The sequence below is a fragment of the Nonomuraea sp. NPDC050556 genome, from assembly GCF_044457355.1.
GTDB lineage: Bacteria > Actinomycetota > Actinomycetes > Streptosporangiales > Streptosporangiaceae > Nonomuraea.
Window position 1 is genome coordinate 504,376 of the sequence record NZ_JBITGU010000005.1, and the last position, 115,343, is coordinate 619,718.

The following is a 115,343-nucleotide window of genomic DNA, read 5'->3' on the forward strand; positions in this document are numbered from 1 at the left end:
AGCCTGTCGTTGGTGAGCAGCTGCCCGGCGAACATCGCGAGGATGAGCCCGAGGATCGTGTAGGTGACGTACGGCGTGCGCACGACCTTGCCGCCGAAGACGGACTGCGCCTGCCTGATCGCCTGGTTGCCCGCTGCCACGCACTCGGGGCACTGGAAGCCCACCGAGGCGTCGTTCATGCAGTCGGGACAGATCGGGCGCTCGCAGCGCTGGCAGCGGACCCACGTCTCCCTGCCCGGGTGCCGGTAGCAGGTCGGCACCGCTTCTGCGGGCTGTTCCGGCGGGCTCGGCGGCTGGCTGGTCATGGTTGCCAGCCTATGGCCTGAGCCCGCCGTACGCGCTCAGCCTTGCACGCGGTCGATGGTGACCGACTCGATCACGACCGGGTCGGTGGGCCGGTCGCGGCGGTCGGTGTCGGTCTTGGCGATCGCGTCGACGATGTCCTGCCCCTCGATGACCTCGCCGAAGATCGAGTGCTTGCCGTTCAGGTGCGGCGTGGGCGTGACGGTGATGAAGAACTGCGAGCCGTTGGTGCCCTTGCCGAACCTGATGCCCGCGTTGGCCATGGCCAGCAGGTAGGGACGGTTGAAGTAGAGCTCCGGGTGGATCTCGTCGTCGAACTCGTAGCCGGGCCCGCCGATGCCCTCACCGAGCGGGTCGCCGCCCTGGATCATGAACCCGCTGATGACCCGGTGGAAGATCGTGCCGTCGTAGAGCTTGGCGTTGGTCTTCTCGCCGGTCTCGGGGTGCGTCCACTCGCGCGTGCCCTCGGCGAGCTCGACGAAGTTCTTCACCGTCTTCGGGGCTTTGAAGGGGAAAAGCTCCACCTTGATATCGCCACGATTGGTCTTCAGATTTGCGATCAGCTTCTCAGCCACAGGCCGCTGCTCCCTCTATGCACAGGGTTGGTTTTGTGGTGTTTTGATGACTACGGCCGTTGGGCCTCAGCAGCATCCTCCCACGGCTCCCCATGATTGAGCCGTCGTGTATCGGGAAGGTCACGCTGCGGGGCCCCAACGACAGGGGAGGTTGTCGTGTCCCTGACACTCAGAAAGCGCCGCGTGGTCATTGAAGTCCCGACCACGTGGATGGGTCGCATGAAGGCCCAGGCAATGCGAGCCGGTGAACGGATCGCGCCGATGGCGGACCAGGCCAAGGTGGCTACCGCCAACCGGATCGAAGAAGCCCGTTACTGGGCTGCTCCAAGGCTAGAGGACGCTGCGCACAGGGTCGAGGATCAACTCGCCCCGAAGGTCAGCGCGTTGCTGGCGCAGGCGGCTGGGAAGATCGATCCCACACCGCCGAAGTCACGACGCTGGCCGGTGATCGTGCTCGTGTCCGGCTTGGCTCTGGGCGCGGTCGGCTACGTCTTCTACCGGCGCAATGCTCAGCAGTGGACCGACCACATGAAGGATTCGGCCGCTGACGCCTCGCAGTGGGTGAGCCAGAAGACCGACGAAGCCGCCGACAAGGCGGACGACGTCGCGTCCAAGGTCTCCGACAAGGCGAACGAGGCATCTCGCAAGATGTCCTGAGCCACAACGGGTGCGCCCTCCGGAGAAATCCGGGGGGCGCACTTGCGTGTCTACCAAGCGCTTGCTACAAACGGCGGCATGACCCTGTCACCCCTCGACGACTACCCCATCCACCAGGCAGCCCAGGTCATGCGGCACGTGGCCACGTCCGACCGCAACTTCTACGACCGCTACTACTTCAACTGCCACAACACGGCTGACCTGATGCTGATCGTCGGGGTGGGCCAGTACCCCAACCTCGGGGTCACCGACGCGTTCGCCTGCGTCAGGCACGGGAACCTGCACCAGGTCGTCCGCGCCTCCAGGGAGCTCGGCGCGGATCGCATGAACACCGAGATCGGCCCGTTCCGCGTAGAAGTCATCGAAGGGCTCAAACGGCTCCGCGTCGTGCTGGAGCCTAACGAGCATGGCCTTTCCTTCGATCTGACGTGGACGGGCACGATCCCGGCAACGCTCGAGCCACGGCACTTCATCCGCTGGCAGGAGCGGGTCATGTTCGATTCCGTACGGCTGGCGCAGACAGGACGCTGGTCCGGCCAGATCCAGATAAATGGTGAGACCATAGAGGTCACGCCGGATGTCTGGCAAGGGACCCGTGACAGGTCCTGGGGCATCCGCCCGGTCGGCGAGCCTGAACCCCCCGGCATCCAGGCCAACAACGCGGGCACCTTCTACTGGCTTTACACCCCGATGCAGTTCGAGGACCACGCGATCCTCTGCATCGTCCAGGAGGACGAGAAGGGCAGGAGGGTCCTGGAGGAGGCCACCAGGGTCTGGTCGGACGGCAGGGAGGAGGAGTACCTCGGCCGCCCCGACTACCGCCCGGTCTACGCCCCGGGCACCCGCGACGTCGTCGAGGCGACGATCACGTTCTCCCCGCCCGGGGGCAAGCCGTTCGACGTGCACTGCACCCCCGTCCTCCCGGTACACCTCATGGTCGGCACCGGCTACGGGCTGGAGCCGGACTGGAAACACGGGATGTACCAGGGGAGGGAGCCCGTGGTGCAGGGGGTGACGCACACGCTGCCCGAGGACGCGGCCAGGATGTGGGGCCTGGTCGACGCCATCGGCAGGTTCGAGTACGACGGCAACGTGGGTTACGGCCTATACGAATACTGGGCGCTGGGCCCGCATCCGTCCTTCTAGTTCAGCTTGCAGGTGACGGTGATCGCCGCGCCGTCCTTCGGCTGGATGTGCAGCTTGGCGGTCTCGTCGTCGGCGGGCTTCGCGGACTCGGCGGGCACGGACTCGGTGGTGGCGGTGGCTTCCGTGCTGTCGTCCAGCTTCTCGACCTTGATCATCTTTCCGGCCTCGGGGTCCGCCTTCTCGGCGGGCTCCAGGGTGAGCGCCGGCATGGCCTCCTTGAACTCGAACGTCTTGCCGTCACTCGTCGTACAGGTGCCCTTGGGGGCCTGGTCGGGTGCGTTGTCGGCCATCGCCGAACCGGTGAGGCCGGACATGAGCAGGATTCCGGCGACCGCGGTCAGAGCGGCCATACGTCGTTTGTTCATGGCCACAGGCTGGCCCGGCGAACCTGAAGCGACCCTGAAGGCAGCAAAAATGATCTTCAGGTTCGCTTTAGGTGCTCTAAGGCACTCTGGACGTTGTGCGAGTGCTACTGGTTGAAGACGAGCAACGGCTGGCCGACCTGGTCAAGGGCGGGCTGGCGAGCGAGGGCTTCGCCGTCGACGTCGCCTACGACGGCCGCGACGGCCTGTGGATGGCGACCGAGAACGACTACGACGTGATCGTCCTGGACGTGATGCTGCCCAGGATGAACGGCTACGCGGTCTGTGCCAAGCTCCGCGAGGCGGGCAACTGGACGCCGATCATGATGCTCACCGCGAAGGACGGCGTCTACGACGAGGCGGAGGCGCTCGACACCGGGGCCGACGACTACCTCGCCAAGCCGTTCTCCTACGTCGTGCTCCTGGCCAGGCTCCGCGCGCTGGTACGGCGGGGCGGCAAGGAACGCCCCGTCTCCATCGCCGTCGGCGACCTCGTCATCGACCCGGCCGGGCTGCGTTGCGCCAGGGGGTCCGTCGACATCGCGCTGACGCCCAAGGAGTTCGCCGTGCTGCACGGGCTGGCCAGGCGGGCGGGCGAGGTGGTGTCCAAGAGCGAGCTGCTCGCCCAGGCCTGGGACTTCTCCTACGACGGCGACCCGAACATCGTCGAGGTCTACATCAGCGCGCTGCGCCGCAAGATCGACCTGCCGTTCGGCAGGTCGTCGCTGGTGACCGTACGCGGCGCCGGTTACCGCTTGGAGGCGGCATGAAGTCCGTACCGCTGCACGCGGGTTATCGCCTGGAGGCGGCATGAAGTCCGTACGGCTGCGCGCCACCCTCGCGGCCACGCTCGTGGTCGCCGCCGCGCTGGGCGTCGTCGCGCTGGTCCTGGTCGCCACGTTGAGGGGCAGCCTGCAGAGCAGCGCTGAGGCTGAGGCGGCGCGCAAGCTCGTCCAGGCGGGCACGACGCTGACGATCTCCGGGAAGGCGACTCCGCTGGCCACCACCACGGTTCAGGACCCGGACATCCAGGTGGCCACCCTCGCGCAGACGGTGCCCGCCGAATGGGCGCAACCCGGCGACTTCGCCGTCGCCCGCATGGACGTGCCCGCGGCGAGCGGCGCCATGGTGTCCCTCTACGCCCGCGAGTCGCTGGCGGGTGCCGAGAGTGCCCTCTCGACGCTCAACAGCGTGCTCCTGCCCGGGGTGCCGCTGCTGCTGGTCGTCGTGGCCGCCATGACGTGGTTCTCCGTCGGCCGCGCGCTCAACCCCGTCGCGGCCATCAGGACGAAGGTCGCCGACATCACCGCGCGCGACCTGCACCAGCGGGTGCCCGTCCCCGAGTCGGGCGACGAGATCGCCGCGCTGGCCAACACGGTCAACGGGACACTGGACCGGCTGGAGACGGCCGTGGAGACGCACAAGCGGTTCGTCGCCGACGCGGCGCACGAGCTGCGCAGCCCGATCGCGACCCTGCGCGCCCGGCTGGAGCTGGCCGCGCCGAGCGAGCTCACCCAGGAGGCGCTGGCCGACGTCTCGCGGCTGCAGTCGCTCGCCGGCGACCTGCTGCTGCTGGCGCGGCTCGACGCGGGAGAGCCGCTCAAGTCCAAGGACCTCGACCTGGGACAGGCCGCCGCCGAGGAGTCGCTGCGCATCACTCCGCGCCCGGACGTGCACCTGAGGCTGGACATCGAGCCGGACGTGGTCATCCAGGGCGCGCGTGGGCACATCGACCGGCTGGTCACCAACCTGGTCGACAACGCCGTACGGCACGCGGCCTCGGCCGTCGAGGTGCGGGTCGGGGTGGAAGAGGATCACGCGGTGCTCGAGGTGCTCGACGACGGGCCGGGGATTCCCGCGCACCAGCGGGAGGCGGTTTTCGACCGTTTCACCAGGTTGGACGAGGCGCGGGCGCGGGACGCCGGAGGGGCTGGGCTGGGGTTGCCTATCGCGCGGGACATCGCGGTGCTGCACGGGGGGACGCTGGCTGTGGTCGACGGTGGATTCATGGCGCGGTTTCCGGTGAACCGGCGGGCGCTGGCGTACGTGGAAGGTGGTTGAAGGAGGCAACCATGCTGACACGCCGTGCATTGATCACCCGAGGTGGCGCCGCTGGAGCGGGCGCCGTGTTCCTGTGGGCCGCCACTCCGGCGGATGCGGACTCCTCTGCCGCCGGGCCGGTCCTCGCCAAGACCAAGAGCATCAAGGTCGGCGGGGGGAAGATCGTCAAGGGCAAGTACGTGATTACCAGGCCGTCCGCGAAGACGTTCAGGTGTTTCAGCGCCAAGTGCACGCATCAGGGGTGCACGGTGGCGAGCGTCAGCGGGGGGACCATCAACTGCCCTTGCCATGGGAGCAAGTACAACATCAGAACCGGCGCCGTCGTCCACGGACCCGCCACGCGGGGGCTGCCGCGTAAGAAGATCAAGGTCTCCAAGGGCGTCATCAGGCTCGCATAACACCCCGCCTCACCCCCTCAACCCACCTACACGCCCCCGCCCCTAAGAAGCCCGCCCCTCCAGCTCGGCCACCCTCAGGATCCCGGGCCACCCTCAGAGAAGCCGGGTTGGTCCGACCCCTGAGGGGTCTGACCCTCCCTTGATGACCGGGGTCCTTTCGAGAGGGGCGGGGCCTTTTCGAGAGGCTGAGGCCCTTTCGGGGGGCGGGCCCTTTCGGGGGGGCGGGGTCCTTTCGGGGGGGCGGGGTCCTTTCGGGGGGGGGCGGGGTCCTTTCGGGGGGGGCGGGGTCCTTTCGGGGGTGGGCCCTTTCGGGGGGCGGTGCCCCTTTCCCAGGGGGTCCCTTCGCGGGGGTCCCTTCGGGGTCCCGCCTCTCGTGATTTGGGTTATGGGGTTTGGGGGGTCAGGTCCATGGAGTAGGTCGTGACGGTTTTGAAGACCTCGAAACCCGCACGGGTGTACACCGCGACCGCGCCCGTCTCGTTGTCGGCGTCCACGGTCAGGGCGGTCGTGCCGTACCCCTGGGCCTGGAAAGACGCCAACGCGTGCGAGATCAGGGAGCTAGCCACCCCCCTCCCCCGCCACTCACGCACCGTCGCGATGATCTGGATCCAAGCCGTGTCCACCCCCCGGTGATGCGTCATCAAACACCCCACCGCCCGCCCCTCATCCACAGCCAGGAACGAGCCCTCCGGGCGGAACGCGGCCGTCCCGGTGATGAGCCGCCCCCAGCTCTCCTCCGTGTGCGGCGAAGAACCCCAGTGGTCGCGAAAGGCGGCATTACGCACTTCACGGGCCAAGGGGTCGAGAGACGGTGTCCAGGGGGCGATCGTGACGCCGTCCGGGAGCTTGGGCGGCGAGACAGGCCCGTCCAGCGATCGACGCATGCTGTGGAACCTGCGGACCGGCGCGAATCCCACCGACCCAGCCAGCCTCGCCAGGTCATGGTTGGTCTCGTCCACCGGCAGATGCAGGTGCAACGGTTTCCCGGGATGCCGACGCGCGTGCAACACGGGCGCGGTGGTGATCGCCCAGTCGAGGATGCGCCTGCCGTACCCCCGCCCACGAAACGAGGGATGCACGGCCCCGCCCCAGAGCTCCATCAGATGCTTGGGATCCGCCGTCGGCCTGACCGGCGCCACCCCGACCGCCACGAGCCGACCGCCCTGCCTCGCCGCGAGGGTGCCCTCCGCCAGGTCGAGCAGGGGGTTGGCCAGCCGTTCAGCCATCTGCTCAGCCGTGTGATGGCCGCCCGTCCCGTCCGCCGCCTCGACCGCTTCGGCGAGCTCCGCCCACGCCGCCGCGTCGTGCGTGGTGAGCGGCCCCCAGTGCACGTCCATGATCAGAGCCTAGACAAAGCCTCCCTGATCTGGGCAAGTCCCTCGGCGAATGCCTTCTCGACCGACGCCTGGTAGCCGATGAAGAACCGGTTGGCCAGCGGCACGCCCCACCGCCCCCACGTGGCGACGTTGAACACCCGGTGAACCACCCGCGTGCCCTGCGGGTGCGGCTCCACCGACCACTCGCCCCGATACCACCAGCCGCCCTGGTAGGCGACGAGGTGGTCGAGGACCTCCACCTTCGGCGTGTGCCCGGGGATCGTCTCCACCTGCTGCACCTGGGGCAGCAGGATCTTCCACACCTTCTCCACCGGCCCGTCGACCACGCCGGACGCCTCGGCGAGCAGTTTCCGCTTCACGGCTGCGCCTTCCTGGTGTTCTGGAAGGAGGAGAACAGCCAGCCGTCCCCCTGCCGGACGGCGGTGAAGGTCACGACGGACGGGTTCAGGCCGCCCTCGGAGATCACCAGCGCGGTGTCGTCGCTCAGGTGGCGGATCTTGGGCTCGCCGTCGCCCCGCATCGTCGTGCCCTTCATCGGGCCGTCGAACAGCTGGCGGTGCGACTCCTCGATCGCCGCCCGGCCCTCCATGTGCAGGCCGAAGAAGGTGATGTAGTCGGCGTCGTGAGTGAACAGCTCCGCGTAGGCGGTGGCGTCGCCGTCGTTCCACGCCTGGCTCAGCCGTACGAGAAGGTCGTTGATCTGGTGGGGCACGGCAGCTCCCTGGTTCGCTACTCGAAGACTTGCTCCATGAGTGACTGTTTGACCGTCGCTGACCAGTCGAGCTCGCCCTTGTCGATGCGGGCGACGACGCCGCGGACCCAGCCCAGCTCGGCCACCAGCAGCTCGCGCTCGTACTCCATCTCGAGCATGAGGATCACCGGCAGCCCGCTCTCGGCCATGCCGCGCATGTGCGCCTCGATGCCCGCGATGGCGCCCTCCACGGTCGCCGCGCGGGTGCGCAGCGCGTGTTTGGCCTCGCCCATCGGCAGGCAGCCGACCAGCGAGATCGCGGCGACGAACGTGCGCCGGTCGCTGTCCGGCTGTTCGAGCAGCGCGCGCAGCCTGGCGGCCAGCTCGTCGCGGCCCTCCTCGGTGATCTCGTAGACCGTCCGCTCCGGCCTGCGGCCCTCGCGGCTGGTCTCGACCGGAATGATCAGCTCTTCCTTCGCCAGCCGTTCGACCGCGTGGTAGAGGCTCCTCGGCAGCCCGGTGATGTAGTCCTTGTGGGTGTCGACGATGAACCTGTGCAGTTCGTACGGATGGCTGGCGCGCACAGAGAGCATGGCCAGCACGGTCAGTCCGACCAGATCAGTACGGCGCGCCATGATGCCTCCTTCTATATTGCATTATGCACTATAGCGAAAGTTGAAGGAAGGCCCGCTCCAGGGCGTCCTTGGCCGCACCCTCCGGGAAGGGGATCTCCGACAGGAGGTCCGTGCGCCCCTCCGCGTGCGCCCGCCTGGCCACCTCGGCCGTGACGGCCAGGTCTTCACGCTGGCCGCGAACGTAGGCCCGGTCCACCACCGCGCCGTGCCCCGGCACGACCACCTCGCCGGAGAACCCGGCCAGCATCGCGTCGAGCGTGCCCGGCCAGTCGAGCGGGTAGCCGTCGTTGAACGCCGGAGGCGCCCCCTCCTCGACGAGGTCGCCCGCGAAGATCACTCCGGCGTCCTCCACGTGCAGGACCAGGTCGTTGTCGGTGTGGCCCCGCCCGAAATAACGCATGTGTACGGCACGGCCGCCGATGTCGAGCGTCGAGGTCTCGACGAAGGTGTGGTCGGGCGGGTCGATCACGACCTCGGCCAGTTCCTCCGCGTCCTGGGGACGCCACCCGATCACCCGCTCGCGCTGCTCCGCGCCGTGCTCGACGATGAGCTCTGCGGTCCTGGCCAGGCCCCAGATCTCGGCCGGGCGGAAGACGGCGTTGCCGAAGAAGTGGTCGAAGTGGGCGTGGCTGTTGACCACGGTCCAGGGGGCGTCGGTGATCTTCCTGATCGCCTCGATCAGGTCGCGGCCCTGGGCGTGGGACATGCGGGTGTCGAGCACCAGGCAGTGCCCGTCGCCGACGACGAGGCCGACGTTGAGGTCGAAGGACTTGTGCCTGCGCACGAAGACCCGGTCGGCTACTTCCTGCCACTGTTCGTTCATCTGGCGATCCTAAAAGCGAGTGCGGGGCTGGTTGGGCGGGTCTGCTCGCCGTACGAGGGTCATGTCAGCTCCTCAGGTAGGCGAGAACGGCCAGGACGCGGCGGTGGCTGTCGGCGGCGGGTGGGAGGTCGAGCTTGGTGAAGATGCTGGCGATGTGCTTGGAGACGGCCGCCTCGGTGACGACGAGCTCGGCGGCGACCGACGCGTTGGACCTGCCCTGGGCGATCTGCGACAGCACCTCGAGCTCCCTCGGCGTCAGTCGCCGCAGCGGGTCGCGCCGCCTGCTGAGGAGCTGGCGGACCACCTCGTGGTCGACGACCGTGCCACCCGCGGCGACCCTGGTGAGCGCGTCGACGAACTCCGTCACCTCGCCGACGCGGTCCTTCAGCAGGTAGCCGACGCCCGCGCCGCCGGCCGAGTCGAGCAGCTCGGCGGCGTAGGTCTGCTCGACGTATTGGCTCAGCACGAGCACCGCCAGGCGCGGATCGGCCCTCCTGAGCTCCAGGGCGGCCTTGAGTCCCTCGTCGGAGAAGCCAGGCGGCATGCGGACGTCGGTGACCACGATGTCCGGCCCGTGCGCCTCGACGGCCTGGACGAGCGCGGGCGCGTCGCCGACGGCGGCCACGACCGTGTGGCCGAACCGCTCGATCAGCCCCACCAGCCCCTCGCGCAGGAGGACGGTGTCCTCGGCGATGACTACGCGCACGGAATCTCCACTCGCACCAGGGTCGGCCCGCCTGCCGGGCTGGACACGGACAGTCTGCCGTTCACGACCGACAACCGATCGGCCAGGCCCACCAGTCCCGTGCCGCCCGCGGGGTCGGCGCCTCCGACGCCGTCGTCCCGCACCTCGATCACGAGTTCTTTCCTGGTGATCTGCCCCTCTATGGAGGCCGTGGTGGCCTGGCTGTGCTTGGCGATGTTGGCGAGCGCTTCGCTGACCGCGTAGAACGCGCTGACCTCGACGGCCTCCTGCAGCCTGGTGTCGATCGGCAGATCCACCGTCACCGGCACCGGCGAGCGGCCGGCCACGTCTCTGACGGCCGCCTCCAGCCCGCGGTCGGTGAGCACGTGCGAGTGCACGCCCCTGATCAGCTCGCGCAGCTCCACGAGCGCCTGCTTGGCCTCGCCGTGCGCTTTCTCCAGCTGTACGGCGAGCTCGGGGGGTGCGTCGAGCCTGGCGAGCCCCAGGGCCATCGACAGCGCCACGAGGCGTTGCTGGGCGCCGTCGTGCAGGTCACGCTCGATCCTGCGCCGCTCGGTCTCGAACGCGTCGACCAGCCTGGCACGGGAGCGCAGCACCTCGTTGAGCTCGGTGTCCCGGGGGACGAGCAGCGCCCTGGTGACCGTTCCGCGCGCCCCTGCCCACGCTGTGACCGTGTAGGCGGCCACGGGCAGCAGCAGGACGCCCACCGCTGTCATGGGGGCCGTCTCGTAGAGCTCACCCGGTTGTACGGCGGGCGAGATCATGAGTACGGCGGGGCCGCCGAGGGTCACGCCGAGCATGAGCAGGTCGATCCACCAGAGCGCCACGAGCGACACGAGGCCGAGGAGGCGCCTGCGCTCCCTGGTCGCCTCTTGTGGGGGTGTCAGGTCGATGAGGCGGAGCCGCCAGAGCTCGAACCTGGCTGCCAGGGGGGCGCAGAGGGCCGCTGTTGCCAGGGCGGTGGCTATGGCGAGGACGACGGAGTCGGCGGCGATCGCTGCGACGAGGACGGCCGGGAGGCAGAGGACGACGCTCGACGCGAGGTAGGCCAGGGACCGCCAGGGCCAGGAGGAGCGCAGGAAGTCGAGCGGGCGGCGGGTGAGGGCCTCTAGCGCGTTTCTGACGGTCACACCCCGATCGTGCCCGGCTGGGTCAGGAGACGGCCACTTGGGGGCTCACCCCTCTTTGTCCCGCGCTCTGCCCCCGATGGCTCTTGTCCTGCCCGCTTAGGCCAATCGCCCCACACTCATCGCCCCTCAGAGGCTCTCGCCCTTCTTCGAGGCCATCGCCCTGTTGGGGGCCCGCCCTGTTGGGGGCCCGCCCTCTTGGGGTCCTCACCTGTTGGGGCCCTTGCTCATGGGCCGCGCACGGTGCCCTTGGCGTCTGGTCAATTGCCACGTGTCTCGTGGGGTCGGTGTGCGGTCACGGGGGCCAGCGTGGCGGCGTCGCGGCGGGTCATGTGTGCGCTCGTCGGCCGTGTCCCTGGAAGGAGCCCGGCCACGGTCGGCGGGTGGGTGTTCCGCGGCTCCGCCGTACAGGATGGATTTTGGCCGACAGCGGACGGCACGCCGTTCTCACCTGCGGGTTGTCGTTCTTTGTCGGAAGGTTCGGCATATCTGGATGCCGCTCAACACGGGGACCACGCCCAACCCTTGCTAGGCTGCTTGTCAACCGTTGGAACCGGGCGTCGTCTCACCCCGGCAGGTGAGACCGTCGAAGAAGTGGGGTCACACCGTGAAGAAGCTGATCGTTCTGGCGCTGCTCGCCCTCGGGGGGTTGCTGATCTGGCGCAAGGTCCAGGCCGACCGCGCCGAGCTTGACCTGTGGACCGAGGCAACCGGCAGCGAAAACTAAAACGGTCCTGGGTGAGGCGATGAGCCCCATCAAGCTGGCTTGCCTGGATCTCGCCGGCACCACGATCGGTGACGTCGCCACGGTGGAACGTGCTTTCGCCGAAGCGATCGCCACACAGGGCATAGTCCCCGGAACCGGGGCGTACGCACGTGCCATGGTGCACGTGCACCGGTTCCGGGGCTGTCCCAAGGTCGAGGTGTTCCGCGGGATCTTCCCAGGCAACGAGGCTCAGGCGCAGGCGGCGAACCTGGCGTTCGAACGCTCCTACGAAGGGGCGATCGGGCGAGCAGGTCTCACTCCTGTGCCCGGGGTCGTGGAGGCCCTGGACAAGCTCGCCGGGTCCGGCGTCAAGATCGCCGTGATTACCGGCTTCAGCCGCGCCACCTTAAGCCGGGTGCTGAGCGTGCTCGGGTGGCACGACAAGATCGACCTCGCCATCTGCCCGGAGGACGCGGGCAGGGGCCGCCCCTGGCCCGACATGGTGCTCCATGCCGTGCTGCGGCTGGGCCTGGAGGACGTGCGCCAGGTCGCCGTGGTGGGCGACACGGAGAGCGACATGCTCTGCGGACGGCGCGCTGGGGCGTCGGTGGTGGCGGGGGTGCTGACGGGGGTTCACAGCCGGGAACGGCTGTTGAAGGGCGGCGCGACCCACATTCTGGACTCGATCGCGGATTTTCCCGGTTTGATCTTGAGTGAGGACCTGGGGACGCACCAGGTAGCCGCGTCGGCCAGGTAAGCTGTCCTTCGTCTGAAGGGGCCTTAGCTCAGTTGGCAGAGCACCTGCCTTGCATGCAGGGGGTCAGGAGTTCGAATCTCCTAGGCTCCACTTCGACAGAGAGCCCCGAGCCGATCACGGTTCGGGGCTTCTGACTGTCATGGACCTCTGGGCTCAGCGTCGCTATGGGATGATCCTCTCCGATTGATCCACCTAAGGACTCGGTATGTCTCCCAAAGCGATCGCGTTCGTCGGCCTTCTGCTGGTCGGATCAGGCGTTCTCGCCGGTCTCATGTCCGTGACTTCAGGCGGCGAGCCGTGCGGTTCGACATTCTTCGAAGCCACCAGCGCCGCAACGGATCAGCTAGCCGGGTGTGACGACGTGCGCAATCTCGTACGAATCCCGGTCACCGTGCTGATCACCATGGGGGCTGTCATGCTGCTGGCTGCCTTCCTGTGGAAGCGACAGATCACGGTGTCGCGGGGATAGGTGCACGGGGCGGAACGGAGTGGATCGGGGTGGAACGCCTCTGCTGGTGGAGGGCTTCGACGATGAGGCCCCTAGCAGGGGAGTAACGCTGATGAACCTGAGACGCGCGATCCGCATCATCGCGGGTCTGGCGCTCGCCATGGCCGGGCTGGTCGGGCTGAGTCAACCCGCCTGGGCCGCCCTGCCGTTCGGGACGCCCACCACGTGTACGTTCCAGACGGTCAACACCAGGAACTACCTGACCGCCGTCGGGGGTGGCGGGCAGACCACGGACGTGATCCACAGCAACGCCACCGTCGCCCGCTCGTGGGAGCGGTTCACGCTCGTCGACGCCGGCGACGGAGTGCACTTCGGGATCAAGACGCTCACCGGGCACTTCCTCACCGCGGTCGGTGGCGGTGGGCGGACCACCGATGTCGTTCACACCAACGCCACCCAGCTCCAGGGCTGGGAGAAGTTCGCGCTGGTTCGGATGGGCGGCGACGGGTTCGCCATCCAGACGATCAACGGCAACTTCCTCACCGCGGTCGGCGGCGGCGGGCGCACCACCGACGTCATCCACTCGGACGCGACGATCGCCAGGTCGTGGGAGCTGTTCATCGTGCAGTGCGGCGTGGTCGTGGTGCCCAACGTGCGGGGCTTCGACGACGCGAGTGCGCGGAACACCATCACCAACGCCGGTCTGACGGTCGGTTCCGTGACCTTCGACAACACCTGCATCGACGTGTTCGGCACCGTGCTGTTCACCAGCCCCAGCGGCGGCTCGACGGTTCAGCCGGGCTCGGCGGTGAACCTCAGGGAGTCGAGCGGCGTGGACAGTAGCGGCAGACCCTGCATCATCAAGTGACCGTCGAAGGGGCAGGGCGACCGCTGTCGTCCTGCCCCTTCACGGGGCGCAGGCCGTCCATGACGACCGTGATGAACGCGTCGGCGAGGCCCTCCGGCGCCGGGTTCGTCCTGGCGATCGCGTAGGCGGCCTGGCCGACCAGGACGCTGGTGACGGCCGGGTCGAGGTCCGTACGGATCACCCCGGCGTCGCGCGCTCCGGTGATCATGTCCTCCACCACCTGGACCAGCCGCCCGCGCAGCGCCGTCGTCGCGGGGAGATCCAGCCCGCCCAGGTGGTCGCTGATGGCGTGGTGCGCGGACTGGAAGGCGATCAGCTCGGCGAGGAAGGTGCGGAGTGCCTGGTCGGGGGCGGCTTCCCTGAGCAGCGCCTCGGCTCGCCGTACGACCGGTTCGAGCAGGCCCGAGACGGCGGCGTCCAGGAGCGGCTCCTTGCCGCCGAATGCGCGCACGACCGTGGCCGCGCCCAGTCCCGCCCGCTTGGCGATGGCCTCGACGGTCAGGGACGCGCCCGGCTCTGCGGTCAGCGCGGTCGCCGCCTCCAACGCGAGCTGTCTGTTGCGTACGGCATCGGCCCGCCGCCCCGGCGTTGACATCTGGAATGCCCCTTCCATATATTCAAGTGGAACGTCCATTTCACTTAACTGTACCGCAAGGGGAACCACGATGAGGATTCTGATCTCGGGGGCGAGCATCGCCGGGCTGACTCTCGCGCACTGGCTGGTCAGGCACGGGTTCCGGCCCACGGTGGTCGAGCGGGCGCCGGGCCTGCGCCCCGGCGGCAATGGAGTCGACGTGAGCGGCCCTGCCATCGACGTCGTCGAGCGGATGGGGATCATGCCGCAGGTGCGGGCCGCGGCCACCGACGTGCGGGGGATGAAGTTCGTCGGCGCCGACGATCGGGCGGTGGCCAGGATCGGCATCGGCGACCCGGGCGCCGTCGAGATCATGCGTGGCGACCTCGTGTCCCTGCTGCACGAGGCCACCGACGTCGAGTACCTCTTCGGCGACTCCATCAGCGACCTGGAACAGGACGCCGACGGCGTGACCGTGAGCTTCGAGCACGCGCGGGCGCGGCGGTTCGACCTCGTGATCGGCGCCGACGGCATGCATTCAACGGTCAGGCGGCTGGCCTTCGGGCCGGAGGAGCGGTTCATCCGGCACCGGGACCACTACTTCGCGTTCGCCAACGCGGACGGCGCGCTCGGCGAGAACCGCTGGGTGACGATGTACAACGAGCCGGGCAAGATGGCCGGCGTCTACCGCTCGGGCAACCACGACCAGGCCAAGGCGTACTTCATCTTCCGCTCGAAGCCGCTGGCCTACGACCACCGGGACGTGGCGCAGCACAAGCGCCTGGTCGAGCAGGCGTTCGGCGACGATCCCCGCTGGCACGTCAAGGAGCTGCTCGCGGGGGCGCTCGCCGATCCCGACTTCTACTTCGACGCGCTCAGCCAGGTGCGGATGGACTCGTGGTCCACCGGGCGGGTGGCGCTGGTCGGCGACGCGGCCTGGTGCGCTTCACCCGCCTCTGGCGCGGGGGCCGAGCTGGCGCTGGTCGGGGCGTACCGGCTGGCCGAAGAGGCGGCCGGGGGCGATCACCAGGTGGCGTTCGCGCGGTACCACGACAGCCACCGCGAGCTCGTGGACAGGAAGCAGAGGATCGGGGTGAACGTCCGGCTCATGGTGCCCAGGACGGCGATCGGGCAGGCGGTCCGTAACACCTTCGCGCGGCTCTTCCCGGTCAGGGGAGCTGCCAGCTGAAGATGGGGTCTCCGTCGATGTACTGACCCGGGCAGAGGACCGCGAACTGGGAGACCCACAGCTCCTCTCCCCCGAAGGGGATGGCGGCGGCGGTCCAGTCGGCGCGCCACTTGCCCGGGTGCCAGCCGCCGTTGTGGTAGCCGCGGGCGGCGTAGAGCGGGGTGCCGTCGGCTTCGCGTCCGCAGATTACGGGCGGGTCGGGGCTGCTTGATGGAACGTTCCAAACTCCGCCCGAATTGTCGCTGAGGCGGCCTACCCAGACTTCGTGGCCGCCGAGCCAGAGCTCCTGCCCGCCGTACGCGATGGCGGCCTTGGACCAGTCGGCGCGGTATTTGCCCAGGTGGACCCCGCCTGCGTAGGCGACCCGGGCTACGTAGAGGAGTTGGTGGTTCGCCTCGAATCCGGCCTGTCGGGCTTCGGTGGGCAGGCCGTTCGCTTGGATGAATCGCGCTGTCACCATTCCAACACTTTCCGCTATCAACACCTCTCACGCAAGAGGGCGTTAGACAAACCCCAGGGGGGTATGTTACGTTCCTCGCCGTCGAGATACCCCATAGGGGTATCCAAGGAAGGGAGAACGTCGTGTCTACCGTCAATCCACGCAGGTGGTGGGCGCTCGCGGTGCTGGCGGCCGCGCAGTTCATGGTGATCATGGACACGTCCATCATCGGCGTAGCACTCCCCGACATGCAGCGCGAGCTCGGCTTCACCGACAGCGGCCTGCAGTGGGTCTTCAACGCCTACGTCGTCGCCTTCGGCGGCCTCCTGCTGCTCGGCGGCCGCCTGTCCGACCTGCTCGGCGCGCGCCGGGTGTTCACCGCCGGATGGGTCGTCCTCACCGCAGGATCGGTGGTCGCGGCCGCCGCGGGCACCGCCTGGGTGGAGATCGCCGGCCGGGCCGTCCAGGGCGTCGGCGGCGCGCTCATCGCGCCGGCCGCCATGACCCTGCTGATGATGTTGTTCGGCCACAACCCCCGCGAACTGGGCAAGGCCATGTCCCTGTACGGCGCGGCCGCCCCGGCGGGCGGTACGGCGGGCGTGTTCCTCGGCGGCGTCATCACCGAGTACCTGAGCTGGCCCTGGGTCTTCATCATCTACATCCCGATCGGCCTGGCGACGCTGGCGGCCATCCCCGCCCTGCTGCCCAAGGTCGAGGGCAAGCGCGGCTCCGTCGACTGGTTCGGCGCCATCACCGTCACGGCGGGCATCGCCCTGGCCGTCTACGCCATCGTCACCGCCAACTGGATCGCCGGCGCCGGCGCGGCCGTGCTGCTGGTGGCCTTCCTGCTGATCCAGCGTTCCGTCCGCGATCCGCTGATGCCGCTGGCGATCTGGAAGACCCCTGGGCTGGGCGCGGCCAACCTGGCCATGGCGCTGCTGGGCGCCGCGTGGATCCCGATGTGGTACTTCCTCAACCTCTACCTGCAGCAGGACCTCGGGTACGGGTCGTTCGCCTCCGGCGCCGCGCTGCTGCCGATGACGGTCGCGGTCATGATCTTCATGGTGGGGATCACGGCTCGGCTGCTCGGACGGCTGGGCGCCAAGCCGCTCATCGTGGCCGGCCTCGCCGTACTGGCTGTGGGGATCGCGGGTCTGAGCCTGGTCGGGGCGGACGGGTCGTTCGTCACCAACGTCCTCCCGGCGAGCCTGATCGCGGCGGTCGGCATGTCCCTGGCGTACATCCCGGCAATGATGTCGGCGATGTCCGGGGTGCGCCCCGAGGAGGCCGGGCTGGCTTCCGGGATCGTGAACACCACCTACAACGTGGGCTCGGCGCTGGGGCTGGCCGTGATGACGGCGATCGCCACCGGGCAGGGCTCCGAGCAGGCGGCGTTTGTGGGGGCCGCGGTCGTGGCGGCGGTCGGCGCGCTGAGCGCCGCGGGATTCATGCGGAAGAAGAAGGCTGTCGCTGAAATACCCTAGGGGGGTACCGTGTTATGCTGAATGCACCTGATGAGAAGGAGAGAGACATGACCACCGCTACTTACACCGTCAAGGGCATGACTTGCGGCCACTGCGTGAGCTCGGTCAAGGAGGAGGTCGGCGAGGTGGCCGGAGTCACCGGCGTCGAGGTCGACCTCACCTCCGGACTGCTGACAGTGAGCAGCGAGGCCCCGATCGACGCGGCCGCGATCACCAAGGCCGTCGAAGAGGCGGGATACGAAGTGGCAGGGCAGTCATGAACACGGCGGCCAAGCTCGGCGCGTACGCGCTTGGCCTTGCCGTGGTCTTCGGCGGCACGCTGGGCCTGGGCAGGGCGGTGGGGTCGGAGATCCCCGCGGCCCAGGCCCCCGCTGCCCACGGCGAGGCCCACGAGACGCAACCAGTGGCGAAGAGTGACACCCCCGGGGGGCTTCAAGTGTCGGAGAACGGTTACACCCTCAACCCGCTGACCTCGGCGATCAAGCCGGGCCAGCCGACGGACTTCCAGTTCACCGTGACCGGGCCCGACGGCAAGCCGGTGACCGACTTCCAGGTGCAACACGACAAGAAACTGCACTTCATCGTGGTCTCCCGCGATCTGACCAGCTTCCAGCACCTGCACCCGGTCGAGTCGGCCGACGGGGTGTGGACGGTGAAGCTGACCGTGCCGCAGGCCGGCGACTACCGGGCCTTCGCCGACTTCGCCCCCACCGGTGGCACCGGGTTGACGCTGGGCGCGGACCTGTTCGCGGCGGGCGACTTCCAGCCCAAGCCGCTCCCCCAGGTCAGCCGCAGCTCCACGATCGACGGTTACACGGTGACCCTGGACGGGGACCTGGTTCCCGGTCAGGCGAGCAAGCTGACGTTGAGCGTGGCCAAGGACGGCAAGCCGGTCACCGATCTGCAGCCCTACCTGGGCGCGTTCGGCCACCTGGTCGCGCTGCGCGCCGGGGACCTGGCCTACCTGCACGTGCACCCCGAGGAGAGCACGAAGGCGGGGCCGGAGATCGTGTTCTACGCCCAGGTACCCTCACGCGGGGACTACCGCCTGTTCCTGGACTTCCAGCACGGCGACAAGGTCCGCACCGCAGACTTCACCGCAAAAGCCGATAAAGACGGACACGGGGCGGCGCCAGAAGCGCCGCACGGTCACTGATACACCTGAAAGGGGGAATGGTGATGGCCTCCCAGACTGAACTCTCGATCGGTGGCATGACCTGCGCGTCATGCGCCAACCGCATCGAACGCAAGCTGAACAAGATGGACGGAGTGACCGCCACGGTCAACTACGCCACGGAGAAGGCCAAGGTCACCTTCCCCGACGGCATCGACCCCCAGCTGCTGATCGCCGAGGTGGAGAAGGCCGGTTACACGGCGGCGCTCCCCAAGGAGGAAAAGGAGCAGGAGGAGCAGGACGAGCTGCAGCCCCTCCGGGCCCGGTTGATCACCTCGGTGGTGCTGGCGGTGCCGGTGATCGCGATGGCGATGATCCCGGCGCTGCAGTTCACCAACTGGCAGTGGCTGTCCCTGACGCTGGCCGCCCCGGTCGTCGTCTACGCGGGCTGGCCCTTCCACAAGGCGGCCTGGACCAACCTGCGCCATGGCGCGGCCACCATGGACACGCTGGTCTCCATCGGCACCATCGCCGCGCTGGCCTGGTCGCTGTGGGCGCTGTTCTTCGGTACGGCGGGCACTCCGGGCATGACCCACCCGTTCGAGTTCACCATCGCCCGCACCGACGGCTCGGCCAACATCTACCTCGAAGCCGCCGCAGGCGTGACGGCGTTCATCCTGGCCGGGCGCTACTTCGAGGCCCGCTCCAAGCGCCGTGCGGGAGCCGCCCTGCGCGCCCTGCTGGAGCTGGGCGCCAAGGAGGTCGAGCTCGCCGACGGCCGCCGCATCCCCACCGACCAGCTGAAGGTCGGCGACACCTTCATCGTCCGGCCCGGCGAGAAGATCGCCACCGACGGCGTCATCGAGGAGGGCACGTCAGCGGTCGACGCCTCCATGCTCACCGGCGAGTCCGTGCCGGTGGAGGTCAAGCCTGGCGACGGCGTCACCGGGGCGACGGTCAACGCGGGCGGCCGCCTGATCGTGAAGGCGACCCGGGTCGGCTCCGACACCCAGCTGGCCCAGATGGCCAAGCTGGTCGAGGACGCCCAGACCGGCAAGGCGCAGGTGCAACGCCTGGCCGACCGCATCTCCGGCATCTTCGTGCCGATCGTGATCGCGCTGGCCGTGGGCACGCTGGGCTTCTGGCTGGGCACCGGCAACGGTGTGGGCGCTGCGTTCACCGCTGCGGTAGCCGTACTGATCATCGCCTGCCCCTGCGCGCTGGGCCTGGCCACCCCGACCGCGTTGCTGGTCGGCACCGGCCGCGGCGCCCAGCTCGGCATCCTGATCAAGGGCCCCGAGGTGCTGGAGTCCACCCGCAGGATCGACACGATCGTGCTGGACAAGACCGGCACCGTCACTGAGGGCAAGATGACCCTCACCGACGTGCACCTGGCCGAGGGCGAGAACCGCGAGGAAGTGCTGCTGCTGGCTGGAGCGCTGGAGCACGCCTCCGAGCACCCGATCGCCCAGGCCATCGCCAAGGCGGCGGCGTCGACCGCGACGGTCGAGGACTTCGCCAACGTCGAAGGACTCGGCGTGCAGGGCATCGTGGACGGCCACGCGGTCCTGGTCGGGCGGCCCAAGCTCCTTGAGGAGTGGTCGCAGCACCTGCCGGAGAACCTGAAGAACGCCCTCACGACCGAGCAGGACGCGGGCCGTACCGCGGTCGCCGTTGGGTGGGACGGCAAGGCGCGCGCGGTGCTGGTGGTCGCCGACACCGTCAAGCCCACCAGCAAGGAAGCCATCGCTCAGCTCAGGAAGCTGGGTCTGACCCCGGTGCTGCTCACCGGCGACAACGAGGCCGTCGCCAGGACCGTCGCCGCAGAGGTCGGCATCGACCAGGTGATCGCCGAGGTGCTGCCCGCCGACAAGGTCGACGTGGTCAAGAAGCTCCAGGCCGAGGGCAAGAGCGTGGCCATGGTCGGGGACGGCGTCAACGACGCCGCCGCCCTCGCCCAGGCCGACCTCGGCCTGGCCATGGGCACGGGGACGGACGCCGCCATCGAGGCCTCCGACCTCACCCTGGTCAGAGGCGACCTGCGGGTGGCGGCCGACGCCATCAGGCTGTCGCGCAGGACCCTCAGCACCATCAAGGGCAACCTGTTCTGGGCCTTCGCCTACAACGTGGCCGCCCTGCCCCTGGCCGCCCTCGGCCTGCTCAACCCCATGATCGCCGGAGCGGCCATGGCCTTCTCCAGCGTCTTCGTGGTCAGCAACAGCCTGCGCCTACGCCGCTTCAAGTAGCCGCGCACGCGACGCCCAGCGGACGGCGGGCCCCATCAGGGCGCCCGCCGCCGCGAACATCCCACCCAGGACCAGCCACCCACCGGTCCCCCAGCCCAGGATCAGCCCGGTGAGCAACACCGGCCCGGCCATCCTGGCGATCGTCGTGCTGGTGCCGAAGAACCCCTGGTACTGCCCCTGCTTGTCGGCCGGAGCCAGCCCGAAGCTGATCTCCCACGACGCGGAGGCGAGCATCATCTCCCCGATCACCTGCAGGACGGCGGCGGCGAGGATGATCCAGGCCGTGGTGCCCCAGGAGAACACCAGGCACGAGGCGAACAGCACACCCCCGGCCAGCAACATGATCCGCGAGGCCGAGGCCAGGTCGCGCACCCATCCGGCCACCCGCACCTGGAACAGCACCACGCTCAGCGTGTTGACCACGAGCACGGCGGAGACCGTCCAGGCGGGCGCGTCGGTGCGCTCCACGATCCACAGCGGCAGGACCAGGCTGATCAACGGCCGGTAGAAGAGCATCACGGTGTTGAGCATGGTGATCACCACGTAGGGCCGGTCACGCAGCACGGCCAGCTTGGGCTCACCCTTGACCGAGGAAACGGCCGCCACGGTCGGCAGCGCCAGCAGCACGAAGGCCGCGATCACGTAGCTGGCCGCGTCCATCCCCAGCACGGCCAGATACGAGAACGGCGTGTCGAAGTACAGCGCCAGGCCGCCGAGCCCGGCGCCGACCGCCAGGCCCGCGTTCCCCGTCGACTGGAGTACGGCACGCACCCGCGTACGCTCGCCCGGCTGCACCAGGCCAGCGAGCAGCGCCTGCTGCGCGGCGGTCAGCCCGCTCTGCGCGCTCGCGTAGAGGCACACGGCCAGCAGGAACAGCGGGAACGAGCGGACCACGAGAAATGAGCCCACGCCGGCAGCCGTGGCCAGGGCGAGCAGCACCGCGACCCCGCGCGGCCCACGCCGGTCGGCCAGGTGCCCGAGCGGGACGCCGAGCACCGTGCCGACCGCCCAGCCGATGGTCAGACCGAGCCCGATCTCGGTGGGTGACAGCCCGACCACCCTGGTGAAGTACAGGGTGGAGGTGACGATGTAGGCGCCGTCGCCGATCGCGTTCGTCAGCTGGGCCAGGGTGAGGGCGCGGCGCGGGTTCATCCCTTGAACGACTCTGGGGTCATGCGGGTGGCCACGCCGATGCGGTTCCAGGCGTTGATGGTGGCGATGGCCACGACGAGGGCCGCGAGGTCCTCCTGCGAGAAGTGCCTGGCCGCCTCCTGCCACACGGCGTCCGGCACCCGGTCGCCGCCCTCGCTGAGCCTGGTGGCCGACTCGGTCAGAGCCAGCGCCGCCCGCTCCTGCTCGGTGAAGGCGGGCGACTCAGCCCAGGCCGCGACCTGGAAGACCCGCTCGTCCCGCTCGCCGCCCTTGATCGCGTCGAAGCTGTGCAGGTCGACGCAGTAGGCGCAGCCGTTGATCTGGCTGGCGCGGAGCTTGATGAGTTCGAGCAGCGGCTTGGGCAGCCCGCTGTGCCGGACCGCGCGGTCCAGGCCTGCCATCGCTTTGTACGCTTCTGGTATCAATGAGCCGAGTTCCATGCGTTCTGTCGTCATGTACGCCAATCTAGGCCCTGGCTTGGCTGGTTGTAAGTTCCAATTTCCCAGGAAATAATTGGGCCAAGATGGACGTGCACATCAGCCTCGAAGGCCGCGGTGACCTGGGCGCCCGCATCTACCGGCAGCTCCGCGACGCCATCCTCGACGGCAGGCTCAGGAACGGCGAACGGCTGCCGCCGACGCGCGAGCTGGCCCAGCGGCTCGACGTGTCGCGCAACACCGTCGCCGTCGCCTACGACCGGCTGGTCGCCGACGGGTTCCTGGAGGGCAGGGCGGGCGCGGGCACGTTCGTCTGCGCCGACCTGGTCAACACCAGGAAACGCAGCGCTCCGCGGGGCGGGGTGCGGCCGAGAGCGCTGTGGGCCACGATCCCCGCGCTGGTCAGCGCCTGGCCGAGCCCGCCCGCCTACGACTTCCGGGTCGGCACGCCGGACACGGAGCTGTTCCCCGAGGCGACCTGGCGCAGGCTCGTGGCCAGGGAGCTGCGGGCGCGGCTGGGCGTCTACGGCGACCCCGCAGGGCACGCCGACCTGCGCGCCGCCATCGCCCGCTATTTCGGGATCTCACGCGCGGTGCGGGCTGCGGCCTCCGACGTGCTGGTCACGCACGGGGCGCAGCAGGCGCTCGACCTGATCGGCCGGGTGCTGATCGAGCCGGGCGACTGCGTGGCCGTCGAGGAGCCCGGCTACTCGCCGGCCAGGCGCCTGTTCCAGTCGCTCGGCGCCAACGTCACCGGGGTGCCGGTGGACGCCGAGGGGCTCGATGTGACGGCGATCCCCAAGGAGGCCAGGCTCGTCTACGTCACGCCGTCGCACCAGTTCCCGCTGGGCACGCCGATGTCGCTGGCCCGCCGTACGGCACTGCTGGAATGGGCGGAGCGGCGCGACGCCGTCATCATCGAGGACGACTACGACAGCGAGTTCCGCTTCGAGGACCGGCCGCTGGAGCCGCTGCAGAGCCTCGACCGCAGCGGCCGCGTCATCTACGTCGGCTCCTTCTCCAAGACGCTGCTGCCCTCGCTGCGCCTGGGCTTCCTGGTCGCGCCCGCCTCGCTGCAGGAGGCGCTGAGCACGGCCAAGCAGCTCACCGACTGGCACGGCGAGCCCGCCTCGCAGGCGGCGCTGGCCAGGTTCATCGACGAGGGCCTGCTGGCCAGGCACGTGCGCAAGGCCACCAAGGTGTACGGCGCGCGCCACGCGGCCATCGTGGACGGCCTGGAGGGGCTCGTCCCCTCGGCGGCCGGGCTGCACGTGTGCGTGATGCGCGACGACGTCGACCACGCGGCGCTGCGCGCCGCCGGGGTGGCCGTCGAGCCGCTGGAGAGCTACTACGCCGGGCCTCCGGACAGGAAGGGCCTGGTGCTCGGCTACGGCCGCATCCCCCTGGAGCGCATCCGTGAGGGCCTGCGGCTGCTCACTCGGTCCACCACAGGCGGCGCGAGCGCTCGGTAGCGAGCTGCTCCTCCGTCGGGCTCACCGGCAGCCGCACCAGGACCACGGTCGCCTCCGCGTGCCGCGCGCAGTACATGCTGGTCGAGGGCAGCAGCATGCGGCTGAGCAGACTGCGCCGGCTGCGGCCGAGCACGAGCAGGTCGATCTCGCGGGCGAGCTGTACGAGGTGGTAGCCGGGCTCGCCGAGCCTGGTCGCGACGGTGAGCCTGAGATCGTCAGGCACGCCGCCGGCCACCTCCTCGAACGCCTGGGCGACGAGGTCGGAGCTCCGGTCCTGCTCGTCGAGCCTGGCCGCGTGGTTGACCGGCAACGTCTCCGAGAAGGGGTGGATGGGCGCCCTGCTGACGTGGACGGCGACCAGCGCCATCCGTCTCAGCCGGGCAGCGCCGATGGCCCACGCCAGCGCCCATCGCGCTGCCGGAGACTCGTCGACGCCCACGATCACGCGCGGTCCGCTGGGCAGATCCTCATCCACGGCGTCCTCCTGCCAAGAGGTGCCTGTCAATAATCACGCTAGAGGGGTGCCTGTCGCCAGGCGTAGCATGCGGGAGTGCCAGTGGAACGCGGGTGGGTCCACCCCCGTCCCGCCCTCGACAGGCGGCTTGACGGGGCACTTACCCACAGATTGACCACCCTGGTCGCGGCCACGGGCTACGGCAAGTCCATCGTGCTCGAAGGCTGGACGGACGCCGTGGGCGGCGTGCTGCACCGGCTGGGCCCCGCCGACCGCCACCTCCCCTACCTCGCCGGCGCCGTCGCGTCCGCGCTCGCCGACCGGGTCCCCGGGCTGCCGGCCGAGCTGGTGATCGCGGCTGACAGCCCGCGCGGGCCTGACGTGGAGGCAGACGAGCTGTCCCGCGCCGCCGCGCTGGCCGGGGCGCTGACCGAGGCGCTGTCGCAGCGGCTCGGCCGTTCGTTCGCGCTGGTCTTCGACGGCGTCGACGTCATCGCGGGGGCTCCCGGGCCGGTCAGGTTCGTGGAGACGCTGATCAGGGCGGCGCCACGGCACCTGCACGTCGTCACCGCCTCGCGCGGGCCGCTGCCGTTCGCCACCGCCCGGCTGCGCCAGGACCACGAGGTGCTCGACCTCGACGCCACCGACCTGGCGCTCACCCCGCAGGAGAGCGCCGAGTGGACGATCGAGCGGCTCGGTCCAGGCGGCTCGGCGGTCGCCGCCGCGCTCCACCGGGCCTGCGGCGGCTGGCCGGCCGCCGTGCAGGCGGCGCTCGACACGCTCGCCCGCACCGACCCCGCGCTGTGGCCGGTCAAGGCGCAGACCATGGCGGTCACCTCGGGCATGCTCGACCGGCTCACCCTGGACGCCTACGAGGACCTGACGCCGGCGATGCGCGAGCTGCTGCGCGCCGCGACGGTCCTGCCGGTGCTCACCGAGGGCCTGGCCAGGGCGCTCGACGCCCCGCCGGACACGCTGTCGTCGCTGACCACGCGCGGCCTGTTCCTGGAGGCCGACCAGGACGGTCACCGGCTGACCGCGACAGCGGCCCACGTGCTGGCCAAGCACGCGCGCCTCGACGACCACGCGGCCCAGGACGTGGCTGCGGTGGCCGCCCGCTGGTACGTCGAGCACGAGCGCCCCGAGCACGCGATGCGGGCGGCCGTCGCCGCCGAGCACGCCGACCTGGTCGGCCAGCTCCTGGCCGCGCACGGGCCCAAGCTGGCAGAGCGCGGCGACGACCTGCTGGCCGCGATCGAGCTCCTGCCGGAGGGCGTCCGCGAGTCGCCCCAGATGTTGCGCCTCGCGGGCATCGCCGAGCAGAACCGCGGCGACTGGAACCGCGCCAAGACCCTGCTGGGCCGCGCGGCCGACGGCCCGGCGTTCGACGCGTTCCTGGCCAGGCGGCTCGGGCTGATCGACCACCTGCGCGGCGACCTCGACAGCGCCCTGTCCGTCTACACCCGGGGCATGCACCACGGCTCGCCGCCCGCCGACGCCGCGATGTGCGCCGCCTCGGCCGCCTCCGTGCTCTGGCTGCGCGGCCGCAGGGCCGAGTGCGCCGAGCTCGCGGACCGGGCGCTGGAGCAGGCCAGGGCGCTGGGCGACCCGGCGGCCATGGCAGCGGCCCACACCGTGTTCGCGATGATCTCGGCCTTCGACGGGGAGCGGCGCGCCAACGACGCCCACTACCTGCGCGCGCTGGAATACGCGGAGCGGGCGGGCGACATCGTGCAGCTCATCCGGATCAGGGCCAACCGCGCCTCCCACTACATCGACGAGGCCGCCTACCTGGAGGCGCTGGCCGAGCTGGAGATCGCCAGCCGCCTGTCCGAGCTGGTGGCCTTCGCCCCCTACGCCGCGCTCACCGTGACCAACAGGGCCAAGGCGCTGATCGGGCTTGGCCGCCTGGAGGAGGCGGCCGTGGACGCCGCCGACGCGGTCGACCGGTGGGAGGCGCTGGGCTCGCAGCTCGGCTACGGGCTCAACCGGCTGGCCCGCATCCAGTGGCTGCGCGGCGACCGGCGGGCCGCTGCGGCGACCTACCGGCGCGCCATCGAGGGCGCGGAGCGCACCGGCGACGCCCAGGGCATGGGCACGGCGCTCAACGAGCTCGCCGAGCTGCTCATCACCGACCATCCGGAAGAGGCGGCGCGCCTGTCCGCGCAGGGCATCAAGCGCAACGACGGCATGGCGGCGGTGCGCGCCAAGGTCATCGGCGCCAGGATCGCGCTGGCCGACGGGCGCGACGGCGAGGCCAGGGCGATCCTGGACGAGGTGGAGCCGATGGCGGTCGGCCGCCGCGACCACGCGAGCCTGGCCGCGGCCACCGAGATCCGCGCCGAGCTGGAGCGTGACCAGGCGCTGGCCGACCTGGCCGTGCGCCGCTGGACCTCGGTGGGCGACCCGATCGGGCTGGCCAGGGCCGAGCTGGTCAGGGCCGCGCTCGGCGACGCTGAGGCGGGCGCGGAGCTCGCCGGACGGGTGCGCGCCCGCATGCACGCGATCGGCTGCCGGGTGCTCGACGACCGCATCGACGCGCTGCTCGGCCGTACCTCGCCCGCCCAGCCCGGGGGCGTGGTGGTCGAGACGCTCGGAACGTTCCGCGTCCTGCGCGGCGCACAGGCCGTCCCGCGTACGGCGTGGCAGTCGCGCAAGGCGCGCGACCTGCTCAAGATCCTCATCAGCCGCCGCGGCGGCGCGGTCGGGCGCGAGCGCCTGGTGGAGATCCTCTGGCCCGAGCAGGAGGACGAGGCGGTCGGGCTCAAGCGGCTCAACGTGATGGTCTCCACGCTGCGCGCCGTCCTCGACCCGGCGCATGAGCGCGAGCTGGTGATCTCCGACGACGGCGCGCTGAGCCTCAACCTCGACGAGCTGACCGTCGACGTGGAGCGCTTCCTCGGCCTGGCGGCGGAAGCCGTACGACTGGACCAGGCGGGCGACGCGGCAGGGGCGCTGGAGCGGTGGAAGGAGGCGGAGGCCGCCTACACCGGGGAGTTCTGCGAGGAGGACCCCTACGCCGACTGGGCCGTCGGGCTGCGCGAGGAGGCCAGGCTGGCCTACACGCAGGCAGCGGCGCGCCTGGCTGAGGCCGCCTCGGCGGCTGGGCGGCCGGAGGAGGCGGCGCGCTACTGGCTGCGGCTGCTCGAACGCGACCGCTACGACGAGCGCGCCCACCTCGGGCTGGTCCGCGTGCTCGACCTGGCAGGACGCAGGGGCGACGCCAGGCGGCGCTACCACCTCTACGCGGAGCGCATGCGCGAGCTCGAGGTCGAGCCTGCGCCCTATCCCACCTGAACCTCACCTGAACCGGCAAAGGAGAAGGTGGCGGGCATGAGGACCCTCATCGTACGGCTGGTGGAGCCGGAACAGTCCGGCGGCCAGCTCCGCGGGCTGGTCGAAGAGGTGGGCGGCGAGCCGGTCAGGTTCGCGGGCACCGAGGAGATCGTCGAGCTCCTGCTCGCAGCGGCAGGGCTGAAGGAGGAACCAACCTGAACCTGCCGCGAACACTCGCGCGGAGGATCGGGGAAAAGCACCCCAGGGAGGACTCCGATGAGCGAACAGTTCGTTTACCGGTGGCCGTTCATCGGACGCCGAGGTCCCCTGTCCCAGGTGCGCCGGGGGCTCAGCAGCGGGTCGAGCGTGATGATCGCCGGTGCGGCGGGGGTAGGTAAGAGCAGGCTGGCTGCCGAGGCCACGCTGGGCCTCGACGCCATACGCGCGGCGGGTACGGAGAACGCGGCCGTCATCCCGTTCGGCGCGTTCGCCCACGTGCTGCCCGGCCCACCGCCCGGCGGCGAGAACCTGCTGCGCTGGGCGGCGCGGCATCTGGGCGGGAACAAGCCGCTGGTGAGCGTGGACGACGCGCACCGGCTGGATCCGGCGTCCGCGGCGCTGCTGCACCATCTCGCGGCGCACGGGCTGGCCCGGTTGCTGGTGACCGTACGCAATGGGGAGCATCACCCCGAGCCGGTCGCCGCGCTGTGGAAGGACGAGCTGGTCACCAGGATCGAGCTGGAGCCGCTGACCCTCGACGAGGTCGGCGAGGTCCTCGCTGGAGCGCTCCAATCGGAGGTCGAGCCGGCGACCGTGCGCCACCTGGCCGCGATCAGCGAGGGGAACGTCCTCTACCTGCGCGAGATCGTGCTGGCCGGTCGGGCCACCGGGTGCCTGGCCGAGTCCGGCGGGCGGTGGCGCTGGCGCGGCACGCTGGAGATGACCCCGCGCCTGCGGGAGCTGGTCGGCGACCGGATCGGCCATCTCGACCCGCCTGAGCGCGAGGTGCTGGAGCTGGTCGCGTTCGGCGAGCCGGTGGGCACCGAGCTGCTGGTCTCCATGGCCTCGCCGGCCGCCGTCGAGCACGTCGAGGACCGCGGGCTGATCACCTCGGTGGCCGACAGCAGGCGCAGGCTGATGCGGCTGGCGCACCCGCTCTACGGCGAGGTCGTGCGCGCCGGGTGCGGCTCGCTGCGCACGCGCCGGATGTTGCGCGTCCTGGCCGAGTCGCTGGAGGAGGCGGGGCTGCGGCGGCGCGAGGACGTGTTGCGCGCCGCCATCTGGCGGCTCGACAGCGGCAGCTCCGCCGACCCGTCGCTGCTGCTCCACGCGGCGAACCTGGCGTGGGGGCGGCACGACCCGCGCCTCGCCGCGCGGCTGGCCAGGGCGGCCATCGACGCGGGCGCCGGGGTGGAGGCGGTCGCGTTCCTCGGCCAGGTGCTCACGATCATCGGCGACACCGGCGAGGCCCAGGCGATCCTGCGCAGGCAGCGCGCCCAGGAGCTCACCGAGCGCGAGCGCGCACAGCACGCGCTGGCGCTGGCGGTGAACCTGCTGTGGTCGGACGAGCTGGCCGAGGCGTGGGCGGTGCTCGACGAGGCGGCCACGACGCTCACCGACCCGGAGTGGAAGCAGGAGGTGCTGATCTACCGGGGCGTCATGGACTTCTACGCCGGGCGGATGGACCAGGGCGACGCCACGCTCGCCACCGTGCGGGCGATCGCACCGCTGACGGTCAGGGGCGCGGCGCACGCGGCGGCGTGCGAGGCCTGGCTGACCGCGCACACCGGCAGGACCGACCGCTCCACGGCGGTCACCACGGAGGCCCTGGCCACCGCCGAGGACTGGCAGGACCTCGCCTATCACGCGATGCCCGTCCTGATGGACGCCCGATGCACCGCCCACCTGTTCGCCGGCGACCTCGCGGCAGCGGCGAGAACCGCCGAGGAAGGCGTGGCGCTCGCCGGTCAGCACGAGGGCTGGGACACCTCGGCCTCCGGCTTCGGCGCGCACCGGGCGGCGGTCAGCAGGCTGCGCGGCGACCCGGCGGACGCGATGCGCTGGTGCCGCGCGGACACCGTACGGCTGCGCGCCAGGTCGCCCTATCTGGGGCGCTGCCTGGGCGAGCTGGCCCACTCCGCCGCGCTGCTCGGTGACCTGAAGACGGCCAGGGCGGCGGTCGAGGAGGCGGCCGACCTCACCGCGCACTGGGGGTTCACCTACCAGCCGGTGATGCAGAGCAAGGCGTGGATCGCGGCGGCGGAGGGCGACCTCGACACCGCGGTGCACGAGGCGCTGGCCGCTGCCGAGGCGGCGGAGCGGCGCAACCTGCTCGGCTACCTCGTGTTCGCGCTGCACGACGTGGTCAGGCTGGGGGCGGCGCGGCTGGTGGCCGAGCGGCTGGCCGTACTCGCCGCTCGGATGGACGGGCCGCTGGCCGCCCTGTGCGCCAGGCAGGCGGCGGCCGTGGTGAGCGGCGACGCGGGCGAGCTGCGCGCGGTGTCCGCCGGGTTCGAGTCGCTGGGCCTGGTGCTGTTCGCGGCCGAGGCGGCGGCGCAGGAGGGCGCGATCCACCTGCGGACGGGGCGGGCGCTGCTGGCCAGAGGCGCGCAGACCAGGGCGTGGGCGCTGGCCAAGCGGTGTCCTGGGGTGCGGACCCCGGCGCTGGTCGAGCTGGCAGCGCCGGACCTGACCCCGCGCCAGCGGGAGATCGTCCAGCTCGCCGCTGCCGGGCTGACCAACCGGCAGATCGCCGACCGGCTCACCCTGTCGGTGCGCACAGCGGCCAACCATCTGCAGGCGGTCTACGACAAGCTCGGCGTGAACGACCGGTCCGAGGTGGGCCACCTGCTGGGCGACCTCACCTGACCGCGATGTGCCGCCGGCAGGTCGCGGAGAGCCCCGCGAGCAGGGCCTCGCCGACCAGGGGGACGGCGAAGCCGATCGACCCGTCGGCGGCCTCCACGATCAGCCCGGCGGCCAGCAGCTCCTCAGCCGCGCTGACGATCGCCTCCCCCGGCTCGTCGACCGCGCGCTCGATGCCCAGCACGGCCGCGCGGTCGAGCAGCCGCCTGGCCTCGGGCGACAGCCCGGAGACGCGGTGGCGCAACGCGTCGCGCACCCCTTCTGGCACGCCGTGCCTGGCCGCCCCCTCCCCTTCCTCCGTGATCATCCTGGCAAGCTCCCTGACGTAGAACGGGTGCCCGCCCGTCCTGCGCGACACACCCGCGACCGTCCCCCTGCCGATGGGCCGCTGGATCAGCAGCCCGATCGCCTCGTCGGCCAGCCCGCCCAGAACCATCCGGTACGGCTCGCGCAACGCCAGCCTGGCCAGCGCCGCGTCCATCCGCTCCCCGCGCTCGGTGCTCCGGTAGGTCGTGACGATCACCATCCGCGCCGTCTCCCGCGCCGCCTCGACGAGCAGCGTCACGCTCTCCTCGTCCGCCTCGTGCAGGTCCTCCAGCACGACGAGGAGCGGCCTGCTCAGCGACAGCTCGCGCAGCGCACGTACGGCCTGCCGCGGCGTCCAGCTCTCGTTCCTGGCCTGCTCGTACTGCTCGGCGAGCTGCGCGGGCAGCTCAGCCCAGTCGCCCCAGGCCACCGCCCAGCCCTCGGCGGTCAGCCACTGCGCCAGCCGTTCGACCAGCGCCGTCTTGCCGATCAACGGCTCGCCGCCGACCAGCACCAGCGCGCCGCGCCCTGTCGCGGCCGCCGTGGCGGCCACCCGGCGCAGCTCCTCCTGCTCGCGCTCGCGGCCGACGAACGTGGGCCTGCTCCCGTACACGCGGGGCGGCGGCAGCCGTATCGTCGCAGGCTCCTCAGCTGCGCATACCAACCCGCCGTCGAGCAGGGCTGCCTCAAGCCTGCGTACGGCGGGCACGTGGGCGGGGGCGCTGCGCAGCACGCCGAGCGCGTCGACCGTACGGCCCGCGCGGTGCAGGGCGAGGGCGAACAGGCGGCGCGTGTCCGCGTGCAGCGGGTCGCGAGCCACGGCCGCCTCCAGCTCGCGCAGCGCCTCGGCGGGCCGTCCTGACTCCAGCAGCGCCAGGCGGTGCCGCTCGACGGCGATCCGGTGGAGGGCGCGGAGCCGCTCCGCGCCCTCCACGGCCCACGGCCGGCCGGCGAACTCGCCGCACACGGGCTCCTGCCAGAGCTCGAGCGCCTCGTCGACCCGCCCTGACTCCAGCAGATCGGGCCTCAGCAGGTCCGGCTTCAGCAGATCGGGCTTCAGGAGGTCGGGCTTCAGGAGGTCGGCGAAGTGCCACGCGTCGACGTCCGCGCGCGGCAGGCACAGCCGGAAACCCTCCTCGGAGGAGCTCAGCACGCGTGACTTGCGGTGCGGCCGGTGCTCGGGGTCGAGCACCCGGCGCAACCTGGCCACGTGCGCCTGGACGGACAGCAGCGCCTTGGCGGGCGGATCGCCCTGCCACAGGTCGTCGATCAGCACGTCGGCCGGTACGGCCCGGCCCTCGGCCAGCACCAGGCGGGCCAGCAACGCCCGCTGGCGCCTGGGTCCGAGGTCGAGCCCGTCGGCGGCCACCGCGCCGAGGATGCGGAGCTTCACGCTCCCGACGGTAGGCAGCGGGCACCACCCACTACATCGGGGGAATCCACAATGCCTGTAGGTTCGGACGAGTGGCTCAGGTCTTCAAAGGCATCCCGTACGCAGAAGCCCCGGCGAGGTTCGCCCCGCCACGACCCTGGCGAGGCAGCCTGGAGCCGACCGGCATCTCCGCCCACGCCCCCCAGTTCGACCTCCTGACCGGCCGCCCCGGCGGCGACGAGGACTGTCTCTACCTCGACGTCTACGCCCCATCAACCCCGGGCCCGCACCCCGTCATGGTGTGGATCCACGGCGGCGGCGGGGTGACCGGCTCCCCAGGCGAGTACGACGGCAGCCTGTTCGCCGAGCACGGCATCGTCGTGGTCGTCGTCGGCTACCGGCTCGGCGTGCTCGGGCTGCTCTACGTGCCCGGGGTGTCGCCGGGCAACCTGTCGCTGATGGACCAGGTCACGGCGCTGCAGTGGGTGCGCGACCACATCGGGTCCTTCGGCGGCGACCCCTCGCGGGTGACCCTGGCTGGCGAGTCGAACGGCGGCAGGACGGTCGGCACGCTCATGGCCACGCCGTCCGCCGCAGGTCTGTTCCAGCAGGCGATCGTGCAGAGCGGCACCGGGGTGGGCACGGTCGTGCACACCCCTGACGAGGCGGCGGCGCTCGGGGCTTCCGTGGTGGCGGAGCTGGGGGTCGCCGATCCCGCTTCGCTGCGCGACATCCCGCTGCGACGGCTGCTCGACGCGCAGGCGGCGGTGGCGGCCGCTTCGCCGATCGCCGTGCCGTACCAGGTGATCGTGGACGGGGAACTGCTGCCGCGGCGGCCCATCGATGCGATCGCGGACGGCGCCTCCGGCGACGTGCGCCTGCTGGTCGGGACCAACCATGACGAGCAAGACCTGTTCGCGGCGATCACCACGTCGTTCAGCGGGTCGCGGTCGATGGTGGTCCAGCAGGACACCTTCGACAAGGCGCTCGCCCGCTATCGGGAGCTGCTGCCCGAGCTGAGCGAGGAGCGGGTGCACCGGCACACCATGACCGCGTCCGAGTGGTGGATCCCGGCGATCCGGCTGGCCGAGGCGCATCGGGGCGAGACGTACATGTACCGGCTCGACTGGCGGCTGTCCGATACGGGCATGGGCGCGCCGCACGCGCTCGACCTGATCTTCGTGTTCGGGGGGCGGGGGGTCGAAGGGTTGTCCAGGTTGTTCCGGGTGCCCGCCGACAACCCGATCACCGAGATCATGCACGGCGCGTGGGTGGACTTCATCGCCGACGGCGACCCCGGCTGGGAACCCTATGGCCGGTCTCGTTCCACGTTCGTCTTCGACACGGAGTCCGGCCCGGTCGAGGATCCCGACCGGGCGCTCCGCCTGGTGTGGGAGGTCACAGCCTGACGAGCATCTTGCCGACGTTGCCTCCGTGCATCATGTCGAGGAAGGCCTGCGGCGCCCGCTGGATGCCTTCCTCGACGGTGACCTCGGTGTGCAGCGAGCCGTCCGCCAGCCATCCGGCCGCCTGGCCGATCCACTCGGGGAAGCGGTCCAGGTAGAAGTTGATCAGCATGCCGCGCAGGGTGGCGTTCTTGGCGGCCAGGTCGAACAGGTTGGCGGGGCCGGGGACGGGCTCGGTGGCGTTGTAGGCGCTGATCGCGCCGACCATGGCGATCCTGCCGCCGGTGCGCAGCGCGTCGATCGCGGCCACCAGGTGGTCGCCGCCGACGTGGTCGAGGTAGACGTCGATGCCGTCGGGGGCTGCCCGCTTCAGCTGCTCCCGGATGGACCCGGCGCGGTAGTCGATGGCGGCGTCGTAGCCGAACTCCTCGACCAGCCGCTTGGTCTTGAGCGGGCCACCCGCCGAGCCGATCACCTTGGACGCGCCCAGCTTGCGTGCGAGCTGCCCGGCGATCGTGCCGACCGCGCCCGCTGCCGCCGAGACGAAGACGACGTCTCCGTCTTTGACGGGGGCGGTGTCGGTCAGCGCGATGTAGGCGGTCAGCCCGGTGGTGCCGAGCGCGCCCAGGTAGTGCTCGGACGGGATGCTCGGGTCGACCACGATCGCCTCGCCCGTGACGGCGTACTCGCGCCACCCCAGGAAGTGCACGACCGTCGCGCCGACCGGGATCTCCGGGTCGCGCGACGCCACGACCTCGCCGATCGCGGAGCCGTCCAAGGGGGCGCCGAGCTCGAAGGCCGGCATGTAGGACTCGACGTCGTCCATACGGCCGCGCATGTACGGGTCGACGGACATCCAGGTGTTGCGCACGAGGACCTGGCCGTCCTGGAGGTCGGGGAGTTCGGTGGCGACCAGCTCGAAGTCGGTCAGCACGGCCTCGCCGACGGGACGGGCCGCCAGGTGGATTGCACGGTTCGTTGTCATGCGGGCAACAGTGCCGGTGGGCGCGCACGAAACGCTGGGGGTACCGTGAGCTGGTGCAATTCGGAGTTCTCGGGCCGCTCAGCGTGTGGACGGACGACGGTCTGCCGGTCAAGGTGCCCGAGGCGAAGGTCCGCGCGCTGCTGGCGGACCTGCTGATCCACCTCGGCACGCCGGTCTCGGCCGACCGGCTCGCTGACGACCTGTGGGGGGACGCGCTTCCCGGCAATCCGGGCAACACGCTGCAGACCAAGGTGTCGCAGCTGCGGCGGGCCATCGGGCGCGACCTGGTCTCCTTCGAGCCGACCGGGTACCTGCTGCACACCACGTCGGTGGACTCCCTGCGCTTCGCCGCTCTGCTCGAACGGGCGCGTTCCGCGGTCGATCTGCGGGTTCGGGCCGGGTTGCTGTCCGATGCGCTGGGGCTCTGGCGTGGGCCCGCTTATGAGGACTTCGCCTCCTGGGGGTTCGCCCTCGCCACTGCTGCCCGGCTGGACGAGCAGCGGCTGACGGCTGTGGAGGAGCTGGCAGAGGTACGGCTGGCGCTGGGCGAGCACAGCAGCCTGGCCGACGAGCTGGGCGAGCTCGTGGCGTCCTATCCCCTGCGGGAGCGGTTGGCGGGGGCGCATCTGCTGGCGCTCTACCGGTCCGGGCGCCAGACCGAGGCGCTCGCCGGGTACGGCAGGTTGCGTACGGCTCTGGCTGAGGAGCTGGGGCTGGATCCCGGACCTGCGCTCGCCGCCCTGCACCAGGCGATGCTGGTGCAGGATCCGTCGCTTGTCCTCGTCGCGGCGCCCGCCACCTCGGCCGCGCGTCCGGCCACCAACCTGCCCGCGCAGCTCACGGACCTGGTCGGGCGGGATTCCGCGGTGTCGTCCGTACGGTCTCTGGTGGAGTCGTCACGGCTGGTCACGCTGACCGGTCCAGGCGGGGTCGGCAAGACCCGCCTGGCCCTGGCCTCCGCCGACCTCCCTTTTCCTGACGGCGTCTGGCTGGTGGAGCTCGCGGGTGTCGGCTCGGGGGAGCTCGTCGACGTGGTGGCGGCGACGTTGGGGGTGCGCGACGAGACGGCGCTCGGGGCGCGGCCAGGCGTGCCGGTCGAGGGGCTGGCGTGGCGGCTGGCCGACGCGCTGCGTGACCAGCGGCTGCTGCTCGTGCTGGACAACTGCGAGCACCTCGTGGAGCCCGTCGCCGAACTCGCCGGCCTCCTGCTGCGCGCCGCCCCCGGCCTGCGCATCCTGGCCACCAGCCAGGAGTCCCTCGCGATCCCCGGCGAGACCGTGTACCCCGTCGACCCGCTCGTGCAGCCGGACGCCGTGCGGCTCTTCGTCGCGCGCGCCGGGATCACCCTGGACGCCGGGAACACGCCCTGGGTGGACGCCATCTGCCGCAGGCTCGACGGGTTGCCGCTCGCCCTTGAGCTGGCCGCCGCCCGGGTGCGCGCCCTCGGCGTACGCGGGGTCGCGGAACGCCTCGACGACCGGTTCCACCTGCTCGCGGGGGCGAGCCGGGGCCTGCCGCCGCGCCAGCGGACGCTGCGGGCGGTGATCGACTGGAGCTGGGAGCAGCTCTCCCCCGAGCAGCGTGACGCCATGCGCGAACTCGCCACCCACCCGGGAGGTTGCACCGCCGAGGCCGTCGACGTTCCTGTCGAGGTGCTGATCCAGCTCGTGAACCGGTCGATGGTGGTGGCGGAGGGAGATCCGTCGCGGTTCAGGCTGTTGGAGAGCATTGCGGCTTATGCGCTGGAGAGCGCGTCGCCTGCGGCCTTTGATCGGCGCGACGCCTATTACACGGCGCTCGCCGAGCGGGCCGTCCCCTTCCTGTACGGCAGGGCGCAGCGGGAGTGGCTGGACCGGCTCGACGCGGAGACGCTCAACCTGCGGGCGGCGCTCGACCGGATGGCGGATCCATCGCGGCTGGCCAACGCGCTCGCCTGGTACTGGTACCTGCGCGGGCGGCATACCGAGGCTTATCGGTGGTTGTCGGGGGGTCAGAACGCTTGGGCGGCTGGGTTCCGGATCCTCACCGGGGCGGGGAACAGCGACTTCGCGCCTTTCGATGCGCGGTCGCGGTGGTTTCTGGCGTTGGCGCATCTGCACTTCGGGGACGTTTCTGCGGCCAAGGGGTTGCTGGAGTCGGCTTTGGGTGGGTTCCGTTCGCTGGGGGATCGGTGGGGGGAGGCTGCGGCGCTGGCTTGCCGTACCAAGCAGGCGTTGTTCGAGGGGGACTTCGCGCTTGCCGAGAGTGCGGGGGCGTTGAGCTTGGAGATCTTCACTGAGCTTGGGGATCGGTGGGGGCAGTTGCAGGCTTCTGACCAGCTTGGGTGGCTGGCGGAGATCAACGGCGACTACGCGCGGGCGGGGCGGTTGCATCGGGACGGCCTGCGGGTGGCGGAGGATCTGCGGCTGTGGACCGACGTGTCTTACCGGTTGTCGAGCCTTGGGCGTATTGCGTTGCTCAATGGGGATCTGGCGGGGTCTCGGGAGTTTCACGAGCGGGGGATGCGGTTGGGGGCTTCGCAGTCGAACCGGTTCGCGGAGGAGTTCGCGCGGGTGGGGCTGGGGTTGGTGGCGCGGCGGGCGGGGGATCTGGCTGCGGCGGAGTCCTTGTTCATGGAGTCGCTGAGCTGGAACCGGGCGCTGGAACGCGACTACGGCATCCCTTTTTACGGGGTGACGTTGATCCTCGCGGAGTTGGGCTTCGTCGCCGAACAGCGGGGTGATGCGGCGGTGGCCCGCACCCGCCACCTCGAGGGCCTTGCGGCGGCGGAGGAGATAGGCGATCCCCGCGCGATCGCGCTGGCCAAGGAGGGGCTCGCCGGGGTGGCTGCCTTGGAAGGCTCTTACGAGGAGGCCCGCCGACTCCTCACCGAGGCATCCGCATTGCGAGAGTCCGTCGGCGCCCCGTTGCCTCCCGCTGAACGCACCGACGTCAACCGCATCCTTGCCGCGATCAGCTAACTCCCCCACCGCACACGTTGCGCCGGGCTCCGCCGTACACCACCTCGCCGCACCGGCGCTTGAAGGCTGGGCGGCGGGTGGTGGGCTTCTATCGCCGGGGTGGGTGGGTTAGTTCTTGGTGGCGGCTTGGACGGCTTCGCGGAGGTGGGCTTCCTGCTCGGTGCTCAGGGAGGTCTGGATGATGTGCCCGCCGTACTGCGCCACCTGGGGGATGACCTTGTCCGGCGTGCTGTTCGCCACGAGGAGGAACAGGGCGGCGGACCCTGGCTCCAGGTTCTCGGAGAGTTGTTTCATGAAGTCGTCGTCCACGCCGATGTCGGTCATTGAGCCGCCCAAGGCACCCGCTCCGGCGCCCAACGCCATGCCCAGCAACGGCATGAAGAAGATCAGACCGATCAGACCGCCCCACAACGCCCCGCTCGCGGCGCCGAAGCCGGTGGTGCTGTTCGCCTGGTGGAGCTTGATCTTGCCGTCCTCCTTGCGCTCGGCGACGACCGCGTCCTCGAGCGTGATGAGGTTCTGCTTCTGCAGATCGGCCAGCCGATCCCGCACCGTGCTGGCGGTGGCGACGTCGGGGTAGGCGATGGCGACCAGGTGGCTCATGGTGTCCCAATCTCTCGGCGGAAGTACCAAAACCACCCTTCCCGACATGTCCCCGCAGCTAGGTCTTGGAGGGTTCAAGGTTGTGCACAGGCTCCCGGCCCAAGTACTCGACTACGGCAAGCGCCGCCAAAAGCCCCAGCGCTATCCACAACACGACCATCCCCGTCGGGTGGTCCCAGAACACGAAGACCAGGGCAGCCACCGCCACCAGTCCGATCTGGATGACCCGCCGATAGCGCCGCACCCACGGCAGGTCCAGGTCACCCTTGATCTTGCCGATTCCACGAGCGCACCCGTCGCGCAAGGTCACCGCCGTCGCCGAAGGCCCCGTCAGGAACGCGCCGACCGCGACCACCAGCCCCAGGACCAGCAACATGCGCACGCCGCCCTTGAGGAAGCGCACCAGCGTGTCGAAGACGCTCGCCGCAGCCGCCCGATCGAGCCCGCGCGCCGACACCGCGTTGAGGTACCCGGCCCTGGTGACGGCCAGCGCCGCCGCCAGCACGAGCATGGCGAGCGCGACGCCGAGCCCGGCGCCGACCAGCGCCCTGCGATGGTTCCGCGCGACATAGACACCCGCCGCCAGCAGGACGAGAGCCAGCACGGGCAGCGCCCAGCGCAGCGTGTTCAGCCACTGGTAGAGGGTCTGGTAGCGATACAGGTCGTCGGTCTGGAACAGCTCGAACGTGGGATGGACCTGGGGAATGCTGCCCGCGATGGTCAGCCCGGACGACACCAGCTCCTGCTTGACCCGGTCGATCAGCGGCCCGAGGTCGATGCTCACGGTGTCGCCGGACACCTTGACCGTCGCGCTCCCCTCGCCGGACAGGATCGCGTCGAGCTGGGTGTGCGCGACCTTGTTGGCATTGACCCAGAACGTGGTGAACGCGTCGCTGGTCACAACCTTGTCCACAGCGTTGTGGACAAAGGTCGAGACCCCAGAGGCGAGCGGCGCGGCCAGGCCGTCCAGCGCGGTGTTGAGCCTGGGCGGCAGGTTGAGCGCCCCCGCGATCTGGTCCACAACGCCGGGAACATCGAGATATTTCATGATCTCGGTGGTGGCTCGGTTCGCCACCGCGTTCTGCACGGAAGGGTCGCTCGCCAGCGGCGTGACGTTCTCCACATAGCGCTCGGTGTCGGAGATCTCATTGCTCGCCCACACCCCGACCACCGACAGCAACACCAGAACGCTGCCGAGCACGACGAGGATCGACGAGACCACGGCGCGCCAGCGCCCCCGCCTGCTGCCGACCTGCGACCTGAGCCGCTCCAGTTCTGCTCGCTCGTGCTCGTTCAGCGGCTCCACGATGGTCGCTTACCCCCTGCCACCTGCGGCAAGGGGGCATTTAACGAGATTTGACCAGTAGCCCGGCAATCGCCGCCGATGTCGCACCATGTCGGTCAAGCAACCCGGCCACAGGATCAGAAGCACCCCACTCTCCGTGCAGGCCGAGCAGCGCAGCCACGGCGTCGACCGGCGTACGGTGCCCGCCGAGCAACTCCGCCACCGGCCCAGCCCGCACAGGCGCGACCGGAGCGGCAGCCCGCGACACCTCCCATGGCGGCACGAACGCGTCCACCCCGGCCAGCGACCCAGGAAAGGTACGGCCCGCCTCACGCGTGAGCACCGGCACCAGCTCCGGCGCCTGCTCACGCAACGTGGCGATCAGCTTCGGCAACCACGGCAGCAGCACCGAGTCGGGCAACCGTCCGAACGCCTTGGAAAGGACCTCCACCACGAACGGCGCCAGCGTGGGCACCGGCTCCAGCGCCTGCACGAACCCGCCGATGTAGACCGGGAACGACGGCACCACCAGCGGGTTGGCCAGCAGATCGTCACACTGCGCGCGCAACGACGCCAGCGGCAGCAGCCCGAGGTGATGCCGCGCCGCCCACACCAGCGCCACCTTGGCCGGAGCCTCGGGATGCGACTGCCGTACCGCCAGTTCGAGCTGCGCCCGGTCGCACCCGAGCGACAGCGCCAGGCTCTCCATCGTGAACAGGAACCCGAGCATCGCCGCCACCTGCCGCGCCCCGGTCTCCTCCTCCACGAACGCCGTCGGCAGCAGGGTGCAGTAGTGCGCGTAACCCTCGGTCACGAAGCTCTCGCACCACGCGGGCAGCGCGCCGTCCACCGCCCGGTAGTGCGCGAGCAGCCGCCTGATGCGCCGCAGCACGTCGGGCGCGTCGTCCACGGTCCGCTCAGCGGACAGCAGAGCGACCGCCCGCGCCCCGAGCTCGTCGGTGAACCTCCGGCTGCCCAGGAACAGGATCGAGTCCTCGACCGCCCCCAGCGCGACCGCAGCCGTGGCCTGCTGGTCCCAGACCGCACGGCGCAGCCGCTGCTCCAGCACCTGCTCGACGGTCACGCCCTCGTAGCCGAGTTCGATGATCGAGCGCTGGTGCCGCCCGATCGCGAGGTCCCAGCTCTCCTGGATCGACCGCTCCCCCAGCCGCCGCGACCCCATGATCGGCCGGACGGCGTCGTCCGGCAGCAGGTAGCGCAACATCCACAACACCTGCGAGCACGGCCGCAGCTCGGGTGAGGCGTCGAGGTCCATGAGCGCCCGCTGGATCGTGCGCTTCTCCAGGTCGAGGCCGAGCGGTTTGAGCCGGTCGTAGACGTTCTGCGCCAGCGGCGGCAGCGCCGCGTAGCCGACCTCGCCGACCCGGTCGCCGCCGAGCAGGATCTCGCACAACCGGCGCACGTCGCGCCTGCCCGGCACGACCTCCTTCTCGATGCAGGTGACCGCCGCGTCCTGGAAGTCGTACGGCGTGGGCCTGGCCCGGTTGCGCAGCCCGGCGAGCAGGATCGACGTCTCGAACACCGCGATGGCGTCGGCGGTGCTGGCGAGATAGCCGTTGCGCCTGGCCAACCTGACGATGTCGACGCTCCACCCGAGCAGCTCCGCCTCGTCGAGCGCGTCGAGCGTCGGCGGCCTGGACAGAAATCCGGAGAGCTTGTCGGTGACCGGAAGGGCCGCGACCACCGGCTTCGCGCGACGCTTCTGGCCCTTGAGCGAGTACGGCTGCACGCCGCCGCGTTTGAGCGCCTTGGCCCAGGTGGCCGCCGCGATCGACACCGAGCCAGAGGCCAGGCCGAACTGCTCCTCTATCGCCGCATGGCTGGACGGGATGAGCCCGTAGAGCCACTTCGTCGCGGACCGCGGGGAGATCTCGTAGGGCTCCTCGGTCACCGGGCTGGAGGCGTGGAAGGCCCCGCAGACGTAAAGGCAGTCCTTTACCGAAACGTCGGCACTGGCAAGATGCTGACGCATCCGCGTCCACATGTAGCGTTCGCGCTCTTCGTTCTCGGTGTTGTCCGAAGGTCCGAGGCGGCGGAAGAGGCTGCCGACGAGCACCATGACCTGCCGGTAGGTGTCGTAGTCCGCGTCGGCCAGCGGCTGCTCGACGTACTGGTCCCACCACTCCGACCAGTGCCTGACCTTGCCGTGGTGGAGCAGGTGCTCCTCCAGCTCGGCGAAGCGCGGCCGCAGGTCGCCGATCTCGACCCCGACCTCCTTCTTCGCGTCGGGCATCCACTGGAAGACGTGGTCGGTCGACCGGTCGACCAGCACCAGCTCCACGCCGGGCGTCTCGAGCGCGTAGGCGATCGCCTGGTATTCGGCCGACGACTCGGTGATGGGCGCGATGACGCTGAGCGGCGCCCAGTCGTTCGGGAAACCGTCCAGCTCGGTGGCGAAGGCCTGCAGCGCGACGGGCAGCTTGCAGTTGCGCAGCTCGGTCAGCAGCGGCTGGAGGTCTTCACACAGCTCCAGGTAGATGACCTTGGGCTGCTTCTCGGCCAGCCGCCGCGCCATGGCCAGCGCGGAGGCCGGCGAGTGGTGGCAGACCGGGAAGATCTCCAGCTCGTGGGCGAGCGCGCGCTCGACGTCGTCGACCAGGCCGGGCAGGATCTCGTCTTCCGAGAACGCCTGCGCCGCGCTCGCCAGCTGCTCGCGAAGGGGAGCGAACGTGGTTGTCGTCATGACAGGGTGGAGATCGCCTGGCGGCCGCCCTCGAGGAAGTCGGTCCACTCCCCGCCGTCCTTCTTGCTGCGCGGCTCGATGACCCCGTGCCAGTACTTGTTGAGGATCGCGAGGTCCTCAGGGCTGCGCCTGGCCAGCGAGCCGACCAGCGACCCGGCCAGCGTGCCCGCCCTGAGCGTGCGGTCGCCGAAGAACTGGCTGTGCAGGATCGCGTCCTCCAGCACGCCGATCTGCTCGGCCGTCGACAGCGCGGACTCCAGCTTCTCGTCGTCGCTGGTAGCCGAGTCGGCCGCAGCGCGCAGGTCGGCGAAGCTCTGCAGCAGGATGTCGAGCAGCGTCGGCGGCAGGTCGAGCTCGATCTGGTGCCTGCGCAGCAGCTCCTCGGTGCGGAACCGGACGATCTCCGCCTCGCTCTTCTTGTTCGTCACCACCGGGATGCGGACGAAGTTGAACCGCCGCTTCAACGCCGACGACAGGTCGTTGACGCCCCTGTCGCGGCTGTTGGCCGTGGCGATGATCGAGAAGCCCGGCTGGGCGAAGACGATGTTGTCGTCGTCGAGCTCGGGGATGGAGACGTACTTCTCCGACAGGATCGAGATCAGCGCATCCTGCACGTCGCTCGTGGACCTGGTCAGCTCCTCGAAGCGGCCGATCACGCCCTGCTCCATCGCGGTCATGATGGGCGAGGGGATCATCGACTGGCGCGACTGGCCCTTGGCGATGACCATCGAGACGTTCCACGAGTATTTGATGTGGTCTTCCGTCGTGCCTGCCGTACCCTGCACGACCAGGGTCGAGTTGCGGCTGATCGCGGCGGCCAGGAGCTCGGCGAGCCAGCTCTTGCCGGTGCCCGGGTCGCCGATCAGCAGCAGGCCGCGGTCGGAGGCCAGCGTGACGATGCTGCGCTCGACGAAGCTGCGGTCTCCGAACCACTTCTGCGGGATCTCGCGATCGAGCCCGTCGGCGCGCTCGGAGCCGAGCACGAAGATGCGGACCATGCGGGGGCTGAGCCGCCACGAAAAGGGCTTGGGGCCGGTGTCGATCGACTCCAGGTAGTCGAGCTCGTCGGCGTACTTGGTTTCGGCGGGGGCGCGAAGCACAGCGTCTCCTAGGTGAGGAAGTTCTTGAGCTCGAAGACGAGCTTGCGGATATGGCCGGAGATGACGGGGGTGCCCAGGTCCTTGAAACGCTGGCGGAACCAGGGGTTGACGATCTGGCTGCCCGAGCTGTTGACCGAGCCGACCGGGATGAAGCGCACGCCCGACCTGTGCACCGAGGTGATGCCGTCGAGCAGGGGCTGTGACCGGTCGAACTCGTAGAAGTCGGAGATCCACACCATCACGGTGTTGCGCGGGTCGGCGATCTTCGGCTGGGCCATGGCCATCGCGACCGGCCCGTCGTTGCCACCGCCCAGGTTGGTACGCAGCAGCACCTCGAACGGGTCGTGCACCCACGGCGTCAGGTCGATCGCCCTGGTGTCGTAGGCGATGAGGTGCACGTCGACCTTGGGCAGCCCGGCGAAGATCGACGCCAGGATCGTGCAGTTGACCATCGAGTCGAGCATCGACCCCGACTGGTCGACCACCACGATCAGCCGCGCGGGAGTGGTGCGCCTGGCCGTCTGCCGGTAGAAGAGCCGGTCGACGTAGAGCTTCTCCTCGTCGGGGCTCCAGTTGGTGAGGTTTTTCCAGATCGTCCGGTCGAGGTCGAGGTTGCGGAACACCCGCTTCGGCGGCACAGACCGGTCGATGACGCCGGCGCTGGTCTTCTCCACCTGGGTGCGCAGCACCTCGGCCACCTGGTCGACGAACCGGCGGATGAGCGCCTTGGCGTTGGCCAGCGCGACGCCGGACAGGTTGGACTTGTCGCGCAGCAGCTGCTCGATGAGCGACATGCTCGGGGTGAGCTGCTTGGCCAGCGTGGGGTCGGCGAGCACCTCACGCAGCCGCATGCGGTTGACCAGGTCGCCCTCGATCTGGGCGAGCTGGCTCTGATCCATGTCGACCGCCTGGCGCAGCCAGCCTGAGTCCTTCTGCCACCCGGCGAGCTGACCGGCCGTGACGTTGCCCGAGCCGGTGCAGAAGACGTTGAGCAGCAGCTTGGAGACCAGGGCCGCGTTGCTGACCTCGTCGCCGTCGAGGTCGCGCAGCTTGTCGGCCAGCTCGGGGAAGCGCTGGACGATGGTGTCGACGGAGACGGCGGGGTCGAGCAGCGCGGTGGGCAGGCCGAGGTCCTCGACGACGGCGACGCTGGCCGTCTCCAGCGCGGCCTGCTCCTCAGGATCGAACATCCTGGCCAGCATCCGCCAGTAGAGGACCTGCCTTCGAGCCTCTGTGGAGGTCATCGGCGCAACAACCGTCCCGCCCGCTCTTTCAGCAGCACGACGACATCGCCGCCCTTCTCGTTGAGCGCCAGGTCACCGTTGTGCACGGTCTTCTTCTTGGACTGCGCGGCGAGCGGTTGCACCACCCACCGCCCGTCCCAGCGCAGCAGCCCGATGCACGCGGTGGCCGACTTGAGGATCGCCGAGGTCAGCGGCCCGCTGCCGGACGGCTCGGCGAACTCCAGCCCGTGATCGCCCTCGAGAAGGACCGGTTCGGAGATGCGCACCGGATGCCTGTCGAGCGGCGCGACCGCGGGGGCGAGCGCCTGGCCGAGGTGGATCCTGGCGGTGGCGAACGGGTCGGCGGGCTCGCCCAGCGTCGCCGCCCCCTCGCGCCACACCAGGTCACCGGTGGCGAGCAGCTCCAGGTCGCGGACGTCGAGGCTGCGTTGCTGCCCGATGGCGGCGAGCAGGATCGGATAGTCGGCGAACAGCCGCCAGACGGCGGGCCCGACGATCGTGTCCACCTTCCCGACGGTCACGCTCGCCCGCACCAGCCGCGGCTCTGCGCCCTCCAGCACCCCGTGCACCTGCAGTTGTACGGCGGTGCCGTGCTCGAGCACGTCGACGCCGAGGATCAGCAGCCGCCCGGACACCGCCTCCCGCGGGATCTCCGCCTCGTAGGAGAGCATCGCCCGCGCCCACAGGTCGGCCCACCGCCTGGCGGGCACCTCGTCCATGGTCGCGACCGGGCTGGACGCGCGCAGCTCGGCGGCCAGCCCGTCGAGGAGCACGGCCTGCCCGCGCGTGGCCGGATCGGCGAGCAGCGCCTCGATGGGGTGGTCGGCGGCGGACACCAGGTCGTGGCTCACGCCGCGCCACCCGGTGATGGCCACCTCGGTGAGCCACTGCTGGTGCCGGTGCCGCCGGGCGCCGACCTCGCCGTCCCAGGAGAGACGGCGACGTTCGAGCGTGCCCAGCAGCGCGTCGTGGACGGCTCCGAGCAGGGCGGTGCGTGCGCCCGCCAGGGTCGTCAGGTGCTCGTCGGTGATCGAACCGGCGATGACCTTCTCCACCGCCTCGCGCACACCGTCGCCGAGCGGGGTGGACGCGAGCGCGGCGGCCAGCGCGGCGAGGGACGCGGCGCGCTCCTCGCCGATCCTGGCGAAGCCGTGGACGAGGACGTCGTCGAAGCCGTCGATCAGCTCGAGCGCGGCTTCGACCCCCTCGGGGAGATCGTTCATCGGAACCAGTGCATTTCGGTGAGGGGGGTGGTCGTGGCGGGCAGTTCGAGATAGGACAGGTGGCGCAGGAAGCGGCTGAAGACGACGGCGGCCGGGGTGGGCTCGTGACTGCCGCGCAGGCCGTCGATCACGTCGTCACCCTCGATGTGCAGGTAGCGGGCGACCCGGTCGAAGCCGTACTGCAGCACGGCCTCGTCGGCCAGCAGCCGCAGGTGCTTGCACGGCGCGCCGCGCAGCCCGCCGCAGGGCCGGTTGTTGTTCGTGCTGCAGTTGAAGCCGTGGCTGCCCGCGGCGATCGAGGAGACGTAGACGCGCTCGATGTCCGACCCGCTGGACACGACCCCCTGGAGGCGGCCGTCGGCCAGCTCGACGAAGGGGACCTTGGCCAGCTTGCGCGGGGCGACGGGGGGAACGACGCGCACGATGCTGCGTTGCATGATCGGAAAGTTACTTCATCCCACCGACAAAACCGTTCGCCGCAGGAAGTCCAGCTGGTGAAGGAGCATGTTCTCGGTCATCACCTGGTGGGTGGAGCGCGTCAGGGGCAGCACCTCGTGCGGACGGCCCGCCTCCAGCAGCGCGGCCGAGAGGCGCAGGGTGTGCGCGGGGACCACGTTGTCGTCGGACAGCCCGTGGATCAGCAGCAGCGGCCTGGTCAGGTTGGCCGCCTCCAGGATCGGCGAGCAGCGGTCGTAGGCCTCCGGGTGCTCGTCCGGGTGGCCGAGGTGCCGCTCGCGCCAGTGGGTGTCGTAGAGGCGCTGGTCGGTGACCGGCGCTCCGGCGATCGCCGCGTGGAAGACGTCCGGCCTGCGCAGGACGGCCAGCGTGGCCAGGAACCCGCCGAACGACCAGCCCCTGATGGCCACGCGGCTCAGGTCGAGCTCGGGGTGCAGCTCGGCTGCCGCGTGCAGTCCGTCCACCTGGTCCTCCAGTACGGGCGAGGCGATGTCCAGGTGGATGGCGCGCTCCCAGGCCGGGCCGCGGTCCGGTGTGCCCCTGCCGTCCACGACGAGGACGGCGAAGCCCTGCTCGGCGAACCACTGGGACATGTAGTCGACCCATCCGGGCGTCTCCCGCACCTTGCGTACGGCAGGCCCGCCGTACGGGTCCATGAGGACGGGAAGCTTGCCCTCGCGGTGCCACGACGGAAGGAACAGCGCGGCGCGCAGCCCGCGCGGTCCGAGGGTGAGCAGCTCGCGCCTGAGCTCCAGCTCGGGGGCCTCGGCGCGGGAGGTGACCGTCACCCGCTCGGCCCTGGTCAGGTCGCCGTCGTAGGCCCAGAGGCCGTCGTCGGACGCGGTGAACAGGACGGTCTCGCCGTCCACCCGGAGGACGGACGACACGTGCAGGCCCGGCGCGGTCACCGCGCGTCCGTCGATCGTGAGGTGCCGGGTGTCGTCCAGGTCTGCGGTGCCCACCAGGGCGCCGGACGCGGTGCGCGCGGGCAGTCCTGGCACGAGGGTCACCCAGGCGTCGTCGCGCTGCTCGGCCAGGACCTGCGTCTTGCCGGTCTCCGGGTCGATGGCCAGGGTCTGGACGAGCCGCTGGTCACGGGTCTGTACGGCGGCGTACGGACCGTGCGCGTCCCATCCGGCCGCCGTCAGGTACTCCGTGTCGCCGGTGTCCACGCGGGTGCGGGATCCGTCGAGGCCGACGATCCACAGGCTCTCGTCGGCGTTGGCGGTGCCGACCACGGGATAGGGGACGGAGACCGGTTCCCGCGCCGGGTCGGACGGGTCGGACACCCACCAGCGCTGCACCGGAGAGGTGTCGACCCTGGTGACGAGCAGCCGGGTGCCGTCGGGCGACCACCAGTAGCCCCTGCTCCTGCCCATGGACTCGGTCGCGACGTGCCCCGGCAGGCCGTACACGACCTCGTCGCCGTCGGGGGCGACCAGGACGCCGAGGCCGGTCACGCACAGGGCGCCGTCGCTGACGTACGCGATGTGCGTTCCCGAGGGGTTCGGCCGGGGATCGGCTACCTTGCCGGGTGTGGGGATCAGCCCGTCACGTACGGTCCACAGCTCGCCGGACAGCGCGAACGCCAGCACTTCGCAGGCGTCGTCGGCCGCGTAGGCGACGATGCCGGACGCCAGCTCGCGCGAGCGTTCCCGCCTGATGCGCTCCTCGGGCGTCACCTCCTCGTCGGCACCGGCCAGCAGGACGCGCGGGTCGGCCAGCAGCCGCTCCTCACCGGTTTCCACGTCCATGGACCACAGGCACGAAACGGGGTCGTCTCCGGCCTTGGTGCGCAGGAAGAAGGCCGTGCGGCCGTCCGGCGACAGGGTGATCGAGCCGGGGACGCCAAGGGTGAAACGGCGGGTGCGGGCGATCTGCTGGGGGATGGACATGTTCCTCCTCAGAAAACACAAAAGCCGCTACCCGGCGATCGGGTAGCGGCTCAACGTTGATCGTGATTCTAGCAGGCGAACAGGTAGGCCCGCGGAACCTTTTCCACCCCTTCGTCAGGCTCTCGCACGGTTTGCGACCGCAGGGTGAGCCCCGCCTGGCCCAGCATCTCCACCACCCGCTCCGGCCTGCGCCAGTAGTACTCGAGCGTGATCGCGTGCCCGAACGCCTCCGTACGGACCACGTGCTCGTCGCCCGTCTGGAAGCAGAGCAGCACGTGCCCGCCCGGCCTGAGCACCCGGCGGAACTCGGCGAACACCTCGGGCAGCCGCTCGTCCGGGATGTGGATGATCGAGTACCAGGCCACCACACCACCCAGCGCGCCGTCCTCGACGTCCAGGGCGGTCATCGAGCCCACCTCGAACCGCAGCCCGGGATGCGCCGCGCGGGCCACCTCGACCATGCGCGGCGACAGGTCCACGCCGAAGGCGTCGGCGCCCAGGTCGTTCAGGTACGCCGTCGTGTTGCCCGGACCGCAGCCCACCTCCACCACCCGGCCGTCACCGACCAGCTCGGCGAACGCCCGGAGCAGGGCTCTCTCCACGGGTTTGCCCGCCAGCTCCTCCTGGAAGCAGGCGGCGTAGTCGGCGGCGATGGTGTCGTAGGCGGCGCGGGTCGTGCGCAGGAAATCCACAACCGTGGACCCTAGCGGTGCGACCAATAGCTGTCCGTGATGCGCTCACCCGCCAGCAGCTCGGCGAACAGATCCTCCCAGATCGGCATCACCGCGTCGGCGCTGTAGACCCTGGCGGCCGTCGCCGCCGCACCGCCCATCCGCACCCGCAGGTCCCGGTCGGCGATCAGCCGCTCCAGCGCCGCGGACAGCCCGGCCGCGTCCTGGGGCGGGACGAGCACGCCCGTCACCCCGTCGGTGAGCACGTCGGCCGGCCCGGTCGGGCAGTCGAAGGCCACGACGGGCAGCGCGTGCGTCATCGCCTCGATCATCACCATCGGCTGCCCCTCGAAGCGCGAGCTGAGCACGTAGATCGAGGCGCGGGACAGCTCGTCCTCCATGTCCCGCGTCCTGCCCATCAGCCTGACCCGCTCGGCCAGCCCGAGCGCGTCGATCTGCGCCTTGAGTTCCGCCCGTCGCGGGCCGGTGCCGAAGATCCGCAGTTGCCACTTCTGGTGCCGCGCGGCGAGCGCGCCGAAGGCCTCGACGAGCAGGTCGAAGCCCTTCTGCGGCACCAGCCTGCCCGCCGTCACCACGATCGGGTGCTCCTGCGCGGACGGTTGCGGATCCACCGTGTGCACCGCGTTGGGGATGCGCACGATCGGTGTGCCGGGCAGGAGGGCGCGGTACTCGGCCTGGCTCTCCCTGGTCAGTACGGTGACCGCGTCGAGCTTGCCGTAATGCCGGAGGATCTGCCTGCGTACCGGTTCGCGGTAGGCGCCCAGGTTCATGTGTTCCTGCGCCAGCCGTACGACCTTGTCGGAGCCCCGGCGGGCGGCGATCAGGTTGAGCGCGGGCCGGGTGGTGACCAGAATGCCGCCGTCGAGGCCGGAGACGTAGTCGATGACCGCCCTCTCCACCCGCTCGGTGAAGAACTCTGAGGCGTACTCGCCGGGCGGGACCAGCTTGCCGCGCATCCTGCGCCAGACCTTGCGCGGGACGGAGTCGGGTTCCATACCGCCGCGCTGGTCGACCAGGGTGGTGACGGTGAGGCGCGGGTCGAAGGCGAAGTGCGGGTGGGTGCGGCGCCGTACGACGCTGACGACCTCGACCTGGTGGCCGAGGGCGGCCATCGCGCCCGCCTGGTTGAGCACGGTCCTGATGGTGCCGCCCATGCCGTAGGCGTGCAGGAGGAGATAGCGGATGATCACGTCGGGTACCCCCATGCGCGGCACATCGGTTTGACGGCGTCGGGGATGGTGTCCGGCCGTTCTCTGGGCGGCTGGACGCGGCCGGACCGGATCTTGTCGGTCCAGTCGCCGAGGCCCTTCAGCACCACGTCCGGGGTGCCGTAGTCGAGCATCGCCGGGTCCCAGTCGAGGCCGAGGAAGGCGCAGATCGCCCTGGTCTCGCGCTCCGGGTCGTCGGTGAGGTCCTCGTAACGGACGGTGTGCCCGGTGAGGTCCTTGCGCGCCCGCTGGACGGCTTTCATGTAACGGAGCGCGTCGGTGACCGCTTCTTCCGGAGTACGGTTGCCCGCCTCGTGCCAGGACGCGGCGATCGCGGCGGGGTGGCGCAGCAGGAAGACGAAGCGGGCGTCCGGCCAGCAGGTGGCGAGGCGTTGGTACACGAAGGCGTTCGCGGGGGTCTTGTCCACGATGTACGGCTTGCCGCTACGGAGCAGTTCGCGGTGCATCACCCGGTCCCAGAGGAGATGCTCAAGATCGGCCTGGTTGTGGCCGAGCGCGTCCATAGCACGTTCCGCGAGCTTCGTGGAGAACCCCACCGTCAGGCGGCGGACGTGGAGCTCGTGCGGGGCGTGCAGGGCGGGGTGGGCGTTGAGCAGGGCGCGGAGCAGGGTGGACCCCGAGCGGACCGGGCACAGGATGAACACCGGCGCCACGAGCAAACGGTCTGCCCGGGGATCGGCTGGGGGTCTGACCTCCGGGTCAGGCTTTTCCGACCGGGTGAGTTGGTATCCGGTATACCTGACCAGCGCCTTGTTGAGTGTGCGCTGCCATGTCATGCCGACGGAGATTACCGAGCGTACCTGGCAGTTGGCTGGGAGCTAGGTCCCGATCACCTCCACGGCGAAGGCGTGCGCCGCCGCCTTGCCTGGTGGGAGGTCGATGGCCAGCGTGCCGTCGGTGAGCTTCCAGGGCAGGAGGTCGCCGCCGAGGAGGCGGACGGATGCCGGGACATCGGAGGCGGGGAGCTCGATCCGGGCGGGCAGGGGTTCGCCGGGCTCCAGGAGGCCGATGGCGTAGGTGGTGTCGCCACGCCGGGTGAAGAGCAGGGAGCCTGCTTCCCGGGGAACGGCGGGGCGCGTGCCGTAGAGGGCTTCGCCGTTCACGGACATCCATTCGCCGATTCCGGCCAGGCGGTCCAGCACCTCGGCGGGCAGCGCGCCGGTGTGGTCGGGGCCGAGGCCGAGGAGGAGGTTGCCGCCGCGGGCGACGACGCGGCACAGCAGATGCACCACCTCACCCACCGACTTGTACGGCTCGCCAGGACCGAAGGTGTACCAGTACGGGCCCAGCGTGACGCACGACTCCCACGGGTAGGGCAGGAGCTCGCCGGGGATGTGCTGTTCGGGGGTGCGGTAGGCCTCCTGGGGGCCGTGGACGTCGCGGTCGACCACCAGGATGCCGGGTTGCAGCTCCCGGGCGCGGGCCGCCAGGGCGGGCAGGTCGAGGTCCTCGCGGGGCGGGCGCACCCAGCCGCCGTCCAGCCACAGCACGTCGATCGGACCATAGCCGGTGAGCAGCTCCTCGATCTGCCCGTGGGTGAACTGCTTGAACCGCTCCCAGCGCACCGGGTCGGCGTGGTTGGCGTACCTGTCCGGCGTCGGCAGGCCGGGCGCCCAGTAGTCGGGGTGGTGCCAGTCCGGTTTGGAGAAGTACGCCCCCGCGCTGAGCCCCTCGGCGCGGAACGCGTCGAACACCTCGCGGGCGACGTCCCGCCCGAGCGGCGTCTCCGTCACCTTGTAGGACGACAGCCCGGTGTCGTACATGGCGAAACCGTCGTGGTGCTTCGTCGTGAAGATCACGTACCGCATGCCCGCGCCGGCGCAGGCGGCCGCCCAGACCTTCGGGTCGAAGCTCTCCGCGGTGAAGCCGCTCGGCAGATCCTCATAGAAGGCGCGATATCCGGCGGGGTCGTCGCGCCACTCCTCCGGGGCCGCGCACCAGGGCTCGTCCTCCTGGCACAACGTCCAGCTCTCGAAGACGCCGAGGCGGCTGTAGGCGCCCCAGTGGATGATCACGCCGAACTTCCGGTCCTGCCACCGCTCCAGCGACGTCATGCCACCCACCACTCGCAGTCGAGGCCCTCGGGGCCGCGCAGATACCGATATGTCCCCTCGTTGGCCACCCGCAGGACGTTCCACGTCGGGACCGGCAGCCAGTCCACCGTCGCCAGGTCGGTCCACGGGCCGTCGGGGCCCGGCGCGCCCTGGAAGGCGGTGGTCCGTACGGACTCCAGCTTCTGCCACGTGGCGTCCGGCCACTTGCCGCCCACGGCGTAGTCGTCGGCGGGCACGCGGAACCGTACGGCCAGCACCCGAGCGGCCTCGCCCGGCACGTGCGGACGCCCGCGCACGCCCAGGTACGGCGTGCGGTCGAGCACGTCGAGGTAAGCGTCCACGTCGGCCAGGCGCGGCCCGCCCCACATGCGGTCGGCGGCGGTCTCCAGGGCTCGGGAGGCGTACCAGTCGAAGTAGGCGTCGTCCTGGTCCTCGGCCCAGTCGGCCCAGACGCACAGCTGGTAGGCGTCGGCGGTGGGGTTCCACTCCTGGTAGAGCCAGCGCGGGTCGGCCGTCACGTAGTTGACGCCCTGGCGGTTGCCCGGGGCGGTGCGCGGGGTGACGTAGTGGGTGTCGCCGGGACTGTGGATCACGTCGTAGCCGTCGAAGTCCTCTTCTGTGGCGTACCAGACGGTGATCCTGCTCCGCTGATCCGGATTTTTCGTGCGATCGGGGTACTGTTCCCACCAGTTCCACAGCTCGGGTTGTTTGCCGCGCTTCCTGACCACCTCGGCGAGCTCGTCCAGGAAACCGATCATCACGTCCGCGTAGCCGGGCTTGGTCGGCCACTCGTCGCCCCCGATGTGGACGGCGTCGGTGTCGAAGGCGTCGCAGAACGCCCCCAGCAGGTCCTTGATCCACTGCCGGTTGGACGGCGAGGTGATGTCCATCGTCCACGAAGGGGTCGGGAAGCCCGTCCAGTGCGACCCGTCGTTCAGGACCTCGTCGTCGGGGCGCAGGAACGGGCGCTTCTCGATCAGCGTGGTGGTGTGCGCGGGGAGGTCGATCTCGGGGACCACGTCGATGTGCAGCGAGCGGGCGTAGGCGATCAGCTCGCCCAGTTCCTCGGGCGCGTAGGCGGGCTCGGTGGCGAGGTCCTCGTAGCCGGGCAGGCGGACGCGGAAGCCGTTCCACTCGGTCAGGTGCAGTTGGAGGCGGTTGTAGCCGAGCCAGGCGAGCCGCCTGACGAGCTTGCGCAGGTACGGCGGGGCCCAGTAGCGCCGTCCCAGGTCGAGCATGACTCCGCGGGTCGCCACCCGGGGCCCGTCCTCGACGGTGACCCTGGGCAGGTCGGGGCCGTCGGCGAGCTTCACGAGCGTCTGCAGCCCGTAGAACAGCCCGGCCTCGTCCCCACCGGTCACCGTCACATGATCGTCGACGACCAGCACGTAGCTCTGCGGAGGCAGATCACCCAGGACGAACCGAATGTGCGGCTCAGCCACCCCGGTCACCTGACGCAGCTCCTCCAGAAGCACCTCCGAGCCTGGGCCGACCGTGGAACCGGAGCCCAGCCGGAGAGTGCCTTCAGCCCGCCGTAACGCGTGAGGGAGGGGAACCGTGCGCATAGATCGCTACCTTAGGCCCCGTCAGAAAGGCTCTTCGACGCGGTAGACGCGGCCGGTTTGGGCGCCCTCGATCGACTTGACGTAGGCGCGGGCCACGTCCGCCGGAGCGACGCCCCGCGCCCCGGGGAAGCGGTCGGTGCCGCCGGCGAGCGTGGTGGTGAAGACCGACGGGCTGACCGCGTTGATGCGCTGCCGCAGCTCGATCGCCGCCGCCACCACGAACGCCTTCAACGCCCCGCTCACCAGCGCGGCCGCCGTGCTGCCCGGGATCGGGTCGTGCGAGAGCACGCTGGTGATCAGGGTGAACGACCCGCCGGGCGCCACGTGCGCGGCGCCCTGGCGGACCAGCTCCACCTGGCCCAGCAGCTTGTGCCCGATCCCCGCCTCCAGGTCGGCCCGCGACATCTCGGCGAGCGGCCTGAGCGGCACGGCGCCGGCCGTACAGGCGACGGCGTCGACCGGCCCGAGCCGGGCGTACATCGCGGCGACGGAGTCGGGATCGGTCATGTCGAGCGGCAGGTCGGCGCCCTGGCGCGAGGCCGTCACCACCTCGTGCCGGTCGGCGAGCGCCGCGCGCACCGCCGTACCCAACGTGCCCGAAGCGCCCACCAGAAGGATCTTCACGGCGCAGAGCCTAGCTACAGCAGCGACGCGCACACCACCGGCAGATCCTCCCCCTGGCGGCTGACGCAGGCCACGGTCGCCCCCTCCAGCGGCTCCTCCTCAGCCCCCGTGAACGCCACCTTCAGCGTGCCGTTGGCGGGCAGCGTGCCGTTCCACAGGAAGGTCGAACCCGCCACGAGCGCCTGCGGCTTGCCCGTCACGTATTTCAACCCTCCCGGCGCCGTCAGCGTGATGGTGACGGGCAGCTTCTGCCTCTCCCCGCTGGTCACCGCGATGGAGTAGTCCAGCCCCGTACGGCTGAGCGTGATCATCATGTTCGGCGGCGCGGGCGCCGTCCCCGCGATCGCGAGCGCGACCAGCAACGTGTTCAGCATGCTTTCCCCCTATCTGGGCCGCAGCGGCGGCTTCTCGTGCGGGTGTCCCCTGTGGTGGTGCCTGTGCCGCCGCCTGGGTGGCTCGTCCTCGATGACGACCTTCGTCGTGCAGGCGGAGTCGCAGGCGTAGAAGTTGTCGCTGGCCTTGGTGGTCAGGACGTCGTTGCCGCTCTTGGCCTTGGTCACGGCGACGTCGAAGGTGACGGTGGCCGTCGCCCCCGCGGGCAGGTCGTCCGACCAGATCAGCTCGTGCCCCTGCACCTTGGCCGCGCCGCGGGTGGCCTTGACCGCGTACAACCTGGCCTGGTCGTCCTGGACGTCGGTGAGGTCGATCTTCACCTCGACGTCGTCGGCGGGCAGCCCCCTGCCCGACGACACCGACAGCTTGTAGTGCGCGACCCCACCGCGCTCGATCCTGGCCGGTGTGGCCGTGTGCCGGACGTCGATCGACTGCACCAGCGCGGTGTCCGTCCCGGAGTCAGGCGGCGGATCCCCCTGGTCATCGGCCTGTACGGCAGGCGTGACCAGCAGCAGAGCCGCCCCCACCCCGGCCGCGAGCGTCAGTCGTCCTCGCATGATTCTCCCCCTCTAACCGATCTGGACTTTCGCGCCGTAGTTGGAGACGAGCACGTTCCTGACCCGGCCGTCGCCCTTGCGCGGGACGTCGGTGACCGAGTACGTGATCTTGATCGTCTTCTTCGCCGGGACGTCGCCCTTCCAGGTGAGCACCGGCGACTTGAAGGAGAACTTCCCGCCGCCCGACGACTTGGCGTCCTTGTTGTAGGTGCCGTCGTCGAGCGCGCCCTTGAGGTCGTCGGTGAGCGTGAGGCCCTTGTACGCGGCGCCGCTGTTGTTGGTGACGGTGACCGTCCAGGTGATCTTGGATCCAGGACGGACCACCTTGGGCGCGACTACCTTGTTGATCGTCAGGCGCATCCTGGAGGCGGTCGCGCAGACCGGGTCCTTGGAACCGGCCACGCAGTTGCCCTCGTTGGTGGTGACGACGTTCGACAGGTGCTGGTCGCCGATGTTCGGCTTGTTGACCTTCACCGGGTACTTGATCGTCACCGTGGTGTACGGCGGCAGGTCGCCCGACCAGGTGAGCTTCTTCCCCTTGGCGTCGAAGACCGGGCGTACGGCGCTGCCGTTCACCTGGATCTTGGCCGGGTCGAGCGTGGCGTCGTCGAGCACCTTGCTCAGGTCGTCCACCGCCTGGAATCCGGCGACCGGGCCACCGCCGCTGTTGGTCAGCTGCAGCGTGTACGTGACGGTCTGCCCCGGGTCGGGGAAGGTGGTGTCGACGTCCTTCTTGATCGTCGGGTTCGGGATGCCGACCTCGGCGGTGCCGGTCAGGATCTTCACCCCCGCGCCGGCCGAGGTGACGGTGTTGACCAGCTTCAGGTCGCCGGAGCCGCCCGGCCTGGTGGGCACGCGGACCGTGTAGGTGATCGTTTCCGTCCTGCCGACCTTGACGTCGCCCGTCCAGGTCAGCTTGGGCTCGGTGTAGTCGAACACGCCGCCAGCCGTCGCCTTGTGGTCGCGCAGGAAGTCACCGTCGTCGATCACCCCGCTCAGGTCGTCGACGACCTTCGCGCCCGTGTAGTCGGCGGTGCCGTCGTTGACGATCGTGATGGTGAAGACCACGTGGTTGCCCGGCCTGGCCGTCGCGACCGAGGCCTTCTTGATGATCGACAGGCTCCTGACCTTGATCGCGGCCTTGGCGACGTTGTTCGCCGGCTTCTGGTCCGGCGTGTCGCTCTTCACCTCCGCCCTGAGCTGGAGGTCGGGAGCCTTGGTCGCGGCCTTCGGCGTGAGGCTGAGGACGATCTCCTTCGTCGCTCCCCCGGCCAGCGTCCCTGCCGAGCAAGTGAGCGTACGGCCGGCAAGCGTGCACTCGGCGGGAAGCGCGGTCGGCGCCTCGAAGCGCTCGTCCAGCTCCACGGTGGTGACCACGTTGGCCGCGTCGGACGGGCCGAGGTTGGTGACGGCCAGCTTGACCTGCCCCGCCGTACCACCGGCCAGGGCGGCGGGCACCTCGGTGAAGGCGACCTTCACGTCGGCCACCGTCTCGACCCGGGTGACCACCCGGCGGCCGACCTCGTTGTTGCCGGGCACGGGGTCGTCGGTGGAGCTGTCGACCCGCGCCTGCTGGTTGATGGTGGTGCCGGGCGCGGTTTCCGGCTTCACCCTGACGATGATCTTCAGCGGGGTCCGCTGGCCTCGCTCCATCTGGCCGAGGTCGCACTCCACCTTGTCGCCCACCTGGGTGCAGCCGTCGCCGGAGACGAACTCGGTGTTCGGGTCGAGCGGGAAGGTGACCTTGGTGTCGTCGGCCTTGGACGGGCCGTCGTTGGTGACCATCAGCTCGTAGGTGACCTTCTCCCCCGCTGTGACGGTCTGCGGGCCGGTCATGTCGACCCGCACGTCGGCCTTGGGCGTGCCCGGCTTGATCTCCGGGTCCTTGCCCGTGGCGCAGTTCGGGTTGGTGGAGTTGGGCGGGCAGTTGGAGTCCTTGCCGCCGATCAGGTTGACCAGCTCGCCGTCGCCTTGGACCGGGTCCTTCAGCCTGACCTGGTACTTCACCTCCACGGTCGCGCCCGCCTTGACGTCGCCGACCCAGGTGAGCTTGGTGCCGCTCCTGGTGAGGCCGCTGGTGAGGGCCTTCTCGAAGTCGGCGTCGTCGAGGATCTTGGACAGGTCGTCGGTGAAGGTGTAGGCGGTTCTGTCCGCCGTACCCTCGTTCTTGACCTTGACGGTGTAGGTGATGAGGCCGCCCGGCGGCACCTCACCGGCTGCGGGGTCTGAGGCCTTCTTGAGCGTGATCTTCGGTTTGCCCGTCGTGGTCTCCGGGTCCTTGCCGGTGATGCAGTTCGGGTTGGTCGTGCCCGGCGGGCAGTTGGAGTCCGGGGCGGTGATGAGGTTGACGAGCTTGCCGTTGCCGCCTGCTGCGGGGTCCTTCAGGCGGACCTGGTACCTGACCGTGTGGGACGCGCCCTTGGCCAGCGGGCCTGTCCAGGACAGGGTGGTCGCCTGGAGGGTGGCGTCGCCTTCGATGACCTTCACGAAGTCGGCGTCGTCGAGGACGTCGGCAAGGTCGTCGGAGAAGGTGGCCGCGGCTGCGGCTGCCTCACCACTGTTGGTGATCTTCACGGTGTAGGTGATCGGGTTGCCCGGCAGCACCTCGCCGGAGGCTGGGACCGAGGTCTTCTTGATCTCGATCTTCGGCTTGCCGACCGTCGTCTCCGGGTCCTTGCCGGTGATGCAGTTCGGGTTGGTGGTCCCCGGTGGGCAGTTGGAGTCGGGTGCGGCGATGACGTTGACGAGCTTGCCGTTGCCGCCGCTGGTCGGGTCCTTGAGGCGGATGCGGTATTTCACGGTGTGGGTGGCGCCCTTGGCGAGCGGGCCGGTCCAGGTCAGCTTGCCTGCGGCGAAGGTCGCGCCGCCCTCCAGGACACCGTCGAACACGGCGTCGTCCAGGACGTCGGACAGATCGTCGCTGAATCTGGCGGCCGGATCGTCAGCGGTCCCCGAGTTCTTGATCACGACCGTGTAGGTGACCGGGTTGCCCGGGAGCACCTCACCGGAGGCCGGGATCGAGGTCTTCTTGATCTCGATCTTCGGCTTACCGACCGTCGTCTCGGGGTCCTTGCCCGTGATGCAGTTCGGGTTCGTCGTCCCAGGCGGGCAGTTCGAGTCCGGCGCAGTGATGACGTTGACGAGCTTGCCGTCGCCGCCGCTGGTCGGGTCCTTGAGACGGATGCGATATTTCACGGTGTGGGAGGCGCCCTTGGCCAGGGGGCCCGTCCAGGTCAGCTTGCCTGCGGCGAAGGTCGCGCCGCCCTCCAGGACACCGTCGAAGACCGCGTCGTCCAGGACACCCGACAGGTCGTCGGAGAACGTCGCGGACGGGTCGTTGGCCGTGCCGGAGTTCTTGATCACGACCGTGTAGGTGACCGGGTTGCCCGGCAGCACCTCACCCGAGACTGGGACCGAGGTCTTCTTGATCTCGATCTTCGGCTTCCCGACCGTGGTCTCCGGGTCCTTGCCCGTGATGCAGTTCGGGTTCGTCGTGCCCGGCGGGCAGTTCGAGTCCGGAGCGGCGATGACGTTGACGAGCTTGCCGTTGCCGCCGGTGGCCGGGTCCTTGAGACGGATGCGATATTTCACCGTATGGGTGGCGCCCTTGGCCAGGGGGCCCGTCCAGGTCAGCTTGCCAGCGGCGAAGGTCGCGCCGCCTTCGAGGACGCCGTCGAACACGGCGTCGTCGAGGACATCGCTGAGGTCGTCGGAGAACGTCGCCGCCGAGGCGTCGGCGTCGCCCGAGTTCTTGATCACCACGGTGTAGGTGACCGGGTTGCCCGGCAGCACCTCACCCGAGGCAGGCACTGACGTCTTCTTGATCTCGATCTTCGGCTTGCCGACCGTGGTTTCCGGGTCCTTGCCGGTGATGCAGTTGGGGTTCGTCGTCCCCGGTGGGCAGTTGGAGTCGGGAGCGGCGACCACGTTGACGAGCTTGCCGTCGCCGCTACCGGTCGGGTCCATCAGACGGATGCGGTATTTCACGGTATGAGTGGCACCCTTGGCCAGCGGGCCTGCCCAGGTCAGCTTGCCTGCCGCGAAGGTCGCACCGCCCTCCAGGACGCCGTCGAACACCGCGTCATCCAGTGCCTCCGACAGGTCATCGGAGAAGGTCACGCGTGGGTTGTCTGCCGTGCCGGAGTTCTTGATCACCACGGTGTAGGTCACCGGGTTACCCGGCAACACCTCACCCGAGGCAGGCACCGACGTCTTCTTGACCTCGATCTTCGGCTTGCCGACCGTCGTCTCGGGGTCCTTGCCCGTGATGCAGTTCGGGTTGGTGGTTCCCGGTGGGCAGTTGGAGTCGGGAGCGGTGATGACGTTGACCAGCTTCCCGTCGCCTCCACCGGTCGGGTCCATCAGACGAACCCGGTATTTCACGGTGTGAGCAGCGCCCTTGGCCAGCGGGCCGGTCCAGGTCAGCTTGCCTGCGGCGAAGGTCGCGCCGCCCTCCAGGACGCCGTCGAAGACCGCGTCGTCCAGGACACCTGACAGGTCGTCGGAGAACGTCGCCGCAGGCTCGTCGGCGGTGCCGGAGTTCTTGATCACCACGGTGTAGACCACCGGGTTGCCCAGCAGCACCTCACCCGAGGCCGGGACCGAAGATTTCTTGATCTCGATCTTCGGCTTGCCGACCGTCGTCTCCGGGTCCTTGCCGGTGATGCACTGAGGGTTCGTCGTCCCCGGCGGACAGTTCGAGTCCGGCGCGGTGATGACGTTGACCAGCTTGCCATTGCCGCCACCGGCCGGATCCTTCAGGCGGATCCGATATTTCACGGTATGGGTCGCGCCCTTGGCCAGCGCGCCGGTCCAGGTCAGCTTGCCTGCCGCGAAGGTCGCCCCACCCTCCAGGACACCGTCGAACACGGCGTCGTCGAGCACATCGGCGAGGTCGTCGGAGAACGTCGCGGACGGGGCGTCGGCGGTCCCCGAGTTCTTGATCACCACGGTGTAGACCACCGGGTTGCCCGGCAACACCTCACCCGACGCAGGCACCGACGTCTTCTTGATCTCGATCTTCGGCTTCCCGACTGTCGTCTCGGGGTCCTTGCCGGTGATGCAGTTGGGGTTTGTCGTGCCCGGCGGGCAGTTGGAGTCGGGAGCGGTGATGACGTTGACCAGCTTGCCATCGCCTCCACCGGCCGGGTCCATCAGACGGATCCGATATTTCACGGTATGAGTGGCACCCTTGGCCAGCGGGCCGGTCCAGGTCAGCTTCCCGGCACCGAAGGTGGCACCGCCCTCCAACACCCCGTCGAAGACCGCGTCGTCGAGCACACCTGACAAATCATCGGAGAACGTCGCGGACGGGTCGTTGGCAGTCCCCGAGTTCTTGATCACAACGGTGTAGGTCACCGGGTTGCCCGGCAGCACCTCACCGGAGGCCGGGTCCGACGTCTTCTTGACCTCGATCTTCGGCTTACCGACCGTCGTCTCGGGATCCTTGCCCGTGATGCAGTTGGGGTTCGTCGTCCCCGGCGGGCAGTTCGAGTCCGGCGCAGTGATGACGTTGACCAGCTTGCCGTTCCCGCCACCGGCCGGATCCTTCAGGCGAATGCGATATTTCACGGTATGGGTGGCACCCTTGGCCAGGGCGCCGGTCCAGGACAGCTTGCCTGCAGCGAACGTCGCTCCACCCTCAAGGACGCCGTCGAACACCGCGTCATCCAGCACGTCGGCCAGGTCGTCGGTGAACTCGGCAGCCGGGTCGTCGGCATCTCCGGAGTTCTTGATCACGACGGTGTAGGTCACCGGGTTGCCCGGCAACACCTCACCCGAGGCAGGGACCGACGTCTTCTTGACCTCGATCTTCGGCTTGCCGACCGTCGTCTCCGGGTCCTTGCCGGTGATGCACTGAGGGTTCGTCGTCCCCGGCGGACAGTTGGAGTCCGGCGCAGTGATGACGTTGACCAGCTTCCCGTCGCCTCCACCAGTCGGGTCCATCAGACGAACCCGATATTTCACGGTGTGAGCAGCCCCCTTGGCCAGCGGGCCAGTCCACGTCAGCTTGCCTGCGGCAAAAGTCGCGCCACCCTCCAACACCCCGTCGAAGACCGCGTCGTCGAGCACACCTGACAGATCGTCGGAGAACGTCGCCGACGGATCGTCAGCGGTCCCCGAGTTCTTGATCACGACCGTGTAGGTCACCGGGTTGCCCGGCAACACCTCACCCGACGCAGGCACCGACGTCTTCTTGACCTCGATCTTCGGCTTACCGACCGTCGTCTCCGGGTCCTTGCCGGTGATGCACTGAGGGTTCGTCGTCCCCGGCGGACAGTTCGAGTCCGGCGCCGTGATGACGTTGACCAGCTTGCCGTTCCCACCACCAGCCGGATCCTTGAGACGAACCCGATATTTCACGGTGTGGCTGGCGCCCTTGGCCAGCGGCCCGGTCCAGGACAGCTTGCCTGCCGCGAAGGTCGCGCCACCCTCCAGAACACCATCGAACACCGCGTCGTCGAGCACATCGCTGAGGTCGTCGGAGAACGTCGCCGCAGGGTCGTCAGCGGTCCCCGAGTTCTTGATCACCACGGTGTAGGTCACCGGGTTACCCGGCAGCACCTCACCCGACGCAGGCACCGACGTCTTCTTGACCTCGATCTTCGGGTCGCCGACCGTGGTCCCGCCCGCCACACAGTTGGCGTTCCCCGACCCAGGAAGGCAGTTGGAGTCAGGCCCGGACACCAGGTTGACCAGCTTGCCGTCCCCGCCACCCGCAGGATCCTTCAGCCGCACCCGATAGGTGACCGTCGAGGTCTCCCCCGCCGGAATGTCCCCCGTCCACCGAAGCGTCGGCGACGTCCACGTCACCCCGGCGGGCAGCGGCGTCGTGTCGAAGACGGCGTCGTCCACCACCCCGGACAGGTCGTCGGTGAGCACGTAGCCGGTAACAGGAGCCGGGCCGTTGTTCCTGACCGTCACCGTGTAGGTCACGAAGCCACCGGGCAGGACCGCACCCGAAGCGGGCGCGGACTTCTTGGTGATCTCCATCGCAGGCCTGGCCAGCTTGATCGTGACCGGCTTGGTGTTGTTCGCGTCCACGTCGTCCTCGGCGTTGGCCACCGCGGCCTCGCCACCGGACAGCGTCCCCACGGCGGTCCCGGCGATCCGCACCGGGATCGCGTACTCCCGCTTGGTCCCGTTCGCGAACCCGGCCGCGATCGTGCACGTGACGACGCCCGAGGACAACGCGCACCCGGCGGGCAGCGCCCCCTCGACCGTCGCCCCGGCGGGCATCGTGATCGTCACGGTGGAGGCCGAGGTGGTGTCCGACGGCCCCTTGTTGGTGACGACCACCTTGACCTTGCCCCGGTCACCGGCGAACAGGCCGACCGGCGGCTCGACCACGAGGTCGTTGTCGGACACGGCCTTGTCCTGGGTGGCCATCGGGATCGCCGCGGTGTTGTTGGCCGCGTACCCGTCCTTGCCGTGCGCCACGGTCGCCGAGCCCGGCGTAAGCGTCGTGTCCAGCGGCGCCCTGGTCGACACGGTGACCGGGATCTTCAGCTCCACGCGCGCCCCGGCGGCGAGGTCGTCGGTGAGCGTGCACGTCAGCGCCGTCCCGTCGGCGTCAGCCGTACACCCGGCCACAGGACCCGAGACGGTGGTGTGCTCGGGCAGCCGGACGGTCACCGTCGTCGGCTGGGCCGCCGCGACCACGCCCGCGTTGGTGACGGTGACGCGCACCTCGTTGGCCCCGCCCGGCGGCACCTTGGCCTTGTCGACCTGTACGGCTACCGCCAGATCGAACACCTTCGAGGTGACCGAGCACGCGACAGAGGCGCAGTTGCTGCCGACCGCGGTCACCGCGTTGGAAAGGATCTGGTCGCCGCGACCGGCGGTCTTCACCTTCACCTTGTAGGTGAACGACGTGGTGTCGCCCGCAGCGACGTCGCCCGTCCAGGTGAGCTTGCCGGCCACCTCGTTCGCCCCGCCGGTCGCCGACACGAACGTGGCGTCGTCGGCCACCCCGGCCAGGTCGTCGACCACCTTCGCGCCGGGGAAGGCGGCCGCCGTCGGGTTCTTCACGGTGACCAGGTAGGTGACCTCGGCGTCCGGCGCGATCTTCTGGCCGGCGTCCTGCAGCTCCTTCGTGACCGTGAGCCTCGGCAGCGGGTTCGTGACCGTGCAGCCGGGCTCCGTGCCGGTGACGCAGTTGGCGCCCACGGTGGTCGAGGTGACCTTGTTGACCAGCTTCCCGTCGCCGAACTGCGCCGGGTCGCCCTTGACCGTCACCTGGTAGGTGACGGTGTGCTTGTCACCCGGGTCCAGGTCGCCGGTCCAGGTGCTCGTCCCACTGGCGACCGCGTCGTCGGTCACCCCGGACAGGTCGTCGGCGAACGTCGCGCCGGTCAGCTTGGTGGCGCCGGTGTTGGTGAGGACGACCGTGTAGGTCACCGTCCCGCCTGGCACGAAGTCGCCCGCCGCGCTCTTGGCGATGGTCAGCGCCGGGTCCGACACCGTGATCGACAGGTCCGCGCTGTTGTTGGCCGCGTCGGGGTCCTCTGCGTTGGCGACCTTCGCGCCGTCCGCCCGCTCCAGGTTCTCGCCGCTCGCGGCGCTGGGGTCGATCCTGACCGGGATCCGGTACGGCTTGGCCGCCCCGGCGCCGAGCCCCGCCGGGATCACGCAGGTCACGGTGTTGCCCGCGCCTGCCGTACATCCCGTGCCCGTCAGGTCGCCGGGAGAGGTCCTGGCGGGCAGGGTGAGCGTCACCGTGGAGTCCGAGGTGGTGGTGGACGGGCCGTCGTTGGTCACCGTGACCAGCAGCTCGGCCGTCGCGCCCCGGTGCGCGGTCGCGGGCGGGGTCACCGCGATCCTCAGGTCGTTCTCCGCGGTGTCCTTGGTGTTCACCTCGACGGTGTCGCTGTTGTTGGCCGTGTCGGTGTCGTCGGCGTTGGCCACCTCACCGGCCACCTCGTAGGCGTGGCTGGTGTCCGCGTCGGGGGCGAGCTTGACCGGAAAGGCGAACTCCTTCTTCGCGCCGTCGGCGATCACGTCGGACGTGGTGCAGGTGACCGTGGCCCCGGAGGCCGTGCAGCCGGTGCCGGTCAGGTCGCCCGCGCTGACCTTGGCGGGCAGCGTGATCGTGACCGTGGTCGCGGCGGCCGTATCGGACGGGCCGTTGTTGGTGACGGTGGCCTTCAGCGTGGTCGTCTCGCCGGGGGCGAACGGGCCCGCCGGGTTCACGTCCAGCTTCAGGTCGACGTCCGCCTGGGTGCCGCCGACGGTGAGCGGCACGGGTGCGGTGTCGTTCGCCGGTTCAGGATCGCCGTCGATCTTCACCTTGGCCTGGGCGGTCAGCGGCGCTGATGGCGCGACGTTGGCGGCCACCTTGACCGGCAGCTTGATCTCCTTGCTCGAAGCGACCGCGATGCCGGGCGCGAGCGTGCACGTGACGGTCTGGCCGGTGGCGGTGCAGCCCGCGGGCAGCGTGCCCGCCGAGACCCCGGTGGGCAGCGTGAGGGTGACCGTGGCCGCGGTGGCGGTGTCGGAGACGCCGTTGTTCTTCACGCTCAGCGTGACGTCGCCGGTGCCGCCGGGCGGCAGCGCGGCGGGCGGCGTCGCGGTGATCGACAGGTCGGAGATGGCGGCGTCGGCGATCTCCACGTCGAACGTCCTGCTGTTGTTGGCGTCGTTGCCGTCGGCCGGGTTGGCGACCTCGACCTTGCCGCCGGTCGCCTTGGCGCCCAGCGGCGCGTTCGGGTCGGGCACGACGGGGATCTCCAGCTCGACCGAGGTCAGCGGAGCCGCCACGGTGCAGGTCACCGTCCTGCGGTCGGCGTCAGCCGTACAGCCGGGAGGCAGCGGGCCACCGGCGGTCGAGCGCGCGGGCATGGTGAAGGTGACGGTCGAGGGCTCGACGGTCGGCGCTGGGCCCTTGTTGGTGATCGTCGCCTTGACCGTCCCCGCCTGACCTGGCGCGAGCTTGGCGGCCGGCGGGGTCACCGTGGTGACCTCGAGGTCGGCGTTGCGGACGTCGACCGGGTAGTCCTCGACCTCGCCGCCCACCCCGGCGGCGCCCGCGGGGGCCGGATCGGTGACAGCACCTTCGTAGAGGCGAACCCGCAGGTAGGCGCCCTTCTTCGCCCGCGGCAGGCGCGACCAGGCCAGCGTCCCCGAGGTCGCCCCAGCGGCCACCGGCCGTACGGCGGAGCGTTCGTTCGCCTCGAACGTGCCGTTGCCGTCGCTGTCCAGCCAGCCGACCAGCGTGCCCTCGCCGACGGCCGTCAGCGCGACGTTCATGGACGCCGACGTCTGCCCCACCGTCAGCGGCACGACGGTCACGCCGTCGTCGAAGGTGTCCGTGGCCCGCGCGTCGGCCTCGACGCTGATGCCGGGGCCGAGCAGGAAGTCGTTGCCGCGCAGGTGCGTCGGCCCGCCCTTGGCCTTGGTGGTCAGGTAGGTGTCCGGCGCGTCGCCGTAGTCGACCACGTCGGGTCCACCGACGACGGTGAGCTCGCGGTCGGCTGTGTCGTTGTCCGGAACCGTGTCCTCGGGGTTGCCGGAGAGCTTGGCCGTGACGTTCGCCTTCACGCCGATGGCGACGGAGTCGGAGACGAGCACCTTGATCGGCAGCTCGGTCTCCTGGCCCGGGGCGATCCCGGCGCGCAGGGTGCAGGTGACGCTCTTCTTGTCGGCGCTGATCACGCAGCCCGGCGCGTCCGTCGCAGTGAGCCCGGCGGGCAGGGTGATCGTCAGCGTCGTCGCCTTGGTGCTGGTCGACGGCCCGTTGTTGGTGGCCTTCGGCTTGAGCGTGAGCGTCGCGCCCGGCTCGACCGCCTCGGCGGGAGCGGGCAGCTCCACCTTGAAGTCGCTCTTCGCCGTGTCGGTGACCCGGATGACGAACTGCTGCTCGTTGTTCTTCTCGTACGGATCACCGTCCAGCGCGACGTTCGCCGTCCCGGTCTCGAGCACCTGCCCGGCGGTCGCACCCGCGTCCACCTTGGCCTGCACCTCGAAGCCCCGCTCGGCGCCGACCGCGAGCCCGGCGGGCACCGCGCACTCGAACGCGCCCGCGTTGATCGCACAGCCCGTCCCGACGGGCGTCGCGCGCGGCGGCAGCGTGATGAGCAGCGTCGCCGCCTTGCCGGTGGCCGAGGGCCCGTAGTTGGTGACGGTCGCCTTGATCGTGGCGACGCCGCCGGGCGGCGCGGGGTCGGCCTGGTTCACCACGACCCTGGGCCCCTTGGCCCTGGTGACGCGGACGGAGACGCGGGCCTCGTTGTCGCCCAGGTCGGGATCGTCGGCCAGGTCGAGCTTGGCCGACCCGTCGTTGAGCAGCGCGCCCGGGGTGGCACCGGCGTCGACCACGAAGTCGAAGGGGATGTCGGCGTTGTCCGGCATGCCGGATCCGAACGAGCTGATGTCGCAGACGTAGGCGTCTCGGCCCGTGCCCGCAGTGCAGCTTCCCCAGACCGGGTCGCGCTTGTCGACGGTGAGCGGCGGGCGGCTGGTCCCCGTCGGCAGTTTGATCGTCAGCTTGCCCGGACCGGGCGGCGCCCACTGCCCGGCGAGGTTGACGGTGAAGCTGCCCTTCTCGCCCGGGGCGTACGGCTTGTCGGGCCCGATCACGCTGACGGCGTAGACCGTGCGGGGATCGGGCGCGGCCGCTGCCCTGCCGCAGCCGGTCCTGGCGTACCCGGTGGTCAGCCTGCCGTCCCCGGCGCCGCTGACCTTGACCCGGTAGGAGACGACGACGCTCTCGCCCGCCGGGACGTCGCCCCGCCAGCTGGCCGAGCCGTCCACGTAGGAGGCGTCGTCCAGCACCTCGCGCAGGTCCGTGGCGAAGAAGGCGCCCTCGGCCGGGCGCTCCCCCGCGTTGGCCACCTCGACGGAGTACGTGACGACGTCCCCCGGCGCGGGACGGGCGGGCTTCGACGTGGTGGTGAACGTCAGCGAGCCGCCACCGTCGCACGGCGCGCTTGCCACCAGCCGCGCCTGCGCGGGCCGCGCCACGGCGGCCACCGGCGCGGCCATCATCGCAGCCGCCGTGGTCACCGCGGCGACCGTCATCAAACGAGCACGCACGTGCCTCGTCCCCTCGTCCTGCCGCCCGGGTCGGGCGGCTGTCGTCACTCCAGATCGGGGGGATCGGGGTTAATGCGGTCTCAGCCCCAGCGCAGGAAGCCCCTGCCTACGGGCGTCCAGGGCAGATGGAGGCGCGGCGCGTACGGCGTGCCGTCCACGAGCACGCCGAGGTCGGACACGGCGGCGCCGGTCCCGATCTCGAAGGTCACGCTGTCGTTGCCGGGCACCGGGTCGCCGGTCAGCGAGACCTTGCCCTCGCCGCCGGTCAGGGTCTGGTCGGCCGCGGTGTCCTGCGCGGTCCGCACCGGGATGCGGAAGGAGCTCCTGATCCCGGCGGCGAGGCCGGCGGTCACCGTACATGTGACCTTCTGACCGCTCGCCGTGCAGGCAGCGGGCAGCGCGCCGGAGACCGACACCCCGGCGGGCAGCGTCACGGTCGCGGTCGCCGCCGCACGGGTGTCGGACGGGCCGAGGTTGCTCACCCTGGCGGTCAGCGTGGACTCGCTGCCCGGAGGCAGCGCGGCGGGCGCCGTCACGTCGATCGCCAGGTCGGACACGGCGTTGCCGGTGGTCTTCATCGCGATGGCCGCCGAGCTGTCCGTCGGGTCCTCCGCGTTGGAGACGGTCACCTGGCCGCCGGTCAACTCGGTGGCGAGCGGCGCGTTCGACGCGATCTTCACCGGCAGGTCGATCTTCTTCGTCGTCCCCGCGCCGAAGCCCGCGGGGATCGTGCAGGTCACCTTGGTGGCGGCGAGCACGCAACCGGCGGGCAGCGGCGCGGCGGCCGTGACGTTCGACGGCAGGGTGAAGGTCACCATGGTGGCCGACACGGAGTCGGACGGCCCCGCGTTGGAGATCGTCACCGGCACCGTCGCGTTCGCGCCGGGCGGCGCGTCGGGGATCGCCGCCACGGTGACGCCCATCCCGGTCACCGCGGGACCGACCGCGAGCTGGTACGGCTTGGCGTTGTTGGTGCCGTCGCGGTCGTCGGCGTTGGCCAGCTTCGCCTGCCCGCCGGTCAGCGGCGTGCCTGCCACCGCGTTGGCGGCGATCTTCACCGGCAGGTCGAACGTCTTGTCCGTCGCCACCGCGTGCCCGGCGGGGATCGTGCAGGTCACCGTCTGGCCCGCGGCCACGCACGGCGCTCCGGTCTGGAGCGTCACCGAGTCCGGCAGCGTGACCGTGACCGTGGTGGCGGCGACGGTGTCCGACGGGCCGCGGTTGGCGACCTTGACGGTGAGCGTCCCGGTGCCGCCGGGCGGCAGCGCCGCGGGCGGGACGACGTCGATCGCCAGGTCGAGGTTGGCCGCGTCGGTGGTCCTGATGGTGAACGGCGCCGTGTCGTTGCCCGGCACGACGTCCTGGGTGCCGCTGACCTTCGCCGACCCCGTCAGATCCGTGGCGAGCGGAGCGCTCGAAACAACCTTCACCGCAAAGGTGAACACCGCGCTCCCCTTGGCGGCCAGCGGGTTGGGCAGGGCGCACGTCGCCTTCTGGCCGACGGCCGTGCATCCGGCGGGCAGCGGGTCGCTCAGCCGCATGGAGGACGGCAGGGTGATCACGACGTTGGCCGCCGCGCTGCTGTCCGACGGTCCCTCGTTGGTCACGGTGACCTTCACCGTGGTGGTCGCGCCGGGGGCAACGGGTCCAGTCTGCGGAGCCACCGCGACGGCCAGGTCGGCCTGCGCCGTGGCGGTCGTCTTGAGCGTGAACGGCGCGCTGTTGTTGCCCGCGACCGTGTCGCCAGGAAGGGTGACCGTGGCGCTGCCGCCGGAGAGCGTGCTGTCCAGCGGCGCGTCCGAGCCCACGGTGAACGGGATGGAGAACTCCTTCTCCGCGCCAGCCGCCAGCCCGGACGGCACCGTGCACGGCGCGCAGCCGGCCGACGTGACCTTCTGCGGGAAGGTGACCGTCACCGGGGCGTCCGCCCTGCTGCTCGACGGGCCGTTGTTCCTCACCCGCACGATCAGCGTGCCCGTGCCGCCCGGCGGGATCGGGTCGGTCGGGGCGACGACCGTCATCTGCAGGTCGGTCGAGGCGGTCGCGGTCGTCTTCATCGCGATGGCCGCGCTGTTGTTGGCCGGAGTGCCGTCGTCGGCGTTGGAGATCTGCGCGATCCCCCCGCCGAGCTGCGTGTCCAGCGGGGCGTCAGAGGCGATCTTCAGCGGCAGCGTGAAGACCTGCGAGTTGCCCTTCACGGCCAGAACGGGCACCGCGCAGGTGATCGTCCCCGCGTCGTTGGTGCATCCGCTGGGCAGCGCCCCGGCGAGCACGGTGTTCTCCGGCAGGTTGATGGCGACCGTGGTGGTGCCCGCCGCCACCGGCACGAGGCCGTTGTTCGACACCGTCACCTCGGCGTTGAACGCCACGCCGGGCGCGAGCGGGCCAGCGGGCACCGACTTGGCGGTGACCGCCACGTCGGGGCGCGGCGTGACCTTCACCGAGGTCTTGTTGGCGTTCGGCTGCCCGAGGGGCGGGCCGACCAGGTACTGGCCGAGCTTGCCCGTCGCGGTGGCCGGGTAGTCGCCCGGCGCCACGCCCTCGCCGACCTTGACCTTGAACGTGAACGTCTTGGCGCCCTCGCCCGGGATCTCGAACGGCGACGGCCACGTCAACGTCTGCCCGCTGATGTCCGGGTTGTCGTTGAGGTCGCCGTCGGTGCTGTCGCGCACGTAGGTGAAACCGGCTGGCAGCGGGAAGGACAGCTCGTCCGGCACCACGTCGAGCGGCGTCGGGCTGCCCGCGGTGATCGTGTAGGTCACCACGGTGCCGCGGCCCTCGACCACCTCGGCGGGATCGACGCTCGCGGTCAGCGAGACGCGCGGCTCGCCCTGCTGGGTGATGAGCGTGTCGAAGGCCAGCGTCTGGGTGCTGCCCGCGGGAATGGTGATCTCCCAGGCGATCGCCATGCCGTTGTCCACGGTGCCGGTGGTGCTGACCTGGTTCTGCAGCGGGGTCTTGGCGTCCACGCCGGTGAACGCGCCACCGTAGGCGCCCACGTAGTACTCGTTGTCCGGGGTGGCCGGGATGAACTGCTCCACCTGGCCCGCGGCCGCGCCGTACCCGATGCAGGCGGGCGCCCGGCGGCCGTCGGACAGGAAGGTGACCGCGCTGTAGCCGCTGTCGTTCCCGGCCAGGTAGCAGTCCACCGCCCGGTAGAAGCGGATCTTCTTGTCCTGGCCGGTGTTGTTGGTGATGTCGATCGTGGTGCGCTGCGCCGAGCTGCCCTCGACGTAGGAGTCGGTGACCGTGTACTCGAAGCCGCTGTCGCCGGCCTGCCACTTCTGGAAGATCGTGTACGGGTCGGCCTTGGTGCCCGCTCCCGTGACCGAGCCCTTGTCGATCAGCGTGGTCGTCTTCTCCGGGCTGCGGTTGCCGTACCTGACGTTGTCGACCACGAGGGCCTCGTAGCAGTCGGCGTAGTACTGCTTGGAGTTGCTGACGAAGATGCCGCAGCGCCCGTCGGCCGTGCGGTCGAAGTCCCTGACCGGCGGCCCCGCCGAGTTGATGCACAGGTCGTAGCCGCTGCGGCAGGTGACGGCGCGGGTCAGGTCGGTGCTCGTCGTCGCCTTGTTGTCGTCCGGGTCCAGGTCGACCGTCCCTGCGGGAACCGCGATCTCGGCGCTGTTGGGCACCGTCTTGCCCGCATCGGCCGCCTTGGTCGACCCCGTCACGGTGACGGTGATCTTCCCGCCGACCGGGACGTTGACGTTGAGGTTGAGGGCGTTGCCCGAGCCGCTCGACGTCGCGCAGGCGGCGCCGCCGGTCGCCGCGCACGACCAGCTCACGCCCGTGTACTCGGCGGCCACGGTGTCGGTGAGCTTCGCCGCCGTCACGGCGCTCGGACCGGCGTTCGTCACGGTCAGGCGGTAGGACTGGGCGGAGCCCGCGCCGATCCGGCTCCAGCCGGACTTGGTGACCTTCAGGTTCGCGGTGCTGATCCGGTGGTCCTCGACCTCGCCGCCGTCGGCGCCCCCGATGGGCCTGGGGTCGGCGACGGTGCCGGAGAAGAGCCTGAGCCTGCTGTAGAGCGGCTTGTCGGACGCGGCCGGCGCGTCGAAGGCCAGCGCCGCCGTCGTCTGCCCGGCGGCGACCGGTACGGTCACCCGCTCGGAAGCGCCGAAGGTCCCGTCCCCGTCCGTGTCGAGCCACCCGGCGAGCGTGGCGGCGGCGCCGGCGGTGAGGGCGACGTCGAGCTTGAGCTTGCCGCCTTCCAGCTTGGCCGCGGTCAGCCCGTCCTCGTCGGCCCGCTCGTCCTTGGTGTCGTCGTTGAGGGCGTCCAGGGTGTTCTGGGTGTCGGCGTTGGGGTCGGCGTCCACGTCGGCGCCGAGCGAGAGGCCGCTGACGATGCGGTGGTACGGCCCGCCGTCCGCGCGCCCGGTGGTGTAGGTGTCCGGCGCGTCGCCGAAGTCGGCGCCCTCCAGGCAGCCGGTGGCGTCTCCCGCAGTGAACGTGTCGGTCTTGCCGACGACGACACCGCGGCCCACGGCGGCGGGCTTGGTGAGGTCCATCTGGACGATCACCCCGTTCTCGCCGATGAGGTAGAGGTTGCCGAGGTTGTCGAAGACGGCGCCCGGATTGGTCACCGAGGCGATGTCGGCGACCTTCTTGGAGGTGTTAGTCGCGGCGTCGGCCTGCCACACGGCTGTTCCGGTCGCGCCGTACAGCTTGCCGTCCATCGGGTTCACCGCGAAGTCACCCAGCCCCGAGCCGATCGTGCTGGCCCTGACGAAACGCGGAGCGGACAGGTCGGTGAGGTCGACCTGCTGGATGAAGCGGCTGCTCCCGGTTTGCGCGAGGAACAGCGACGTGCCGTCCGGGGTGATGCCCGCCTGGTCGAAGGGGTTGGCCGCCAGGGTCTGGCCGGTCGCGTTGGGCAGGATCGCCAGGTCGGTGACCGTTCCCATGCCCGGGTCTATGAGCACGAGCTTGCCCGCTTGATCGGTGCGTCCCGCGTACAGCAGGCCGTCCTTGGAGTTGTAGGCGAGCGCGTTGAGCGGGACCGTGCTGGTCGCGCCGTTGTAGGTCAGCGGGATCTCGGTGCGCCCGCCGGTGGCCAGATTCAGCTCGAACAGCCGGGCGCCAGACGACACATAGGTGGTGTTGGGGCACTTCTCGGCCCCGGCCCTGATCGCGATCCGGTAGTCCTCGACCTCGCCCGCCACGGCTTTACCCACAGGCTGTGGATCGCCGACGTCAGTGGCGAGCAGCCGGACCCGCAGATAGGTGACGCCTGCCTTCAACCCGGACAACCCGCTCCAGGTCAGCGGCACCGTCGTGTCCCCCACCGCCGCCGGGGCGGTGGCCCGCTCGCCTGTGGAGAACGCGCCGTCGTTGTTGAAGTCGATCCACGCGGCGACCGTGGCGCGCTCGCCGGTGTCGTTGTGGACGGCCGCGTTGACCGAGTACGTGGTGTCGGTGATCTTGACCGTGCGCAGGCCGGTGACGCCGTCCTCGTCGTCGCGGCCGTCGTTCAGGTCGTCGGCGAAGCCGTTCAGCGGCGCCTGGCTGTCGGCGTCCGGGTTGGCGTCCAGGTCGGCGCCGAGCCGGAGCTTGTCGGTGATCTTGTGGCTGGCGCCGTTGTTCGACGCGCGCGTGTTGTACGAGTCCGGCGCGTCGCCGTAGTCGACGCCCGTCACGCATCCGGCCGCGTCGGCGTTGGTGATGGAGCCCGCCTTGCCGACCAGGACGTCCTTGCCCTTGGTCGCCAGCCCACCGGTGATCTTGGTCAGGTCGATCTGGACCGTGGAGCCCGCGTCGTTGAAGGCGTACAGGTTGCCCAGCGTGTCGAAGATGACGCCGCTGTAGGTCCCGGTGGTGGTGATCGTGCCCAGGCTGGTGGATGAGCCGCTGACCGGTTCCTGGCGGGTGAGGGTGTTGCTGTTCAGCCCGTACAGCTTGCCGTCCACCGGGTGCATGGAGAAGTCGCCCAGGCTGGAGGTGTTGCTGGCGTTCTCGCCGATGTAGGCGCGGTCGCCGGTGCCCGCCGAGTCCACGTCCACCCGCTGCACGCGGCCACCCGCCGAGGCCAGGTAGTAGGTGTTGCCGTCGGGCGACACCGCGCCCTGGGTGTAGGCCAGCGCGGGCAGCGACTGCCCGGAGGCGTTCTTGGTGATCGGCAGGTCGGTGATCTCACCCGTCGCCGGGTCGATCTCGATGAGCTTGCCGAGCTGCCCAGACTCCTGCCTGGCCGCGTAGAGGCGCCCGTCGCCGGTGTCGTAGCCCAGCGCGTTGAACACGAGCGTGCTCGGCTCGCCCGCGTAGGTCAGGGCGATCTCCGTGCGCACGCCGGTGCCGATCGCCTGCTTGTACAGCTTGGTCGGCTGGCCGTTGGGCGCGCCGGTGACGTAGGCGAGGTCGTCGCAGACCTTGCGGTTCTGGCCGCCGATGAGCGCCCGGTGGTCCTCCGTCTCGCCGGAGGCTGCCGCGCCGCCCGGCTGGGGGTCCGCCTCGGCTCCGCCGTACAGCCTGAGTCTGAGGGCGCCGATGCCGCGCCTGCCCGAGTACTTGCCGCGCAGCCCCGACCACTTCAGCTCCACCTGGCCGACCTTGCCTGCCGCGACGTTCGCCGTGGCCCGCTCTGCCGCCTCGAACGTCCCGTTGAGGTTCGCGTCCAGCCACCCGGCCAGCGTCGCCGCGCCCGCCGTCGTGTTGCCGACCGTGACCTGCGTGCTCGGGGCGTCCGTGTCGTACGGCACGGCCAGGTCGTTGGCGATCGCGTCCTCGTCGTCGCGCAGGCTCGTGTCGTCGTTGGTGTAGTCGAGCGGGTTCTGCGTGTCGGTCCCGGGCTCGGCGTCGAGGTCGGCGCCCAGCAGCAGCTTCGCCACGATGACGTGCGAGGCGACCGGGTAGCTCGCGGGCGCGTCGCCGAAGTCGCGCGCCATCACGCACCCGGCGCCGTCGGAGTTGGTCGTGGTCTGCGTGGTGCCGACGCGGACGTCCTTGCCGCGGGTGCCCTTGGTGAGGTCGAGCTCCACGACGGAGCCGTTCTCCCCGGCGATGCGCAGGTTGCCGAGGTTGTCGAAGGTGATCGACGGGTTGGTGACCGCGCTCGCACCCGACAGCGCCGGGGTCAGCTCGGTCCAGTTGCCCGACGTCTTGTCCTGGTCGTAGCGCCAGATCCGGTTGTTGTCGAGGCCGTAGAGCTTGCCGTCGAACGGGTTGACGGCGAGATCCTGGGTGTTGCCCGTGGCGGTGCTCACCTGCTTGAGGTAGGCGGGGGTGTTGCCCCGGTCGACGGCGATGTCGACGGCGTGCACGGTCCCGCCGAGCCCCTGGAGGTAGTAGGTGGACCCGTCGGGGGTGATCGCGCCCGACTTGTAGGCGACGGCGGGCAGCCCCTGGATGGTGACCTGCTCGATCTCGCCCGTGGCCGGGTCGACGGTGACGAGCTTGCCCTGCTGGCCAGACTCCTGCCTGGCCCCGTACAGCAGGCCGTCACCCGGGTTGTAGGCCATCGCGTTGAACTCGATCAGGCTCGTCTTGCCCTTGTAGGTCAGCCTGATCGGCGTGCGCTTGCCCGTCGTCTGGTCCACCTTGTAGAGCCGGGTCGGCTCGCCGCTGCCACCGCTGCCCGACACGTAGAACGTGTCGTCGCACGCCTTCAGGTCCACCCCGCCGATGTAGGCGCGGTGGTCCTCCACCTCGCCACCCGGCGCGTCGCCGTCGGGCGCCGGATCGGCCAGGTCTCCGGGGAACAGCCGCAGCCTGAGCAGCGCGGTGCCGCGCTTGCCGGTGTACTTCCCGCGCAGGCCGGGCCAGGTGAGCGTCGCCTTGGTCGCCCCCTTGGCCACGACGGCCCTGGCCCGTTCGAACGGCTGGAACGCGCCGTCCAGGTTGACGTCCAGCCACCCGGCCAGCGTGGCCGGGCCGTCCGTGGTGTTCCGTACGGTCACGTCGACGGAAGGCGCGTCCGTGTCGTGCGCGATCAGCGGCTCGGTGGCGATCCCGTCCTCGTCGTCGCGGAACATGGTGTCGTCGTTGAGGAAGTCGAGCGGCTGCTGGCTGTCGGGGCCGAACTCCGCGTCGGTGTCCGCGCCGATCCCCAGACCGGCGGTGAGCACGTGCGACACGCCCTTGGTCTCGTACGGCCTGGCCGCGTCGCCGTAGTCGCGCGCCACGATGCACCCGGCGGCGTTCGTGTCGTTGGTGTTGAGCTTGTCGGTCTGCCCGACGACGAGGTCCTTGCCCTGCACGCCCTTCTTGGTCAGGTCGATCTGCACGACCTTGCCGTCGGAGCCGGTCGCGTAGAGGTTGCCGACCGTGTCGAAGGCGACGGCCGAGTTCGGCGTGCTGTTGGTCAGCGTGGTGAGCGTGGTGCTCGCGCCGGTCGCCGGGTCGACCCTGGCCAGGCTGGTGCCGCTCATCGAGTAGATCAGCCCATCGGCCGGGTTGACCGCCATGTCCCAGTAGTTCGCACCGGCCCCGATCTTCCCGACGTAGCGGGGCGTGTCGCCCTTGCGCACGTCCACGTCCACCGCCTGCAGGCCGTTCGTGGTGTCACCCTGCATGAAGTAGCGCGTCCCGTCGGGGGTGATCGTGCCCTGGTAGTACCGGATGTTCGGCAGGTTCTCGTTCTTCGCGTTCGGCCGCACCGTGAGGTCGCTGATCACGCCGGTGCCCGGGTCGATGGTGATCAGCTTGTTCTGCTGCCCGGACTCGATCCTGACCGCATAGAGCTGCCCGTTGCCCGAGTTGTAGGCCAGGGCGTCGAACTGGATCGCGCTGGGTGAGCCCTTGTACGTCAGCGGGATGTCGGTCCTGGCGCCGGTGACCGGGTTCTGCCGGTAGAGACGGGTGGCGGTCTGCCCGACGGGGGCGCCGGAGACGTAGTAGGAGCCGTCGCACTTCTTCTCGTCGACGCCGCCGATCTGGAACTCGTGGTCCTCGACCTCGCCTCCGTCCAACCTGCCCGTCGGGTCCGGGGCGGACACCGAGCCCGGCAGGATCCTGAACCGGGAGAACGTGACACCCCTGGTCATCGCGGGAAGCGAGGCCCAGGTGAGCTTTGCCGTCGCCGCCTTGTCCGCCACGGCCACCGTCGCCCGTTCCGCGGCCTCGAACTTGCCGTTGGCGTCGAAGTCGACCCATCCGGCCAGCGTCGCCGCCGCCCCGGTCGTGTTCTTCACCGGCACGTCCAGCGAGAGGTTCGGCGCGCCTGCGGACACGGTCGGAGCGCTGGAGAAGGCGTCCTCGTCGTTGATGCCCGCCTTGTCGTCACCGTCCGCGCCGGCGCTGGGCTGGGCGGCGTTCTCCGCGTCGATGGTGGCGCCGATGCCCAGCTTGGGGTCGATGTCGTGACCCGCTGAGCCGTAGCTCGCCGGCGCGTCGCCGTAGTCGACCGGGTCGTAGCAGGCCGCTCCGTCGACGACGGTGCCTGTAGCGCCGCTGAGCGCGGTCTGCGTGGTGTAGCCGCCGAGGCTCCCCTTGGTGAGGTCGACGCGGATCACCCTGTTGTTGCTGCCGCCGAAGTCGACGAAGGTCAGATTGCCCGCCGCGTCAGTGAGCCCGGCGCGGTAGTAGCCGCCGGTGCTGGTCGTCGTGCCCATGTTCTTGCTGGCGCCGGTGGTGGGGTCGACCTGCCAGACGGCGCCGCTGTTGGAGTCGTCCACGCCGTAGAGCTTGCCGTCGGCCGGGTTCGCCACCAGGTCGTCGTAGCTGGTACCCACGGTGGCGGTGAGGGTCTTCACGAAGGTCATGTACGTCGGCGAGGCCGGGTCGACGTCCACTGTCTGCAGGCTGGACGAGGCGTCCTGGAGGTAGAGCTGCTTGGTGACCGGCGAGATCGTGCCGCTGATGTAGGACAGGTTCGGCAGGTTCTTGACCTCCCTGGTGGTCGCGTCGCCGGTGCGCGGGTCCACGATCATCAGTTTGACCGGCGTGGACGCGGTCCTCGGCCAGCCGTACAGCATGCCGTCGAGCCGGTTGTAGCCGAAGGTCGCCAGCCCGACGCCCGCCTTGATCAGCGTGGCCTTCGAGGTCTGCGGGTCGAACCTGTACAGGTCGCCCGAGTCGTTGGTGAGGTAGGCCTCGTTCGTGCAGACCTGCGAGGCCTTGCGCTTGGCGGCTGCGCAGGTGCCCGCGTCGGTGCTGCCGAACCGCAGCGGCATCCGGCCGTCGCCGCCGTCGCCAGCCCGCATGGTCCAGGTGACGCCGACCTTCTCGCCCGCGCCGACGTCGCCGCGCCACGTCACGCCGGGCACGTCGAGGTCGAACCGCGCTCCTCCCGCCACGCTGACGAGCTCGGCGTCGTCGATGACGTCGAGCAGGTCGACGGTGAACGAGGCGCCCCTGGCCGCGCGGTCACCCTGGTTGCTGACCGTGGTCGTGTAGACGACCTCGCCGCCGCGCACCTTCGAGGTGGTCGTGTAGAGCAGCGTCGACCCGCCGGCGCGGCAGGTGTCGCGCGCCTGCGACTCCACCGCCTGGCTCGTCTCCGCCAGCGCCACCCCGGGCGTCATCCCCATGGCCAGCACGGCCGTGCCCGCAACCCAGCGCCTAAGAACCACTTCCGTACCCTCCGCCATATCTTCCGATAAAGCGCCAAGCAGGGGATACGACCGAAGTCTCAAGGCACAAGCCGTCACATGCCCATATGGATCACCAACCACGCTGGGTCGAAGTCTGTGTTTTCCGCAAAGATGATCTCAACCGGGTGACGCGCCGCTCACGATGGGTCTCGTGCGAAACCGTGTGTCCGTCCTGAGTCTGGCGCTGACCTCGGGCGCCGTGGACGCCTTCACCTTCGTCGCCCTCGGCCACGTCTTCACCTCGAACATGACCGGCAACCTGGTCCTGCTCGGCATCTCCGTGGGGCACGGCCACATCTCGGAGGCCCTGGGCTCCCTGGTCGCGCTCGCCGCGTTCACCTGCGGGCTGGCGGCCGCGTTCCAGTACACGGGCAAGGACGTCGGGTGGACCGTGCGCACCCGCCGCGCCCTGGCCGTCGAGCTGCTCCTGCTGGCCGCGCTGGCCGTGGCGTGGGCGCTGGCAGCCCCGCGCGTCCCGCTGATCGCGACGGCGGCGTTCGCCATGGGCATCCAGAGCGCGGTGACGCAGCGGCTGCACACGCCGGTCGGGTCGACGACGTTCATCACCGGGGCGCTGACCGGCGCGGTCTCCCGGTTCCTCACGCCGGACGCGGGCGAGTCGCACCTGCCCGAGCTGCTGGCCGTCCTGCTCGCACTGGCCGTCGGCGCGGCCGCCGCCACTGCGAGCCTGACCCTGCTCCCTACAGCGAGCCCCGTGATCGCCCTGGTGGCGGCGCTGGTCGCTATGTTCTGGTGCCGTCCAGGGCCACGGCCGCCTCACCGGCCAGCGGCAGGAACGTGAACGACTCCTGCAGGTAGAGGGTGACGATGTCGGCGGTGTGGCTGTCGTAGCCGATCGACACGTCCTGGCCCAGGTGCAGGTCGAAGTCGCCGCCGCGGGTGCTCAGCACGACCGCGCCGGTCAGTGCCGGAGCCCAGATGATGTCGCCGTCGATCAGGCGCTGGATGTGCTCCAGCACCGGGTAGCCGTGGTCGCTGGTCTCCGCCACCCCCGTGTACGCCTCGGCGCTCAGCAGCACCGAGTAGGGGCCGTCGACTCCGGCCATCCGCAGGCTGTTGAGCGCGTGCGCGATGGCCTCCGGGTAGCCGGTGACGTCGGCGGGCAGGTCGATGCGCTCGTGGGTGCTGGCCGGGATGATGCCCTCGATCCCGGCCGCGCCGTACCCGTGGAAGATGGCCTGGTCCTCGGCGATGGCCAGCGCCGCAGCCGCGTCCTTGACCGGCTGCCAGTCTGAGTCGCCTGAGCCGCGCTCGACGTCGTCGATCGCCGCCCTGGTCAGCTCGAACGGCCGGCGCAGCTCGACCAGCCTGGCGACGTCGCGCTGGCGCGCCTGCAGCCCCGCACCGGGCGGGTCGATGTTCAGGGTGTGCCCGGTGCTGACGGCGGCGAGCTCGACGCCTCCCGGTCCGTGCACGTCGACGACGCGCCGACCGGCCACGTGGCGCTTGAACGTGCGCGCCGCCTCCTCCTCGATCTGCGCCCACGCGGCCGACGAGACCGGGGCGAGTTCGCGGTGCAAGTTGTTCATGTCTGTGGAACCCCCTTGAGCGCGCCGATCCCGAGCGTGCTGTCCTGTGGTGTGGGTACGGCTGTCGCCAGCCGTTCGATCAGGTCGGCGCTGGGGGTGAAGAACAACACGCCCGTCTTCGCCGTGGAGAAGTCGAGGATGCGGTCGTAGTTGCCCGGCGGGTCGCCGACGAACATGTTGTCGAGCATCTTCTCGATCACGTCGGGGGTGCGCGAGTAGCCGATGAAGTAGGTGCCGAACTCGCCGCCCGAGGCGTTGCCGAACGGCATGTTGTCGCGGAGGATCTTCAGCTCCTTGCCGTCGACCTCGATCACGGTCAGCGCGTTGTGGGCGTTGGTCGGCTTGACGTCGTCGTCCAGCTCGACGTTGGAGACCTTCCTGCGGCCGATGACCAGCTCCTGGTCCTCGGTGGACAGGGCGTTCCAGGCGTCCAGGTCGTGCACGTACTTCTGCACCACCACGTAGGAGCCGTCGGCGAACTCCGGGTCCTCGGCGCCGATGCGCACGGAGTCGGCGGCGAGCTGGCCGCCCGGGTTCTCCGTACCGTCGACGAAGCCGAGCAGGTCGCGCGCGTCGAAGTAGCGGAAGCCGTGCACCTCGTCGACGCCGACCAGCGCGTCGCCGATCTTCTCCATGATCAGCGAGGCCAGCTCGAAGCACAGGTCCATGCGGTCGGCGCGGATGTGGAACAGCACGTCGCCCGGCGTGGCCGGGGCCCGGTGAACGCCGTTGATCTCCTTGAACGGGTGCAGCAGCGCGGGCCTGGGCAGGCCGAACAACCGGTCCCAGGCGTTGGAGCCGATGCCCATGACGCACGAGAGCTGGCCGTCCAGCGCGCGGAAGCCGACCGTGCGCACCAGCGCGGGCAGGTCGCCGCAGAACTCGCGCACGGCCGCGTGGCTGGGCTCGTCCCGCTTGACGGACGCGACGATGAAGATCGCCGACCGGGTGAGCGGGGCGAGCATGGTCTGCACTTCGTTCACCTGAGGTGCTTTGCCGCACTCTGGCCACCGCAAACCCATACTTAACCGACGATGTCCTCATGCGGCAGCGCGGACAGAGCCTGTACGGCACGCAGGAACGCCTGCCGGTCCTCTCCGGGAAGCGTGGCGAGTATCCGCTCCTCGTTCGCCTGGATGTCGGCCTGCGCCGCCCTGCGCCGGTCGCTGCCCTCCTGGGTGATCGACAGCAGCCGCGCCCTGCGGTCCGCAGGGTCGGGGACGCGCGAGATGAGCCCGTCGCGCTGCAGCTCGTCGAGGGTGGCGATGATGCGGGTCTTGTCCGCGCCGATCGCCTCGGCGAGGTTGGCCTGGGTTCGGACGGGGCCGTCGTCCAGCGCGAGGAGCACGATGTAGCCCCACATGGAGATGCCGTGCGGCTGGAGCACCCGCAGCTCTGCGGCGATGAGCGAACGCAGCAGGGGATGCAGCATCGCGGCGAGGTCGCGGCGGTCCGTCATGAGGCAAAGATACCCGTTGACTTACCATAAGCAAGAGCAGATGATAAGCATATGCCTATTGATTATCGCGCCCTCGACGAGCGAGCCGTTCTCGCCAGCGTCGAGCTGGTGAGCCGGGCAACCGACCTGACCGTGCCCACGCCCTGCGCCGGGTGGACGTTGCACGACCTCCTGGTGCACATGACCGTGCAGCACGACGGCTTCGCCGCGTCCTCGCGGGGCGAGAGCGACCTCGCCGTGTGGAAGCCGCGCTCCCTGGGCGCCGATCCGATCGAGGCTTACCGGGTCGCCGCCTCGGGGGTGATCTCGGCGTTCGCCGCGTACACGGTGGCGGAGTTCGTGCTGCCGGAGTTCGCGCCGCACCGGCCCATTCCGGCGTGGCAGGCGATGAGCTTCCACTTCATCGACTACGTGGTGCACTCCTGGGACGTCGCCAGGGCGCTGGGCGCCGAAGTGACGTTCGAGCCCGACCTGTTGCAGATCGCGCTCGACGTCGCCAGGGCCGTGCCCGAGGGGGAGGCCCGGCTGGCCCCGGGCGCCTCCTTCGCGCCCGCCGTACCGTGGCAGGGCGGCAGCCGGCTGGACGAGATCGTCGCCGTCCTCGGCCGCTCACCCACCTGGAAGGCTCCTGCCCGGGCGGCGCGATGACCGCGCGTCCGCGCCGCCCGGGAGGTCGCGGGCCTGGGCCCCTTCCTCTGCGGACCGCAGGCCCGCTGAGCGGAGAGTCTCGGGTTGACGCATCGGGCCGGGGCCGCACCCGGCCCGGGTCACTCTCCGCCGTCTGGCTCTCCCCTTGGAGCTCCTAACGAAAGTCCCTTTCCTCTCGCACAAACCTCTCCCCGCACAGGGAGAGAAGCAGAGCCTCCCTCAAGGGTCTGATGAAGGGTCTTTGTTAGGAGTTCTCAGAGGCGCTGCCAGAGCGCGGGGACGTTCGGCGGCTCCCAGCCGGTCTGGGCGGTGTGCGCCTGGAGGCAGCGGTAGCTGGCTCCGCCGTACGTCACCGTGTCGCCGGCCCGGTACGACTGGCCGGCGCGCCACGTCCCCGACGGGGGCGGGGACGTGGTGGGCGTCGCGGTCGGCGACGACGTCGGGGTGCCCGCCACGTTGAGCACGAAGTCGAACGTGCCCTCACGCCCGTTGGGCACCTGGCGGACCGTCATCAGCAGGGCGGGGTTGAAGATCGTGTCGGTGTTGTTGCGCGGCTCTCCGGGGAAGTAGAGCTGCGTCGTCAGGACCGGCCTGTTGGGGGCCTGCGCCTTGACGTGGATGTGGCGCGTCCTTCCCGGATAAAGGCCGGGCACGATCGTCGTCAGCTTGAAGGCGCCGTTGGCGTCGGTGAACTGGTGGCCGCGGAAGCCGAACCCGACGTTGTCGTAGTTGCCGTTGGCGTCGCACTGCCAGAAGTCCAGCAGGACGTTGGGGAGTGGCTGGCAGGCGAGGCCGAACACGTACCCGCTGACCGTCAACGCCGTCCCCTGGCCGGGGAGGGTGGAGCGGAGGGGGGAGTTGGGCTTGAAGTACGGACCTTCGGTCTGCGCGGGGGTCGGATCGTCGTCGTCGTCGCAGAACGGGGTGGGGGTGAGCGGCTCGGTGCCGTTCCACAGCGTCCTCGCCAGGGCGGGTGCCTGGCCGACGAGCAGGGGCAGGGGCGCGGCGATCAGGGCGGCCTTGAAGAGGGTCTTCCTGGTGATGCCGCGGGTGGTTCCCTCGTCTTCCATGGGCTTCTCCTTGTGAGAGTTGGCCCCAAGGTCGCACTGACCGCCAGGGTCGGAGAACCCTTCGAAACCTCATAACACCGACCTATGGGCAAGACTTGCCAAACCCAACCCCCGCAGAGCCTCTTTCCCATCCTTCCCCTCCGCGACCACCGCACGGCCGCGGGTCGCGAGTCGCGAGTCGTGGGTCGCGAGTCGTGGGTCGCGAGTCGTGGGTCGTGGAGTCGCGCGGCCGTGGGCCGTGGGTCGCGAGGCCAGAGGTCGTGGGGTCGTGGGCAGACGGTCATGGGGTCGTGGGGTGGTGGGGTCGTGGGGTCGTGGGGTCAAGCGCAGCCCGCCAGGGCGAGCGGAGAAGGGCGCGGGGCACCCGGGGAAGAGGGCGGGGCATGGGGCCAAGGGCGAGCGCGCGGAGGGGCGCGCGTGCGCGCGATGGAAGGGCGTGCGGGCGTGAGGGGAGGGGTGTCGGGCGCCGTGACGGCGTCCTGCCACCCCATCGGATGGCAGGACGTCGTGCCCTCTAAAGGGTCGTGTGGTCGAAGGCGATCAGGACGCCGCCGGTCAGGGGGTGCGTCACCACCTCCGTCCTCACGCCGAAGACCTCGGCCAGCAACGATGAGGTCAGCACGTCGGCAGGTGCGCCCGACGCCACGATCCGCCCGCCACACAGCACGTGCAGCCGGTCACAAACCGCCGCCGCCGCGTTGAGGTCGTGCAACGCGGCCAGCGTCGTCGTCCCCTGCCTCCGCAACAACGACAGCAACTCCACCTGATGCCGCACATCCAGGTGATTGGTGGGTTCGTCGAGGACGAGCACCCGAGGCTCCTGAGCCAGCGCCCGAGCCAGCAACACCCGCTGCCGCTCACCCCCCGACAACCCGCTGAACGACCGCCGCGCCAACCCCTCCAGCCCGACCTGACGCAACGCGGACCCGACCACCTCCCTGTCACGCTCGTCATCCCGCGCGAAAGCCGTCTTGTACGGCGTCCGCCCCATGGAAACCACCTCAGCCACGGTCAGCTCGAACTCAGCCGACCGCTCCTGAGGCAACGCCGCCACCACCCGGGCGGTGGCAGCGGGCGGTTGCGACCACAGGGAATCGCCATCGAGCAAAACCCGGCCAGCCGCCGGACGCAGATGCCGGTAGACAGTACGCAGCAGCGTGGACTTCCCACTGCCGTTGGGCCCCACCAGCCCGGCGATCTCCCCTTCCTCCACGAGCAGCCCCACGTCGGACACCACCCGGTTGCCCGCCAGCTCCACGGACACAGCCTCGATACCGAGCCTCATCTACGCTCCAGCCGCCGGTCGAGCAGGTACAGGAACAACGGCGCCCCGATCAGCGCGGTGACGATCCCGATCGGGATCTCCTCAGGCTCGAGAGCAGTACGCGCCACGACGTCCACGGCGACCAGCAACACCGCCCCGGTCAGCGCCGACAGCGGCAGCAACCTGCGGTACTCCGTACCGGCAAGCAGCCTGACCACGTGCGGAACCATCAGCCCGACGAACCCGATCGCACCGGACACCGCGACCATGAGCGCGGTGAGCGCGCTGGTCACTACGAACAGCTCCCGCCGCAACCGCGCCACGTCGATCCCCAGGCTCGCCGCCGTCTCGTCGCCCATGAGCAACGCGTTGAGCGCCCGCGACCGCGCCAGCAGCACGATCAGACCAACAGCCACACCGATGGCGGGCAGCCACAACAACCGCCACTCCGCCCCGCCGAGGCTGCCGAGCATCCAGAAGAGGATGCCCTTGGTCTGCTGCTCGTCGTCGGCCTGCAGCACGACGTAGCTGGTCAGGCCGGTGAGCAGCTGCCCGACGGCCACGCCGCCGAGCACCAGCCGCATCGGCGCGTACCCACCGCCCCTTCTGGCGATCACCCAGACCAGCCCGAAGGCGATCAGCGCCCCGGCGAACGCCGCCGTCGGCAGGCCGATCCCGGCCAGCGCTCCGGCTCCGCCGTACACGATGATCGTGACGGCGCCGAGCGAGGCGCCTGACGAGATCCCCAGGAGGTAGGGGTCGGCGAGCGGGTTGCGGACCAGCGCCTGCGTGACGGCCCCGACCACGCCCAGCCCCGCGCCCACGACGGCGGCGAGCAGGGCGCGCGGGAGCCGTACCTGCCAGACGACGATCTCCTCGTTGGGCGCCCAGCCGACCGCGCCCAGGCCGGTGAGCTTGTGCAGGACGATGCCCCACACGGTGCCGACCGGGAGGTCGAGCGGCCCGAGGGAGACGGCCAGCGTCAGGGCCAGGGCGAGCGCGAGCACCAGGAGGCCCGCGACCCTCATCGGACGCGGTCCGGGTAGAGCGCGGCGGCGATCTGGCGCACGGTGTCGGCGTTGCGCACGCCGCCCGTGGTGGTCACCTCGGAACGGATCCGCAGGAACCTGCGCGCCTTGACGGCCTTGAGGTCGCGGGTGGCGGCGAACGTCGACAGGAACGTCTCCGCCTCGGCGAACGCCCGCTGGTCCGCCGCCGCGTCGCCGCGGTTGCGTATGCCGAGCTGGATCCAGTCCGGGTCGCGCTTGACGACCTCCTCCCAGCCGGTCTTGGTGAAGTCGCCGTCGCAGTCGGCGAACGCGTTGCGCGCCCCGGCCAGGGTGTAGACGGCGTTGGCCACCTGCCGGTTGCACGGCGTCGTCGGCGCGTCGGTGCCCGCGTCGAAGTCGAAGAAGAACACCGTGGGGCGTTCCGCCTCAGGCACGTCCTTCACCGCCTTGCCCACCTCGGCGAGCGTGGTGTTCATCCCGGCTATGACCTGTTCTGCCTGCCTGAGACGGCCCGTGATCGCGCCGAGCCGGGTGATGTCGCCTTCGAGGACGGTCAGGTCGGTCTGCGGCCCGTTCATCGCGGCGGCGCAGGCGGTGGAGCGCAGCAGGAACTTCCTGATCCCCACCTGGGCCAGCTGCTCCGGGGTGGCGACGTCGTCCATTCCGGCCAGCGCGCCCCAGGCCTCGACGTAGGTGTCCGCGCCGGAGCCGAGGAGCTGCTCGCGGCTGATCCCCAGCATGGATCCGCCCGAGGCGTCGCCGCCCAGGGACGGGATCCTCTCAGCGGAGAACTGTGCGGGCAGCTCGCCCTTGCCGGGCGGGAATCCGGTGCCGATGACGAGGTCCTGCGCGCCGAGCCAGAGGAGGATCTCGAGCCCCGCCGCGTTGCTGGTGACGATCTTCCTGGCGGGCTGGTCGAAGGAGGTGACCCGGCCGGTGCAGTCGGGCACCTGGACCGCGTTGGGGGAGGTGGTGGCGGGAGGTGCGCAGGCGACCAGGAGGGCGGCTGCTAAGGGAATGAGGGCATGCGAAATACGCGACATGTGGATTTCTCCAGGATTGTGAATCAGCCAGCTTGGTTGCGAACCGCCACAATCAGGAGAGGAGGACCCCGCCGCACCACCACGTGACGCAGGGGCATGGGGAACGTGCGAGCCTGGACAGGCCAGTACGGCGGCCAGGGCTCCACGAGCGTGTGGAAAAGCACCACCAGCAGCCGCAGGCCCTGCCGCAGCAACGCCCACAGGGCGCGCTCTCCGCGAGCCAGCCACAACGCGGTCATCACGATCGCCCAGCCGTGCGCCAGGAACATCCCCACACCAGGGGAGCCGTGATGCGTGGAGAGCGATGCGACCTCGACCGGGCACATCGCGCCGAACAGCAGGTGCAGCCCGCCCTGCGTCAGGGCGAGCACCGGAAGGATCAAGCGGAGCGAACGCTCACGCCAGGCGAGCCAGAATCCGGCACCGAACGTGATCGCCAGACCGATCGCCAGGGCGTCGGCGTGCACCATGCCGCCGCCCAGCAGGTGGGCCAGGGACGCGAGCGCGAGGCACACGACGGCGAACACCGCCGCGCGCGCGACACGCAAGATCCAGATCCCGCCCATGACAGCGGAATGCTCTCATATGCCCATGACGCCCCTCAGCGCGACCAGCGCCTCCTGGGGGTCGACCCGGTCGGGTGCGAGCAGCCACTGCAGGTGGACGCCGATCCCGGCGCCGACGATCGCGACCGCCAGCGCCTCGGCGGACACCCCCGGCGGCAGCGGCTGCCGTTCCAGCCATCGCCTGCAGTGGTCGCGCAGCGTGGTGTGGATCTCCACGTAGCGGCTCTGGATCGGTGAGTCCGGCTCCAGCGCCTCCACCAGGAGGGTGACGAAGAGCCTGGTGGTGGGTTGCGTGAACAGCGCCCCCAGCCCCTCGATCCCCGCCTCCTGCGGCATGCCCGCCCTGAGCCGGTCCACCGACCTTTCGAGTACGGCCAGCAGCAGCCCCTCCTTGCTGCCGAAGTGCCACGGGATCGACCCCCTGCTGATCCCCGACCGCTCGGCCACGTCGGCGAACGTGGTCTGCCGGTATCCGCGCTCGGCGAACAGCTCGGCCGCCGCGTTGAGGATCAGCTCGCGGCTCTCACCGCTGGTCTGCTCTCGTCGTGTTGTCACGCCACCTCCTTCTGTGCTAGCAATCATATTCTATGCTGGCCAACACAGGAGGTCATCTTGCGACTCATCACCTTCGACGCCGACCGCGTCGGAGTCCTGCGCGGCGACCAGGTCCACGCGTTCCCCCGCGGCACGGCCCTGATCGACCTGCTCCCCTCGTTGTCCCAGGTGAGCGTCCCCGACGAGGCCATCCCACGAGCCGACGTCACCCTGAACGCGCCCGTCCCCCGGCCGCCGTCGATCCGCGACTGCCTGTGCTTCCTCGACCACATGCGTGGCTGCCTCAGGGCCATGGGCGGCACGGGCGCGCTGGAGCCGACCTGGTACCAGATCCCCGCCTTCTACTTCGGCAACCCGGCGACCGTCATCGGTCCCCACGACGACGTCCCGATCTCCCCCGGCAGCGCCTGGTTCGACTTCGAGCTGGAGATCGGCGCGGTGATCGGCAAGCCTGGCCGCGACCTGACCCCGGAACAGGCGGGCGAGCACATCGCCGGATACACCCTGCTCTGCGACTGGAGCGCCCGCGACCTGCAGCACCTGGAGAGCCAGCTCAAGATCGGCCAGGCGAAGGGCAAGGACGGGGCGACCACGCTCGGCCCGTGGCTGGTCACGCCGGACGAGCTGCCCTTCGGCCCGGACGGCAGGCTCGCGATCCAGGTGCGGGCCGAGGTCAACGGCGCGCTCGTCGGTGAGGGCCGCACCGACGCCATGGACTGGACCTTCGCCGAGGTCGTCTCCTACGCCTCGCGCGGCGTGGAGCTGCAGCCGGGCGACGTGTTCGGCTCGGGTACGGTCCCCGGCTGCTGCCTCATCGAGCATCTCTCCTTCGCCGACCTGGGCGCGTTTCGCGGGTGGCTGAAGGACGGCGACGTGGTGACGTTGCGTGCCGAGGGGCTGGGCGAGGTGCGGCAGACCGTCCGGGCGAGTACGGCTCCGCACCCGCTCGCCGCCAGGACCGACCCGGCGGCGAAACCACGCAGGGCGCGGGTCAACCCGGCCGGGCCGTACCGGAGAGGGTTGCACGAGGTCGGCGACGGGGTGTGGGCGTGGCTGCTGCCCGACGGCGGCTACGGCAGGAGCAACGCCGGGCTCGTCGCGGGCGACGGCGCCTCGCTGCTCGTCGACACGCTCTACGACCTGCCGCTCACCGCCGAGATGCTGGACGCCCTGCGCAACGTCACCGACCGGCATCCGATCGGCCACGCCGTACTCACCCATGCCAACGGCGACCACACACACGGCGGCCAGCTGCTGCCCGGCTCGGCGCGGGTCGTCGCCGCCGAGGGGACGGCGCACGAGATGCGCACCGAGATGGCGCCGGAGCTGACGGCCGCGCTGCAGATCATGGACCTCGGGCCGGTGCTCACCCCCTACCTGCGCAGCCGCTTCGGGCCGTTCGACTTCGGCGGCATCCGGCTGCGCGAACCCGACCAGACCTTCCAGAAGCGGCTCACCCTCGACGTCGGCGGCCGCGAGGTGCACCTGCTCGACCTCGGGCCGGCGCACACCGAGGCGGACACCGTGGTGCACGTCCCGGACGCCGGGGTGCTCTTCGCCGGGGACCTGCTGTTCATCGGGTGCACGCCGATCGTGTGGGGCGGGCCGATCGCCAACTGGATCGCCGCCTGCGACACCATGCTCGGCCTCGGCGCGACCACCGTCGTGCCCGGCCACGGGCCGGTGACGGACGCCTCGGGCATCGAGGCCGTGCGCGGCTACCTCAGCCACGTCGCCCAGCAGGCCGACGAGGCGCACGAGAAGGGCCTGGACGTCAAGGAGGCCGCGTTCTGCCTCGACCTGGGCGAGTACCGCGACTGGCTGGACGCGGAACGGGTCGTGGTCAACGTCTACCAGCGGTATCGCGAGATCGACCCCGCCACTCCGGAACTCGACCGGATGGCCCTGTTCGCAATGATGGCGGAGTGGGACGCATGAGACTGCACAAGACCGCGCACACCTCGCAGCCCTGGCGCATCCACGCGCTGGCCCCCGACTTCAAGGTCGAGGACGTCTGGGCGCTGCCCACGCCGGGCAGCCCCGGCGACCTCGCGCGGCTGGTGGACCAGTTCACCAGCGGCCCGGGGAACTTCAGCGGCGCCACCAAGGCGCTCTTCGCGCTCCGCTGGAGGCTCGGCGAGCTCTTCGGCTGGGACTCAGCGGAGCCCCGCACCTTCCGCGACCGGCTCCCCGCTGACCTGCGCGACTCCCGTGGGCCCGACCCGCGCGCCGTCCCGATGAGGTCGGTCTACCTGACCGAGACCGAATGGGTGGCCGAGATCTCCAACCGGACCGTGCACGCGCTCATGCACATCGGCTGGGTCGGCGACCACGCGCAGATGGCGGTGCTGGTGAAGCCGAACGGGTTGTTCGGCACGCTCTACATGGCCGCGATCATGCCGTTCCGCTACCTCGTCGTGTATCCGGCACTGATGCGCATGATCGGCCGCGGCTGGAACCAAACGCGGCAAAACGATCGTTGAGCAAATGTGGAAATCACCGGAATCGTCACCGCCATCATCATCGGCATCGCGATCGGGGCACTCGGCAGGCTGGTCATCCCCGGCCGCCAGCACCTGCCCATCTGGCTGACCATCGTGATCGGCATAGCCGCCGCCCTGGTCGGCACGGCCATCGCCAGCGTCCTGGGCGTCGCTGACACTCGGGGGATCGACTGGATCGAGCTCGCCATCCAGGTCGGACTGGCCGCCCTGGGCGTCTCCCTGACCGAGGGCCTGTACGGCAGGCGAAGGTAACCGCTCAGAGGTGTGCGCCCACGCCCACGGCGTACGCCTCACGGACCAGCTCGGCGAACGTCTCGTCGAGCTCCGCCGGGTCGGTGATCCGGAACGCGTGGACGAAGAGGCGCTTCGTATAGGGGCTCACGCTCGTGATGCGCGGATCGTCCACCGGGCGCTGGAGGTCGAGATAGCCCCTGATCCCCCGAAGATCGGGCTTGGCCCCGGCGAACCCGCGCCTGGCGGCCTTGAAGGTGATCGTGGTCTTGCTCACCGAGCAGGTGAACGGGCCGCACTCCTCCACGAGCGCCACGAAGCGCCGGTAGAGGTCGACGGAGCTGGCGGGCTTGTTGTCGAGGTGGTCGTCGATCGTCCAGACGCTTGACTCCATGCCCGCCAAACTAACGCCCTTCACCGACAGAACCGTAAGGTCCTTCCATGACGAACAGCCTCCATCTTGCTCCCATCACCCCCGCCAACATCGACCTCGCGCTGGCGGTGAAGGTCCGCCCCGACCAGGACCGGTTCGTGTCGTCCGTGACGAAATCGCTGGCCGAGGCCTACGTGCACCAGAGCATCGCGTGGCCGAGGCTCATCCTCGACGGGGATCAGGCGGTGGGCTTCCTCATGGCCTTCCTCGACATCGACTGGAACAGCAAGGGCACCGACTTCAGGTCCGGCCTGTGGCGGCTCAACGTGGTGCCGGACGCGCAGAAGCGCGGCATCGGCCGCTTCGCCGTGTCGTCGGTGGCCGACGAGATCAGGCGGCGTGGCGGGACGCGGATGTACGTCACGTGGGAGCCCGGCGACGACGGCCCGGAGAACTTCTACCTCAAGCTCGGATTCCAGCTCACCGGCGAGACGAGCGGCGGCCAGACGGTCGGAGTGCTGGACCTGAGTGACTAGCGTCTCTCCGGCGTCCTCAGTACGCGGGACCGTGCGAGTCCGCGCAGTGCGCCTCGGTCTGGCCGATCTTCAGCAGCTCCGGGCTGGCGTGGTCGACCTGCATCGTGGTGTGCTCGATGCCGTACTCGTCGTGGACGAGCCGCTCGGCCGCGACCCGTACGGCGTGGCAGTCGGCGCCAGGGCTGACCAGGATGTGCGCCGAGAGCGCGACATATCCCGAAGTGACCTCCCAGATGTGCAGGTCGTGCACCTCGACCACGTCCTTGAGGTCCGCCGCCTTGCGCCCGATCTCGGCGGGGTTCATCCCGGCGGGAGCCGCCTCCATGAAGACCCGGCCCGCGTCGCGGACCAGCCCCCACCCGGCCTTGAGCATCAGCGCGGCGACCACGAGGGCGGCGACCGCGTCCGCCCTGGCCCAGCCGGTGAGCCAGACGACCAGACCGGCGACCGTGGTGGCGATGAAGGCGAACAGGTCGTTGAGAATGTGCTGGTAGGCGCCCTCGACGTTGAGGCTGGACCGGTCCGCCTTGCGCAGCAGCCAGGTGGCGAGGAGGTTGACGGCGATCCCGGCCAGCCCGGTGATCACCACGAACAGCCCCTCGACCTCGGGCGGGACGATCAGGCGCCGGATGCCCTCGTAGATGAAGTAGGCGCTGAGCAGCAGCAGGGTGATGCCGTTGACCTGGGCGGAGACAATCTCGGCCCGCTTGAGCCCGTAGGTGAAGCCGCCCTGCGGCGGGCGGGCCGCGATCCGCATGGCGATCAGCGCGAACAGGATCGCCGCAGCGTCGGTGAGCATGTGCCCGGCGTCGGAGATCAGCGCCAGCGACTGGGCGATGACGCCGATGACGACCTCGATCGCCATGAACCCCACGATCAGCGCCAGCGCCCCGGTCAGGTAGCGCCGGTCGGCGTCCGCGCTGACCGCGTGACCGTGCCCGTGGCCGTGTTCAGCCATGATCACTCCGTTCCCTCGTGGCCCATGTGGGTGATCGCCAGGTCGAAGAGCATCCGCACGTGGGAGTCCGCGAGGCGGTAGTAGGCCATGCGGCCGGCCCGCCGTACGGTCACCACGCGGTTGGCCCGCAGCAGGCGCAGCGCGTGCGAGGCGGCGGACATGCTCTGGCCGGTGGCGGCGGCGAGATCGCACACGCACATCTCGCCGCCTTCCAGCAGCGCGGAGAGCAGGCGCAGCCGCCCGGGGTCGGCCAGCAGCGCGAAGACCTGCGCGAGATCCTGCACGACCCCTTCCGAGGGCATCGTCCCGCGCACGGCGGCCACCCGCTCGGCGTCCACGACGGAGGTGGAACACCCGTCGGGCGTGAGCGGCACTACAACGTTTGAACGATCGTTCACATATAGGAGTGTAGCTAGTCCTCGTGGAGTCCGTCAGGGTCGCAGTAGTCGATTTTGTCGGTGGGCTTGAAGTTGGCCACGATGATCTCGCGCTTGAAGATGCCGGTCTTGGGGACGTCCTCGGCCGAGGCCTCGTAGGTGAACTGCTGCATGGTCCGCAACGACGTGCCGCCGATCACGACCGGCCTGCGGACCAGGTAGATCGCCGCGAACGGGCAGCAGTAGTAGCTGCCGAACGGCCGCCCGCCCCCGTCGCTCGCGAAGGTGATGGACCCGTCGCGGAAGGCCGCGTCGATCTCCGCCTGGATCCGCAGCGTGGCCGCGGGATCGGGGTCGAACTCCCACATCTCCTTGATCGCCTGGCGGGCGCGCGGGTCGGCCTGCCACACGTCGCGCTTCTGCGGGTCCGTGAGGCACCACGGGTCGAAGTTGCGCGAGTTCATGACCGGCACAGGGCCGGGCTGTACGGCGGGCTGAGCCGACGGGCCGCGGTATGCGGCGATGAGCTGCGGCATGGCGATGAGCTGGCCGAGGTGGTAGTAGCTCTCCAGCGCCCGCTGCAGCCGCTGCTCGATCGCCTCGTGCATGCGCGGCGCCGGGTCGGTGTCCAGCAGCCCCTCGGCGTAGTCGGAGGCGGTCGCCGCCTCGGCCGCGAGCTGGCGCAGCCGCTGCAGGTCGGCGCTGTGCTGCGCGGCGTCGGTGACCGTCTGCTCGAACACGCCGAGCGCCACTTCCGCGTGCTGGCGGACCGCGCGCGAGGCGGCCAGCATGCCGTGCAGGTGCGGCAGCGGGCACGGCGCCGCCTCGGCCCACTCGGGCAGGTCGGCGGGGAGTTGCACCTCCTTGCCGACGAGGTAGCCGGGGTTGCCCGCCGACTGCCTGGCCCTGGACACCCAGCCCTCGACCTGGTCGAAGCAGGCGGAGACCTGGCGGTTGGTGACGTCGGGCACGTAGCCGACGGTGCCCGGGTCGGCGGCGTAGTCGGCGTCGAGCAGGTGCTCGCCGATCGACTGCAGCACGAAGGCGTTCCAGATGCAGAGCAGCTGGCCGGCTGTGGCCTGCGGGCCGTGCCACAGGTTCACCCCGTCCTGGGCCAGTTGCCTGCGTAACGCCTCCGCTCGGTCGAGCTCGGTGTACACGAACCCGCCCGCCCGTCGGTAGGCCTCCAGCTCGTCGGCCCGCACCTCGCCCTTGAAGGCCGCGGCCATCCTCGTCATCAGCGTCGGCTTCATGCGTATCCCCTTCGCCCCGTTTTGATCACCGCAGCCTAATCGCCGGGACCCCTGACAACCATCCCTCCCTGGCGGTGAGAGGCCTTGCGCGGCAGCGGGAAAGCCATGATCAGCCGCCGGGGAAGCCGGGCGGCATGTTCATGGGACCGCCACCGAACGGCGCCCCGCCGACCAGGACGGTCGAGCCTGCCATGTAGGAGAACTCCTCGGTCGCCAGCGAGACCACGGACCTGGCGATCTCCTCCGCCGAGGCCATCCGGTGCAGGCCGGGGGCGTTGCGCGGACCCCAGGCGCGCTTGAACGCCTCCCACACCGCGTCGGGCAGGGACGACGGGCGTACCAGCGCGGTGTCGGTCGTCCCCGGGGCGATGGCGTTGATCCTGATCCCCTGAGGGCCGTAGTCCATGGAGGCCGCCTCCACGATGCCCTTGATCGCCTGCTTGCTGGAGGTGTACGCCACGCCCCCTGGCCGCCGGGACTCCGAGGCGGTGCAGATGATCACGCCGCCGTTCTTCAGCAGGTGCGGGACCTCGTACTTGATGGACAGGAAGACGCCTCTGGCGTTGGTGTCCTGCACATCGGTCCAGTCCTGGAGGGTCATCTCGTGCAGGGGCGCCGACTTGGTGATCCCTGCGTTGTTGAAGGCGACGTCCAGCCGTCCGTAGGCGCTGACCGTCTCGTCCACGAACCGGCGCAGTTGCTCGGGGTCGCGCACGTCGGCCTGCTGGTAGCGGGCCGTCCCACCGGCCTTGCGGATGTCCTGCTCCACCTTGCGGCCCAGCTCGGCCCGCCGTCCGCAGAAGCCGACCTTCGCCCCCTCGGCCGCGAACGCCTTCGCCGTGGCCTCACCGATGCCCGACGTGGCCCCGGTGATCAGGACGACCTTGCCGTCGAAGCGGCCGCGCGGGGCGGCCGGGGGTGGCGCGCTGGTGGGGGCGCCGGTGAGGTACGGCGGGACGGCCACGGCACCGGCGAGTCCCGCCGCTCCGGCTGCAGCGGCGGCCAGCCCGAAGAAGGCCCTCCGGCCGCGCCGTACTCCGCCACCCTGGTCCTCCGTCTGCTCGACCATGTCCAATGCCTCTCCAACGAAACGGTACGTAACGTAATGCCAGGGAAGCATGGCACACGGCCTGATCAACCGCAACACGTTACGTTTCGTCACGTTGGGGGCTAGGATCGAGCTCATGACGAGGACCGCCGACCCATCCCGCCGCAGCGAGCGCTCCCGGGTGGCGATCCTGCGCGCAGCCCTGGAGCTGTGCCGCGAGCAGGGCTTCGGCGGCGTGACGATCGAGAAGATCGCGGCCAGGGCCGGTGTCGGCAAGCCGACGATCTACCGGTGGTGGCCGTCCAAGCACGCGGTGATCCTCGACGCGTTCATGGAGCACATCGCGGCGGAACTCACCTTCCCGGAGACCGGCGATCATCTGGAGGACCTGCGCGGGTGGCTGCATTCCATCGCCGGAGTGCTCGCCGACCCCGCCGTGGGACCGCTCATCGCCGGCGTCGTGGGGGCCGCGCAGTACGATCCGGCCCTGGCCAAGGAGTTTCACGAGCGCGTCTACGTACCGACCAGGGAGACGACCGTCGCCCGGGTCCGGCGCATCCAGGACGAGGGGCGAATGCCCGACCTCTCCCCCGACACGCTGGCCGACCTGGTCACCGGCCCCATCTGGTTCCGCCTGCTGGTCGCCGGCGACCTACCCGGCCGCGACTACGTCGACACCGTCCTGGCAGCCGTGACCTCCCAGGCTCAGAACACCTGAAAAGATCTCTCCTCTCTGGGGCTCTGGACGCTCTCGAGGTGCGGGTCAGTGCAGCGCCTTCTCCAGTTGGGCCTTGGTCATCTTGGAGCGGCCCTTGATGCCGCGGCGCTTGGCTTCTGCGTACAGCTGCTCCTTGGTCCTGCCGCCCGCGCCCGAGTGCGAGCGCAGGCCGCCGCGCCGCGATGAGGAGATGTCCTGGGTCGAGGTACGGCTGGCCGTCTTCGACTCCCCCGCGCGCGCCCGTTCCTTGTTCACCGTGCGAGCCGCGATCTCGGTCGCCCGCTCCTCGCCGACGCCGCGCTTGCGTGCGCTCTCCTTGATGTGCTCGTACTGCCGTTCCCGTTTCGGACTCGATCCCCGAGGCATGTCGAACTCCTTCCGATCATCTGTCCTGGTCCACCACCTGCCCCACAGGTGTCCAGGCATGCGCTACCCCGTCCCCGACGCGTCACCCGTTTCCGGCTCGCGCCCGGGGTAGATGACGGGAGGAAGGAGATTTTCGATGATGTACGGCTCAGCCCAGGCGATAGCGGACGCGTTCGACATGTTCGACAGCGACAACGACGGCCTCCTGTCGAAGGAGGAGGTCACGCTCGGCCTGTGCCTGCTCGCCCAGCGGGTGAGCGAGGACGACGTCGACTTCCTCATCGACCTGTGCGACGGTGACGGCGACGGGCAGTTGTCCCGCGAGGAGTTCTCCCACCTGCGGCAGATGGCTCCGGCCCCGTATTACGGCGGCGAGCCGATGTTCACCACCTTCGAGAGCCATTTCATCGACCCAGGCGCCTTCTGCCGCTATCTGCGCAGGCACGGCATCACGGTGTCGTTGACGGCGACCCGCGACTTCCTCCGCAACATCCACCCGAACCGCGACCCAGCCCTGTCCCGCGGCCTCTACGCCCAGTTCGTCAACGCCTACCGAACTTCCTGAACCCTGCATCACGTCACACTGCCCTCACATCGGGGATACCTCCAGCCGATGCAGGCACGAAAGAGGCCAGTTGCCGGCGATCGTCGGGCTGATGGTCAGCGGCCTGCTCACCTCGACCACCTCCCGGCTCGTGCAAGGCGGAGATCAGGTCGCCCTCGAGATCTGGGACCCGAACGGCTGGCACAGCTGACCAGCACGGCGCCCTGCCTCGCCGCCTCAGAACCGGCCGGATCAACACGGTCCGCCCGATCGTTCCGACGCGGGGTCCTGCGCACCGGTACGCCAAAACCCTCTTCCCTCCCCGCCTGAAAATCTACAGTGGCCAAGGTAGACATTCGCGGTTGGTGTGGGTAGTGTTTCTGACATCGCAAGGAACGGATCCATGAGGGCGGCGCACGAGATACCAGCGTCACGAGGAGTCGCCCGGACGAGCGTGGATAGCAGGACCGTAGAAGTGATGGGCGGAAGGTCGGACGTGCCGGGGCCGGCAGGACTGGTTAGGGGCCCTGGTCGTGGACGCGCCGCCGTAGTGAAGACGGCACGAACAGGTTGTTGGCAGAAGGTCGGACGTGGCAGGGCCAGTAGTCGAACAGGGCCCCGACGCGTGGACGCGCTGCTTCAGCAAGACCGCAGTACGAAGTGATCGGCAGAAGGTCGGACGTGCCGGGGCCAGCAGAGCTGGTGAAGGGTCCTGGTCGTGGACGCGCTGCCGGAGCGGCCCTCAGGGGTCGTGGCATGAGGTAAATGCAAGGGTTCACAGATAACCGAAGGGAGTGTTGAACGCCATCAGGATCGCCCGTCGCCGGTGGAGTTTCGCCGCACGGGTACCGCAGTTCCACAGATGGGAAGGTGGTCTCCGGTCACGCTTACGCGATCCCCGCATCCCCGCCTCCTGGCGGCTGATGCGGAAACGGCAAGTCGGCCTCCGGGCCGGTAGATGGTGTAACACAACCTAGTTGCGGGCCCCGGCGCATGAAGGCGCCGGGGCCCTTCACGGCGTTCGGGAAGGTCCATGGATCAAACACGGAACGGTCCGGCCATCGAGCCGGGCAGCACGCTGCGCCGCAAGGCCGCCACCTCCACACTCGCCTCCAGCGCCGCCTACGGCGACAAAGCCGGAGCCAGACTCCGTCCGCCCGCGCCCCAGGCGCCCGCCGAGGCAGAGCCGCAGGCACCGGGACAGGCCGGGGCGGAGGCCAGATTCGACGATGAGGACTACCCCGCTTACAGCATGGGCCGGGCCGCGGAGCTCCTCGGGGTCAGCGCCGCGTTCCTGCGCAGCCTGGGCGCCGCCAAACTGATCGAGCCGCAGCGCTCCGAGGGCGGGCACCGCCGCTACTCCCGCTACCAGCTGCGTCTGGCCGCCAGGGCCCGCGAGCTGGTAAATGCGGGCACCGCATTGGAAGCCGCCTGCCGCATCATCATCCTGGAAGACCAGCTCGCCGAAGCCCTGCGCATCAACGCCGAGCTCCGAGCCGGCCCCAGCGACGCCAAGACCACCTCGTAATCCCGGCACGCGAACGGGCGGCGTCGGCAGCGACGATCTGGTGAGGTACGGCTCGCAGAAAGCAGAGCCGGGGCCAGTGTCCGCGAGCACATCTGCACGAGCACCCAACGACGGTCGGTTCCGATCTCGGCGTGCTGGACGGCATTGGTGACCAGCACCGAAGCAGCCAGTACGACGAGGTCGAGGGCGGCGTGATCGCGACCGACCCGCCCGGTCACCGTCCTACGCGTCTGGCGCGGAGCGCAGGCCTTGCGAGCCAGCTCTGCTATTCCTGTCCATGAACGCAGTCGATGGCCATCGAGATCAAATGTGGGATTGAGACCCCTGCGAGCTCTCCAGAGCTTGCAGTTTCAATGCCTTTTATGGGGCAGCCTTTACCGCCATTCATCCGACAGGTTGTCGCTTTGATGTGTGGCGGGGGTCACGCTCCATTCACCCTCAGCTCCTTAAGGCTATGCCTCTCCAATTTTCTTGGCTCGGAGTCTCAAATCGGGCCTACCACTGACCGGTGGGGCAGGTAGCCCTGTATGGATTCCCCTCAGGAGCGCCTATTGCGGTTGGTGCCTCCGGCCCTCGCGAGGATGGCCGTGTGGTGTGCGTGTCTGATCGTCATCGGCTTCGTGGCCAATTACGTTTTCGGCTTCGTGGCGACGATGCGCATCCTCGCCTTGCCGATCGCGGTCGCCCTGCTGCTGACCGCCCTGCTGTTCCCGCTCACCCGGCACCTGCGCGCCTCGGGGCTGCGATCGATCTACGCCACCTGGATCACCGTGCTCGTCGCCCTCGCCATCCTGGGCGGGACGGGCTGGATCATCGGCGCCCGGGCCAACGAAGAGTTCCCCGGCCTGGTGACACAGGTCAGGCAGACTGCCAAGACGGTGGAGGAATGGCTCTACACCGGCCCTCTGCACCTGGAGCCGATCCAGCTCAGCCGCTGGGTGGACGAGTTCGCCAAGCTGATCACCGAACGGCAGCAGCAGATCACCTCGACGGTCCTCGCGGGCACGGTAGTGGTGATCGAGGTTCTGGCCTCGATCGTGCTCATGCTGTTCGTGACGTTCTTCCTGCTCAAGGACGGTGACCGGATCTGGTCGTGGTTCCTCAAGGGGTTCGGCCAGATGGCGCCGCGGGTCGACCGGGCGGGGCGGACCGCCTGGGCCACGCTGTCGCACTACGTGCAGGGTACGGTGGCCGTGGCCGCGGTGCACGGCGTGCTCATGGGGCTGGTGCTGGCCATCATGGGTGTTCCGCTGTGGGCGGCGCTCGCCGTACTGATCTTCTTGGCCAGCTTCGTCCCGATCGTCGGCATCCTGTTCGCGGGTGCGGTCGCGACGCTGGTCACGCTCGGCGCGAAGGGCCCTGTCTACGCGCTGATCTTCATCGGCATCCTGATCGTGGAGCAGCAGCTGGAGAACCACGTGCTCCAGCCACTGATCGTCGGCCGGGTGCTGCACTTCCACCCACTGGCGATCATCATCGTGCTGGCCGTCGGCGGCATCCTGGCCGGGATCGCCGGCGCGATCGTGGCCGTGCCGATCACCGCCATCCTCTACCGGGCCGTGCCCGAGCTCTTCAAAGACGATCCGATCCCCCTCCCGGCAGGACCGGTACCAGAACCACCGGCGCAGGACGTTGCTCCTGAGAAGGAACCCGGGCAGCAGGACTGAGGAGCTCGCGGGCACGCCCGAGACGAGGGGCGCAGTCCGTCTGGTCATCTCTTCTCCCTCGCGGTAGGCAGGGTCGACAGCGACCACCACACCCCCGGACTCGTCGGTGAGCATCCGCTTGACCTCCACACGCGTGGTCCCACCAGTGATCTCTCCCATGCACTCGGGCAGAACGAAGATCTCACCGTGCCCCCGGAAGGCTCCCGGAACCGTGAGCACCATGTTCCACCCAAGCCGAACACGACGACTCCGACCCCGGCACGTGGGGCAAACCCACCAGGGCACCTGGCACCGGCACGTGCGCACCTGCCATGAGGAGCAGCTGCGGGCCCTGCCAACGGTTGCGGAAGGAGCGGTGCCGTGGCCCGGCCGTCTCTCGGCTCATGGGGTGATGAACAGCTGGGCCTCAAGGTGGTCAAGGGCTTGGCGGACGGCCCCGAGGGCGACGTTCTGTTCGCCAAGGCACGAGGCCTGGACTGGGATGGAGAACAAGCAGAGTTCGTCCAGTCGGCGTTTGAGAGGCTCGAGGAGAGTGTTGCCTGCTTGGGACAGGCCGCCGCCGATGACGATCTTGTCGGGGTCGAAGAGGAGAGTGGAAGCGGCGATGCCGGTGGCCAGATCGTCGATGAAGGCGGGGTCGTCGACGGGTTTACCGGCGGCCAGCGCGTCGCGGGCCTCGTACCAGCGGACCGCTCTGAGGACTCCGATTTCTCCGGCGGCACCGTGGCGGCCTTCGCGGACGCGGCCGTCGATGAGGATGCCGACGGAAATCTGATGGCCGGCCAGTATGTAGACGACGTCCGAGGCGTCTCCGGCGATGCCGCGCCAGTGTTCGGCGAGCGCGCCGAGGTTGGCGTCGTTGCCGATGAGTACGGGGCCCGATGCGAGGCCCAATAGTTCCTCCCGGACGTTGACGTTCGCCCAATCGGGTAGGGCGGGGGAACGGACGACGATTCCGGTGTCGGGGTCGACGGGGCCGGTGGTGCCGACGCCGACGGCCAGCAGATCGACCAGGCGGACCGATGCGGATCGAGCGGCGCGCTTGAGAGCGGTTCGAGCGGCTTGGACGCGCTCGGCTTTGCTGTGATCGGCGGACACCTCGATGCGGTGGCTGCCGCGGATGGTGCCGACCAGGTCCGTGCACAGCGCCAGAACCTTGTGGATTCCGATGTCGACGCCGACCACGTACCCGTACTCGGCGCGGAATCGGTATCGCTTGGCGGGTCGGCCCACGGGCCGCGGCGCGTCTGGATCCGGGACGATCTCGGCGAGGAGCTCACGCTCTATCAGCTCGTCGACGGCGTCCTCGGCCGACGGGCGGGAGATGGCCGCCCGGTGGGCGATCTCGGTGAGGGTGAGGCCCTCCGGCGAGCCGCCCCCACGAGGATCGGCCGCCTCGGCATGGATCACGCGAAGGGCCGCGACGGTGGTGGCGCGGCTCAACGGCGCCCCATACCAGTGCTGGGGAGCACCCTCAGTCATTGATCTTTTCTCCAACCTCTTGACGCCGTGCCACCCGGGTGCAAACATCCTATCGCTTCCACATTATTAATACCATCAGGATAATTAATTCAAGGTCACGAGGCTGAAACCTCCAGGTGGCGGCTGCCTCCTGACGGGCTCCTCGTCCAATGAAAGGCTTGAGTCCACATGCTCCAGTCCAGTGAGGCGCTGTCCTGGCTCACCGACTCGGTCCTGTACCAGATCTATCCGCAGTCGTTCTCCGACTCGAACGGCGACGGCGTCGGCGATCTTGCAGGGGTCACCGAGCGCCTGGACTACCTGGCCTGGCTGGGCGTCGACGCCGTCTGGCTCAGCCCGTGCTTCGCTTCGGAGTTCGGCGACGCGGGCTACGACGTGACGGACTACCTGAGCATCGCCTCGCGCTACGGCACCAACGAGGACGCGGCAGTCATGATCGAGAAGGCGCGGAGCCGCGGCATCCGGGTCATCCTCGACCTGGTGCCGGGCCACACTTCGCATCGCCACCCGTGGTTTCAGGAGTCGGCGAACACCCCTGGCGATCATCGATACATCTGGTCGGACCGTATCTCCACGCCGATGCGTGAGTGGATCCCGAACCAGGGCGCGCGCGGCGGTTTCTACCGGGCCAACTTCTATCCGATCCAGCCTGCCCTGAACTACGGCTACGCCCGCACGAACGAGGCCGAGCCGTGGCGGCAGCCGGTGGACGCCGAAGGCCCGCGTGCCAACCGGGCCGCGTTGCAGGAGATCATGAGCTTCTGGTTCGAACGAGGTGTGTCCGGGTTCCGGGTGGACATGGCCTATTCCCTGGTCAAAGACGATCCCGGCCAGATCGAAACCAGCCGGCTGTGGGCACAGATTCGCCGGTGGGCCGACCGTTTCCACCCCGACCGTGCGTTGCTGGCTGAGTGGGGCAACCCGAGGATCTCCATTCCAGCGGGCTTCCACTCCGACTTCTTCCTGCATTTCGACGGCCCCGCGCTGCGGTCGCTGTGGGACAACAGTGCGGGAAGCCAGGGCCCGTGGACCGACGGCCAGCCGTGCTATTTCGACCCCGACGGCAAGGGCTCGATGCATACGTTCCTGGCCGAGTGGCAGGACGCCGAAGCGGAGACCGGCGGTCGCGGGCTGATCGCACTGCCCACGTCCAACCACGACTTCTCGCGCCTAACCTGTGGTCCCCGCACCCGTGACATGGTCGCGCCGGCCTTCGCGTTCCAGCTGACCTGGCCTTCGTTGCCGGTGATCTACTACGGCGACGAGATCGGCATGCGGTACGTGCCGGGCCTTCCGGACAAGGAAGGCAGCCAGCTGGACACCCAGGCCCGGCAGGGCTCGCGCACTCCGATGCAGTGGGACGACAGCCCGAACGCCGGCTTCTCCACTGCTCCCCCGGAGACCTTGTACCTGCCGATCGACCCGGAATCCGACCGTCCGACGGTATCGGCGGCCAAGGCCGATGAACAGTCGCTGCTGCACCAGGTCCGCCGGCTGATCGAGCTACGCAAACAGACCCCCGACCTGAGCCCTGACGCCCCAGTGCGGGTGCTTCACCAGGACTACCCCTTCGTCTACAGCCGCGGAGTCAGTCATCTGGTCGTGATCAATGGTCGGCAGTCCCCAGTTGCCGTGTCAGTCGAAGACCTCAAGGGCGCTGTACCCGTGGTCGTGCACGGAGTCGAAGTGATCGACGGAGAGGTCCGGGCCGCCGGTTTCTCCTACGGGATCTATCGCTTGACCCAGCCCTAGCGGACTGGATCTCCCTCACCCCACCTCACCAGGAGAAACACCATGATGGATCGTCGCAGATTCCTCGCTTTGGGTGCGGCCGTCACAGCCCTGGCACTCAGCGCCGCCTGCGCCGCCGGCGGCGGGAGCAACGAGCCGAAGAGCAGCGGCGGCGAGGTCGAGCTGTCGTTCCTGACCTTCGAGACTCCCAACCTCAACGCCGCCTACTGGGACGCCGCCATAGCGCGGGCTTCTTCCAAGGTGCCCGGCGTAAGGATCAAGAAGCTCGTGTCGCCGATCGTCGACCGGACGTCCTACGTCAAGCAGCTGGACGCCTCCGGGCAGATGCCCGACATCATGCCCGCGATCGCCGTCGCCGGGTTCGCCCAGGCCGGCAAGCTCGCCGACTTCACGCCGGAGGAGCTGACTCCGTTCGTCTCGCCCCAGTCCAACGCGATCGGCGGCAAGATCTACCAGCTGCCCTACAACACCCAGACCGTCCCGATGGTCTATTACAACAAGGGCCTGTTCGCCGAGGCAGGCATCACCGCCGAGCCGAAGACGTACGCCGAGTTCCTCGAGGTCAACGCGAAGCTCAAGGCCAAGGGCATCAACCCGATCGTGCTGGGTGGCGGTGGCAAGGACACCTGGGCCGACATGTACCCGCTGACCGCCACGGTCGCCACCGAGGTCTACAAGGGCAACCCGAACTGGCTGGCCGACCGCGTCGCGGGAAAGACCACCTTCGCCGGCGACCCCGCCTTCATCAGGGCCGTCGAGAAGGTCGTCGATCTGGCCAGGAAGGGCTACATCGACCCGGCAGGGCTGAGCCGCTCCTACCCCGACACCGAAAAGGCCTTCCTGGACGCCAAGGGCGCCATGTACCCGATGGGTTCCTGGTTCCCGGCGGCCGCCGACAGCAAGAAGCCCGGCTTCGAGATCGGCGTGTTCCCGTGGCCCACTGATGACGGCTCCCTGGTCATGCCCGCCTACACCGGTGGCGGCCTGAGCGTCAGCTCCAAAGCCAAGGATGTGACGCTGGCCAAGAAGTGGGCGCTGGCCTTCCAGACCGACAAGGAGAACCTGGACGCCATCGTCAAGGGCGACGGCGCGATCATTGCGATCAAGGGCTATCAGCCCCCGGCCGACATGGGCCCGGTCTACAAGGCCACCGCCGAGATCTATGACCGGGCTCTCAGCCAGAACGCCATCACCACCGCCTTCTCCCAGGAGAACGGTGACGCGGCTTTGCTGCCCGGCCTGGCCGACAAGGCCGCCCTCGGCGTACAGGACCTGATCACCGGTAAGAAGACCGCCGCCCAGTTCGCCGCCTTCCTCGACAAAGAGTGGGACAAGGCCAAGCAGTAGCTCCATGACGTCGTGCCCGGTGTCCGGAACAGGACGCCGGGCGCCACCCCAGGAAGGAGCGCCGCCTTGACGGCGACACGACCTCGACTCCAGGCGGCCGCGAACCCGGTACGGCGACCGCACACTCCGCATAAACGAAGGCGAACCAGCAGGCCGTCGTTGATCGGCCTCGGCCGCTTCGGTCTGTTCGGACTACCGTCGCTGGCACTGTACGCCTGCGTGGTCCTGATCCCGATCGGGATCTCGGTCTACTACAGCTTGACCAATCGCAACCCGTTCCGTCCGCCCACTCAGTGGGTCGGGGCGCGCAACTACCAGAACCTGGCCACCGACCCGGACTTCTGGAAGGTCCTCACCAACACGATCATCATCACGATCGTCGTGACGATCGTCGTGACGATCGTCGTGACGATCGCCGCGAACGTCATCGGGCTGGCGATCGCGGTCCTGCTGGACCGGCGAGGCTGGTTCTACAACGCCCTGCGCGGCGTGTTCTTCACCCCGGTCATCCTCAGCGGCGTCGTGGTCAGCGTCATCTGGCAGGCCATCCTCACCGACGACGGCCTGCTCAACTCGACCCTGCGTCAGATCGGCGTCGACCATCCGCCGGGCTGGCTGTCCGATCCAGACATCGCCCTCTACACCCTGTGCTGGATCATCACGTGGCAGTTGATCGGCTTCTGCGTCGTGGTCTACCTGGCGGGCCTCCAAGGCATCCCGACCGAACTCCACGAGGCCGCAGCCGTCGACGGCGCCGGACCCGTCGAACGCTTCCGGAAGATCACCTGGCCGCTCCTGGCGCCGGCGGTGACCATCAACACCGTCATGCTGCTCATCAGCACCTTCAAGATCTATGACCACGTCCAGGTCATCACCAACGGCGGCCCCGGCGACGGCACCACCAGCACCATCGCCTTCGACGTCATCCAGACCGGTCTGGTCGGCAACCGGATCGGCTACTCCTCGGCCGTCGCCGTCGTGATGCTCCTTTTCGTCGCCATCGTGTCCACTGGCGTCCTTCACCTGCTCCAGCGCCGCGAGGTGAACGCATGACCGCCAAGCAGACACACAGCTGGCTGCGGCCCACGATCGGCACCTTCGTCACCGCAGTGTTCTTCCTTCCGCTCTACCTGGTGCTCGTCAATGTCTTCAAGCCGGGCGAGGAGATCATCGACGGGCCGGCCTCGCTGCCGATCCCGCCGACCCTGGACAACATCCACGACGTGCTGTCCCGACCCGACCACCTGTTCTGGTACGGATTGATCAACAGCATCGAGGTCACCGCCATCTCCATCACCGTGCTGACCGGCCTGTCGGCGATGTGCGGCTACTACCTGGCTCGCAACCAGGGCATCGGCGCTCGGATCATGCTCGTGGTGATGCTGGCCGGGCTGATGATCCCGCCCGCGGTCATCATCGGCCCGATCACCGAGGTGCTGCGCTCCGCCGGCCTGATGACCTCCGTCGCCGGGCTCGTCCTCGTCAACGTCGGCTACTACGTCCCCTTCGGCGTCTTCGTCTTCGCTGGCTTCGTCAAGACGATCCCGATCGAGATCGAACAGGCCGCCGCCATCGACGGCGCCGGCCGTATGCGGATCTTCTGGCAGGTCGTCTTTCCGCTCCTCAGACCAGCCGCGGCCAGCGTCCTGATCTTCCTCGGCGTCTGGATCTGGAACGACTTCCTCAACCCGCTCATCATTCTCGGCCCGGCCCAGGGAACCACCGTCACCGTCGGTATCTACCGCGCCATCGGTGAACACCAGCAGGACTACGGCGCCGTATTCGCCTTGATGTTCCTGGCGAGCCTTCCCGTCCTCGTCTTCTACCTCGCCTTCCAGAGGCATTTCGTCAAAGGCCTCACCGCAGGCGCGAGCAAAGGCTGACCTCGATGACCCACATCAACCTGCGCGACCACATCGGTACCCGGCTCCAGCGTCCCGCGACGCTCGCCGTAGCCGGCGCGGGAGCACGCGGTGCCGCCTACGCCGAGCAGTATCCGGACAAGATCAGAATCGTCGCGGTGGCCGAGCCCCGGGACGCCGACCACCTCGCGCCCGCCGAGGCCTTCGCCAGCCTGGGCTACGACATCCTGCTCGAAAAGCCGATCGCGCCCACCGAAGAGGACTCCATCGCCGTCGGCGAGGCGGCCGCACGCAGTGGCTCCCTCATCGCCGTCTGTCACGTCATGCGCTATACCCCCTACACGGCAAGGCTGAGAGAGCCGCTGCCACAGATCGGTGAGATCGTCTCCGTCGAGCACCTAGAGCCGATCGGCTGGTACCACTTCGCCCACTCCTTCGTCCGCGGCAATTGGCGCCGCGAGGACGAGGCTGCCTTCGCCCTGCTGGCCAAGGCATGTCACGACATCGATTGGCTCGCCTTCGTCATCGGACGATCAGTGGAGAAGGTCTCATCCTTCAGCGGGCTCAGCCATTTCCGCCCCGAGAACAAACCTGCGGGCGCCGCCGACCGCTGTCCCAACTGCACGGTCGAGGCATCCTGCCCCTATTCGGCTCAGCGCATGTACATGGACGGTCTGCGCAAGGGGGGCACCCGAGGAGAAGGCAATGCGATCCCGTAGATCGGTTGTGACCCGAGTGGTGGCTGTGCTCCTCGGTCTTGGCTTGGTCGCCGTACCTGCAGCCTCGGCCACGCCCGTCTCCGCGGCGGATGACCTGGCCGACGACTGGAGCAGGCGGAGCGGCCTGCTGCCCGCATACGCCGGAGACCGTTGTCCAGGCCATGAGCGACATCAGCGTGAACGCCTCGACCGCCCCCGAAATCTCCGCCTCTGCCTGGGTGCATGGTCAGCGACAGGCAAACTCACCGCCACACCCACCGGAAACGGCTACGGCACCGCCGGCTACACCTTCAGCGCCGCATCCACCGGACACACCCTGACGATCACCTACCTCGTCGACGCCTCCCTTCACCCGGCCACGATGGCCACCGCCGAAGTCCAGGTCTTCAGCTGATCCCACACCCAGAACCCGACCTCGCTGAGACAGCGATGGATCCGATGCGTGGCGTCGCCACCCGCGCACTCAGGAAGACGCTGCCTGAACCGCACACAAAAGGAAGCCGACATGTCTGAATCGCATCAACTCAGCCGCAGAGCGCTGCTGGGAGCTCTTGTCGCGGCGCCGGCCGTCATCGCGACCTCCCCTGGAGCGTGGGCACTCAGCAGTGCACCGCAGGACCGGATCAACTCAGCGGCGGGCCTGCTGGTTGACGACCCTGGCAAGGTCCTTGCCGCGCTGCGGTTCGGCATGTTCGTGCACTTCAACCCGTCGTCCGTGGTTGGCAGGGAAATCGGCTGGGGCAGAAACGCCTACCGGCCGGGCGAGCCTGCCGGCAACCAGTATCCCGATCCGTCGGTGAAGACCGACCCCGTCTACGACGCCGCCTACCGCAGCTTCCTGCCCGAGGCGGACTGGGCGCCCAAGCTCGCCGCCGCGGCCAAGGCAGCGGGAATGACCTACCTGGTGTTCACGACCAAGCACCACGACGGCTATCCGAACTTCCGTGCGGACAACGTCAGCCGGTCGTTCTATCCCGACTTCGCCGTCACGCCGATGGGGCAGTCCGGGCGGGACCTCACCCGGGAGATAGCCGACGCCGCCCGAAGCGCGGGCCTCAAGCTCGGCTTCTACTACTCCGGTCGCGACTGGACTCAGCCGGACTACGTCAAGGGCGACTACGCCACGTACTACAGCTACATGATGGAGCACATCCAGCAGCTCCTCACCCGGTACGGCAAGGTCGACTTCCTCTGGTACGACCACATCCCCTACGCGGACATGGCCTCGTTCCGCCCGCCCGAGTTGATCAAGGTCCCGCGGGACCTGCAGCCCGGCATCCTGATCAACGACCGCGCCTACAACAACATGGGGTTCCAGCAGATCCCTCAGGATCTGAAGGGGGACTACGACACACCCGAGCAGAGGATCGGTGCCTTCAACCTGACCCGGGCGTGGGAGTCCTGTCTGACCATCACGCCACCGGACTGGTCCTGGCAGCCCGACCGCCCGGTCTCCGACTTCCCGACCGTGCTCAAGAACCTCGTCGCAGTAGCCGTCGGGGACGGCAATCTGCTGCTCAACGTACCGCCGACGAAGAGCGGCCACCTGGAGGACGGGGTGACCTCCGTCCTGCGCCAGGTCGGTGCCTGGATGGGGAACAACCAGCAGACGATCGTCGGAACGCGCGGCGGGCCGTACCGCTCCAGCGAGATCGGCGGAGCGACCTACACCGGCAGCACGATCTACCTGCACATCACCGGCGATCTGCAGCCGGCCAAGCTCCGGCTGCCGGCCCTCAACGCCACAGCGAAATCGATCACTACTCTCGACGGCAGGGCGGTGCCGTTCACCACGGAAGCCCAGGGCGACCTGCTCCTCGATCTGGCCGGGTTCGCCAAGAACGCCCCGGACTTCATCATCCACATCACCGTCGACAAGGCCATGAGCCCGGAGTTCGTGACGGCCCGGCCGATGGAGTGGGACCGAGGCTTCGGCGCGGTGGTGTTCGAGCACGTCGGCTACCAGGGGGGCAACGCCTACGTGACGCTGGGCAGCTACACCTCCGCCCAGTTGTCAGCCATCGGCGCGGGATTCGGCATTTCCTCGTTACGAGTGTCTCGCGGCTACCAGGTGCTCGGCTATCCCGGCGACAACTTCTCCGGCGCCCCCTGGACTTTCACCACCGACAATCCCGACATGTTGCAGACCGGCGGCAACGACCTCATCAAATCGCTCAAGGTGACCCTCGATCCGGCCGCGTACTTCCGGCTCATCAACGTCACCAACAGCCTGGCCCTCGACAGCGGCGGCAACGTCCCCGACGGCTCCAACCTCAAGCAGTGGACGCCCGTAGAGAGCCCCAACCTGCAATGGCAGGCCCAGGATCTCGGCGACGGCTACTACAGGCTCATCAACCGTACCAACGGCATGGCGGCCGATGGCTGGGGCGCAACCAGCGACGGCGCCCCCGCCCGGCAGTCGCCGTGGAACGGTGGCCCCAACCAGCAATGGCAGATCACCGACCGCGACAGTGGCCGCTACTCCATTGCCAACCGCGCGACGGGTTTGGTCCTCGACAGCGGTGGCCAGGTGCCCTCCGGGTCCGTGATCAAACAGTGGGTGTGGGTGAACAGCACCAACCTGCTGTGGACCTTGAAGCCGATCAACTGATCGCCGCCACGGACACCCGATGTGGCTATCCCAGAAGAAGGAAATCCGGCCATGTATTCGACACGAAAGATCAGAACACGCCTTACGGCTATGGCCTTAGCCGTCGGCGTACTCACCGGCCTGACCGCTACCCCTGCTGCGGCCGCCTCCGGCGGCAGCGCCACCGACTGGCTGTATCACCGCAAGTGGGGCGTCATGCAGCACTACCTCGGTGAAGGCTGCCCGCCCGGCTGCCCGACCGGCTCCTGGGAGCAGCACAGCGATGGCCTGTGGTATCCCGGCCCCAACTGGCCGACAGCCGCCGAATGGAACGACCGCGTCAACAACTACGACGTCCAGGGCGTGATCAACCAGCTCAAGTCCGTCGGCGCCGGCTGGTTCCAGGTCTCCGTCGGCCAGATCTCCGGCTACTTCGCCGCCCCGAACACCGAGTACGAGCGCCTGGTCCCCGAGACCCCGACCCACCCCAGCCGGCTGTCGGACCGAGACCTGATCAAGGAGCTCGGCGACGCCGCGCACAAAGCAGGCATCAAGTTCATCGTCTACGTGCCCCTCGACGCCTCACCACGGACCGACGCCGACCGCTACGCCGCCGAGAAGCTCGGAGGCGACCCGCAGGACTACTGGGGCGGTATGTACAAACCGACCTTCCAGAACAACTGGGTCAACGTGATCAAGTCGTGGTCCCAGCAGTGGGGGGAGTCCGTCGACGGATGGTGGATCGACGGCGGTGCACCCAACATCGATGACTACGCCTCGAGAATCATCGACGCTGCCCGGTCCGGCAACGCCAACACCCTGATCGCGCTCAGCGCGGCCGGCTGGCAGCTGCCTTCGAACCCCAACGCCGCGGCCAAGACCGACTTCACCATGGGCGAGGACAGGCTCAGCGTCAGCGGCCGCTGGACCATGTACGGCTCCACCCAGGCGCAGAACGTCGGCCTGGTCAGGGCGCAGACCTTCTGGGGCGCCCCACCGAACTCACCGATGAACTACAGCACCCAGCAGCTGGTCGACCACACCCTCAACAACACCAACGTCGGCGGCGCGATGACCTGGGACGTCGGCTACGACCGCAGCAACGGGCACATCTCCGATGCCGCGATGACACAGCTGCGGGCCGTAGGCCAGGCCACCGGCACCATCTACGACAGCGTCGACGACTCCAGCTCCTCCGTCGCCTACACCGGCTCGTTCTTCGGCTACAACCCGGGCGGGTGCTTCGGCAGCACGTGCCACAACGCCAACACCGCAGGCTCCACCGCTACCTACACCTTCTCCGGCGACCGCGTCACCTGGAACGGGATCAAGGGCCCCGACCAGGGTTCCGCCTCGGTCTCCATCGACGGCGGCCCCCCGACCACGGTCAACCTCAACGCACCCACCCGCACCACCGACCTGCCGGTCTACTACAGCCCCATCCTGCCCAACGGCACCCACACCATCAAGATCACCACACTGTCCAGCGGCTGGGTCACCGTCGACCGGCTCACCTCAGCCCCCGACACCGCCGGCGGGCCGATCCGATCAGCACTGCCCGGAGGCCTTTGCGTGGACGTACGGCAAGCCTCGTCGGACAACGGAACCCCGATCCAGACCCACACGTGTAACGGCACCAACGCCCAACGGTGGACCAGGACGACCGGCAACCAGCTGACCTCCTTCGGCAAATGCATGGACATCGCCCAGGGCGGAACCGGACAAGGCACCAAGATCCAGCTCTACACCTGCAACAACACCGCGGCTCAGGTCTGGATCCCCGACGCCAACGGCGTTCTGCGCAACCCGCAATCCAACAAGTGCCTCGACGTCCCCGGCGCCACCAGCGACCCCAACACGCAACTCCAGATCTATACCTGCAACAGCTCCAACGCCCAGAAATGGACGCTCTCCTAGCCCAGGGGTGGACCCTTCCCTAGCGGCTGAAATCCCGGGGCCCGCGTCCATTCGGGCCTCCCGGGCCATGGCGGCTCACCTCAGCCAACAACTCGTCCACAGCGTCGATGGCCTGCTCGTCCTGATGATCGCTGGCTTTGGGATGCCAGCCGATGCGTTCACCCGCACGCGCACCGCTGGAGGTCGTGGTGCCCCTCCAGCGGGGCCGCGATCCGATCCCACCCGGAGAGAGGAGAAAGTTCGCAATGAGATCATGGAGACTCACCAGCGCAAGATCGACGCCGGCCAGAGCGGTCGCGCTGCTGCTCGGCCTGGCTCTGCTGTCGGTTCCAGCCCCGCAGGCTCGGGCTGTGGGCGGTCCATCGACGGACTGGATGAGCCAGGGCAAGTTCGGCGCCATGCTGCACTACCTTGCCGAGGGTTGCCCCGAACTCCCGTGCACCGACTACCCGAACAACATGCCGACCGTCGAGCAGTGGAACGCCCGGGTCGACAACTTCGATGTGGCAGGGGTCGTCCAGCAGGTGAAATCGACCGGTGCGGGCTGGCTCCAGCTGTCGGTCGGGCAGAACACCGGCTACTACGCCGCTCCGAACGCGACCTTCGAGTCTCTCGTCCCGGCCACCGCAGAGCATCCGTCGCGGTTGTCACGCCGGGACCTGATCAAGGAGTTGGGTGCCGCCCTGCACCAAGCCGGCCTGAAGTTCATCGTGTACATCACCGCCGACCCGATCGCGCGCGACGAATACGCCCGGCACAAGCTCGGCGGCGACGGCCAGAACCCGGGTGCGCCGAACGCGACCTACCAGGCCAACTGGCTGAACGTGGCGAATACCTGGGCGCAGCAATGGGGCAGCAACGTGGACGGCTTCTTCATCGACGGCTCCGGCTACCAGCAGCTCGAGCCGTTCTACGACCAGATGGCCGTGAGGTTGCGCAGTGGCAACCCCAACGCCCTGCTCTCCTTCAGCAGCGGCGGCACTCCGTGGAATTCGTGGACGGCCGAGTCCGACTTCACCCCGGGTGAATCCGGCGTCGACTTCTGGCCGCGGCCCACGCCCGACCGGTGGGTCGACAACCATGGAGACCAGTTGCAGCTGCACTACCTGGGGATCGCGCAGAGCGAGTGGGGTAGCCCGCCGGACTATCCGCTGTCCTCGACCGGCGAACAACGCATGATCGACCTCACCCGGGGCGTCGTCCGCGTCGGCGGCGCGGTCACCTGGGACGTGGGCTACCACCGCAACAACGGACGCATCTCCGACACGGCCATGGGATTCCTGACGAAGCTCGGCCAAACCCTGCGCAACATCGACGGCAACCTCGCCTTAGCCAGGACCGCCACCCAATCCGGCACGAGCCACTCCGCGCCGGCGGCGCGGGCGGTGGACGGCGAGACCAACGGCGATTTCGGATCCGGTTCGGTCACCCACACAGCCGACAACCCCCTGGAGGCCAACCCCTGGTGGCAGGTCGACCTCGGTTCCTCCCAGCCGGTCAGCACGATCAAGCTGTGGAACCGCACCGACTGCTGCACCGACCGACTCCGCAACTTCTACGTCTTCGCCTCCGACACCCCCTTCACCTCCAACGACCCCAACATCACCAAGAACCAAGCCGGCATATGGAACTACCAACAAACCCAGGCTGCAGGTCAGACCCTGACCCTGCCCGTCAACCGGTCCGCACGCTACGTGCGAGTCCAGCTGGCGGGAGCGGACCGGCCGCTGTCCCTCGCCGAGGTCCAGGTCTTCGGCAACCTCGCCCTGCACAAACCCGTCACCCAATCCAGCACCTACACCTCCTCACACGTCCTGTACTCGGGAGCCAACGCCGGACGGGCCAACGACGGCAGCACCAACGGCGACTACACCTACGGATCGGTCAGCCACACCTCGGAGACGCCACTGGACACCAACCCCTGGTGGCAGGTCGACCTCGGTTCCTCCCAGCCGGTCAGCACGATCAAGCTGTGGAACCGCACCGACTGCTGCGCCGACCGACTCCGCAACTTCTACGTCTTCGCCTCCGAAACCCCCTTCACCTCCAACGACCCCAACATCACCAAAAACCAAGCCGACATATGGAACTACCAACAAACCCAGACCGCGGGCCAGACCCTGACCCTGCCCGTCGGCCGCACCGCGCGCTACATCCGCGTCCAACTCGTCGGCTCCGACCGGCCCCTCTCCCTCGCCGAGGTCGAGGTCCTCAGCTAACCCCCGAACATGAGCCGCTGCGGTTACTCCCACCCCATTGGAGTTGGAACATGCAACTCAGATTTCTGCTGGCATCGCTCGTCTTGTGTCTTAGCGTCGTGTTCGCTCCCAGCGCCGCCCATGCGGCGCCCGGCGACAACTACGCCCCCGACGACACGTTCACGTCCTCGCGCACTCAGTGGTGGCGAGACGGTCACTTCGGCATGTTCATGCACTTCGGCATGTACGCCGCCTACGGTGGCGAGTACCGCCGCCCCGACGGCACCATCTGCCGCACCTGGCCAGGCGAGTGGATCAAGAACAACTGCTCGATTCCGTGGTCGGAGTACGAGGCGAAGGCCGCCACGTTCAACCCCACCGGGTTCGATGCCAACGCGGTGATCGGCGCGGCCAAGGCCGCGGGCGAGAAGTATCTGGTCATCACGGCCAAGCACCACGATGGCTTCTCGATGTGGCCGACGGCCGTCAACGACTGGAACATCCACGACCGCACGCCGTTCAAGCGCGACATCCTCGCCGAGCTCGCGACCGCCGCCCGCGCCCAGGGCCTCAAGCTCGGCTTCTACTACTCCATCCTGGACTGGCACGACCCCGACGCCCAACCCGGATCCTCCAACTACGCCGCCTATCTCGGCCGGATGAAGGCCCAGCTCAAAGAACTGCTCACCAACTACGGCGACATCGCCGTCCTCTGGTTCGACGGCAACAACTACACCGACCAGGAGGGTGCGAAGGTCGAAGCCTACGTCCGTCAGCTGTCACCCGACACGATCATCGACGACCGGGTCGGCATGCAGCGCGCCCTCGACGGCGACTTCCACACGCCCGAGAACGAGATCCTGGATGCCCCCTTCGACGCCCAGCTGTGGGAGTCGTGCGTGACCATGAACGACTCGTGGGGATACCGGTACTTCGACGACAACTACAAGTCGCCGACCACTCTTCTGCGCAACCTGGTGGGGATCGCGGCGAGCAGCGGTAACTACCTGCTGAATGTGGGTCCGGATGAGCGGGGTGTGATCCCGCAGCCGCAGCTCGACCGGATGGCCCAGATCGGCAGCTGGATGAACACCAACGGCCCGGCGGTCCAGGGCGCCGCGTTCACCGGTCTGGTCACCAAACCATCCTGGGGTGTGGTCAGCCGCAACGGCAACAAGCTCTACGCCTCGGTCTACAACTGGAGCTCCGTCCTACACCTGACGGCCAAGGCGCCGTTCACGGTGAACTCGGCCAAGATCCTCAAGACTGGAGCGGCGGTACCGGTGACCGCCTCCGGCGACGGCTACGACCTCAAACCCACCGGCTCCGAACCTGACCCGATCGCCTCGGTCATCGAACTCGACATCACACCCACCACCGCCAAACCCCTCGGATCGGGCACCGGGCTGAAGGCCCAATTCTGGACCAACAACTCCTTCTCCGGCTCACCCGCGGTCACCCGAACCGACCCGACCATCAACAACCGCTGGCAGTACGAAGGCTCCCCAGCCCCGGCCATCCCCACCACGAACTTCTCCAGCCGCTGGACCGGCCTCATCGAACCCCGCTACAGCCAGACCTACACCTTCACCACCTTCTCCGATGACACCGTCCGGCTCTGGATCAACGGGCAGCTCGTGGTGAACAACACCACCCCGCATCCTCCCCAGGTCGACAATGGCACCATCGCCCTCACCGCCGGCCAGCGGTATCCGATCACCATGGAAGTCGCCCAGCAGGGCGGCGAATCCGCCGCGAAGCTGTTCTGGTCCAGCCCCGACACACCCCAACAGATCGTGCCCGCCAGCCAGCTCTACCCCGCCACCACCCTCAACGACGACGCCACCGGCATGACCTACACCGGCGCCTGGAAAACCAGCACCGACCGCACCTACGCAACCGACCTGAACAACGACGTCCACTTCACGATGACCGACGGCGACGCCTTCTCCTACACCTTCACCGGCACCGGCATCGACTTCCGCTCCGAAAAGCACAGCGACCAAGGCCTCACCGACTTCTACCTCGACGGCGTATTCCAAGCCACCGTCGACACCACCAACCCCACCCGCCTATCCCAACAACTCCTCTACTCCCGCCGCGACCTAACGAACGGACAGCACACCCTCAAAGCCGTCAAACGCTCCGGCCAGTTCATGCTCGTCGACCGCATCGACATCTACCCCTAACCCACCGCCCGGCTCCAGGCACACCACCCGGAGCCGGGCACATATGACTCCGCCGCTACGCTGCTGCCGGATCTTCCTCCGTCGGGATCAGCATGGGAATGCCCGGCGACCGACCAAGGCGAGCCCGGCCCAACAGCTCGCCACGCGCTGGGGCGCCCGCCCCACGCGGGACGGCTTCAACGTGGGCCGCACACGAAGGCGAGGAAAGCCTTCCCCTGATCCGTTGTCACTACCAGCCGAGCAGCGGTACTCACGGCTACATTGGCCGGTCATGAGGGCCGCATCGTCTTGCTCACACGTGCTGACATGTCGAACCTGCCGCGAGTCCGGCGTGGCTTGGCTGCACTACCGCTGGATCTCGATGCGTTCCCGCGTAAGTCCTCGCAACCCCTCCCGGCGCAATCCCGATACCTGAGATCGATAACGGCATAGACGCCGTTTTCGCCTGACGATCTTGACTGTGCGCGGGCCGCGTTGAGCGCCGGCCAGCCCACGCTCAACG

The 115,343-nt window shown here is 69.5% G+C and carries 91 protein-coding genes and 1 tRNA gene (1 of these 92 running past the window's edge); 41 read left to right on the forward strand and 51 right to left on the reverse strand.

Annotation, left to right across the window (positions count from 1 at the left end):
- Together ACIBG8_RS44740 and ACIBG8_RS44745 are read right to left on the reverse strand one after the other, a co-directional pair.
- Positions 1–305: the start of a rhomboid family intramembrane serine protease gene (locus tag ACIBG8_RS44740; protein ID WP_397349364.1), read on the reverse strand. The gene continues 574 nt to the left of window position 1, outside the view; only the first 305 of its 879 coding nucleotides appear in the window; the start codon lies at positions 303–305; its stop codon lies beyond the left edge, outside the window.
- Positions 306–341: 36 nt separating this feature from the next.
- Positions 342–878 carry a peptidylprolyl isomerase gene (locus ACIBG8_RS44745; RefSeq protein ID WP_397349365.1) on the reverse strand — a complete coding sequence of 179 codons (537 nt, stop codon included), beginning with the start codon at positions 876–878 and terminating at the stop codon, positions 342–344.
- Between the two features lie 156 nt (positions 879–1,034).
- Here ACIBG8_RS44745 and ACIBG8_RS44750 point away from each other — a divergent pair, with 156 nt between their 5' ends.
- A complete protein-coding gene (locus ACIBG8_RS44750; protein WP_397349366.1) occupies positions 1,035–1,535 on the forward strand; it encodes a hypothetical protein in 501 nt (166 codons plus the stop codon).
- Between the two features lie 78 nt (positions 1,536–1,613).
- Complete coding sequence (locus ACIBG8_RS44755) at positions 1,614–2,681, forward strand: hypothetical protein (protein ID WP_397349367.1); 1,068 nt, start codon at positions 1,614–1,616, stop codon at positions 2,679–2,681.
- Here ACIBG8_RS44755 and ACIBG8_RS44760 read toward each other — a convergent pair.
- Positions 2,678–3,046, reverse strand: coding sequence for a hypothetical protein (locus ACIBG8_RS44760; protein ID WP_397349368.1), 369 nt, complete (start codon positions 3,044–3,046; stop codon positions 2,678–2,680). The genes ACIBG8_RS44755 and ACIBG8_RS44760 overlap by 4 nt on opposite strands.
- A 95-nt stretch (positions 3,047–3,141) precedes the next feature.
- Between ACIBG8_RS44760 and ACIBG8_RS44765 the strand changes: the two genes are divergently transcribed.
- The 3 genes from ACIBG8_RS44765 to ACIBG8_RS44775 are packed head-to-tail and all read left to right on the forward strand — an operon-like array spanning position 3,142 to position 5,502.
- Positions 3,142–3,813 carry a response regulator gene (locus ACIBG8_RS44765; RefSeq protein ID WP_397349369.1) on the forward strand — a complete coding sequence of 224 codons (672 nt, stop codon included), beginning with the start codon at positions 3,142–3,144 and terminating at the stop codon, positions 3,811–3,813.
- 40 nt (positions 3,814–3,853) lie between these two features.
- Positions 3,854–5,104 carry a sensor histidine kinase gene (locus ACIBG8_RS44770; protein WP_397349370.1) on the forward strand — a complete coding sequence of 417 codons (1,251 nt, stop codon included), beginning with the start codon at positions 3,854–3,856 and terminating at the stop codon, positions 5,102–5,104.
- Positions 5,105–5,115: 11 nt separating this feature from the next.
- Positions 5,116–5,502 carry a Rieske (2Fe-2S) protein gene (locus ACIBG8_RS44775; RefSeq protein WP_397349371.1) on the forward strand — a complete coding sequence of 129 codons (387 nt, stop codon included), beginning with the start codon at positions 5,116–5,118 and terminating at the stop codon, positions 5,500–5,502.
- Between the two features lie 383 nt (positions 5,503–5,885).
- Here ACIBG8_RS44775 and ACIBG8_RS44780 read toward each other — a convergent pair whose 3' ends face one another.
- The 7 genes from ACIBG8_RS44780 to ACIBG8_RS44810 form a co-directional block, all read right to left on the reverse strand.
- Positions 5,886–6,839: a GNAT family N-acetyltransferase gene (locus ACIBG8_RS44780; protein WP_397349372.1), complete on the reverse strand. Its 954-nt coding sequence runs from the start codon at positions 6,837–6,839 to the stop codon at positions 5,886–5,888.
- A 2-nt stretch (positions 6,840–6,841) separates the two neighbouring features.
- A complete protein-coding gene (locus ACIBG8_RS44785) occupies positions 6,842–7,198 on the reverse strand; it encodes a hypothetical protein (RefSeq protein WP_397349373.1) in 357 nt (118 codons plus the stop codon).
- Entirely contained in the window at positions 7,195–7,551 is a 357-nt protein-coding gene (locus ACIBG8_RS44790) for an SgcJ/EcaC family oxidoreductase (protein ID WP_397349374.1), read from the reverse strand. The genes ACIBG8_RS44785 and ACIBG8_RS44790 overlap by 4 nt, the downstream gene beginning before the upstream one ends.
- A gap of 17 nt (positions 7,552–7,568) precedes the next feature.
- Entirely contained in the window at positions 7,569–8,165 is a 597-nt protein-coding gene (locus ACIBG8_RS44795) for a helix-turn-helix transcriptional regulator (RefSeq protein ID WP_397349375.1), read from the reverse strand.
- Between the two features lie 28 nt (positions 8,166–8,193).
- The gene (locus tag ACIBG8_RS44800; protein ID WP_397349376.1) at positions 8,194–8,988 is read right to left on the reverse strand and encodes an MBL fold metallo-hydrolase; all 795 of its coding nucleotides are present in this window, start codon (positions 8,986–8,988) and stop codon (positions 8,194–8,196) included.
- 64 nt (positions 8,989–9,052) lie between these two features.
- Complete coding sequence (locus tag ACIBG8_RS44805; RefSeq protein ID WP_397349377.1) at positions 9,053–9,694, reverse strand: response regulator; 642 nt, start codon at positions 9,692–9,694, stop codon at positions 9,053–9,055.
- Positions 9,685–10,824: a sensor histidine kinase gene (locus ACIBG8_RS44810; RefSeq protein WP_397349378.1), complete on the reverse strand. Its 1,140-nt coding sequence runs from the start codon at positions 10,822–10,824 to the stop codon at positions 9,685–9,687. The genes ACIBG8_RS44805 and ACIBG8_RS44810 overlap by 10 nt, the downstream gene beginning before the upstream one ends.
- Before the next feature lie 604 nt (positions 10,825–11,428).
- Between ACIBG8_RS44810 and ACIBG8_RS44815 the strand changes: the two genes are divergently transcribed.
- From ACIBG8_RS44815 to ACIBG8_RS44835, 5 genes are all read left to right on the forward strand, one after another.
- On the forward strand, positions 11,429–11,548 hold the full coding sequence (locus ACIBG8_RS44815) for a DLW-39 family protein (protein WP_397349379.1): 120 nt from the start codon (positions 11,429–11,431) through the stop codon (positions 11,546–11,548).
- Between the two features lie 19 nt (positions 11,549–11,567).
- Positions 11,568–12,284 carry an HAD-IA family hydrolase gene (locus ACIBG8_RS44820; RefSeq protein WP_397349380.1) on the forward strand — a complete coding sequence of 239 codons (717 nt, stop codon included), beginning with the start codon at positions 11,568–11,570 and terminating at the stop codon, positions 12,282–12,284.
- 17 nt (positions 12,285–12,301) lie between these two features.
- A tRNA-Ala gene (locus ACIBG8_RS44825) sits at positions 12,302–12,374 on the forward strand.
- Between the two features lie 115 nt (positions 12,375–12,489).
- Positions 12,490–12,753 carry a hypothetical protein gene (locus ACIBG8_RS44830; RefSeq protein ID WP_397349381.1) on the forward strand — a complete coding sequence of 88 codons (264 nt, stop codon included), beginning with the start codon at positions 12,490–12,492 and terminating at the stop codon, positions 12,751–12,753.
- 91 nt (positions 12,754–12,844) lie between these two features.
- Positions 12,845–13,600, forward strand: coding sequence for a PASTA domain-containing protein (locus ACIBG8_RS44835; protein ID WP_397349382.1), 756 nt, complete (start codon positions 12,845–12,847; stop codon positions 13,598–13,600).
- Here ACIBG8_RS44835 and ACIBG8_RS44840 read toward each other — a convergent pair.
- Positions 13,593–14,195 carry a TetR/AcrR family transcriptional regulator gene (locus tag ACIBG8_RS44840; protein WP_397349383.1) on the reverse strand — a complete coding sequence of 201 codons (603 nt, stop codon included), beginning with the start codon at positions 14,193–14,195 and terminating at the stop codon, positions 13,593–13,595. The two genes, ACIBG8_RS44835 and ACIBG8_RS44840, sit on opposite strands and share 8 nt — an antisense overlap.
- 70 nt (positions 14,196–14,265) lie before the next feature.
- On the opposite strand from ACIBG8_RS44840, the gene ACIBG8_RS44845 reads away from it, so the two are divergent.
- On the forward strand, positions 14,266–15,363 hold the full coding sequence (locus ACIBG8_RS44845; RefSeq protein WP_397349384.1) for an FAD-dependent monooxygenase: 1,098 nt from the start codon (positions 14,266–14,268) through the stop codon (positions 15,361–15,363).
- Here the strand turns inward: ACIBG8_RS44845 and ACIBG8_RS44850 are convergent.
- Entirely contained in the window at positions 15,344–15,823 is a 480-nt protein-coding gene (locus ACIBG8_RS44850; protein WP_397349385.1) for a DM9 repeat-containing protein, read from the reverse strand. The genes ACIBG8_RS44845 and ACIBG8_RS44850 overlap by 20 nt on opposite strands.
- A gap of 122 nt (positions 15,824–15,945) precedes the next feature.
- Here ACIBG8_RS44850 and ACIBG8_RS44855 point away from each other — a divergent pair, with 122 nt between their 5' ends.
- Genes ACIBG8_RS44855 through ACIBG8_RS44870 form a run of 4 tightly spaced genes read left to right on the forward strand, consistent with a single transcriptional unit; the run spans position 15,946 to position 20,646 of the window.
- A complete protein-coding gene (locus ACIBG8_RS44855; RefSeq protein WP_397349386.1) occupies positions 15,946–17,286 on the forward strand; it encodes an MFS transporter in 1,341 nt (446 codons plus the stop codon).
- 47 nt (positions 17,287–17,333) lie between these two features.
- Positions 17,334–17,546 (forward strand): heavy-metal-associated domain-containing protein, encoded by a 213-nt coding sequence (locus ACIBG8_RS44860; RefSeq protein ID WP_397349387.1) that lies wholly within the window; start codon positions 17,334–17,336, stop codon positions 17,544–17,546.
- The gene (locus ACIBG8_RS44865) at positions 17,543–18,442 is read left to right on the forward strand and encodes a hypothetical protein (RefSeq protein ID WP_397349388.1); all 900 of its coding nucleotides are present in this window, start codon (positions 17,543–17,545) and stop codon (positions 18,440–18,442) included. Before ACIBG8_RS44860 ends, ACIBG8_RS44865 begins: the two co-directional genes overlap by 4 nt.
- A gap of 23 nt (positions 18,443–18,465) precedes the next feature.
- Positions 18,466–20,646, forward strand: a complete 2,181-nt coding sequence (locus ACIBG8_RS44870) for a heavy metal translocating P-type ATPase (protein WP_397349389.1) — start codon at positions 18,466–18,468, stop codon at positions 20,644–20,646.
- Here ACIBG8_RS44870 and ACIBG8_RS44875 read toward each other — a convergent pair.
- Entirely contained in the window at positions 20,629–21,798 is a 1,170-nt protein-coding gene (locus ACIBG8_RS44875; RefSeq protein WP_397349390.1) for an MFS transporter, read from the reverse strand. The two genes, ACIBG8_RS44870 and ACIBG8_RS44875, sit on opposite strands and share 18 nt — an antisense overlap.
- Positions 21,795–22,253, reverse strand: coding sequence for a carboxymuconolactone decarboxylase family protein (locus tag ACIBG8_RS44880; RefSeq protein ID WP_397349391.1), 459 nt, complete (start codon positions 22,251–22,253; stop codon positions 21,795–21,797). Before ACIBG8_RS44880 ends, ACIBG8_RS44875 begins: the two co-directional genes overlap by 4 nt.
- Before the next feature lie 68 nt (positions 22,254–22,321).
- On the opposite strand from ACIBG8_RS44880, the gene ACIBG8_RS44885 reads away from it, so the two are divergent.
- Positions 22,322–23,707 carry a PLP-dependent aminotransferase family protein gene (locus tag ACIBG8_RS44885; RefSeq protein WP_397349392.1) on the forward strand — a complete coding sequence of 462 codons (1,386 nt, stop codon included), beginning with the start codon at positions 22,322–22,324 and terminating at the stop codon, positions 23,705–23,707.
- Here the strand turns inward: ACIBG8_RS44885 and ACIBG8_RS44890 are convergent.
- A complete protein-coding gene (locus tag ACIBG8_RS44890; protein WP_397349393.1) occupies positions 23,670–24,182 on the reverse strand; it encodes a universal stress protein in 513 nt (170 codons plus the stop codon). The two genes, ACIBG8_RS44885 and ACIBG8_RS44890, sit on opposite strands and share 38 nt — an antisense overlap.
- Before the next feature lie 150 nt (positions 24,183–24,332).
- On the opposite strand from ACIBG8_RS44890, the gene ACIBG8_RS44895 reads away from it, so the two are divergent.
- From ACIBG8_RS44895 to ACIBG8_RS44905, 3 genes are read left to right on the forward strand one after another with little or no spacing between them, the layout of a single operon-like run.
- The gene (locus tag ACIBG8_RS44895) at positions 24,333–27,458 is read left to right on the forward strand and encodes a BTAD domain-containing putative transcriptional regulator (protein ID WP_397349394.1); all 3,126 of its coding nucleotides are present in this window, start codon (positions 24,333–24,335) and stop codon (positions 27,456–27,458) included.
- Between the two features lie 36 nt (positions 27,459–27,494).
- Entirely contained in the window at positions 27,495–27,656 is a 162-nt protein-coding gene (locus ACIBG8_RS44900) for a hypothetical protein (RefSeq protein ID WP_397349395.1), read from the forward strand.
- Between the two features lie 57 nt (positions 27,657–27,713).
- Positions 27,714–30,305: a LuxR C-terminal-related transcriptional regulator gene (locus ACIBG8_RS44905; protein WP_397349396.1), complete on the forward strand. Its 2,592-nt coding sequence runs from the start codon at positions 27,714–27,716 to the stop codon at positions 30,303–30,305.
- Here the strand turns inward: ACIBG8_RS44905 and ACIBG8_RS44910 are convergent.
- Positions 30,298–32,001 carry an AAA family ATPase gene (locus tag ACIBG8_RS44910; RefSeq protein WP_397349397.1) on the reverse strand — a complete coding sequence of 568 codons (1,704 nt, stop codon included), beginning with the start codon at positions 31,999–32,001 and terminating at the stop codon, positions 30,298–30,300. The genes ACIBG8_RS44905 and ACIBG8_RS44910 overlap by 8 nt on opposite strands.
- A gap of 44 nt (positions 32,002–32,045) precedes the next feature.
- Here ACIBG8_RS44910 and ACIBG8_RS44915 point away from each other — a divergent pair, with 44 nt between their 5' ends.
- Positions 32,046–33,389: a carboxylesterase/lipase family protein gene (locus ACIBG8_RS44915; RefSeq protein WP_397349741.1), complete on the forward strand. Its 1,344-nt coding sequence runs from the start codon at positions 32,046–32,048 to the stop codon at positions 33,387–33,389.
- Here the strand turns inward: ACIBG8_RS44915 and ACIBG8_RS44920 are convergent.
- Positions 33,379–34,371, reverse strand: a complete 993-nt coding sequence (locus ACIBG8_RS44920; protein WP_397349398.1) for an NADP-dependent oxidoreductase — start codon at positions 34,369–34,371, stop codon at positions 33,379–33,381. The genes ACIBG8_RS44915 and ACIBG8_RS44920 overlap by 11 nt on opposite strands.
- Before the next feature lie 53 nt (positions 34,372–34,424).
- On the opposite strand from ACIBG8_RS44920, the gene ACIBG8_RS44925 reads away from it, so the two are divergent.
- Positions 34,425–37,331, forward strand: coding sequence for a BTAD domain-containing putative transcriptional regulator (locus ACIBG8_RS44925; protein ID WP_397349399.1), 2,907 nt, complete (start codon positions 34,425–34,427; stop codon positions 37,329–37,331).
- A 108-nt stretch (positions 37,332–37,439) separates the two neighbouring features.
- On the opposite strand, the gene ACIBG8_RS44930 is transcribed toward ACIBG8_RS44925, so the two are convergent.
- From ACIBG8_RS44930 to ACIBG8_RS45015, 18 genes are all read right to left on the reverse strand, one after another.
- A complete protein-coding gene (locus ACIBG8_RS44930) occupies positions 37,440–37,934 on the reverse strand; it encodes a DUF1269 domain-containing protein (protein WP_397349400.1) in 495 nt (164 codons plus the stop codon).
- Between the two features lie 58 nt (positions 37,935–37,992).
- Complete coding sequence (locus ACIBG8_RS44935) at positions 37,993–39,240, reverse strand: hypothetical protein (protein ID WP_397349401.1); 1,248 nt, start codon at positions 39,238–39,240, stop codon at positions 37,993–37,995.
- Positions 39,241–39,280: 40 nt separating this feature from the next.
- A complete protein-coding gene (locus ACIBG8_RS44940) occupies positions 39,281–41,923 on the reverse strand; it encodes a DUF5682 family protein (protein ID WP_397349402.1) in 2,643 nt (880 codons plus the stop codon).
- Complete coding sequence (locus tag ACIBG8_RS44945; RefSeq protein WP_397349403.1) at positions 41,920–43,023, reverse strand: AAA family ATPase; 1,104 nt, start codon at positions 43,021–43,023, stop codon at positions 41,920–41,922. Before ACIBG8_RS44945 ends, ACIBG8_RS44940 begins: the two co-directional genes overlap by 4 nt.
- An 8-nt stretch (positions 43,024–43,031) precedes the next feature.
- On the reverse strand, positions 43,032–44,267 hold the full coding sequence (locus ACIBG8_RS44950; RefSeq protein WP_397349404.1) for a VWA domain-containing protein: 1,236 nt from the start codon (positions 44,265–44,267) through the stop codon (positions 43,032–43,034).
- The gene (locus tag ACIBG8_RS44955) at positions 44,264–45,490 is read right to left on the reverse strand and encodes a hypothetical protein (protein WP_397349405.1); all 1,227 of its coding nucleotides are present in this window, start codon (positions 45,488–45,490) and stop codon (positions 44,264–44,266) included. Before ACIBG8_RS44955 ends, ACIBG8_RS44950 begins: the two co-directional genes overlap by 4 nt.
- Positions 45,487–45,927, reverse strand: a complete 441-nt coding sequence (locus tag ACIBG8_RS44960) for a hypothetical protein (protein ID WP_397349406.1) — start codon at positions 45,925–45,927, stop codon at positions 45,487–45,489. The genes ACIBG8_RS44955 and ACIBG8_RS44960 overlap by 4 nt, the downstream gene beginning before the upstream one ends.
- 15 nt (positions 45,928–45,942) lie before the next feature.
- A complete protein-coding gene (locus ACIBG8_RS44965) occupies positions 45,943–47,841 on the reverse strand; it encodes a prolyl oligopeptidase family serine peptidase (RefSeq protein WP_397349407.1) in 1,899 nt (632 codons plus the stop codon).
- 68 nt (positions 47,842–47,909) lie between these two features.
- Entirely contained in the window at positions 47,910–48,533 is a 624-nt protein-coding gene (locus tag ACIBG8_RS44970) for a class I SAM-dependent DNA methyltransferase (RefSeq protein WP_397349408.1), read from the reverse strand.
- An 11-nt stretch (positions 48,534–48,544) separates the two neighbouring features.
- The gene (locus tag ACIBG8_RS44975; RefSeq protein WP_397349409.1) at positions 48,545–49,738 is read right to left on the reverse strand and encodes a glycosyltransferase family 4 protein; all 1,194 of its coding nucleotides are present in this window, start codon (positions 49,736–49,738) and stop codon (positions 48,545–48,547) included.
- Positions 49,720–50,415 carry a sulfotransferase family protein gene (locus ACIBG8_RS44980; protein ID WP_397349410.1) on the reverse strand — a complete coding sequence of 232 codons (696 nt, stop codon included), beginning with the start codon at positions 50,413–50,415 and terminating at the stop codon, positions 49,720–49,722. The genes ACIBG8_RS44975 and ACIBG8_RS44980 overlap by 19 nt, the downstream gene beginning before the upstream one ends.
- 165 nt (positions 50,416–50,580) lie before the next feature.
- Positions 50,581–51,816, reverse strand: coding sequence for an alpha-L-fucosidase (locus ACIBG8_RS44985; RefSeq protein ID WP_397349411.1), 1,236 nt, complete (start codon positions 51,814–51,816; stop codon positions 50,581–50,583).
- Complete coding sequence (locus tag ACIBG8_RS44990; RefSeq protein ID WP_397349412.1) at positions 51,813–53,381, reverse strand: family 20 glycosylhydrolase; 1,569 nt, start codon at positions 53,379–53,381, stop codon at positions 51,813–51,815. Before ACIBG8_RS44990 ends, ACIBG8_RS44985 begins: the two co-directional genes overlap by 4 nt.
- A gap of 21 nt (positions 53,382–53,402) precedes the next feature.
- The gene (locus ACIBG8_RS44995; RefSeq protein ID WP_397349413.1) at positions 53,403–54,005 is read right to left on the reverse strand and encodes a short chain dehydrogenase; all 603 of its coding nucleotides are present in this window, start codon (positions 54,003–54,005) and stop codon (positions 53,403–53,405) included.
- 14 nt (positions 54,006–54,019) lie between these two features.
- Complete coding sequence (locus ACIBG8_RS45000; RefSeq protein WP_397349414.1) at positions 54,020–54,379, reverse strand: hypothetical protein; 360 nt, start codon at positions 54,377–54,379, stop codon at positions 54,020–54,022.
- 9 nt (positions 54,380–54,388) lie between these two features.
- Entirely contained in the window at positions 54,389–54,955 is a 567-nt protein-coding gene (locus ACIBG8_RS45005) for a hypothetical protein (protein ID WP_397349415.1), read from the reverse strand.
- A 12-nt stretch (positions 54,956–54,967) separates the two neighbouring features.
- On the reverse strand, positions 54,968–66,988 hold the full coding sequence (locus ACIBG8_RS45010) for a GEVED domain-containing protein (protein WP_397349417.1): 12,021 nt from the start codon (positions 66,986–66,988) through the stop codon (positions 54,968–54,970).
- An 80-nt stretch (positions 66,989–67,068) separates the two neighbouring features.
- Positions 67,069–77,496, reverse strand: a complete 10,428-nt coding sequence (locus ACIBG8_RS45015) for a DUF6923 family protein (RefSeq protein WP_397349418.1) — start codon at positions 77,494–77,496, stop codon at positions 67,069–67,071.
- A gap of 172 nt (positions 77,497–77,668) precedes the next feature.
- On the opposite strand from ACIBG8_RS45015, the gene ACIBG8_RS45020 reads away from it, so the two are divergent.
- Positions 77,669–78,319: a YoaK family protein gene (locus ACIBG8_RS45020; protein ID WP_397349419.1), complete on the forward strand. Its 651-nt coding sequence runs from the start codon at positions 77,669–77,671 to the stop codon at positions 78,317–78,319.
- Here the strand turns inward: ACIBG8_RS45020 and ACIBG8_RS45025 are convergent.
- From ACIBG8_RS45025 to ACIBG8_RS45035, 3 genes are read right to left on the reverse strand one after another with little or no spacing between them, the layout of a single operon-like run.
- Complete coding sequence (locus ACIBG8_RS45025) at positions 78,261–79,067, reverse strand: family 1 encapsulin nanocompartment shell protein (protein WP_397349420.1); 807 nt, start codon at positions 79,065–79,067, stop codon at positions 78,261–78,263. The two genes, ACIBG8_RS45020 and ACIBG8_RS45025, sit on opposite strands and share 59 nt — an antisense overlap.
- Positions 79,064–80,050 (reverse strand): Dyp-type peroxidase, encoded by a 987-nt coding sequence (locus ACIBG8_RS45030; RefSeq protein WP_397349421.1) that lies wholly within the window; start codon positions 80,048–80,050, stop codon positions 79,064–79,066. The genes ACIBG8_RS45025 and ACIBG8_RS45030 overlap by 4 nt, the downstream gene beginning before the upstream one ends.
- Positions 80,051–80,091: 41 nt before the next feature.
- Positions 80,092–80,526 (reverse strand): MarR family winged helix-turn-helix transcriptional regulator, encoded by a 435-nt coding sequence (locus ACIBG8_RS45035; protein ID WP_397349422.1) that lies wholly within the window; start codon positions 80,524–80,526, stop codon positions 80,092–80,094.
- A gap of 51 nt (positions 80,527–80,577) precedes the next feature.
- Between ACIBG8_RS45035 and ACIBG8_RS45040 the strand changes: the two genes are divergently transcribed.
- Positions 80,578–81,174, forward strand: coding sequence for a TIGR03086 family metal-binding protein (locus tag ACIBG8_RS45040; RefSeq protein WP_397349423.1), 597 nt, complete (start codon positions 80,578–80,580; stop codon positions 81,172–81,174).
- 254 nt (positions 81,175–81,428) lie between these two features.
- Here the strand turns inward: ACIBG8_RS45040 and ACIBG8_RS45045 are convergent, their stop codons facing one another.
- From ACIBG8_RS45045 to ACIBG8_RS45070, 6 genes are all read right to left on the reverse strand, one after another.
- Complete coding sequence (locus ACIBG8_RS45045) at positions 81,429–82,244, reverse strand: carbohydrate-binding protein (protein WP_397349424.1); 816 nt, start codon at positions 82,242–82,244, stop codon at positions 81,429–81,431.
- 514 nt (positions 82,245–82,758) lie between these two features.
- Positions 82,759–83,529, reverse strand: a complete 771-nt coding sequence (locus tag ACIBG8_RS45050) for an ABC transporter ATP-binding protein (RefSeq protein ID WP_397349425.1) — start codon at positions 83,527–83,529, stop codon at positions 82,759–82,761.
- Positions 83,526–84,536 carry a FecCD family ABC transporter permease gene (locus ACIBG8_RS45055; protein WP_397349426.1) on the reverse strand — a complete coding sequence of 337 codons (1,011 nt, stop codon included), beginning with the start codon at positions 84,534–84,536 and terminating at the stop codon, positions 83,526–83,528. The genes ACIBG8_RS45050 and ACIBG8_RS45055 overlap by 4 nt, the downstream gene beginning before the upstream one ends.
- Positions 84,533–85,561 (reverse strand): ABC transporter substrate-binding protein, encoded by a 1,029-nt coding sequence (locus tag ACIBG8_RS45060; RefSeq protein ID WP_397349427.1) that lies wholly within the window; start codon positions 85,559–85,561, stop codon positions 84,533–84,535. The genes ACIBG8_RS45055 and ACIBG8_RS45060 overlap by 4 nt, the downstream gene beginning before the upstream one ends.
- 23 nt (positions 85,562–85,584) lie before the next feature.
- Complete coding sequence (locus tag ACIBG8_RS45065) at positions 85,585–86,127, reverse strand: MFS transporter (protein WP_397349428.1); 543 nt, start codon at positions 86,125–86,127, stop codon at positions 85,585–85,587.
- Between the two features lie 15 nt (positions 86,128–86,142).
- A complete protein-coding gene (locus tag ACIBG8_RS45070) occupies positions 86,143–86,682 on the reverse strand; it encodes a TetR family transcriptional regulator (protein WP_397349429.1) in 540 nt (179 codons plus the stop codon).
- 57 nt (positions 86,683–86,739) lie between these two features.
- On the opposite strand from ACIBG8_RS45070, the gene ACIBG8_RS45075 reads away from it, so the two are divergent.
- From ACIBG8_RS45075 to ACIBG8_RS45085, 3 genes are read left to right on the forward strand one after another with little or no spacing between them, the layout of a single operon-like run.
- The gene (locus tag ACIBG8_RS45075) at positions 86,740–88,620 is read left to right on the forward strand and encodes a fumarylacetoacetate hydrolase family protein (protein ID WP_397349430.1); all 1,881 of its coding nucleotides are present in this window, start codon (positions 86,740–86,742) and stop codon (positions 88,618–88,620) included.
- Entirely contained in the window at positions 88,617–89,165 is a 549-nt protein-coding gene (locus tag ACIBG8_RS45080; RefSeq protein ID WP_397349431.1) for a DUF2867 domain-containing protein, read from the forward strand. Before ACIBG8_RS45075 ends, ACIBG8_RS45080 begins: the two co-directional genes overlap by 4 nt.
- 6 nt (positions 89,166–89,171) lie before the next feature.
- On the forward strand, positions 89,172–89,438 hold the full coding sequence (locus tag ACIBG8_RS45085; RefSeq protein WP_397349432.1) for a GlsB/YeaQ/YmgE family stress response membrane protein: 267 nt from the start codon (positions 89,172–89,174) through the stop codon (positions 89,436–89,438).
- 4 nt (positions 89,439–89,442) lie between these two features.
- On the opposite strand, the gene ACIBG8_RS45090 is transcribed toward ACIBG8_RS45085, so the two are convergent.
- Positions 89,443–89,811 (reverse strand): DUF5655 domain-containing protein, encoded by a 369-nt coding sequence (locus ACIBG8_RS45090; protein WP_397349433.1) that lies wholly within the window; start codon positions 89,809–89,811, stop codon positions 89,443–89,445.
- Between the two features lie 47 nt (positions 89,812–89,858).
- Here ACIBG8_RS45090 and ACIBG8_RS45095 point away from each other — a divergent pair, with 47 nt between their 5' ends.
- On the forward strand, positions 89,859–90,326 hold the full coding sequence (locus tag ACIBG8_RS45095) for a GNAT family N-acetyltransferase (protein ID WP_397349434.1): 468 nt from the start codon (positions 89,859–89,861) through the stop codon (positions 90,324–90,326).
- Between the two features lie 16 nt (positions 90,327–90,342).
- On the opposite strand, the gene ACIBG8_RS45100 is transcribed toward ACIBG8_RS45095, so the two are convergent.
- The 4 genes from ACIBG8_RS45100 to ACIBG8_RS45115 all read right to left on the reverse strand — a co-directional run bounded on the left by ACIBG8_RS45100 (position 90,343) and on the right by ACIBG8_RS45115 (position 93,983).
- On the reverse strand, positions 90,343–91,284 hold the full coding sequence (locus ACIBG8_RS45100; RefSeq protein WP_397349435.1) for a cation diffusion facilitator family transporter: 942 nt from the start codon (positions 91,282–91,284) through the stop codon (positions 90,343–90,345).
- A 2-nt stretch (positions 91,285–91,286) separates the two neighbouring features.
- The gene (locus ACIBG8_RS45105; protein WP_397349436.1) at positions 91,287–91,682 is read right to left on the reverse strand and encodes an ArsR/SmtB family transcription factor; all 396 of its coding nucleotides are present in this window, start codon (positions 91,680–91,682) and stop codon (positions 91,287–91,289) included.
- Positions 91,683–91,696: 14 nt separating this feature from the next.
- Positions 91,697–92,914, reverse strand: a complete 1,218-nt coding sequence (locus ACIBG8_RS45110; RefSeq protein ID WP_397349437.1) for a hypothetical protein — start codon at positions 92,912–92,914, stop codon at positions 91,697–91,699.
- A gap of 109 nt (positions 92,915–93,023) precedes the next feature.
- Positions 93,024–93,983 (reverse strand): SDR family NAD(P)-dependent oxidoreductase, encoded by a 960-nt coding sequence (locus tag ACIBG8_RS45115; protein ID WP_397349438.1) that lies wholly within the window; start codon positions 93,981–93,983, stop codon positions 93,024–93,026.
- 115 nt (positions 93,984–94,098) lie between these two features.
- Here ACIBG8_RS45115 and ACIBG8_RS45120 point away from each other — a divergent pair, with 115 nt between their 5' ends.
- Positions 94,099–94,680, forward strand: a complete 582-nt coding sequence (locus ACIBG8_RS45120; protein WP_397349439.1) for a TetR/AcrR family transcriptional regulator — start codon at positions 94,099–94,101, stop codon at positions 94,678–94,680.
- Between the two features lie 45 nt (positions 94,681–94,725).
- Here ACIBG8_RS45120 and ACIBG8_RS45125 read toward each other — a convergent pair whose 3' ends face one another.
- Positions 94,726–95,046: a plasmid stabilization protein gene (locus tag ACIBG8_RS45125; RefSeq protein WP_397349440.1), complete on the reverse strand. Its 321-nt coding sequence runs from the start codon at positions 95,044–95,046 to the stop codon at positions 94,726–94,728.
- 136 nt (positions 95,047–95,182) lie between these two features.
- Here ACIBG8_RS45125 and ACIBG8_RS45130 point away from each other — a divergent pair, with 136 nt between their 5' ends.
- The 3 genes from ACIBG8_RS45130 (at position 95,183) to ACIBG8_RS45140 (ending at position 98,785) form a co-directional block, all read left to right on the forward strand.
- Positions 95,183–95,611, forward strand: a complete 429-nt coding sequence (locus ACIBG8_RS45130) for an EF-hand domain-containing protein (protein WP_397349441.1) — start codon at positions 95,183–95,185, stop codon at positions 95,609–95,611.
- A gap of 1,231 nt (positions 95,612–96,842) precedes the next feature.
- Complete coding sequence (locus tag ACIBG8_RS45135) at positions 96,843–97,118, forward strand: MerR family transcriptional regulator (RefSeq protein WP_397349742.1); 276 nt, start codon at positions 96,843–96,845, stop codon at positions 97,116–97,118.
- A 581-nt stretch (positions 97,119–97,699) separates the two neighbouring features.
- Entirely contained in the window at positions 97,700–98,785 is a 1,086-nt protein-coding gene (locus tag ACIBG8_RS45140; protein WP_397349442.1) for an AI-2E family transporter, read from the forward strand.
- Positions 98,786–99,166: 381 nt separating this feature from the next.
- Here the strand turns inward: ACIBG8_RS45140 and ACIBG8_RS45145 are convergent, their stop codons facing one another.
- Positions 99,167–100,228: an ROK family protein gene (locus ACIBG8_RS45145; RefSeq protein WP_397349443.1), complete on the reverse strand. Its 1,062-nt coding sequence runs from the start codon at positions 100,226–100,228 to the stop codon at positions 99,167–99,169.
- A gap of 207 nt (positions 100,229–100,435) precedes the next feature.
- Here ACIBG8_RS45145 and ACIBG8_RS45150 point away from each other — a divergent pair, with 207 nt between their 5' ends.
- From ACIBG8_RS45150 to ACIBG8_RS45195, 10 genes are all read left to right on the forward strand, one after another.
- Entirely contained in the window at positions 100,436–102,019 is a 1,584-nt protein-coding gene (locus ACIBG8_RS45150; RefSeq protein WP_397349444.1) for an alpha-amylase family glycosyl hydrolase, read from the forward strand.
- A 42-nt stretch (positions 102,020–102,061) separates the two neighbouring features.
- Complete coding sequence (locus ACIBG8_RS45155) at positions 102,062–103,366, forward strand: ABC transporter substrate-binding protein (RefSeq protein ID WP_397349445.1); 1,305 nt, start codon at positions 102,062–102,064, stop codon at positions 103,364–103,366.
- A gap of 159 nt (positions 103,367–103,525) precedes the next feature.
- Positions 103,526–104,419, forward strand: coding sequence for a carbohydrate ABC transporter permease (locus tag ACIBG8_RS45160; RefSeq protein ID WP_397349446.1), 894 nt, complete (start codon positions 103,526–103,528; stop codon positions 104,417–104,419).
- Positions 104,416–105,249 carry a carbohydrate ABC transporter permease gene (locus ACIBG8_RS45165; RefSeq protein WP_397349447.1) on the forward strand — a complete coding sequence of 278 codons (834 nt, stop codon included), beginning with the start codon at positions 104,416–104,418 and terminating at the stop codon, positions 105,247–105,249. Before ACIBG8_RS45160 ends, ACIBG8_RS45165 begins: the two co-directional genes overlap by 4 nt.
- A gap of 5 nt (positions 105,250–105,254) precedes the next feature.
- Positions 105,255–105,947: a Gfo/Idh/MocA family protein gene (locus ACIBG8_RS45170; protein WP_397349448.1), complete on the forward strand. Its 693-nt coding sequence runs from the start codon at positions 105,255–105,257 to the stop codon at positions 105,945–105,947.
- 25 nt (positions 105,948–105,972) lie between these two features.
- Positions 105,973–106,341: a hypothetical protein gene (locus ACIBG8_RS45175; protein ID WP_397349449.1), complete on the forward strand. Its 369-nt coding sequence runs from the start codon at positions 105,973–105,975 to the stop codon at positions 106,339–106,341.
- A 111-nt stretch (positions 106,342–106,452) separates the two neighbouring features.
- Positions 106,453–108,558: an alpha-L-fucosidase gene (locus tag ACIBG8_RS45180; RefSeq protein WP_397349450.1), complete on the forward strand. Its 2,106-nt coding sequence runs from the start codon at positions 106,453–106,455 to the stop codon at positions 108,556–108,558.
- A 90-nt stretch (positions 108,559–108,648) separates the two neighbouring features.
- A complete protein-coding gene (locus tag ACIBG8_RS45185; RefSeq protein WP_397349451.1) occupies positions 108,649–110,454 on the forward strand; it encodes a ricin-type beta-trefoil lectin domain protein in 1,806 nt (601 codons plus the stop codon).
- Positions 110,455–110,699: 245 nt separating this feature from the next.
- Positions 110,700–112,673 (forward strand): discoidin domain-containing protein, encoded by a 1,974-nt coding sequence (locus ACIBG8_RS45190; protein ID WP_397349452.1) that lies wholly within the window; start codon positions 110,700–110,702, stop codon positions 112,671–112,673.
- A 98-nt stretch (positions 112,674–112,771) separates the two neighbouring features.
- A complete protein-coding gene (locus tag ACIBG8_RS45195; protein ID WP_397349453.1) occupies positions 112,772–114,841 on the forward strand; it encodes an alpha-L-fucosidase in 2,070 nt (689 codons plus the stop codon).
- Positions 114,842–115,343 lie beyond the last annotated feature (502 nt).

Excerpts from the sequence above, each read along its gene's own strand:
- ACIBG8_RS44755 (WP_397349367.1), top strand. The coding sequence starts at position 1,614 with ATGACCCTGTCACCCCTCGACGACTACCCCATCCACCAGGCAGCCCAG.
- ACIBG8_RS44760 (WP_397349368.1), bottom strand. The coding sequence starts at position 3,046 with ATGAACAAACGACGTATGGCCGCTCTGACCGCGGTCGCCGGAATCCTG.
- ACIBG8_RS44770 (WP_397349370.1), top strand. The coding sequence starts at position 3,854 with ATGAAGTCCGTACGGCTGCGCGCCACCCTCGCGGCCACGCTCGTGGTC.
- ACIBG8_RS44775 (WP_397349371.1), top strand. The coding sequence starts at position 5,116 with ATGCTGACACGCCGTGCATTGATCACCCGAGGTGGCGCCGCTGGAGCG.
- ACIBG8_RS44780 (WP_397349372.1), bottom strand. The coding sequence starts at position 6,839 with ATGGACGTGCACTGGGGGCCGCTCACCACGCACGACGCGGCGGCGTGG.
- ACIBG8_RS44795 (WP_397349375.1), bottom strand. The coding sequence starts at position 8,165 with ATGGCGCGCCGTACTGATCTGGTCGGACTGACCGTGCTGGCCATGCTC.
- ACIBG8_RS44800 (WP_397349376.1), bottom strand. The coding sequence starts at position 8,988 with ATGAACGAACAGTGGCAGGAAGTAGCCGACCGGGTCTTCGTGCGCAGG.
- ACIBG8_RS44820 (WP_397349380.1), top strand. The coding sequence starts at position 11,568 with ATGAGCCCCATCAAGCTGGCTTGCCTGGATCTCGCCGGCACCACGATC.
- ACIBG8_RS44830 (WP_397349381.1), top strand. The coding sequence starts at position 12,490 with ATGTCTCCCAAAGCGATCGCGTTCGTCGGCCTTCTGCTGGTCGGATCA.
- ACIBG8_RS44835 (WP_397349382.1), top strand. The coding sequence starts at position 12,845 with ATGAACCTGAGACGCGCGATCCGCATCATCGCGGGTCTGGCGCTCGCC.
- ACIBG8_RS44840 (WP_397349383.1), bottom strand. The coding sequence starts at position 14,195 with ATGTCAACGCCGGGGCGGCGGGCCGATGCCGTACGCAACAGACAGCTC.
- ACIBG8_RS44845 (WP_397349384.1), top strand. The coding sequence starts at position 14,266 with ATGAGGATTCTGATCTCGGGGGCGAGCATCGCCGGGCTGACTCTCGCG.
- ACIBG8_RS44850 (WP_397349385.1), bottom strand. The coding sequence starts at position 15,823 with ATGGTGACAGCGCGATTCATCCAAGCGAACGGCCTGCCCACCGAAGCC.
- ACIBG8_RS44860 (WP_397349387.1), top strand. The coding sequence starts at position 17,334 with ATGACCACCGCTACTTACACCGTCAAGGGCATGACTTGCGGCCACTGC.
- ACIBG8_RS44865 (WP_397349388.1), top strand. The coding sequence starts at position 17,543 with ATGAACACGGCGGCCAAGCTCGGCGCGTACGCGCTTGGCCTTGCCGTG.
- ACIBG8_RS44870 (WP_397349389.1), top strand. The coding sequence starts at position 18,466 with ATGGCCTCCCAGACTGAACTCTCGATCGGTGGCATGACCTGCGCGTCA.
- ACIBG8_RS44875 (WP_397349390.1), bottom strand. The coding sequence starts at position 21,798 with ATGAACCCGCGCCGCGCCCTCACCCTGGCCCAGCTGACGAACGCGATC.
- ACIBG8_RS44880 (WP_397349391.1), bottom strand. The coding sequence starts at position 22,253 with ATGACGACAGAACGCATGGAACTCGGCTCATTGATACCAGAAGCGTAC.
- ACIBG8_RS44885 (WP_397349392.1), top strand. The coding sequence starts at position 22,322 with ATGGACGTGCACATCAGCCTCGAAGGCCGCGGTGACCTGGGCGCCCGC.
- ACIBG8_RS44900 (WP_397349395.1), top strand. The coding sequence starts at position 27,495 with ATGAGGACCCTCATCGTACGGCTGGTGGAGCCGGAACAGTCCGGCGGC.
- ACIBG8_RS44905 (WP_397349396.1), top strand. The coding sequence starts at position 27,714 with ATGAGCGAACAGTTCGTTTACCGGTGGCCGTTCATCGGACGCCGAGGT.
- ACIBG8_RS44920 (WP_397349398.1), bottom strand. The coding sequence starts at position 34,371 with ATGACAACGAACCGTGCAATCCACCTGGCGGCCCGTCCCGTCGGCGAG.
- ACIBG8_RS44930 (WP_397349400.1), bottom strand. The coding sequence starts at position 37,934 with ATGAGCCACCTGGTCGCCATCGCCTACCCCGACGTCGCCACCGCCAGC.
- ACIBG8_RS44940 (WP_397349402.1), bottom strand. The coding sequence starts at position 41,923 with ATGACGACAACCACGTTCGCTCCCCTTCGCGAGCAGCTGGCGAGCGCG.
- ACIBG8_RS44950 (WP_397349404.1), bottom strand. The coding sequence starts at position 44,267 with ATGACCTCCACAGAGGCTCGAAGGCAGGTCCTCTACTGGCGGATGCTG.
- ACIBG8_RS44955 (WP_397349405.1), bottom strand. The coding sequence starts at position 45,490 with ATGAACGATCTCCCCGAGGGGGTCGAAGCCGCGCTCGAGCTGATCGAC.
- ACIBG8_RS44960 (WP_397349406.1), bottom strand. The coding sequence starts at position 45,927 with ATGCAACGCAGCATCGTGCGCGTCGTTCCCCCCGTCGCCCCGCGCAAG.
- ACIBG8_RS44965 (WP_397349407.1), bottom strand. The coding sequence starts at position 47,841 with ATGTCCATCCCCCAGCAGATCGCCCGCACCCGCCGTTTCACCCTTGGC.
- ACIBG8_RS44975 (WP_397349409.1), bottom strand. The coding sequence starts at position 49,738 with ATGGGGGTACCCGACGTGATCATCCGCTATCTCCTCCTGCACGCCTAC.
- ACIBG8_RS44985 (WP_397349411.1), bottom strand. The coding sequence starts at position 51,816 with ATGACGTCGCTGGAGCGGTGGCAGGACCGGAAGTTCGGCGTGATCATC.
- ACIBG8_RS44990 (WP_397349412.1), bottom strand. The coding sequence starts at position 53,381 with ATGCGCACGGTTCCCCTCCCTCACGCGTTACGGCGGGCTGAAGGCACT.
- ACIBG8_RS45000 (WP_397349414.1), bottom strand. The coding sequence starts at position 54,379 with ATGCTGAACACGTTGCTGGTCGCGCTCGCGATCGCGGGGACGGCGCCC.
- ACIBG8_RS45005 (WP_397349415.1), bottom strand. The coding sequence starts at position 54,955 with ATGCGAGGACGACTGACGCTCGCGGCCGGGGTGGGGGCGGCTCTGCTG.
- ACIBG8_RS45025 (WP_397349420.1), bottom strand. The coding sequence starts at position 79,067 with ATGAACAACTTGCACCGCGAACTCGCCCCGGTCTCGTCGGCCGCGTGG.
- ACIBG8_RS45035 (WP_397349422.1), bottom strand. The coding sequence starts at position 80,526 with ATGACGGACCGCCGCGACCTCGCCGCGATGCTGCATCCCCTGCTGCGT.
- ACIBG8_RS45040 (WP_397349423.1), top strand. The coding sequence starts at position 80,578 with ATGCCTATTGATTATCGCGCCCTCGACGAGCGAGCCGTTCTCGCCAGC.
- ACIBG8_RS45045 (WP_397349424.1), bottom strand. The coding sequence starts at position 82,244 with ATGGAAGACGAGGGAACCACCCGCGGCATCACCAGGAAGACCCTCTTC.
- ACIBG8_RS45050 (WP_397349425.1), bottom strand. The coding sequence starts at position 83,529 with ATGAGGCTCGGTATCGAGGCTGTGTCCGTGGAGCTGGCGGGCAACCGG.
- ACIBG8_RS45055 (WP_397349426.1), bottom strand. The coding sequence starts at position 84,536 with ATGAGGGTCGCGGGCCTCCTGGTGCTCGCGCTCGCCCTGGCCCTGACG.
- ACIBG8_RS45060 (WP_397349427.1), bottom strand. The coding sequence starts at position 85,561 with ATGTCGCGTATTTCGCATGCCCTCATTCCCTTAGCAGCCGCCCTCCTG.
- ACIBG8_RS45065 (WP_397349428.1), bottom strand. The coding sequence starts at position 86,127 with ATGGGCGGGATCTGGATCTTGCGTGTCGCGCGCGCGGCGGTGTTCGCC.
- ACIBG8_RS45080 (WP_397349431.1), top strand. The coding sequence starts at position 88,617 with ATGAGACTGCACAAGACCGCGCACACCTCGCAGCCCTGGCGCATCCAC.
- ACIBG8_RS45090 (WP_397349433.1), bottom strand. The coding sequence starts at position 89,811 with ATGGAGTCAAGCGTCTGGACGATCGACGACCACCTCGACAACAAGCCC.
- ACIBG8_RS45095 (WP_397349434.1), top strand. The coding sequence starts at position 89,859 with ATGACGAACAGCCTCCATCTTGCTCCCATCACCCCCGCCAACATCGAC.
- ACIBG8_RS45100 (WP_397349435.1), bottom strand. The coding sequence starts at position 91,284 with ATGGCTGAACACGGCCACGGGCACGGTCACGCGGTCAGCGCGGACGCC.
- ACIBG8_RS45110 (WP_397349437.1), bottom strand. The coding sequence starts at position 92,914 with ATGAAGCCGACGCTGATGACGAGGATGGCCGCGGCCTTCAAGGGCGAG.
- ACIBG8_RS45115 (WP_397349438.1), bottom strand. The coding sequence starts at position 93,983 with ATGGTCGAGCAGACGGAGGACCAGGGTGGCGGAGTACGGCGCGGCCGG.
- ACIBG8_RS45120 (WP_397349439.1), top strand. The coding sequence starts at position 94,099 with ATGACGAGGACCGCCGACCCATCCCGCCGCAGCGAGCGCTCCCGGGTG.
- ACIBG8_RS45125 (WP_397349440.1), bottom strand. The coding sequence starts at position 95,046 with ATGCCTCGGGGATCGAGTCCGAAACGGGAACGGCAGTACGAGCACATC.
- ACIBG8_RS45130 (WP_397349441.1), top strand. The coding sequence starts at position 95,183 with ATGATGTACGGCTCAGCCCAGGCGATAGCGGACGCGTTCGACATGTTC.
- ACIBG8_RS45135 (WP_397349742.1), top strand. The coding sequence starts at position 96,843 with ATGGGCCGGGCCGCGGAGCTCCTCGGGGTCAGCGCCGCGTTCCTGCGC.
- ACIBG8_RS45140 (WP_397349442.1), top strand. The coding sequence starts at position 97,700 with ATGGCCGTGTGGTGTGCGTGTCTGATCGTCATCGGCTTCGTGGCCAAT.
- ACIBG8_RS45150 (WP_397349444.1), top strand. The coding sequence starts at position 100,436 with ATGCTCCAGTCCAGTGAGGCGCTGTCCTGGCTCACCGACTCGGTCCTG.
- ACIBG8_RS45155 (WP_397349445.1), top strand. The coding sequence starts at position 102,062 with ATGATGGATCGTCGCAGATTCCTCGCTTTGGGTGCGGCCGTCACAGCC.
- ACIBG8_RS45165 (WP_397349447.1), top strand. The coding sequence starts at position 104,416 with ATGACCGCCAAGCAGACACACAGCTGGCTGCGGCCCACGATCGGCACC.
- ACIBG8_RS45170 (WP_397349448.1), top strand. The coding sequence starts at position 105,255 with ATGACCCACATCAACCTGCGCGACCACATCGGTACCCGGCTCCAGCGT.
- ACIBG8_RS45180 (WP_397349450.1), top strand. The coding sequence starts at position 106,453 with ATGTCTGAATCGCATCAACTCAGCCGCAGAGCGCTGCTGGGAGCTCTT.
- ACIBG8_RS45185 (WP_397349451.1), top strand. The coding sequence starts at position 108,649 with ATGGCCTTAGCCGTCGGCGTACTCACCGGCCTGACCGCTACCCCTGCT.
- ACIBG8_RS45190 (WP_397349452.1), top strand. The coding sequence starts at position 110,700 with ATGAGATCATGGAGACTCACCAGCGCAAGATCGACGCCGGCCAGAGCG.